The sequence below is a fragment of the Candidatus Hydrogenedentota bacterium genome, assembly GCA_016791475.1.
Taxonomy (GTDB): Bacteria; Hydrogenedentota; Hydrogenedentia; order Hydrogenedentales; family JAEUWI01; genus JAEUWI01.
Window position 1 is genome coordinate 1 of the sequence record JAEUWI010000012.1, and the last position, 115,343, is coordinate 115,343.

Below are 115,343 nucleotides of genomic sequence, written 5' to 3' on the forward strand. Positions count from 1 at the left end.
GGGTCTTATGGGTCTTATGGGTCTTATGGGTCTTATGGGTCTTATGGGGCGTATGGGGCGTATGGGGCGTATGGGGCGTATGGGGCGTATGGGGCGTATGGGGCGGAGGGGGCGGAGGGCTACTGAAAACTTTGTTGACAAAACCTTGGCTTTGCTATAGTGTAATGCAAGGTACCTTGTTAAGCACTTATCCGGAGCCTTTGTGGCATGGCGCGTGTGGAAATCGATAGTGGCGAGATGGACCTGGGCAACTGGACGACCCAGTTGCGGAAGGGGCTGCTGGAGCTTTGCATCGTGAATCTGCTGGCGCAGGGGGAGCTGTATGGTTATGACCTGGTCAAGCGGGTAACGGCGATCCGGGGTGTGGTGGTGACGGAGGGGACGATTTATCCGCTGTTGTCGCGCCTGCGCAAGGCGGGGCTGCTGGAGACCCGGAGCGAGGAGTCGCCGAATGGCCCGGCGCGGAAGTATTATCGTTTGACCCCCGCTGGCGAGCAGACGCGGCAGTTGATGAATGCCTGCTGGCGGGATATTGAGATTGGCGTGGACGGTTTGATCAATGAGGGGAATGGACGATGAAGCGCTGGACGCCCGAAGCGGAACAACGGCTGGATGATTATCTGGAAGAAATCGTCGACCTGACCCAGAGAAGCGGCGAGGTCGATGACGACTTTGTGGAGGAACTCCGTCAGCACATCCGCAGCGATGCGGAGGAGAGCGCGGGCGGGGTGGTGACGCCACAGCATCTGGAGCGGGCGCTGGCGGCGGCGGGCAAGCCCCGGGATGTGCTGGGGTTGGAGTCGAGCGAGCCGGCGAATGGACACGGACACGGCGCGGCGCGCGAACAAGGTCTGGCTGAGTCCGAAACAGCCGCGCCCACCGTCGCAGTGCGCGGGAAGCCCTTGCTGAAGGTACGTCTGATCTTCGGTGGAATCATCCTGCCCACGCTGGCGCTGTGCATGGAGCTATTTTTACTTTCCGAGAGTGGCGGCGGCGGTGTGGGGGTGATGCCGACGCTGATGCATGTTTTCATGATCGCGCTGGTGCCGATGTTGGTCTGGTACTTGATTGTGCGCCGTGATCCCGCGGGTGACATGGCGACGGCGGGGATGAGAAACCGGATCGCGATGATGCTGGGTTATCTCAGCGCGATCTCGTTGATCTACACCATTTTCCTGCTGCCTATTACGCCCTTTGCGCTGATTGGTATTCTATATCTGGGCCTTGGTTTGATTGCGCTCGCCCCTGCGAGTGCGTTTCTGTGCAGTCTTCATCTGCTTGTCAAGTTCGGGCAGTACGGACTCTTTGACAAGAACGGTGGACGCCGTGCCCGGCTATGGTATTCGACGGGTATTGCGGTGGCGGTTGCACCGCTCGCCGGTCACTGGGGTCTTCAGTCTGCCCGCCATCACCACGCGATGCAGGTGGTGCATGGCGACGCCGAGGCGCAGTCGCAGTCCTTATGGACCCTGCGCTTGATCGGCACGCCTGATCCTTCGACGGCCTGGGGGCGGGACCAGAATCTCTCCTGGATGTGGCGAGGTCTACTCTCGGACAGAAATCGCTGGGATGGTGATTGGCTGAGCGTTGAGGACCTGGAGCGGGTGCACTTCCGGGCTACCGGCGAGATCGCCGATCCGCAGGCTGCGGGTTCGCGCTGGTACACCACCAATGCCTTATCTCAGCGCTGGCGCTTGCTTCGCGAGCAGGGCGGTGACAAGGTCGGCGCGATGATACCTGGTTTGTCGCTGGCGAGCAGCAATCTGGATGTGGACATGGTCCGGGACGGTCTGGCGGAGTCGGGGTTGTCCTACACCGAGTGGGTGCTTGAGTTTTCAAATGACAACCCGGAGGCGAATGAGGCCCGTTGTGTTATTGCGATGCCGCCGGGGAGCGTGGCGAGCCGTCTGACCCTCTGGATCAATGGTGTGGAGTGCGAGGCGGCCTTCGGCGGCACGAATCAGGTAAAGGCGGCGTACCGGGACGTGGCGGTTGTGCGGCGTCAGGACCCGGCGCTCCTGAGCAACCCGGCGAAGGGCGAGGTGTTCCTGCAATGCTTCCCCGTGCCGGCCTTCGGGAAGATGAAGGTGAAGATTGGCGTGACTGCGCCGCTCCAGTCCCTAGGCGGGAAAGCCTACCTGATGCTTCCGCGTATAGTGGATGAGAATTTTACTGTGGCTCCGCGATTTGCACACCAGATAAGCGCGGAAGGTTTCAAGGGCCTGTCGTCGCCGATTTCCGGCTTGACCGCGATTCCGGGAAACGGCGGCACATCCAGCATCGCCGGACGGGCGCCGCACAAGGCCCTTTCGGGCGAGGTCGCCACACCCTGGCTACTGGTCGAGGGCGCTGTTACCACGGGACTTTTCGAAGGCCAGTTGGGATCTTATAGTGCGACGATGGAAATCGCGCCGGCCGCGTCCACCGAATCTCGAAATGTTTGGCTTGTGGTGGATGGGTCGGCGGGCGTGGGTCGGGCGAAGATTGATTGGGCGGCGTTGGTGCGAGCTTTCCCGGAGGGTGCCGCGCTGCACGCGACCTTTGCCGGATTCAATTCGGAGCACTGGGACGAGTCCGGTGGGCGCGAGGGTCTGATTGCGTGGCTGTCGGCGCGGGATTTCGCGTACGGGCAGCGGGTGGTTCCGGCGATGGTAGAAGCGAGCCAGCGGGCCCTGGCCACGGCCAATGGGGAGTTGCTGGTGATCCATGGGCCCCAGCCGTACGAAGATGAAGAGGACGATGCGCTGGCGTCCGCCATCAAGCGGGGGCGGCGCAATGGCGGGGCCTTGCCGGTGCGGATGGTCGGTGTTGCGTCGGGTCCGAATGCCGTGGCGCGGTCGCTGGTGAACTTTTCGGAGGTTGAGACCATCGCAACCTTCGATTCTCCGCAGAAGACCTTGGAGCAGTTGGCGCGGGCGGGCGTGGCTACCGATCTTGTTCGCAAGTACACGCTGCGCGGCGATGGAGCGAGCGCGGTAGACGGCGCGCCGCACGGTACGGCGTCGCATGTGGTTCGAATGGCCGCGTTGGACCGAATCATGGGGCTGTTGCGATCGGAGTCGCCGCTGGAGACCGAGGAGGCCGTGTCGATTGCCAAGCGTTGTCGTCTGGTCACGCCGGTGAGCGGTGCGGTGGTGCTGGAGAATCAGGCCCAGTACGCCCGCCACGGTCTGGACGACAAGGAGGCCCTCGATGCCGTGCCGGCCGTGCCCGAACCGGAGGAGTGGCTGCTGCTTGGTGTGGCGGCGTTGGCGCTGGGGGTAGCGCTGCTTCGCCGGAAGAAGACCTTTGTTGTGGTGCCCTGAGTCATGTCGGGCACGCTGAGCGAGACGATGGGAGTCGACGGCGCAACCCGCGCCGAGGGGAGGGACGTGTTCAGCTCGAACATGCTGGTTGTCGGGGTTGCTGTGCTTGGGTGTTGGGGCGCGTGGTGGCGTATGGGCGGGCAATGGTTCGAGCCGGGCTTCAATGCCAGCGGGCTGGCGACGATGGGGGTGGCGATTGGGTTTGCGTGCTATCGCGCCTGGGCGACACGGCGGGAGGCCGTTCCGATTGCCTGGCCCTGGCTCTTTGCGTGCGCGGGGCTGCTCACCGCGTATGGGCTGCTCTACGGCGGCACGCCGAAGCTGGTAACGTCGCTGATCGCGGTGATGCTCGTGTCGGCGATACTCCTTGGCGCTTTGCCCCGCGAAGAGCGGCAGCGCGCCTGGGGGCTGGCGCCGTGGATGCTGGCTTCGCTTCCGCTGGGCGTTGCGGTGAACCTTTACTTCGGCTATCCCCTGCGTGTCGCGGTCGGATGGATAGCGTCGGCAGTGATGATGGGGCAGGTGACGCCTCTGGGCACGGGCTTGAGCGACGGGACGCATACGGTCTTTGTCGACGCCCCCTGCAGCGGCATCCAGATGCTCCGGGTGGCGGTATTGCTGGCGGGGATATTGGCCGTGTTATTTAGGCTGCGTCTTGCGGGTACCGTGATCCTGTGCTTAAACGCGGTGCTGCTGGCGCTGGTGGGGAACACGCTCCGGGTTTGTGTGCTCTTTCTGCTAACGCGACGAGGCGACGTTAGCGATGCGCTTCATACGTGGTCGGGCCTGGTCATTTTTGCCGGCTGTGCGTTGGCGCTGGTTGGCGCGGGGGTGGCCATCGCGCGATGGCAGATTCCGGAGGTGCGGTCGAAGGGGAGTATCCGCGCGCAGTATCGACCGGTGGCTACCGTGAGCGGGGCCGCGTTTTACCTGGCCGCCTTGCTGGCCTTCGCCGTGCCTTTTGCCGTCGCCGAGCGTCCGCACGAAGGCGGGAATTCCGTGCCCTGGCCGACGATGTTAATGGGAGAGCGATTTGTAGCCTCCCCGCCGGATCCGGCGCTGGCTAAGTATCGGGATATCTTTCTTGGGACGATGGTCCAGGGTGTTCTGGAGGCGAGTGGGCGATTGGTGCTGCTTCGTCAGTGTGTAGAGCCGACTTTGAGTCTGCACACTTCAGAGAATTGCTATGTCGTCGCGGGTTTCCAATGCGCGGCGCTACCCGCCGAGCGCGACGCGCAGGGCCATTTGTGGAGCCGCTTCAGCGCGGTTCATCCGGACGGGCGGTCGTATGTGGTGAGGCAGTGCTTTTTCAGTGTGGACTCGGGTTCAGTGAAGGCGTCGAATCGATTGGAAGACTGGACAACGGGGCGTCCGTCGTGGCCGGACTCTTCAAGCTGGTACTGGGCTGCGGCGCGTCCGGGGTCGGAGGTTGGGCATACTCTGGCGGTGACGATTGCGGAGGACAGTTGACAGTTGACAGTTGACAGTTGACAGTTGACAGTTGACAGTTGACAGTTGACAGTTGACAATTGACAATTGACAATTGACAATTGACAATTGACAATTGACAGTTGAGAGTTGAGAGTTGAGAGTTGAGAGTTGAGAGTTGAGAGTTGAGAGTTGAGAGTTGAGAGTTGAGAGTTGAGAGTTGACAATTGGCAATTGACAATTGACAACGGGGTGAGGGGACGAGGGGCATCGCGCTGACTTATAGGACGGATAGGATGCTTAGGGGATCAGCTTGGCTTTCAGTTTCCCATTTTGTACTGGAAGGCTACGCGGCGGTTCAGGGCGCGGTTGGCGGGGGTGTTGTTGGGCACGGCGGGTTCGGTTTCGCCTTTGCTCTCGGCTTTCACGCGTTCGGGGGCGATTCCGCTGGCTTTCATGTAGTCCACGACGGCCTGGGCCCTGCGGAGACCGAGTTGGAGGTTATAGGCTTCCGAGCCGGTGTCGTCGGTGTGGCCAACGCAGGTTACGGTGTCGCCGGGGAATTTATGCATTTCGGCAATCACCTTCTGGGTTTCGGCAATGCCTTCCGGCCGCAGTTCCACGCTGTCGGGGTGGAAGAGGAGGTTGTTGAGTATAACGTGTCCACAGACGATTGGGGGCTGCGGTTCGACCGCAGGGGGCGGCACGGGTGTTTCAGCGGCGGTGGGCGCAGGGGCGGGCGCCTGCCTGCTGTAGATCTTCCCCTTGTTTCCTCCCCCGTCGGATTTTTCCGGCCACCACCAGTGCCCGGCGCGTCCTTTGGAGTCGGGTTGGGGGCTTCGGGCTCCGGTGGCGTTGCCCCAGCCTTCGGGTTGGCCATCTACGGCGAGGGCCGAAGTGACGCTTGCGAGGACGGTGGCGGACAGCGTCGCCGCGACGCAAATCATATGGTTAAGCTTGTAAGTTTCCATGGCGTGCTCCCTCTGGTGTGTAGTGTCATTTTAGCCTTCTGAAGTGATTTCAGCGTTGCAACGCGATCCTGACCCTGCAACGTGATCGTACACGACTGGGAGCGTCGAAGATGCGCCGTGGCGGACAGGCGTCTCTCCTGCATCATGCACCGCAGGTGCATGGATGTCTCCAAAGACGCATTACTTCACGGTGATCGCGATTAATGCAGATAAGCACACTATGCTTTGGACGCACCTTCGGCGCGTGGTGCCGGCAGGGATGCCTGTCCGCCACGGCGCATCTTCGACGCTCCCAGGCTTGGGCACATTTTTGCAGAATCAGTCGGTGGCGGGAAGTCGGCGACTCGACGCCGTTCCGCTGAAGTGTGACTGCCCCTTTTATACCGGAATGACGTCAGGAGTTCCATTCCTCCGGGCGTGAAGAGGTAATCCCGGCGGCAGCGGGGGGTTGAATGATCGTCAACCATATGCTACTTTGCAGTGAGGATACTGCAGGTGCGCCAGGGCCGAAGTCCGAGAGGAGCGCACCGGTGAACGCGCAGACATGAGCTGCCCGGCATCGCGGCCTGGGGCAACGAGGGAGATTATACATGCAGTGGAATCCGGATGCGTCGCAACTGGCGAACCAATATATGGACGATGTGCGTCGGGCCTGCGAGGCGCGGGGAATGGACCCGGAGCCGGTGGCGAAGCAGGTGTACAACCGAATACTTGCCCAGGTGATGGCGAGCGGGGTGGAGATTGTCAGCGTGGATCTGGTGCGGGGACTTCTGGCGGCGGCGGGCCCGGCGGAGTCGCAGGTGCCGGGAAGTGTGCCACCGCCACTGCCGCCTCAGGGGAGTTTTGGGCAACCTTTGGGCCAGTCGCCTGTATACTCCGGCGCCGCCCCCGAAAAATGGAAGGGTTCTTCCAGCGCGTTATCCGGTTGTTTTCTTGCCCTGGCGGTGGGTGTCGGTCTTTTTGTCTTCGTCGGAATTCTCGCTGCTATCTTGTTGCCGGCGCTGGCCCGGGCGCGGGAGGCGGCGCGCCGCGCGAGTTGCCAGAATAATCTGAAGCAAGTGGGCCTTCAATTGATGATTTATGCGAACGAGCACAACGGCAAGTTTCCGGCGCTGGTGGATGAGCCGAACTACCTGATTTTCGGTCAGGATGTGTTGAAGTCCATGGATCTCACGCTGCTCCAGTGCCCCGCGGAAGATACGAACTACTCCGAAACGATGGAGGACGGTACGATCTTTGCGGATTCGGACTATCTCTATCTTGGATTTGCCCTGCGCGATCAGGCGGACGTGGACGCGGTGGTGGAGGCTTTTGAGGAGGGTGGGTCGGATTTCGAAGCCTTGGCCGCCCGCGAGTCGATTCCGGGGCCCCGAGGGGATATTGTGCCGCTGCGCGACGATCTGCCCGACCCCGCCAGTATTCCGGTCATGGTGGAATGGTCAAATGTGCATGTGCCCGGTGGCGCCAACGTGCTGTATCTGGACGGGCATGTGGAGTATGTGAAGCACGGGACCAAGTTCCCCATGACGGATGAATTTTTTGCCGCCATTCAGGGGATCATTGAGGAAGGTGAGTAAGCCTCCGGGTTGCCCGGTCGGAGTCACGCCATGCCGCGGATCGAACGCATATCCGCTACAAGCCCCAACTTCGAGGCGATCCGTGAGATCCGTCGGAGGGTTTTCGTGCAAGAGCAGGGGGTATCCCCGGCCAACGAGTTTGACGATATTGATCGGGATGCGGTTCATTTCCTGGCGTGTCTCGATGGTGCGGCGGTCGGGACGGCGCGGCTCTATGCCGAGGGCGGTGTGGCGCGCATTGGGCGGGTCGCGGTGCTGGCTTCGGCACGGGGTCGGGGTGTTGGAAGCGCCATCATGGAGCAGGCCCTGCTGGAGGCGCGCCGGCTCGGCTACGATGAAGTGGTGCTTCATGCGCAAACGCGGGTACGGTCCTTTTATGAGCGCCTGGGCTTTCGGTCGGAAGGTGACGTCTACGAAGAAGAGGGGATTCCCCACCTATCGATGCGATTGATCGGTCTGTCGCGTTTGGAGCCGATGAAATTGGGAAAAGATTGATTTGTAATGTAGCTTACATACACGCTGGGCAAATTGGTGTACATTAAATACATGTTTGGGCCGTGTCCAGTGCGGATAGCGGTGAGAGCGTGAGGTGTGAGCGGTTGTGTCTATACTGCACAAGGCTCCCCCATGGCCTGATCGGGACGTCAGCGAGACAGGGTACGCGGGAATGTTCGGGAACGGAGCATTGGGCAGACGGAAGGCATTGGACCTGCGGGTTCTATTGGGGGTCCTATGCCTGGCGGGCTGCGCCCCGTCGGTGATTCCCCCGCCGGAATCGCTTTATGCGCGGGAGGTTCAGGGGGAGGTGTTTGATATCACGCCGGTGCGGGGCGAAGTGAGGCCGCTACTGCATCGCCGGGGATCCTTCGAGTACAAGTGCACGGAGTGTCACAACGACTTTACGAGCGCGCAGCGGCAGAATGCCGAGATTCCCGAGCATGCGGAAATCAACGCCCGCTTCAATCACGGTCTGAACACCTTTTGCGTGAACTGCCACCATCCTTCCGATCGCAATTCCTATGTGGCCCACGACGGCAGTCCGATCCCTTCGACGGAGCCCGCGCTTCTCTGCTCCAAGTGTCATGGCCCGACCTATCGGGAGTGGCAGGTGGGTATTCATGGCCGCCAGAACGGCGGATGGGAGCGGGACAATCCCGAGCGCAAGAAGCTGCTGTGTATTCAATGTCACGATCCGCACTTGCCCGCTTTTGCGCCGATGGTTCCGGATCCTCCGACGATTCGAAGCCGCTTTGAAGGGAAGCACAAGGACGAGGGCGGCCCGGCGTCGCCTGGGTTGACGCAGCCCGAGGGAGGTCATTCATGAGCATGGAGCAGGGCGATGGGGGAATCAAGCGACGCAACTTTCTTCGAATCGGTGCGGGCGCGGCGATTGCGACGGCCGCGGCGGCCACGGTTGCGCCCTTGCGCAATCTGGCGGCGGGATCGCTGGATGGATTCTTTCAGCAGCATTACAAGCGCTTGTCGGAGGCGGATCTGGCGGCGATCATGGCGCGTCTGGAGGGCGAGATCGGTCGCGACTATGGCGCGAAGGTGACCATTCGGGATCCGAAACCGAAGCCGGGCGTGCGCTTTGCGTACGCGCTGAATTTAAGCCGCTGCAATGGTTCGCGGCGCTGTGTGACGGCGTGCGTGCAGGAGAACAACCAGTCCCGGGACCCGGAAATCCAATATATCAAGGTGCTTGAGATGCCGGGCGGGACCTTTGATGTGGAGAAGTCCGATCACCACTACGATACGGACCAGGTGCCGCAGAAGGAGAAGTATTACCTTCCGGTGCAGTGCCAGCAATGCGAGAACCCGCCGTGTACCAAGGTGTGCCCGGTGGAGGCGACGTGGAAAGAGCCGGACGGCATCACGGTGATTGACTACAACTGGTGTATCGGCTGTCGCTATTGCATGGCGGCGTGTCCCTACGAGGCGCGTCGCTTCAATTTCAGCAAGCCGGAGATAGGGAAGGAAGAGATCAATCCGAACATGGGCTATCTGAGCAATCGGATTCGTCCGGCGGGCGTGGTGGAGAAGTGTCATTTCTGCCTGCATCGCACGCGTGAGGGCAAGAACCCGGCCTGCATGGAAGTGTGCCCCACGGGTGCGCGCGTATTCGGGAATCTGAACGATCCGGACAGTGAGATCCGGTACATCGTATCCAACAAGCGGACGTATATTCTCAAGGAAGAAGCGGGCACGATTCCGGCCTTCTTCTATTACTTCGATGCGTGAGGGGAGCGGGAAATGCTGAAAGATTATCCGGTATTCCTCTGGCGCGCGGTTAAGCTTGGATTTGCGGGCGGAAGCGCCTTTTATGCGTGGATGATATTGCTGACGCTCCTTTCGGGGCTTGGCGGCTGGGCGTACACGACCCAGTTTGTGGAGGGGTTGCAGACGACGGGCATGACGGATCAGGTGAGCTGGGGCGCTTATATCGCGAACTTCACCTTCCTGGTGGGGGTGGCGGCGGCCTCGGTGATGCTGGTGATACCCGCGTACATCTATCGCAATAAGGACATGCACGATATCGTGCTCTATGGCGAGCTCCTGGCGGTGGCGGCGATCATCATGAGCCTGCTTTTCGTGGTGGTGGATCTGGGTCGCCCGGACCGGTTCTGGCATTTGATTCCGTGGGTGGGCGTGTTCAATTTTCCCGGATCGCTGCTTTCCTGGGACGTCATCGTGCTGAACGGCTATCTGCTTTTGAACCTTCACATTTGCGGTTATCTTCTATATGTGAAGTATCTCGGTCGCAAACCGACGGCAACGTTCTACATTCCCTTTGTCTTCCTTTCGATCGCGTGGGCGGTGAGTATTCACACGGTAACGGCGTTTCTTTACGTCGGTCTTGTGGGCCGTCCCTTCTGGAATGCGGCAATAGTGGCGCCGCGCTTTCTGGGGTCGGCCTTTACAGCGGGGCCGGGCATTCTGATTATTGCCTTCCAGATCATGGAGCGCCTCAGCGGGCTTCAGGTGAACGAGCGAGCCTATACGCTGTTGCGGCAGATTATCACGGCCTCCCTGCTGATCAATCTTTTCATGCTGTTCTGCGAGGCCTTTAAGGAGTTCTATTCGGCGGCCCTGCACAACGCCTCGGCCAAGTACCTCTTTTTCGGTCTGGAGCATCACGGCCACACCTACAACCTGCTCGTACCCTGGATCTGGACCGCCATCGTGATGGAAGTTATCGCGGCGGTGATTCTGGTGGTTCCACCGGTTGCGCGCCGCCGTGCCTTCTTCAACGTCGCGTGCTTGCTTGCTTGCACCGGGATCTGGATCGAGAAGGGTATGGGCCTGATCATTCCGGGCTTCATTCCCACGCCGCTGGGCAACATCGTCGAGTATCTTCCCAGCTTCAATGAAGTGCTTGTGTGCGTGGGGATCTGGGCATTTGGTTTTCTCCTGTTCTCCTGGATGGTCCATCTGGCCGTCCCGATCATGAACGGAACATTTTCGAAGGAATCGGGAGAGCACGCAACTCCCGCCGCAGCCATAAAAGGAGAGGTGTCATGAAGATAATGCAACGTAGCGCAGGAGCGGTTGTCATTGGGCTGGCCGTCCTCGGCGGGCTCCCCGCGATGGCGGCCGGTTATATGCTGCCGGAGCTGTCCGTTGAATCGAAGGAGTGCATCGAGTGCCACAAGATGCAGAGCAAGGTGATTTACGAGCAGTGGGGGGACAGCAAGCACTTTCGCGGTAATATTGGCTGCTTTGAGTGCCACAAGGCGGAGCGGGAGGACAAGGATGCCTATGACCACTACGGCAAAGTGATCTCCACCATCGTCAGCCCCAAAGACTGCGCCCGGTGCCATGAGAAGGAAGTGGAACAGTTTGTCTCATCTCACCATGCGAAGGCGGCGCGTATCCTGGGTTCGCTGGACAACGTGCTGGCCGAAGTGGTGGAAGGCAACAACGACTTTATCACGCCCATGTTCCCCATGGGTATCTCGGCGGCGGCGGTGAACGGCTGCTGGCAGTGTCACGGCTCCGAGGTGAAGGTGATGCCGGACGGCAAGCTGGATCCGGCGACCTGGCCGAACTCGGGTATTGGCCGAATCAACCCCGACGGGTCCGAGGGGTCCTGCTCGGCGTGCCACTCGCGCCATGCGTTCTCGGTGGAGCAGGTGCGCAATCCTGAGAACTGCGGCAAGTGCCACATGGGCCCGGACCATCCCCAGATCGAGATATACAACGAGTCCAAGCATGGCGTGGCGTTCCGCGCCAATATCGATAAGATGAACATGGACAGTCCGAAGTGGATTGTGGGTGAAGATTACAGCGCCGCACCGACCTGCGCTACCTGCCACATGAGCGCCACGAAGGATCAGCCGGTGACGCACGATGTGGGCATGCGCATCAGTTGGAACAACCGCCCGGCGGTATCCGTTCGCCCGGAATTGGCGGATGCGAAGATGGGCCTTCCCGGTAAGGACGTTCCGTGGGAACAGCGTCGGAAGAACATGGAGAATGTGTGTCTCAATTGCCACAACCAGAACTATGTGGACGCCTTTTACAAGCAGTACGATGGCCTGCTGGATCTGTATCATGAGAAGTTCGCCAATCCCGGTCTGGAGCTGATGGCCCTGGCGAAGCCCCTGCTGAAGCCGGTGGAATTCGGGAACAAGATCGACTGGACGTGGTATGAGATCTGGCACCATGAGGGGCGGCGCGCGCGCCACGGCGTCTCCATGATGGGTCCTGATATTACGCACTGGCACGGCACCTATGAAGTGGCCAAGCACTTTTACACGAAGTTTGTGCCCGAGTTGGAAGAACTGATCGAGGACGGCAAGGCATCTGGAGACGCGACGAAGGAAGCGGCGGCGGTGGCGCTGGAGGCGAAGCTGGAGGAGGTGATGAAGAGCAACAATCACCGCTGGTTTAACGGCGAGATGGACGAGAAGGAGAAGGCGGAGCGCAAGAAGCGCATGGAAGAGTTCCAGGAACGCTACAAGTAAGCGGAGTCAGCAAAGTAATCGGGCTGGTTGCGGTACGAGGCAGCCAGCCCGTTTTCTATTCTCCTGGGGAGTGAAGGGTTGCCGTTTGTGGTTGGCAGAGGAGGAGCGACTGCGGAGGAGCTTGTGGCGGTATCCGGCTGTAACCCAATGTTTCACCACAAAGCCCCTGGAGAGGCCTTTGGCCGCAACCAAAAGAACTGAACCGCAAATTTACGCAGATTCTCGCAAATAGTGGGATGAGAGATTTGAACCGCGAATGAACGCGAGTATATCCAGGTACCCGTGACGTTTACGAGTGGGCCTTTCAGCAGCGCGTTGAGCCTGTTCGTTTCCGTGCCCTTCCGTGTTCAACAGAAGCGGATCGCCCGCGGAACTGCACGGAAGTCAACGGAGAATTCTCCTTGGAAACATGTCATCGTAGGTTGCCACTCAGACTATGGTTATGGACTCATTGAATCAATTAACTTGCTGAAAAGGCAAAATAATGCCTGATAGTAGTACGAAGAGCACGAAGAAGAAAGAGGGAAGGAAGCGTTCTGCTACGATGGTTCCTCCCCTGCGACCCCGGCAAGACCTGATTGAACTCGCACCGAAAATAACTTTGCGCCTTCGCGACTTTGCGTGCGATACATCAGGAAGAATGCTTGTCGAGGGCGACTGAACGACCGCCGAAGCCCCCTGCGACGCGACAGACTCCTGTCTCTTCGTGTTCTTATTGTCTTCGTGGTGAATGTATTTGTGTTTCCATCGAAGCCAGGCGGGTCTCGTGTCACGCTCCAGCATATACGCACGGAGAAATCAGGTCCCGGTGGCAGTTCCGCCAGATGGTACGTATTGACAGGCGGGGGGCTTCCGTGTTAGACAAAGTATAGAGAGACCTTCACGGAGAAGGCCCCGCGGTTCAGATTCAAACGAGCCCGATGGCTGTTCGGGCAGGGCAGAGCGATGAGCCACGAGAGAGACGAAACACCTCCGCCCCACGAGGTGACCAAATTGTTGTGGGCCCATGCGGATGCGACGGCGGAACGCGTCATTGACCGGCTGGGGGGGCCACTCCGGCTGACCAATCTGGAACAGTTCCTTCGAGACAAGCAGTGCCTGCGCTATGTGACCTCGATTCACTTTGACGGGGATGAACTGGAGCCGCACCAGTTTGCGGAGCCGGTGCTCCACGGGGAGGGTGCGGAGCGCCATTGCTGCCTCTATATTCATCCGCGTTATCAGGGGTATCCCGAGGCGGTTCCCTATCTGGTTGCGTACATGGCGGCCGCGATCACCTATGGCGACGCCGCCGATCCGGACTTGTGCGAGCATCTGGGATCGATGCTGGTGAAGGAGCCGAAAGATGCGTTTTACGCGCGCATCTGCCGACTTGCGGATCTGCCCTGACCTTGTTCGCCGTCGAACTTACCCGGCGGTGACTTCCCGCAGGATATCGAGGAGTTGCTTGAGTCGGTATGGTTTGCGGATGTAGGCGGCCACTTCCTTGAAAATGGCGGGCGAGGAGCTTTCGCTTTCGCTGTAGCCACTGCTGAGGATGATGGGAATGGTCGGGTTGATCTCCCGCATGCGTATGCAGGCCGTTTCGCCATTCATTCGGGGCATGGTCAGGTCGAGGAGGACGGCGCAGAGGGACGGGTGGTGGGTCTCAAACAGCTCCACGCCATCCTGGCCGTCCACGGCGGTAATGACGTCGTATCCGCTGTGCTCCAGAATCCGGCGGGCCGCGTTGCGCACGAGTTCCTCGTCGTCCACAACGAGGACGCGCATACCCGGGGCGACACCCTCGGGGCGCTCCGGCTCCGCCTTTGAAATTTCGACCGGCGCCTCGGGTTGTGGCGCGGGTTTGAAATAGAGCCGGAAGGTGGCTCCTTCGCCGAGGGTGCTCTTGAGGGAGACGAGACCCTGGTGGGCATATACGATGCCGAGCACCGCGGCGAGGCCGAGTCCGGACGCGTGGTGCTTGGTCGTGTAGAAGGGGTCGAAAATTCGCGTGATGGCGTCCTCATGGAGGCCGGACCCGGTGTCGGCGACTTCGAGATACACGTGAGGCCCAGGTTCGGGCGCGTGCTGGTGAAGCAGCCTCGAAAAGTCGGTTTCCGTGAGCAACTCGGTCCCTGTGGCGATGGTGACGGTGCCCGGCGCGCCGACGAGCGCGTCCGACGCGTTTGCAACGAGGCTCAAGAGCACCTGGCGGAGGTGAGCCGGGTCGGCACTGATGGCGGGTATGCCGGGATTTCCGCGGAGGACCAGGGTCGCTTTGGGCGCCAGGGTCATGCGGAGGAGCTGCTGGGTGCCCGCCACGAGTTCGTCCAGATTGACGATTTGCTCTTCCCTCGGGGCTTTTCCCGCGTAGGCGAGGAGCTGGTGGCAAAGGTCGGCGGCTCGCTGGGCGCTTTCCAGGATTTCGAGGCAGGTCTGCTGGTGATTGCTGTCGGCGCCGATGCAGCGTGAGAGGTGATCGGCATTGGCCATGACGCCGACGAGGAGATTGTTGAAGTCGTGAGCCACACCGCCGGCAAGAATCTCGAGGCTTTCCATTTTCTGTCGGCGCTGGATCTGTTGCTCGCGGCGGCGGCGTTCCGAAACGTTTTCGAGGACGGCAACGAGAATGGCGGCGTGTCGGTGCTCGGTGGGGACTGGCGTGGCGACGATATTGAACTGTATAACGGACTCGTCGCGGCACAAGAGCCGCGCCTCGAAGGCGAGTCGCGCGGCGTCGGAGGCCTGCAATTTCTCCAGCGCGATCCGGAAGTCGGTCCTGTCGTCATCGTGGACGAGGCTTTCGAGGCCGGTATCATGAAGCTGGCGGACAGAGTAGCCGAGTTCGGCGGCCAGGGCCTGATTGCACTCGATGAGGCGCCCCTGGGCGGACATGACGAGGATGCTCACGGGGACATTTTCGAAGACGGCCCGGAAGCGCCCTTCGCTCTCTCTGAGCACGGCTTCGGCGCGATTGCGGTCGTCAATTTCCTTGAGGAGCTGTCGGTGTTGGAGGTTGAGGGTCTCTCGGGTGGTGTCGAGCTCGAAGACCATCCAGAAGAATCCAAAGACCCAGGCGGCGATCCCGGCAAGGTCGGTCATGCTCATGATGAAATCGCGAAATGTGCCCTGTGCGCCGAGGAGTGGGTGGGTATTGAGTGCGGGAATTTCCGCAACGATGCGCAGGATGATGGAAGCGACGAGTGCGCCGCCGGCGAGGAGCATCCAGCCGCGGACGGCCCTGCTGCCGCGGGTTCCGGCGACGAGAGTGGCGATGGCGGCACAGGCCATGAGCACGGCGGTGATGGAGAGTGCTTCGGCCAGCAGCGAAGGGTCGGCGGCGAGTCCGAGAAGGAATCGGGAGGTCAACTCAAGGGAGAATGCGACGGCGAGGGTTGTCAGCAGCCTCCGGCGCAGTGCGGGTGTAAGCGGGGCCTCTTGGGCCATTTCCAGGGAAGGTACTCCAGAATTCGACAACTTCGCTCTCCATCCGCTATGGTACTGGCGACACCCCGGCTGCGGCTTGCGGCCATTTGATTGTCCTAGTCGATGCAGACAAACGAAACCGTATTGGGGTTTTCCTGTTTGTAAATAGTAGCATAGCGCGGAGAAAGAATTAAAAGATCATGGATGGAGTTGCGCTGAAATCGGCCCTGCGCGCGGGCCGCCGGGTCTATGGGACCTGTGTGTTGTCGCCGTCGCCCCTCTGGCCCGCGATGCTTGCGGGTACGGGGCTGGACTTTGTGTTTATCGACACGGAGCACATTCCGCTGGATCGCGCGCAGGTTTCCTGGATGTGCCAGGCCTACGCCGCGAAGGGGCTTCCCCCCATCGTCCGCATACCGGCGCCGGATCCCTACGAAGCCTGCAAAGTGCTTGACGGCGGGGCCGTGGGCGTGGTGGCGCCGTACCTGGAGAGAATCAGCGATATTCAGGCCCTGCGCGGCGCGGTGAAATATCGTCCCCTGAAGGGTGAACGCCTGGAGAGGGTGTTGTGTGGGGCGGAGGCACTGGACGAAACGCTGGAGAATTACCTGGGCGGTTACGCTTCGGATAAGTTGATGGTGGTGAACATCGAAAGCACGCCGGCCATCGAGCGGCTGGATGAAATTCTGGATGTTCCCGGTATTGACGCGCTGCTCATCGGCCCCCACGATCTTTCGATCAGCCTTGGGATCCCGGAGCAGTACCAGCATCCGACCTTTACGAAGGCGATCACGACGATTATCGACAAGGGCCGCTCCCGGGGCGTGGGGGTGGGCTTTCACTACTCCTTCGGCATCGAAGACGCCGTGGCCTGGGCTCGTGCGGGGGCCAATCTCATTGTCCACAGTTCCGATTATTTTCTGGTTCGGGACGCGCTCCGCCACGACCTGAGGTACCTTCACGAGTCCCTCGGCGACTCGCGCGAGGGCGCGCGGGGCGATGACATGGTGGTCGTCTGATTATTCGCCGTCCTGGAAGCCCCATAACTTGCCTACCGTGAGTTCGAGCAGATTGCCCGAGGGGTCGCGGAAGTATACGGAGGGCGCACCGTTTGGCCAGGTCCATTCCTTTTCGATGGGGATGTTCAGATCGGCGAGGCGGGCGCGCCATTGGTCCAAGTCGTCTTCGGCCACGCGAAAGGCGAGGTGTCCCCGCCCGACGGCTCCATGGGGCGGCAAATCGGCGTCGGGACTATCGGTGCCGCGCGGGTCAAAGAGCAGCAGCATTCCGTGCCTCAACTTGAAGAAGATGTGGCGATTTTCCCCCGCGGCGAAGGCCGGCGCATTGAGCAGGCTTTCGTAGAACTTCTCCGCCGCCGCCAGGTCGGTGACATACAGCGCCGATTCGAAGATGTAATCCAGCTTCATGGGGGTGTTCCTTTCCGTCATGGTCCTGTGAGTTTGCTCGCTGCTCCGGGGAGAATGATACCATAGGGGCAGGCAGCACGTTGCGCCAGGTGTCGGGCCGGTGCGGTGCATTACGGAAAGCAGGTCAGCGGGAATGCAAAACGGCCAGACGGAAGAACATGTACGTTTGCGGGAAGATGCCCGCCGGGAGCGCAACTGGAAGCGGTGGGGACCCTACCTCGCCGATCGCCAGTGGGGTACGGTGCGCGAAGATTACTCGGCCGACGGTGAAGTGTGGTCGAACTTTGTGCACGAGCATGCGCGGAGTCGGGCCTATCGGTGGGGGGAGGACGGCCTGTTGGGCATCTGTGATCGCCAGTGCCGGCTGTGTTTTTCCATCGCGCTGTGGAATGGTCGGGACCGCATTTTGAAGGAACGGCTTTTCGGTCTTTCCAACGGCGAGGGGAATCACGGGGAGGATGTGAAGGAGTGTTACTATTTTCTCGACTCGACTCCGTCGCACTCGTACATGCGGGCGTTATACAAATACCCCCACAACCCCTTTCCCTACGAGCAGCTTGTTCGGGAAAACGCGGCGCGCAGCCGGGTGCAGCCGGAGTACGAACTGACGGATACGGGGATTTTCGAGGGTAACAACTATTTCGATGTATATGTGGAGTACGCGAAGGCGGACGACAACGACATCCTGATCCGAATCACGGCGGAGAATCGGAGTACGCGCGCGGCCACGCTGCATGTGCTTCCCACGGTCTGGTTTCGCAATACGTGGGGCTGGGGCGCTTTTCACGAGAGCGGGCGTCAGAAGCCCTGGCTGTGGCTTCACGACGCGTCGGCAATCGGAATCGAGCACGAGACCCTGGGGAAGTATTTTCTCGAAGTCGATCCGCGTGATGGCCTTCCGCAGGTGATCTTCACGGAGAATGATACAAACCGGGTGCTTCACCTGGGCGGGGTGGACGATGGCGGCCACTACAAGGACGCCTTTCACGAATATGTGGTGCGGGGCAAGAAGGGGGCCGTCAACAGGGAGGAGGAGGGCACCAAAGCGGCCGCCTGGCTCCAGCGTACGATCCCGGCGCAGGGGAGCTGGGAAATCCGATTGCGCCTGCACGAGGATGTTCAGCGCCCGGAGGCGCTTTTTGGGGAGCATTTCGAGTCGATCATCGCGGCGCGCCGGCGGGAGTCGGAAACGTTTCACGCGGCGATAACGCCTGTCGATGCGACGGAAGAGATGGTGCGGATATTGAAGCAGGCCCGCGCGGGATTGTTGTGGTCGAAGCAGTTCTATCATTATGTGGTGAGCACGTGGCTCAAAGGCGATTCCAAGTTTGCCAAGCCGCCGGAGGCGCGCAAGAGCGGCCGCAACCACGACTGGAAGCATTTTCATGCACGGGACATACTCTCGATGCCGGACAAGTGGGAGTATCCCTGGTTTGCGGCATGGGATACGGCCTTTCATATGATACCCTTTGCGGAGCTGGATCCGGATTTTGCGAAGTCGCAATTGGAGCTGTTGCTTCGCGAGTGGTATCTCCATCCGAATGGGCAGATTTCGGCCTACGAGTTCAATTTCAGCGATGTGAACCCGCCGGTGCACGCCTGGGCCTGCTGGCGCGTTTTCAAGATGACCGGTCCGCGGGGCAAGCGGGACCGGGCTTTTCTGGAGCGGGTGTTTCACAAGCTGTTGATGAACTTCACCTGGTGGGTCAACCGCAAGGATCCCCATGGCAACAATCTGTTTGCCGGGGGCTTCCTTGGCCTGGACAACATCGGGGTATTCGACCGATCCAAACCGCTGCCGATGGGCGGCGAGCTGGAGCAGGCGGACGGCACGGCGTGGATGGCTTTTTACTGCACCACCATGCTGGCGATTTCACTCGAACTGGCGCAGAAGAATCCAGCTTACGAGGACATCGCCTCGAAGTTTTTCGAGCATTTTGTGCATATTGCGGACGCCATGAACCACCTTGGCGAATACGGTTTGTGGCATGAGGAAGATGGATTTTACTACGACCAGATTTATGCGCAGGGCAAGGCGACCCCGATCCGGGTGCGCTCGCTTGTGGGCCTTATTCCGCTGTTGACGGTGGAGGTGCTGAAGGAGGAGGTGCTGGAGAAGCTTCCCGGATTCCGCAAGCGTCTGGACTGGTTTCTGGCCCACCGCCGGGATCTTCGGCGCACGACGACCTATCTCGAACGGCGCACGAAGCCGGACGGGTCGCGGTGGGAGCTGTTGGCCATTCCCACGCGGGCACGGCTCGAACGGGTGCTGGCCTATCTGCTGGATGAAGAGGAGTTTCTGTCTCCCTATGGGATTCGTTCGCTTTCGAAGGTTCACGAGCGGCAGCCCTTCACCTACAAGGACGCCGCGACGGGCAACATGTGGAGCGTTTCCTATGTGCCGGGCGAGTCGGACACGGGCATGTTTGGCGGTAACTCCAACTGGCGGGGGCCCATCTGGTTTCCGCTGAATTACCTGATTATCGAAGCGCTGGAGCGCTACCACTATTTCTACGGCGACACGCTGCTGGTGGAGTGCCCCACGGGCTCCGGGAACAAAATGAACTTAAAGCAGGCGGCACAGGAGATCGCGCGTCGCCTGTCTGGACTGTTTACACTCGACGAGTCGGGCGCGCGTCCTGTGCATGGGGAAGATGGGCGCTACGCGAGCGATCCGCATTGGCGCGATCTGGTATTGTTCTACGAGTATTTTCATGGCGAAACGGGCAAAGGGCTTGGTGCGAGCCATCAGACGGGCTGGACCGCGCTGATTACGCGCCTCTTAACTCGTTCCGGCGTGGACCAGGCGATTCCCGCGCAAGGAGAGCGGGCTGGGGGAATGTCGAAACAATCTGAGAGGAATCCATAGCATGAGACACATCCTGGGGCATGCATTGCCCACCGTGGCCATTCTCGCGGGTGCATTGGGCGCTACGGCCGAAAGTTACGCATTGTACGCGGGCGTGGCCTCCGCGACGGTGTCGCCAGAACCCGGCTCCTATATCGCCGGTGATGCGCGCAATCGCAAGTTTGTTGGCACCCATGACGACCTGTTTGTAAAGGCCGCCGTCATCAGCGATGGGAAGCAGGATATCGCCATCGTCGTGGTGGACTGCATCGGATTGGTACGTCGGGAAATTCAGTACATTCGTCAGCGGGGGGCCGACCTGGCCGGGCGAAGTTCGCTGCCGCCGGAGCACATTATCGTGGCGTCGACCCACACCCACTGCGGACCGGATGTGGTGGGTATCTGGGGGCCCGACGAGGCCACCAGCGGCAAAGATCCCGCGTATATGGAACGACTGGTCCAAACGGCGGCGGAACAAGTCGCCGGAGCATGTGCCGGGCTTCAGCCGGCCAGCGCCCGCTATGGCGCGTTGCGTAGTCCGCTGGACTGGGTGGAGAATATCTGTGAGCCTGGTCTGCTGGATCCGACCATCTCGGTGCTCCAGTTCTTGGATGGGCGCGGCGCATCGATTCTGACACTCACCAATTTTGCGTGTCACCCCACCGTCATGGATGGGGTCACGGATCAGGTGTCCTCGGACTATGTGGCGGGGTTTCGTCGTGTGATGGGAGAGGCGATGGGGGGAGAGCATCTGTTTCTTCAGGGCGCCATCGGCGGCTGGGTACAGCCCAACAAGTCCGGACGCAGCTTCGCGCTGGCCGACCACTATGGCGCGTCGGTGGCGGGATGTGCGCTGAAGGTTCTGGAAGGCGCGACGGAGCTTGAACACGGGGAAATAGCATTTGCCCGAAAAGTGATTGAGCTTCCGCTGGAGAATGAGGGCTTTCTTGCGCTTGCCGCGGCGGGGGTGATCGATTTGCCGGCCACGGGGAAAGTCGAGACTGAAGTTGCCTGGTTCCGCGTGGGGCCGGTTCAATTTGCGACGCATCCGGGAGAAACCTCTCCGGCCTACTCCCTTCAGACCCGCGCGCTCATGGGTACGGGGACCAGTTTTGTCCTCGGTCTCACGCTGGACGCCCTCGGCTACATTTTGAAGCCCGATTACTTCACAGAACCCGGCTATCCGTACGCTGACTACCTCACCGGAATGTCCGTTGGCCCCCAGACCGGGCCCGCCATGATGGAGGCACTTCGGACGATAATACCGGGCAGCAAACAGGAAGGTGTCCAGTAGTCCCTGGATAATCAATCAATGCGTTCTGAAGTCATTTCGAAGTATAGGACCTCGAGCGGTATCGAGGTGTACCGTTTCCCCGTCTGGGCTTTTGAGAACCACGTGACCAACTGTTATCTGGTGCTTGATACAGCGCTGACGCTGATCGACTGCTCTTCGGGGATCGGCGAGGCGAATCCCGAGCTGGAGCGTTGCTTCGAGCGTGCGCGGCAGGAATACGGCCTGCACGCGACGTTGTCGGATGTGGAGCGCCTGATCATCACCCATGGCCACATTGATCATTTCGGCGGCGCGAACTACGTGTTGGAGCGTTCCGGTGCGCAGGTGGCGATTCACGCGCTCGACGTGTCTACGATTCGGAATTTCGAGGAGCGCCGCGTCGTGGCCGCCAAAGATCTGCAGGTGTATCTTGAACGATCCGGGATGACCCCCGCGCGGGTGGAATCGATGCTGGAGATGAATCGCTGGTCGAAAGGGCTGTTCAACCCGGTCGGCGTGGACACGGTGCTGGAGGAAGGACCTGTGCCCGATAGTTCCTTTCATGCCTGGCATACGCCCGGCCACTGCCCGGGGCAGGTCTGCCTGATGCTGGACGATGTGCTCTTTACGGCGGACCATGTGTTGGAGCGCATTACGCCGCACCAGTCTCCCGAGTTTATCACGCGTAACATGGGCCTGGGTCACTATTTTGACGCGTTGAAGAAGATCCGGCACCTCGACGGAATCCGGCTGGGTCTGGGCGGGCATCTGGGGGACATTGGCGATGTGGGGCAGCGTATCGACGAGACACTCGCCTTTCACGAGCAGCGCCTGGAGAAGACGCTGGCGATTTGTCGTCAACCGAGGAATCTGGAGGAGGTGTCTCGTGAGTTATTCGGACCGCGGAAGTCTTATCACGTGCTTCTGGCAATCCTGGAGACGGGCGCCCATGTGGAGTATCTCTACGAGCGGGGGCTGTTGCAGGTGGAGAATCATGAGACGATAGAAAACGCGGCCAATCCGGTCTTGCAGTACAAGGCGGTGTGATGGTCGCCGAGGAGTGTCGCGACGAGGCTGGTCGCCGGAAAAAGACGCGAAGCCCCTGGGCGAGGAAACGCCGCAGGTTGATTGTGATCTTGCTTGTCGTGGCGGCCGTCCTGCTTCCGGCCCTGATCTGGCGGATCGGTGTGAGTCGGGAAGCCCGAATGTTGCTGGCAGCGCGGGAAGCCGCCGGGCAACCCCTCACGATGGCGCAGCTCAATGAGCGTTTTCCAGTTCCGGCCGAAGGCGAGAATGGGGCAGAACTCTACAGGGAGGCCCTGAAAACCTATCGGGATTTGCCCCCGGACAAAGTGGATTCCCTTCTGTGGATGGGAAAAAGCAGGCCCGTTCCGGGTGAAGCCCTGGATCCGGTGGTTCGGGAATCGACGCTGGAATGGCTTGGTGTAAACGCGGTCACGCTGGAAAAGGTAAAGGCTGCCGCCGGACGCAAGCAGAGTCGCTACGTCACGCCCTACCAGCCCGCTGGCTACAACGACCTCTCCGTATTGGATCGACTTGAGGTGCTCGCCGATCTGACCTGCGCGGCCGCGGTGCTTTTCGCGGATAGCGACGATGGCGGGGCCACTTCCGAGGCGCTGGCGCATGCGCTGGCCCTTGCGCGTTCACCGGAGCAGGATGGCCTGTACAGCACATTGGCCCGACAGTGGGCTTTCGAAGAGCAATTTCTGGAGGCGCTTCAGTATTGCCTGAGCCGAACCGAAGTCGCAGAATCCGTTCTTCAGTCGGTCGAGACGCACTTCGAGGCGGGACGCCGTCTTGATCAAGTCCGCCATATGGTGGTTGTGGAGCAGTGCCTGTTTCTCGGGCGCGTTCGGGAAGGGCGGCGCAGGGGAATGCCGCGCAATATCCTGATTGCCACGGGCGTGGGTGACTTGAACATTGGCGCGCACACACGATTGATGGGCGAAATTCTGGATTGGACCAACGCGCCGGTTGCCGATCGCCCGACCATCGAGCGGCGTTTTGATGCGGAGATGAAGAATCTATCGAAACGCGCCATGCTGTTCCTGACCGTAAATGTGTCCAGGCCTCCCGGTTATTGGAGTTACTACCGGAAATCGTTGGACCAGGCCGCATTGGCCCGGTCGGCGATGGCGGTGCGCCGCTATTACCTGACCCAGGGCCGCTACCCGGAGTCCCTGGAAGCGTTGGAGCCGGCGTTGCCCGGGGCGGAGCGCCTGCTTCCTTCAACGGGGCGGAGCATCACGTACACGGTTGATGGGGGGGCGGCGGAACTGAGCAACGGTGTCGCGGATGTCGGCATGCCCGCGCCTGCGTCACCGGGCCCGGGGGAGAGAAAAGCGCCGACGGTTTCAAACCCGGATTCGTTGCGGTTCGTGCTGCTTGCGCCTCCCGCCGACGCGCCCTGAAAACTGAACGGTGCAGCCGGACTCCGGACGCCAGTTGCGCCGGGCGGGAGGACGGCGTACTATGTCGCCCAAAGCGCTCAACATGACCGGCCCAGGGCTGGGTTCCGTGGCGGGCGCGCCAACCGAGTAAACGGGAGGAAGTCTGGTTTGAGATACCTGATCGCCATTGCCTGTGCGACCCTTGTATTCGCGGCCGGAAAAGTCGCGTCGGAGGGGGCCGTCGCCGAGGGAGATACGTCGAAAATGCCATCGTACACGCTTGAACGAGCAAGCGAGAAGCCGAAGCTGGACGGAGACTGGGAAGGGGCGGCGTGGAAGAACGTGCCCGCGCTGGACGTCGTCCATTTTTATCGGACCGACCTTTCGGATCATCGCCCGAAAACCCAGGCGAAGGCGGTGTTTGATGATTTGGGTATCTACGTCCACTTTCGCGTGGAAGATCGCTACGTTCGGTCGGTTGAGACGAAATACCACGGCAAGGTTTGGGAAGACGCCTGCGTGGAGTTTTTTGTCCAACCCCGGCCGGAGCGGGGCTACTTCAATTTTGAGATCAATTGCGGGGGAACCATGCTGCTGTCCTATCAGGAAAATCCGGACTGGAAGGGGGATTCCCTCCGCCGCGCGGGCAGCGTGCCCTGGCGGCTGGCGAAGGACGTGACCATATTCCACAGCATGCCGGAGAAGGTGGAGCCCGAGCAGGCGGAGGCGGTGGTGTGGCATGTGGAGTATTTCATTCCATTTGACGTTTTTGAGGCCTATTTGGGCGAACTGGGACCGCCGTCCGGGCAGACGTGGCGGGCCAACTTCTACAAGTGCGCGGAGAACAATTCCCATCCCCATTGGGCGTCCTGGTCGCCCATTCAGGGTGAATTGAGCTTTCACAAGCCCGAGTTTTTTGCGCCCATCACCTTTGCAAAGTAGTCGCGGTCGGCAACGGGCCGATTGATCGGGCGCGTCGCGGCGCGTCATAGATCAGTCAGGCGCGGACGCGGTTTCCGAATTTTCTGGACGGTTGCGCTGGAATGTGGTAGCGTAAGCGCGAATCTCCTCGCAGTTGGGGGAGGGGTATTCAAAATGCGGTACCGCTGGTTATCGAGGGAACCATGCACAAGAAAAAGTCAACGCCCTGGGCGCGTCGCCGCCGCCGCCTGTATATCGCCTGCTTTGTTGTGATCCTGCTTCTTTCACCCGCCGTCATCTGGCGCTTGCGCGTGAAATCCGAGATGCTCGACGAACTCGCGGCGATCAAGGCGCTGGGGGTTCCCATGACGGCGGAAGAGCACGAGACCTGGGAGGCCCAGTTTCCTCGTCCGGGTGTGAACGAATCGTATGGGCTCGCGGCCAGCGCCATGGTGCAGTTACCCATTGATGTGCTCGAGAAATTTCCGTCATTCAGGCCGCGTCACGACGGCGATGAGATTTTTGCCGTGCCCTACAGCCCCGAGACGTCGGCCGCCATGCGTACGTTGGTGGAATTGAACGGTGAAGCCTTGAGGTTGCTCCGTGAAGGGCGATCCAAGGCCAAGCCTGGCCTGGCGAGCGGCCTGGAGCGGTATCGTACGACCGAAGATTTCGTGGAACTCTGCTGCGCCCAGGCGTGCGTCGCCGCGGAGTCGGGCGACGGCGCGCTCGCGGCGGATGCTATTCTGGATGGACTGGCTTTTCTCGCGGCCCATTACACCCGCCCGTGGTCGTCGACACCTTATTCGCGCGGGGGGGAAGCGGGCTGGCTGATGCGCGCGCTGGCCAGCGCGGCGGCTCGAGTTAGCTTGCCCGATGAAAAGCTGGCCGAGATGCAGGGCTGGTTAGAAGCGCCGAACTGGGAGCAGGATTTGCGCCTGTCCACCATCGACTACTGCGCGATCACCTTGCAGCAATACGAAGAGCACCAGGAGCTTGACCCTCCCGCGCGAATCGCATTTACGGTTTTCGGTGTAATGGACCGACAAATGACCTATGTTTTCCGGGAGCAGCGGCTGTATCTGGAGTCGATTGGCAAGCCTGTTTCGGAGCAGAAGGCGATGTTTGATGTCTTTAGGGCCGAGGGCGGCTGGCGCAGTTTTCGTTTTTCCGGCCCTCCGATGGAGTCGCGCGTTGCGATGGCGGGGATCGAGCTGATCCGCAATTATCAGAAGACGGGCGCGCTTCCCGAGTCCCTCGATGTGCTGGCGCGGGAGGGCCTCGACCTGGAAGATTTCTACTCGGAGACGCAACTGGGCTATAAGCGTGACGGGGCCACGGTGCGGATCTACAGTGTGGGCCAGGACCTGGGAGACAACGGCGGTGACGGTCGGTCGGATGTACTTTTTCAGGCGGTGCTGCCGGCACGGTAAAACGACAACTTCGCGGCTGTAGCTTGAATAGCGGAGGCCGGGTTCGCTAGGCTCTTGCCCTGCCTGCTGGTCCGTGGGGCAGCCCGCCCCTCCGCCCAGCGTTCCAGTTCCCCAGGAGTTACCTCATGTCCAGCCTCGGCAAGCGTACCCGCTTGAATCGCATTTTCAGCCATCCCTCGGGCCGCATTCTCAGTGTTGCCGTGGATCACCTCATCAACTATCCCATTGGATTGCCGCAGGGCTTGCGCACCATGGGCAAGACCCTGGAGCAGGTGGTTGCCGGTCGCCCGCACGCGATCACCATGAACAAGGGCATCGCCATGCGGTTCATGGAGCCCCACGCGGGCAAGGTCCCGCTGATTATTCAGTCGATGGCCTTGCGCCCGGAGTGGCGTGAATTTGCCTTTTCCGCCCATGTGGAGGAGGTGGTGGCGCTTGGCGCGGATGCGATTGCCGTGGCCATGTTTCTCAAGGGGCCGAGCGAAATTCAGTTTATTAATCACCTGGCACGGGTGGTGCGTGAGTCGGAACAGTATGGTTTGCCGGTCATTCCGCACATTTACACCCTGAGCAGCGGGGATGAAAAGTCTTCTACAACGCACGACCCGGAGGATATTTTCTATGCGGTCCGGATGGGACTGGAGCAGGGGGCGGATGTGGTGAAGGTGCCCTATACGGGCGACGAGGCGTCGTTTGCCGACATTGTGTCGGTAACGCCGGTGCCCGTGGTGGCGGCGGGCGGACCCAAATGCACGACCCTGGAGGAGGCGGTGGCCATGATGAAGTCCGTGGCGCGGACGGGTGCGGCGGGGGCGACGGTTGGGCGAAATGTCTGGGAATTCCCCGATATTCCGGGGGCCATTCACGCCCTGACGGAGGCGATGGTCAATCCGAGCTAGGCGCGATTGCGATTCCCTTGTGGAACCGATGGAAGGCGATTTTGGTCGGTATTTGCGTTGTACGAACGGGCGGGGACTTTCGGGGTCGGAAATCGGCACCCGCTTCGGGTACAATTGTAGTGCCGGATTCGCGCTCCCGACGCGTTTGGCCGGTCGGCAGGGGCGTGCGCCCAAGCGTTCAGAATGAATTCAACGTCAAGGAGAACGTGGATGCAGGTCAGAAGCGCAATATGGGCGTTCCTTCTTCTGATGTCGGTATCATCCTTCGCGGAGAAGGGGGCGCCTTCGCCGTGCGTTACAGTTGGTCACGAGGTTGAGGCGGGCTGCGCGACTGACGGCAGCACGGTGGACCTGATTGTCACCCTGGACAGCGCGTGCGCGCCGGCGGTACAGGCGCTTGGTCTGCGCGAGGTTCTTCCAGTGGATTGGACCTTTCAGGGCGTCTCGGGGACGAATATCCCGGCCGATTATCCAGAACCGGGCGCCACCGGGACGCTGGAGTTTGTCTGGATCGATGTTCCGGAGTTCCCCTTCTCCTTTGTCATTCAAGTAGGCATTCCCGAAGGCGTATCGGGCACGCTGAACATCGCGGGTACGGTTGAATATCGTCAGACGGCGGGGGCGCTCTTCAGTGAGACCACGGGTGTCGATGTTTGCGTTGATGGCGGTGCGGAGGGTGAAGGTGAAGGTGAAGGTGAAGGTGAAGGTGAAGGTGAAGGTGAAGGTGAAGGTGAAGGTGAAGGTGAAGGTGAAGGCGAAGGCGAAGGTGAAGGCGAAGGCGAAGGCGAAGGCGAAGGCGAAGGTGAAGGCGAAGGCGAAGGCGAAGGCGAAGGCGAAGGCGAAGGTGAGGGTGAGGGTGAAGGTGAGGGTGAGGGGCCTCTAACGGCTTCCTTCAGCGCGACCCCCGTGACGGGCGTGGCCCCGCTGGATGTACAGTTTACGGACGAGTCCTTCGGCGGAAGCGCCGCCCTTCAGTCCTGGCTTTGGAATTTTGGAGACGGGACCTTCGGCAATACCCCCAATCCTCTGCATACATTCACCATTCCGGGGACCTATACGGTGACCTTGAGCGTGATCAATCAGGACAGTCAGGGCGACGTAGAGACCAAGCGCGCGTTTATCGTCGTGACCTCCGCTGGCGAAGGTGAAGGTGAAGGTGAAGGTGAAGGTGAAGGAGAAGGAGAAGGAGAAGGAGAAGGTGAAGGAGAAGGAGAAGGTGAAGGAGAAGGTGAAGGTGAAGGTGAAGGTGAAGGTGAAGGTGAAGGAGAAGGAGAAGGAGAAGGAGAAGGAGAAGGAGAAGGTGAAGGAGAAGGTGAAGGTGAAGGAGAAGGTGAGGGCGAAGGTGAGGGTGAGGGCGAAGGTGAGGGTGAGGGTGAGGGTGAAGGCGAAGGTGAAGGCGAGGGCGAGGGTGAGGGTTGCAACATCCAGTTGGGCAAGCGACTGACTTCGGCCGGCGAGTTCCTGGCTGATTTTCTCGTGCTGGGGATATCATTGCTGGTGCTGACGGGATTCAGCCGGATTGGTCCGGGCGGGGAGTCATGAAGAAGGGTTCGAGCCGAAACAGGGAACCGGGATAATCCCCGTGGTTGGTGGCATCGTCCCCCGTGTTTCCGTACTTCGGATGCGAGTTTCAACTATCGATATAGTCGGGTTTGGAGTTTAGTTTAGTGCAGATATTACGAGGTTTGTATCAGGTCGGCGGGGATATGAACGGAATCACCTTCGATGGGCAGGATGCCGCTTATCGTGACGGTAATACTTACATCCTCCAGGGTGAGGGTGGGCTGATCCTGTTTGATTCCGGGTGCGGCGACACCATGGACCAGATCTTTGAGAATATGGCTTACTGGGGTCTTTCGCCGGACGACATCAAGTACTGCATTCTGACCCATCCGCATTTTGATCACGCGGCGGGGGCGCATCTGCTTAAGAAGCGCGGTGTGAGGCTGATTGCCCACACCAACACGGCGGAGGCGGTGGCTTTGGGCGATGAGCGTTGCTGCGGATATCTGTACCATAAGACTTTCACGCCATGCGAAGTGGACCAGACGGTTGAAGACGGAGAGCAAATCGAGCTTCTGGGCATCACGATCGATGTGATGCATCTTCCCGGCCACAGCATGGGCTGCACGGCCTTCCTTTTCAACCACGAGAACCGTCGGCTCTGCGTGAGCGGGGACGTCATCGGAACCCTGCTTGCGGGTCACTTCGGATGGAGCGGTTCCTTCGATTTCAACAAGGAGGTCTATTTGAAATCGTTGATACGCTTCGCCAAAGTGGACACGGATATGATGCTTCCCGGACATGGGATAATTTATTGTTACAAGCCGCGCCGCCGCGTGGAAGAGGCGATGAACATTGCGCTGATGGAATGGCGCTGACGCGATTCAAGCGCTGAACGCGCCCGATGGGGCCGGGCCGAACAGATTCACGGAGACTACGACGATGGCCGACGATCTCGATCCGATTTTGCAGGAGAAGCTGCTGTCGGTGGACAGCCCCACGATATCCAACGCGATCGAGCGCTTCAAATTGCGTTCCCGGCGCGAGGGCTACATGGGCCCGGGGATTCGGTGCCGCTTTCCGGATCTGGGGCGCGTTGTAGGCTTTGCCACGACCTGCACGATCGTGGAGTTCGATGAGGCCTTTCCCCCCGATCCGGTGGAACGATTCCGCTGGTTGGAAAGTATCGCCCAGTCCCCCAAGCCGGCGATTTGCGTGGTGGCGGACCACTGCCACCGCAAGGGTTGGTCCTCCCACTGGGGCGAGATTGTGGGTACGCAGGTTCAGACTCTGGGCGCATCGGTGATTATCACAGATGGGGCGGTGCGCGATTTGGAAGCCCTTCACGCCATGAGGATGAAGGTGTGGAGCGAGCACGTGGTGGTTTCCCATGGCTACATCGATGTGGGCCAGGCGAATATACCGGTACAGGTGGGCGGGCTGTGGGTTCATCCGGGCGATTTGCTTCACGCGGACTGTAATGGCGTGGTGTCGATCCCGAAGGAAATATTGGCGGATCTTCCGAGTATGATCGATGAAGTGCTGTCGAATGAGGCGGAGACGCTTGAGCATCTTCGCTGTCACGGCTACGATCTCGAAGCCCATCGCCGCCGGATCGAGCACTAAAGATAACCCAGGGCCTTTAGCGCGTCGTCGTCGCTGTTGCCCTTTCCGAACCAGCCCGGCGCGGCGTGGGCGCTGGCCAATTGCTTCAGATAGTGCCGTTCGGTGTGGAAGAATTCGACGGCGCTCCGCGTGGCGGCGTCGGGAATTTTCTCCACTTCTTCCAGCGCCACCCACCGCCTGTTGGGAGGCCCCCCGGCGCGGGAGACCGCGCAGTGCAGGGAACCTTCCCGGCTTTCCACGCGGATATCGCCCGCCGTGAGGCGAAAACGCCACAGATTCGGGTCGGGAAGGTTCAGGTCGAGGCTTGTCAGTGCGGGGCGTCCGGGCTTGCGTGGAAATTCGCCCGATCGATCCAATATTGCGTTGCCGTAGGTGTTTGTATCCAAGACGCCCGCCAGCGCGAGAAGCGTCGGGTGGATGTCGTATTGACTTACGGTGTGGGGGTAACGGGTCCCCTTGCGCATTCCGGGAAGCTGTAGAATCAGGGGGACGTGTATCTGGGCGTCGTGCAGCCCGGAACCGTGATAGAAGAGCCCATCCTCTCCGAAGGCCTCGCCGTGGTCGCTGGTGACGGTCACGACACACCGGTCTCGTAGACCCTGTTCGTCGAGTGCCGCGAGCACGCGTCCGAACTGTCCGTCCATGCCCCGAATTTCCGCCGTGTACAGGGCTTCCAGATACCGCAGGCTCTCTCGGGAAAAGCGCGTCAAGACCTCCGGCCCGGGGCGCTGATCGGTTTTGAAGAGCCCGTCCCAGGTCTGGCGGTGATAGCTCTGGAGTCGATCGAATTCTGCCTTTGGCAGCCGGGCGAGGTGCTCTTCGATGGTGTGGCCGTGGAGCTGTCTGAAGATTTCGGGGTCCGGGCTATAGGGTTCATGGGGGTCAATCAGGTGAATGTAGGCGTAGAAGGGCTCGCGCGCTTCGGTGCGCAGCCATTCCAGGAAGGCTGTGGTCTGCTCTTCGTAGCCGGCGTTGAGCTGATAGTAATAGTGGTTGAAGCCGGCGTCGATGCCGTGTTCCCGAGTCGCATTGGGGTTGGCCTGGAAGTGGGCGGTGTCGTAGCCTTTCGCACGCAGGAGCGCCGCTGTGGTCGGAATGGACGGGGGCAGCACCTGGTGTTTCTTTCCCGCCGCGTGCCCGGCGACGGACCATTCGGGCACCACGGTGCGGTGAATCAGCGGGGGGACGCCGGTGAGCAGGGAAAGGGTGGCGGGCAGCGTCCAGGTTGCCGCCGCGTAGCACGCGTCAAAAATTGCGGCGCGTTGCGCGAAGGCCGAAATGTTGGGGGCGGTGTCGAGCGGGCAACCGTAGCATGGGAGCCGGTCGGCCCGGAGGGAGTCCGCGAGCCACACGATAATATTGGGATGCTCGGGCAGCGGGCGGACTAAATTGCTCTGCTCCGGTTTGCGGCAGCCGGCGGCGAGAACAGTGGACGCGGCGACGACGAATTCGCGTCTGCTGAGGGTGCGGTGGATCATGAGGCGGTACGGACTCCTGCGCTGCAGTGTAGCGGGTGCGCTACGTTCCCGCAAGATTCTGAAGCGCCGTTTGGCTCGTAGGCGCCGTGGGCAATATGCTAAAGTACGTCCCTCTGGGGAATGTGAAAAACGGAAGAGAGGAATGCCATGAAAGCCTTTACCATCGGTGTGGACTACGGTACCAACTCGGTACGTGCGGTAGTGATTGATTGTGCGAACGGAAACGTAGCAGGTTCGTCGGTATTCAACTATCCCTCCGGGCATCAGGGAATCCTGCTGGACCCCAATGACCACAACCTGGCGCGCCAGAATCCCGCGGATTACGTGCAGGGTCTGGAGGCTACGGTGACGGGCGCGCTCGCGGCCGCAAAGGGCTACGATGGATTCAATTTGGAGCGGGTAATTGGTATCGGTGTGGACACGACCGGCTCGACGCCTATCCCGGTGGATGGCCAGTGCCAGCCGCTGGCTTTCAGCCCTGAGTTCAAAGACAATCTGAATGCAAAAGCCTGGCTGTGGAAGGACCACACCTCCATTGAGGAGGCTATGAAAATAACGGAGTTGGGCTTCAAGCACCGGCCCAACTACCTGGCCAAATGCGGGGAGACCTATTCCTCCGAGTGGTTCTGGTCGAAGGTTTGGCATTGCCTGAACGTGGACCCGGCGGTTTTCGCGTCGGCCCAAAGCTGGCTGGAATGCGCCGACTATGTGCCGGCCGTGCTTGCGGGGATCACAGATCCGGCGAAGGTGGTGCGTGGCGTGTGCGCGGCGGGTCACAAGTGTCTCTACTGCGACGAGTGGGGCGGGCTTCCCGACAAAGAATTTCTCGCCATGCTTGATCCGAAGCTGGCCGAACTGCGCGACCGTCTTTTTGACCGGGCGTACGACGCCGCGACGCCCGCCGGCAGGTTGTGTGAAGACTGGGCCGCGAAATTGGGCCTTCCCGAGGGAATACCGATTGCGGTCGGTGCTATAGACGCGCATCTGGGCGCCGTGGGCGCGGGGGTACAGCCGGGCGTGCTGGTAAAGATCATGGGCACATCGACCTGCGATTGCACGGTGCTGCCCAATACAAAAACGCTCCGGGACATTCCAGGCATCTGCGGCATCGTGGACGGCTCGATTCTGCCGGGGCACTATGGCCTCGAAGCGGGCCAGTCGGCGGTGGGCGATATTTTCAAATGGTTCGTGGAGGTGATCTGCAAGGGCGATGGCGCGCTGCACGGGGCACTGACCGATGAAGCGGCTAAACAGAAGCCGGGGCAGTCGGGTCTGCTTGCGCTGGACTGGAACAATGGCAATCGCTGCCTGCTGGTTGACCCGCGGCTTACGGGCCTTGTCCTGGGGCAGACGCTCTACACGAGCCAGGCCGAGATCTACCGCGCGTTGATCGAGGCGACGGCTTTCGGCGCACGGGCCATCATCGAGCGCTATAAGGAATACGGCGTGCCGGTGGACCGGATCATCTGCTGCGGCGGTATCGCGGAGAAGAACGCGATGCTGATGCAGATCTATGCCGACATTACGGGCTGCACGATGCAGGTGTCTTCTTCCGACCAGACCTGCGCGCTGGGTTCCGCGCTGAGCGCCGCCGTGATCGCGGGCGAGGCGCAGGGGGGCTACGCGACCTTTGCCGAGGCCCAGGCGAAAATGACGGGCGTGAAGGAAGTGCAGTATACGCCCATCGCGTCGAACAGCGCCGTATACGACGAGTTGTATGCGCTGTACATGCAGGTGCACGACGCGTTCGGCGGTGTAAACAAGGCCGCCGATCTCTCGGGCGTGATGAAGTCGCTCATCGCGATCAAAGAGCGCTATCGGGGTTAGTCGGCAACCCAGGGTTTTCACAGAAGAAAGTTGAGTATCACACGTGTCTGGTTTTGTACCCGATGAGAAACGAATGCGGGCGCTCGAAAAGCTCTCCGCTTTCGAACTTGAAGTGATGGAAGTGTTGTGCCTCTGCTACCGGGCCGTATCGGACAGCGACCTCTTGAGTCTCCTTAAGGCCCGCCTCGTGAATGGGGAGAACGGAAAGCTCGTGACGGCGGCTGGTCTTCTCCAGACGCTGGAGCGTTTGAAGTCTCGCACGCTGGTGGTGATGAAGGGCAAGCACTGGATGAGCGCCCGGGATATCACGGAGGTGGTGACCCGCCGTATGGTGCTGACGGACCGATTCGCGGCGGCGCTGCCAAGTGTGCGCAACGAGGTGGCCCCGTCCGCGCGGTGGGGCTATTCTTCCACCTATGTTTCGGACGACGAGCTCGCCGGCCTGATTCGCATAGCGTTGTATGACCGCGATTTCAAGCGTCTGGACAACCTGCTCAACGTGTACTTTGAACGTCCCGTCCACAATCGCACAAGCCTGACGCCGATCTCCCGGATCATCAACAGTCCCTTCGACGCGGAATGGTTCTCAAGCTATCCGACGGAGAAGCAGGCCCTATGGCTGAACTGGCTGATTCAGGACCTGAGCAATGCCTGCGAACGCAGCGAATCCGCGCTCAAGTACGCCGAGGTTCTTGCGTCATCCCTGCCGCGGGACGAACGAATCGATTTGGAGTATGTGGTTTGCGACAGCCTCTTCCTCCAGGGACGTCTGAGCGAGGTGCAGGCGCGTTCCGCCAACAATGGACTTCCGGGAGAACTCTTGATCGCGCGGTGCGAGCTTGCGACCGGCGAGATCGCGTCGGCGATCTCGCGTTACGAATCCACGCTTCAGGCGGTCAAGCAAGGTTCGCGCAAGCGCAAGCCCACTTTCGGGACCAATGACTGGGTCTACTTCATTATCGCGCTGATTGCAGGAGGAGAAGAGCACTGGCCCCGCGCGGCGGAACTGGCCGACTGGGGCGCGCGGGACAAGAATGCGATGTATCAGGAAGTCTGTGCGGGCTTACTGAAACTTATCCGAATCCAGAGCGGCCAAATTGCGGGCGGCCCTTCCGCCATGTGGTACAGCGCCCGATGGTCGTTTGAGCAGAGTTCGGCGATGAAAGTCGTGTCGCTGCTCGTGGATTATTGGAGCGGGCTCGGGGAGTCCATGCAGAAAGACCATGCGGCCATCGCAAAGCTGAGCAGCGCCGCGGGAAGTCAGGGCTGTTTCTGGATCGAGCACGAGCTGGCGGAACTCCTCCAGCGAATGGGCGTCAAGGTAAGACGCCTGGGCAAGCTCGACACCGTCCCGCTGGTTGAGCATTTCCGGTCGTCCGAGCCGTGGGAGCGCACCTTGAAAGCGCTGGCCAACATTTCGCGGGGCGACGTCGCGGCGAAGGTGGAGGATTCAACACGGCTGGTCTGGATGCTTCATTTTCAGGGGGGACACTGTATGGTGGAGCCTCTGGAACAGAAGCGATCACCGAAGGGGACGTGGAGCAAAGGGCGGGTTGCGTCGCTCCAGCGTCTTCGGGAGAACGGCCAGAGTCTGGAGTATCTTACGGCCCATGACCGGCTCGTGTGCGCCCATATCAAGACCGAATTGGATGGGGGCTACTGGAACCGGCACCGGACCTCCTACTTTCTCGGTTATGGCGCCCTGCCGGCACTGGCGGGGCACCCGAATGTGTTTCTTTCGGATACGGGGGCGAATGTGGAGGTGGCGACCGCATCGCCCTCCCTGGAGGTGAGCTCTACGAAGCAGGGCTTCGTGCTCAAGGTGACGCCGGTGGTTCCCGAAGGCACCCTCGTCCACGTGGAGCGCGAAGGGGACTTGCGCGTCGTTGTGTATGAGTTTACTCCGGAACTGGCCCGGGTCGCGGAAATGCTGGGGAAAGGGTTGGCGGTCCCGGCCCGCGCAAAGGATCGGGTGCTTCAGGCGGTCCGCAGCGTGGCCTCGGTCTTAACGGTCCACTCCGATCTCGGCGTGGGAGATGAGTCCATTCCGCGGGTCGAGGCGGACGTGACGCCGGTGCTGCAATTGCTTCCGGCGGGCGATGGCCTGCTGGTGCAGTTGCGTGTGCGACCCCTGCCAGGCGGTCCGGCCTTTGCCCCGGCTGTTGGGGGCGATGTGGTGATCGCCGACGTCAACGGTACGAAGCTTCAGACCGCGCGCGATATGAAGCAGGAGAGCGCCCGCGCCGATGCGCTGGTCGCTTCGTGCAAATCCCTTGTCTCTTCGGATTTCGGGATCTGTGAGTGGCGCCTGGAGACGCCGGAAGAGGCGCTTGAATTCCTTTCCGAACTGGAGGCGGTCGTAACGGAGGTACGGGTCGAGTGGCCGAAGGGCCAGAAGTTCGCCCTTCAAGGAACGGTCGGGGCGGGTCAGTTTCGTGCGAAAATAAATGCGGGACACAATTGGTTTGAGCTTTCCGGGGAGATCAAGGTCAACGACGAACTCGTGCTCGACATGCAGCGTGTGCTGGAGCTCACGGCGGGCACCCGATCGCGCTTCGTGCCATTGGGCGACGGGCAGTTTCTCGCGCTGACGCAGGCTTTCAAGCGAAAGCTGGACGAACTTCGGGGCGTGGGCGAGGCATCGGACGGCGGGCTGCGCATGCACGCGCTCGCAGCACCGTTGATGGACGGATTTATCGAGCAGGCGGCGGCCCTCAAGGCAAACAAGCATTGGAAAGAACAGATCACGCGGATGCGTGAGGCGCGGGACCTTGAACCAGAGATTCCGTCCACGCTCCGCGCGATCCTGCGCGAATACCAGGTTGCCGGCTTTCAATGGCTGGCCCGTCTGGCGGAGTGGGGCGTGGGCGCCTGTCTGGCCGACGACATGGGCCTGGGAAAGACGGTGCAGTTGCTGGCGGTGATGCTGCGGCGCGCGCCCGGCGGCCCCCAGTTGGTGATCGCGCCGACGTCGGTGTGTGCAAACTGGGAGGAAGAGGCCTCCCGCTTCGCGCCAACATTGCGTGTGCATCGGCTGGGTTTAAACAATCGCGCGGACACCGTGGAGACATTGGGCGCGCACGACTTGTTGATTTGCAGCTACGGCCTGCTCCAGACGGAAACCGCGCTGTTGAAGAGGATATCCTGGGAGACCATCGTGCTGGATGAAGCCCAGGCAATCAAGAATGCGACCACGAAGCGGTCCAAAGCGGCGATGGACCTGGAGGGACGTTTCAAGGTTGCGGCCACGGGGACCCCCATCGAGAACCATCTGGGTGAGCTCTGGAACCTTTTTCGCTTCATCAATCCGGGCTTTCTTGGAACGCAGGAGCAGTTCAACGGCCGCTTTGCGCTGCCCATCGAAAAATACGAGAACCGGGACGCGGGCCGGTACTTGAAACAGCTTATTCAACCCTTCATTCTGCGCAGGCGCAAAGAGGAAGTGCTGAGCGAGCTGCCGGCGCGGACCGACATTGTGCTCCATGTGGAACTGGGCGACGAGGAGCGCGCCTTCTACGAAGCCCTGCGCCGTAACGCGCTGAAGGAACTCAGCGCGCTTGAGGGCGGCGCCAGCAAACACCACGTGCGGATACTGGCCGAGATCATGCGCCTGCGCCGCGCGTGCTGCAACGCGCGCCTGGTGGACGGGGACAGCAATCTGCCCAGCGCGAAGCTGGAGGTTTTTGAGGCGTTGCTGGAGGAACTGCTGGAGAGCGGGCATAAGGCGCTGGTGTTCAGCCAGTTTGTGGGGCACCTGGATATTCTGCGCGAACTGCTGGACCGGAAGGGCGTGCGCTATCAGTATCTCGACGGGAGCACGCCGGCCCCGGCGCGCAAGAAGGCCGTGGACGCCTTCCAGGGGGGCGAGGGCGAGGTGTTTCTTATCAGCCTGAAAGCGGGCGGACTCGGCCTGAACCTGACGGCTGCGGACTATGTTATTCACATGGACCCCTGGTGGAATCCGGCGGTGGAGGACCAGGCCTCGGATCGCGCCCACCGAATTGGTCAGCAGCGGCCCGTGACCGTGTATCGGCTGGTGACCAAGAGCACGATCGAGGATCAGATCACGGACTTGCACCATCGCAAGCGCGATCTGGCGAACAGTCTGCTGGAGGGGACGGACATGGCCGGGAAGATCTCGTCCGAGGAACTGCTGGAATTGTTGCGGATGGGGTGAGGGGGGCGGGTGGCGGTACAACTCATTACGAACTTGGTATGTCTATTTTGCATGTCTTCTACAAAGATTCGTGGTAGACTGAAGACGTACAAATTCAGCGCATGGGATTCAATATGCGGGAAAGTGTCTACGTTGAAACATCGGTAGTTTCCTATTTGACGGCCCGATCCGCCAGCGATCCGCAAGTGGCTGTGCTGCAATCGATGACCATGGCGTGGTGGCGACGGCGCGATCAATTTGACGTTTTTACATCTCCCGTCGTTTTGCGCGAAGCAGGGCGAGGTGACCCGGAACAGGCTGTTCGCCGGCTCGACGCACTGAAGACCCTTAGGGTTTTGGAGTTGACCTTGGACGTCGCAACGGTCGCGGAACGTTTGATGCAAGCGGGGGCGTTGCCGCGCAAGGCCGAGGATGATGCGTTTCATGTGGCGACCGCCGCCGTGAACGGTATGGATTACTTGTTGACTTGGAACTGTAAGCATATTGACAATGCACAACTGAAGCCCGTCATGCGCAGGGTATGTTCCGAATCCGGCTTCAATTGTCCCGAGATATGCACACCTCGGGAACTCATGGGAATTGCCTGACATGGAAGATGAGGTATCGAAAGAGCTTTGGCAGGTCAAAGAGGAAATCGCCGCCGAGCACAACCATGACATTAAGGCGCTCTTCGCGTTTTTTAAGTCAGCCGAGTTGGCGTACCAGACCGATCCCGCCACCTTCGCACGGTACGTGGTGCGGGAGGGGGGCGTGAATCCGTTTCCCAGCAAGGATCCGGGGGCGTAGCAACGCAGAACCCGGATTCTCGCTGGGCGGGAAACACTGAGCACGTGGCGGGAGCGCCCTCCGGCAAAGCTCGGTTTGGCCTGTCGTGTTAACGGAAAATGGCCCGATATCAATTGCCAGCCGTGACAAATTCGGGAATGGTTCTTGGATCGGATAGTGCAGCGGGTCAACTTGGCACGGGCGCCTCGTACAACTTCCGCATCTCGGTGTCGTACACCTGATTCAGGCCCACGGCCTTTTCCGTGCGGCGGCGCGTGGCTTCTTCGTTGGTGGCCAGGTACTCAACGACTTCATTGGGTTCGGCTATCCAGACGTCGTCGCTGCCGACTTCCTTGACCGCCTCGAAGCGCGCTCGAAGTTCTTCGGCGGTACAGTCTTTCGCCGCATGGATAGGCTTGCCCGGCATGGGGCAGTGGCAGTAGTCCACCACCCAGCCCTGGGTGGCGCGGGCCTGGTGGAGGCGCTTGTAAGGGTCGAAGAGGGAGTAGAAGGGGCCGGGGTAGGCCGTGTGCAGGGGGCAGCGGCCAAGCCACAGCAGGTCGGTGTCGAAGGTATTCACCCAATCGTAGATCGTAAGGATGGCCTTGTAGCCAGCCTCGTCTGCGACGGCGATTGCCGGGGGGTGACCGGGATTGCTTCCGGGCACGGTGAAGATGGGGATCTCGCAGCCCAGTGCGTCCGCGAGCACTTTGCGCGCCTCGGTCACTTCCACTGCGGCGTTCTCATGGGTCACGCCTACGTGGGTCATGGAGTGGCAGGAGGCTCCCCAACCTTCCGCGATGAGGTCTTTCATCTGTTTGGGGCTCAGGATCATCATGTCGTGGTAACTGCTGCCGGGCACGTTGCGCTTCACGCCCAGCTGTGAGGAAACGAGGGCGACATGGCCGGGGTAGCCGAACTCGCGGTGGATGGGTACGGCGTATTTCAGGAGGTCCTCGCAGCCTTCATCGTAGGTGATGGAGTAGACCCATTTTTTGCCGTCTTTCCAGGGGCCGGGGGTGTCGGCGGCTCCGGCGGGGCTTGCGGCGGCGAGACCGGCGGCGGCGCCGGTGAGGGAGAGGAAACTACGACGATCCATGCTGGGGCTCCTTGGGCGCTTTCGCGCCGATGGGTCTTGTGGGTCTTATGGGGTCTTATGGGGTCTTATGGGGTCTTATGGGGTCTTATGGGGTCTTTGCGACCCGGCGGACCCATTTACTTGTTTGCAGGGGCTTCTAGCGGCTTGATCCAGGATACTTGCGTGATGAGTTGATTGAGTGAAGCGAAGGAGATCGCCGCGTTGGTCGCGTAGGCGGGGGAGCTGTTGGCCGGGAAGGTGGCCATGGTTGCGTCGCCCACGAGAAAGACATTGAAGTCCTTTGAGAAGTTTTCATAGCCGCAGGTGGTGCTCTTGTAGCACATGTCGGTGGCGTAACCGGTCAACAGGATGTGACGAATGCCGTGCTCCTTGAGAAAGTCTCGGATCTTGTCGTAGCCGTCGGCGTCGTAGTGCACCACGTCGTTGGGGGCGACGTCGATGGTGTCCACGACGGGCACGGGGAGTTCCCAGAAGCCGGGACCGTTGTAATGATCGGATGCGTCGAGGCCGGGGAATTGCTGGAAGTAGGCGGCGACTTCACTTTTCTCGGGGAGGGTTATTTTTTCGGGCAGGCTGCCCGCGTTATAGTTGAAGCCGTTGAGGACCTCGGCGAGTTCCTTCTTGCCTTCGGTTCGCTCCGCGTCGGTGGGTATTTTTCGGATGGTGCGGTAGATTTTTTCCAGGGGTGTGCGCTCTTCACCGCGCTGGCTGTAGACCACCATACCCACCTGTTCGCGCAGTGACTTCAAGAAGGGGTTCAATACTTCTTTGATGTGGAGGTGGGAGATGTGGTTTTTTGTGGGCGTGCAGAAATCGGCAACGCCCGCGGGCTGGGGGGTGCGCCAGCCCTGCTGATCGTCAATGGCCCAGGGATGGACTACGATGATGGCCGTTTCGCTCGCCTTGAGGCGATTGGGCATCTCGATGATGCCCCTGGCATTGTAGGAGAATCGCCAGGCGCGTACGTCGAGATCGCCATCCGCATCGTTTACGAGGATGGGCGCTTCATAACGTGTTTCTTCGATGACCGGCTGAACATACTGGGGGAAGTCGCCGAGAATGGGCGCCGGGTTTTCCAGTTTGGTGAGGGTGTTGTGGTAGGTTGTGTGGTGCGGGCTTCCGTCGATCGCAAGGCCTTTTTCTTCCGCGACGACCGATGACGCGGCTACGGCGATCAGCGCGATCATCCGAAAGCTGACGAGTATTCTCATGGGACTATGCTCCTGCGTTTCGATTCATTTTGTTGATCCGAGGGTCAGTGCTTCGCCGGTACTTCTTTCAGCTGGAGGTAGGCGAACAAGTCGCGGACATCGTCGGGTGAGAGGGGTGTGAGGACGCCTTCGGGCATCAAAGACAGCCCGGCCTCTTCAATGGTCTCGATATCGCCCATGGCAATGGTGGTCTTGACGCTGTTCGCGTTCAGAAGGGTCACACTGCCGGGGCTTCGCTCGGATATGAGCCCGTTGTAGAAGCCGCCGTCTTTCGTTTCCACGGCGAATTGGACATACTCTTTGCGGACCACCATGTTGGGATTGACCATGCTGCCCAGCATGTACTCCGTGTCCATGCGGTTGGCCTGGGTGAGCTCGGGTCCCACGGCATTGCCTTCGCCGAAGAGCATGTGGCACTGGGCACAGTTCGCGGTGAAGACCTCCTTGCCCTTGACAGGATCGCCCGGCTTCGCGCGCAGGTCGTTGTTGAGGCGGCGCATCTCGGCCAGGAGGAATTCGGGCGTGCCCCCGCTGACGTTGCCCCAGTGCTTCTTTACCAGCGCATCAAGTTCTTCGCTCTTATGCTGGGCCACGCGGCGGAGTTCGGAAACCGGGACCTCTTCTGCCTTCAGCGAGCCACTGTCCACGAGAAGGAGGAAATCCCGCGTCCAGGCCGCCCGGCTCAGGAGCACCTGCCGCGCGACGGGCTGGAGTTCGGCGGGCAGGGTTGCGTAGCCCGATGTGAGGGTCGCGCCAATACCTGGATCGTCGAAGCGCCGCAGGGTATCCAGCGCCGAGCCGCGAAGGGCCTGCGATGGATCGGTCATGACAATGTCGAGCAGTTCGGGAACAATGCTGCTGCCCGCGGCGCGGGACACGGTATCCAAGAGACGCTGGCGGTCGACTTCCGGTGCGGCGGCGTCACGCACGATGCGTGATGCGGCTTCGAGTGCGGCCGGGTCCTGGAGCTGGGTGGCGAGGGCCAGGCGAACGGACACTTCCGGCGCCTCTTTCCACAGCGCCAGGAGCTTTTCCGCGAGTGAAGAGGCCAGGGGCGGGGCGGACTTCCCTGAAGTGTTCTCGGACTTCGTTTCGGAGAATTCGTCGTAGATTCCAGCCGCTTTGGTGCTCGCGCGGCCCTCGCGATCGGCGAGGCCAAGTTCCACGGCCTCAAGCAGGGCGTTCATCTGGTCGGGGGTGTGCGCGGCCTCCAGCGCGGCGGCGCAGTCGTAATCCCGCATGTCTGTACCGTCGGCCACATAGCGGCGAATCAATCGCGGCAAGATGAAATCATCGGTGAGGGATCCGCGCGTTGCCAGAAGGTCGTCCAGGTGTTTTCCTGTTTCGGCGGTGTGGCGTTCGATGGCCCACCAGGTCAGGAGCGGGATAAAGAGGTCTTTCGTCTCCTGACTGTTTTTCAGAATACCGGAAACGATGCCGAGGGCCGCATCGGGAGAAACGCGCTGTGCGGTGGCGGCGAGCTGGGCCTGCACCCGAACATCCTTCTCCGTGGTGGCGAGGGTGGCGAGGGCCTCTCCTGCTTCGCGGGATGGCGCGCCGTGATCCGCCAGCAGGCGCACAGCCCAGAGGCGAAAGGCGTGGTCCTCGTGGTCGAGCAAATCAACCAGGCCCTTTTCATCAAGCTGGCCGCTGGCGTAGAGGGCCCAGAGTGCTTCGAGGGAGAGTTCCCGATTCTCCTTTTGCCATACTTTCTCCGTGATTGCCGGTTCCACGTCTTTTGTGTCGCGTGTGGAGAGCAACACGCGCGCGCGGCGCGCGAACCAGGCGTTCTTGTGGTCAAGGAGAGCGACGAGGGCGGCATTATCCAGCTCCCGCAGGTCAAAGGCGGGCTCCACGGCCAACCCTTTTGGCGCAATGCGATAAACGCGGCCATTGGTCTTGTCCCAGGACGCGTCCGGATCGGGGTGGGCCATGCGCGAATCGTTCCAGTCGCAGACATAGAGCGCGCCATCGGGACCGGTGGTCAGGTCGCTGGGTGCGAACCAAGTGTCGTTGCTCTCCAGCACGATGCCGCCGTGTCGTGATTCAAAAGTGGCGCCGAGGGGCTTGACGGTATTCCAGGTCACGTTGTGGGAGAGTAAATTGTTGGTGACGTAGCTTCCCGCGATGGGCGGGCCAAAGGCGCCGCCGCGGTACATGTGCCCGCCGTCCACCACGTGTCCGCCTACGGGGTCGAGTTGGGTCACGTGCTCGAAATAGCCGTAAGTAAAGGGATTGTGGAGGTCGCCGTGCTTGCCGAAGCTCTTCCAGTAGTAGGCGCCCTGCATGCCGTGGACCATGATGTAGGGGCCAAAATTGGTGCTGGCGAGGGCCTGACCTTCCGCGTCGAAGTCGAGGCCCCACATGTTGCCGCCGCCCTCGCAGAAGAGTTCGAAGGCCTTGGTGCGCGGGTGGTATCGCCAGATGCCCTGCTGGAATTCGATGCCGCGAATGTTGGCGGTCACGGTGCTGCCCTGAAGGCCGTAGAGCCAGCCGTCCGGGCCCCACGTGAGGGAATTGGCCACGGAGTGAGCGTCCTCCATGCCGAAGCCGGTCAGGCACACTTCCGGGTCGCTATCGGGCACGTCGTCCCGATCTTTGTCGGGATAAAAAAGCAGGTACGGCGTCTGGATGACGAAAACGCCGTCATAGCCGAAAGCCACACTGGAGGCCAGATTCAGGCCCTCGATAAAGTCCTTCGAAGTTTCGGCGACGCCGTCGAGGTCTTCGTCGATGAGAATGGTGACCTTGTCGCCGCCCTTCGGGCCTTTCGGCGGGGCCTCGGGCATGCGGTCGTATTTTGTGCGTGAATAGCGGTCGACCGAAACCCGCTTGAGCCCCTCGGGGTTGGGGTATTGGAGGTACTGCACCACCCACATGCGGCCCCGGTCGTCAAATTCGATGGCGACAGGCTGGCGCACCATGGGCTCGCTGGCGTAGAGGGCGACCTGGACGTCCTCGGGAACGGTCATTTTTGCGGCGGCCTCTTCGGGGCCATAGCCCTGAGCGGCGGCACCACGGGCCAGCGCGATAGCAGCGAGGAGACAGCTTGTGGACAAGGCGGGGGAGAATCGGGAAACAGCGCGGGCGAAATCCAACATCAGTAAGCACATCCTTTTTGGAATCATGGTGTTCTGCAACAGCCCCGACGGCTTGGAGGGTGGCGGAGACGATGCCTGACGCGTGCCAAACCTGCCGCGCCAGTGTAGCGACCGGCCCAGGCGTTTGCAAACCGGAAATTTGTCTGTTGGGGCGGGGCGCGCACTTATGCAATACTGGAGCGGCATGGGCCCGCCGCACGTGTAGAGCGCGGCCGGGGTTCCGGGTACTTGTGGTAGTCTGCGGGCTGGTCCGGGGCATTATGCGGGCCGGGCCCCGGGAGGGATTGGGACCGTGATTTCCGTAGAATGTCCGGCGTGTCGGCAGGGTTTGAACATACCCGACGAATTTGCGGGCCAGTCGGGGCGATGCAATTATTGCGGTAGCATCGTCGTGGTGCCGATTGCGTCTGGTGCGTCCCCATCGACCGCCCTGGCCGATTTGCCCTTCACGACGCCGAGACGGCCGGCCCGGCCCGGTGCGGGTATGCTCGCGAACGAGGCGGAGCACGGGGGTGGGGCGGGGGCTAGTTTTGGACGCATTGTGCTGTTCTCGTTTCTCGCGCTGCTTCTGACGGCCTGCCTTCTTCCCGCGCTGGTGATAGGTTTCAGTGCCAGGACGGGTCCGGAAGAGACCTATCGGCCCCGGAGTGTACCCGTGGCGCGGGGCACAGCGGGCGCCCCGATTGCTCCGCTTCCGGCGGCGGCACCGACGCCCGCCGCGCCCCCCGACGAGGTGAAAGCGCCGCCCGAGGATGAAAAGCGGATCGTGGTCGTGGGGCCGAACGGGGGGGCCTACCACAAGACGGGGTGCCGCCTGGCGGGTAATGGCGCACAGGCCACGACCCTGGGCAAAGCACGCGAGCGCGGCATGGTTCCCTGCCCCACCTGCGGCGGTTGACTCCGCGGGACGGGACCCACGGGACGGAATATCGCCAATTCGTTTGCGGAATCGCGGGGAAACATGTACCATTCATCCGCCCCGCCCGGGCCGCGTTCACGGAGGCGTAACGCGGTGCAGTTTCCACTTGGCGGCGGGGCGAAGAAACACCGTGAAAGGACAACAATGAAGATCGGGATATTGTCCACCAATGCCAGGATATATTCGACATCCAGGCTGGTGGAGGCGGGGCAGCAACGGGGCCACGAAATGCGTGTAATCAACCACAAGCGCTGCTACATGAGCATCGCCTCGATGAACCCGACGATCCACTACAACGGTGAATCCATCGAAGATCTGGATGCGGTTATTCCCCGCATTGGCGCATCGGTGACGTTCTACGGCACGGCAGTGCTGCGTCAGTTCGAGATGATGGACGTATATCCCGTGAATGAGAGCGTGGCCATCAGCCGCTCACGTGACAAGCTGCGGGCGATGCAGCTTCTTGCGCGCAAGGGCATTGGCCTGCCGGTGACGGGATTTGCGCGCGAGCCCGATGATATCGACGACTTGATCGACATGGTGGGCGGCGCGCCGCTGGTGGTGAAGCTGCTCGAAGGCACGCAGGGCATGGGTGTGGTGCTGGCTGAGACCAAGCAGGCGGCGAAGAGCGTGATTCAGGCGTTCTACGGTCTGGAAGCGAACATTCTGGTCCAGGAGTTTATCAAAGAAGCGGGCGGCGCCGATATCCGTTGTTTCGTGGTGGGCGACAAGGTCGTTGGCGCCATGAAGCGTCAGGCGGCCGCGGGGGAATTCCGCTCCAACCTGCACAGGGGCGGCACGGCTTCCCTGGAGAAGATCACGCCCCAGGAGCGGGCCGTGGCGCGATCGGCCGCCCGAGCGCTGGGCTTGAACGTGGCCGGCGTGGATATTCTGCGATCGAATCACGGCCCCGTGGTGATGGAGGTGAATTCTTCGCCGGGTCTGGAAGGAATTGAAGCGGCCACAGGCAAGGATATTGCCGGGGAGATAATCCAGTTTATTGAGGCGAATGCAAAGCCCGGAAAGACCGGTACGAAGGGGAAGGGGTAACCCCGGAGAAGAAAAAATTGGAGGCGGCACCCGGATTTGAACCGGGGATAAGGGCTTTGCAGGCCCCTGCCTTACCACTTGGCCATGCCGCCTCACGAGGGGTGCCAAAGTATAATAAACGGCGGCGGAGCATGTCAAATGAATGGCGCACCCGCGCATCGGATCGGATTGATCAGACCGATCGGACGGATCAGGCCGATCGGTTCGATGAAACCGGGCACACGCCGACTTTAGTGCCGGCGGCGGAATTTATCCATTACTTCGCTATCCACACGGGTGAGGACCAGGCCATGGCGATCCGCTTGTGCACGAGTTTCTGCTGGCGCAGTCGAGTGTAGTAAATCGCGCCCGGGGAAGACGTTGCATCCTCCCACGTCGCTTCGAAGTCCAGGGCCTTGGGCTCCCAGCGCTGAACGACCGTGAAGGCCGCTTCGCCGGGCAGCCAGCGTAACACTTCCACCCATTCAATCACGTCTGTGCCGTGGGCCTTGACGTGGACCTCGCCATTATCCTGGTGGGGCGCCTGCTGTCCCATGGGAGCCCCGTTGACGTCAAAATTGAGGATGATCTTGGCGCCCGTGGTCGCGTAGGTATGCTTGTCATAGAGTCCCTGGAAAATGGCGTCGCGGTCGAGGCTCGTGGCGCGGACGGCCGCCAGGCCATACATGGCGATGCCGGGGTGAGCGCGATGATCGTCGGACGAGCCGATCACGGAGACCTGAAGGCCCAGGCGCAGGGCGTCCTGGAGGTTGACGGCGCCTTCCGCACTCTTCGACTCCACGGTGAAGTCGCTCTGCTCGAAGGCCAGGGGATGGGCCGGGTCGAAAGCCTCGCTCAAGCCGTGGCCGGAATACATCTCGAAGTTCCGGCGCAATTCTGGATTGTCCACCGAGAATTCAACACCACGCGGAAACTTGCCGGTGTGGTGCGGAATGGTGAGGGCGTTGCCCTTTTCCAGAACTTCCCATAGCTGGGGGAGGGTGGACTCTTTGGGGAAGACGAGGGGGCCGGGCTCGTCGCGGAAGTAGACGTTGTGGTGGCCCCAGGGCGGGCCGAAACTGCATTCATAGGCGTGGAGCGTGACGAAGCTGCCGGGCACGTAGTAGGCCCGGGTCTGGTTGTTGTACTCCTCCCAGTTGGCGTTGTTCAGGCCGCGCATGAGCCCATCTTCCAGCGACATGGCGTGGTCGGTCATGGCGTAGAAATCCAGGCTGGACACAAAGCGCGCATAGGTGAAGTTGTCGCGTCCGACGCCGTCCCAACTGTAGCGCGTGTGGGAGTGGAGGTCGCCCCAGTAGAGCGCCCGCTCGGGGAGGGCCTCCGTAACTTCGGTCGGGTTTCCCAGCAATTCCCGTTTCTCGTCGGCCCACACGCCGTTAATGCGCACAATTCCCGTCGTGGTTGCCGTTACTTCAAACTCGTTCCAGGCGTGGTCGCGGTAGATGGAAAGGGCTTCGGGGCCGGTGACGCCTTCGGGGTAGGTCAAGGTGAAGGTGGCCGGGCCGGTGGCGGGGTTGAACTCTTTGTCCAGCATGGCGATGCGGCACAGGAAGGGGGTGCCCGCCTGCGCGTTTGACGGTGCATGAATCTGGGCATAGACCGGCTTACCCGGCAGGGCCTCCAGGGTGAGGTCGGAGGCGTGAAGCTCGAAGCGGCTGTCGCCGTCCGGATCGAGGGCGATGAGAATGGGAAGGGGGAGTGCGGAGACCGCAGCGCCCCAGTAGCCTTTGCTGCCGCCCGAGGTGTCGCCATAGACCACGTTGATGGCATCGCCGGCTTTCAGTGCTCCCTCAGCCACGACGACCCGCACCACGAACACGAAGCGCTCGCTGCGCCCATCCATGCTTTTCTTGGGGTGCTTGATCAGGGTTTCGTCGCGCTCATCTTCTACGATGCAAAGGAGTTTGACGCCGCTCGCCGTTGTGTTCGCCGTGATGTAGTTGTCGAGCTTCGGATCTTTGGTCTGGAGGCGATTACCCGAATTGCGCGGACCGGAGTGCCACTCGTCGGGCAGTTCCACCCGGATACCGCCGCCCTGCACGATGTCGCTTTCACCGACCGTGTAGGTGACGGTCCAGGTGCCGTATTCGCCCGAGATGCCTTTGTCGGGGTTAACCGAGGCGGTGCCGAGCGTGGCGTAGGCTTCGGGAATCATGACGGCTTCGGGTACGGTGGTCTGGGCCGCGACCACCGCGGCAGACAGCAACGAGGCGGCCAATATCAAGAATCGCATTGGATACTCTCCCAAATGTATTACAGGTAGAAGGCGTAAATGTCGCCGGTGATTAGCTCAAATTCCAAGCGGAGGGGCTTGCCTTTCAACTCGGACAGCGGGCGTTGCCATTTCACGGGCGCTTCGAGGTGATCGCCCCGAATGGGCGTCATATCCGCAAAATCGAAACCCGGTACAGGCATCCCCGCCTCGTCCAGCACACGAATCTTCAGGGAGCCGTCTACCTTGACGTTTACGCGTAGATCGGTGGCCTCCAACGAGAGCAGGGGTGTCAACACGTTGCCATACTTCGCATCCGACCCCCGCGAGACGTAGCGATCTTTCTTGATCGTTACCAGTCCGATCTGGCGCTCTTCGAAGCGATTTACCTTGTGGCCGTGCGCGTAGCCGCCGTAGTACAGGTAGACGTCGTCCTTCACGGGCACCTGCTCATCAATCCAGGCGTGGGAATGGTCCCAGGCCTTCGGGTCCATGTCGCGCTCGAAGTACGGATCCAGATCGCGGACCCAGTGCTCGCCGTCGCGGCTCCAGGCCAGGGCGGTGTAGCCCGTGCCGTAGGCATCCGGCGGGTTCGGGGGATCGTCGGCTTTCAAGTCATCGCGAAGGACCTTGACCATGCCGATGGTGAGGTCACCGCGCTGGAGGAATCCGTCCATCGCATAGAACTGCACTTCACCTTCTTCGCGTGCCGTGTCGGGGAGCACGACATGGTGCGCCGGGCTCCAGTGGACGAGGTCGTCACTGGTGGCCTGCATGGTGATGCGCCGTTTGCCTTCCCAGAACTCGCTTTCACGGTAGACCGAGGCAATGGCTACGTAGCGGTTGCGGATTGCGTCGCGGTAGATGCCGCTGATGTCGTGATTGTGACGGAGCACGGTGCCTTCGGCGAGGGCTGTCCAGTTCAGGCCATCCGGGGAGGCCGCTACGCGCAGCCCGTCGCCAAAGTACCAGCCATACTTGAATCGTTGCGCGGGATCGGCGGTTTTCGGGCCTTCGTCGATGACGCTGACGCCAAACTGAACTTCGCCCGGCACGTCCAGGGTGCGCGCGGGCCGATCCCAGCGGATGCCATCGGCGGATTCCATGTAGCCCAGTCTGGAGCGCACACCGTTCTTGTCTTCGGTTCTATGTCCGTACCAGATGCGGAAGCGGCCAGAGGTCTCGTCGCGGTGTACCGACAGGTAGGGCTGGAAGCAGCCGTCTTCGATTCCCGTGACGACCGGATTTGGAATCTTGATGCTGCGATCCGGCTTATGCACGCCGCGCACGGCGGTGGACGACGGATCCACGAGGTAATCGTCGATGAAGAGGTGGGGGCCCGCGCCCAGCGCGATGGGTGCGGAGGATTGGGGCGCCTGGCCCGGCGAGTAAAGGGTGGCGTGCTCGTAGCTTACTGGTAGGTCTTCACACGGGGGCAGTTCATCTGCCGGAGCGATCCCGGGGAGCGCCAGCGCCAGACTCAGCAGAAGGCGGTAGAAGCGATGGTTAGAGTTCATGAACAGGTTTCCTCAGTGGAGGCCAGTAGGGTACGCTCTTTCAGTCGACTGCGCCGCTCGTGCGATGGGAGACAGGATAACATACGGGCCTCGGGGTGGGAAGTGTCACCCGCCGGGCCATTCCATCGTGTATCGCGGTCACGACGCGCCAAGGGAGACGTAGAACATGAGCACCCCAAGTCCCGCCCGACTGCATGTACTGATAGCGCGCGACGCTCCGACCGCGCTGGTGATCCGTCGCGGACCGGCGAAGAGCGTCTGCACCTTCTCCTGGGACCTAAAGAACGATATAGTTGCTTTGGCGCAGTGGATGTCGGGTCGCATCTATGAACGACGCTGCGATCTGTCGCCCGATGGCAGGCACTGGATCTACTTCGCCATGAACGGGCAATGGGGGAGCAAATCGAAGGGTTCCTGGACGGCCGTGGCCTGCGCGCCGTGGCTCAAGGCGAAGATCTTCATGCCCAAGGGCGACTGCTGGCAGGGGGGCGGGCTATTCCTGGACAATACGCGGTACTGGGTTAATGGCGGCGCGTGCCACCAGGAACCCGAATGCCAGACGCGAGGGCTTGCAGAGGAGCGCAGTTACAGGCCGCCGGAGTGGTACGGTGGCGAATGCCTTACCGTGTACTACAATCGACTTCAACGGGATGGCTGGCTCCTGACCTCTCTTCAGAGCCAACGAAATCCCCATTTGCTTACCGTGTTCGAGAAAGGGTTGCCCAAAGGCTGGACGCTGCAGAAGATCTGCCGGATTCGGACGGGGCGGGTGCAGGGAAAGGCGGTCTACTTCGATGAACACGCCATGGTCAATGAGGACGGGGAGCTGCTGTCCTTTCCAACCTGGGAGTGGGCGGAGTGGGTGGATGGTCATGTGGTGTATGCGGAGGGGGGAAAGCTGTTGCGCCGTTCTGTCCTGTCTTCCCGGAAGCCGGGCCCGCCGAAGCTTATTCATGATTTCAATCGTTATACCTTTTCTGCGATCGCGGCGCCCTATTGACTCACCGGTCCAGCATTTCGGTTCCCCGGGAAAAAACGAAGGCCGGGCAGGGGGGAGATCTGGCCGGCCTTGCACCGGGAGCGCAGGGGATTGGACTTCACCCTGCGTGAGGAGGCTATCAGCCGGGCAGGATTACGGTGTCGATGACGTGTATGACGCCATTCGTGCCGACGATATCGGTCGCCGTTACTTTGGCGCCATTGATAGTGACCGTATCCCGTTTCGACTTGATGGAGACATCGCCGCCCTGTACCGTGGTGGCCTTGCTCAACCCTGCGACATCCGCCGCCATGACTTTGCCGGGTACCACGTGATAGGTCAGAATGGCCGCCAGTTTGGCTTTGTTCTCAGGCTTCAGCAGGTCTTCCACCGTGCCTGCGGGGAGCTTGGCGAAGGCTTCGTTCGTCGGCGCGAAAATGGTGAAGGGACCCTCCCCGGAGAGCGTTTCCGCCAGACCAGCCGCGGTAACCGCCGCCACGAGGGTACTGAAATCTTCATTGCCTGCAGCAATCTCCACGACATTCTTCGGAAGGAGCACGGTGTCGATCACGTGTATCACGCCGTTCGAGCAAATGATATCGGCAGCGGTTACGGTTGCTCCATTGATTTTCACACCGTCCGACGCATCCACGGCGAGATCCTGCCCGAAGACGGTGGGAGCGCTTTTCAGCCCCGTTACATCCTTGGCCATCACTTTACCCGACACGACGTGGAAGAGAAGGATGGACTTTAGTTTTTCCGGATTCGCCAGCAGGGCCTCCACGGTGCCCGCCGGCAGTTTGGCAAAGGCCGCGTCGGTGGGCGCGAAGACTGTGAACGGTCCCGCACCCGAGAGGGTTTCCGCGAGTCCCGCGGCCTTTACAGCGGCCACGAGGGTGCCGAAGTCACCCGCGGCTACCGCAGTTTCAACAATGGTCTTTTCTTCAGCAGCTTGCGCGACATTGAGCGGCGCTGAGACTGCGGCAACCGCCACGGCGGCCCCTGTTATCCATTTGCTTACCTTGGTCATCGAAACAGTCTCCTTGGTTGGGTGGATGTGTTGTCTAAGTTTTGTATATTTTATTCGCTAAGATCTTGGCGCTGTCGAAGTAATTCCGAGGGGATTTGATCGTATGTCAAAATATTCGTCTAACTTTAGTTTGACAAGATATCCGCAGGTCAACGTACTTCCGGAGGGGCCCCAGGCTCCTGTAGACTGGCGGGGCCGGTGACGTGGCGACGCGGGTAGCTTTGGAAACCTTGCGATGAGGAGGAAATTACATGATCAGAATCCCCGTGTTGAGTCCTGGGCTGTTGCTGTTGCTGTCGATAATCGCCTTCGGGGTGCCGGCGCTGGAGCCCGCTCCCGAAGGTACGTTCAGCGTGGTCGTTTTGCCGGACACACAGGGCTATGTGATTGGAGGAAAGAGAATCGAGGCGGGGGATACCGGCCCCGTATCCAACCCGGTGTTTGAGGCGCATACCCGCTGGATCGTTGACAACCTGGCGTCGCAGCGCATTGTTTTCGTGAGTCACGTGGGGGATATTGTCGACAAGAACGTGGACGCCCAATGGGTCGTGGCGAAGGAACAGATGGACCGTCTCCACGGCAACGTGCCCTATGCGATCGTCGTGGGGAACCACGACATGAAGTCGGACGGCGATTCATCACTTTTCCAGCAGTACTTTCCAGCGAGTCGCTTCGAGGGGTTGGCGTGGTATGGTGGTTACTACGCGGGCGATCCTGAGCGGCCGGGGCACTCCGGGAACAATGCGAACAGTTTCCAGCTCTTTTCGGCGGGCGGTCTCGATTTCGTGATTCTCCATTTGGAATGCAACGCGCCGGACGGCGTATTGACCTGGGCCGAGGGCGTGCTGGCGGCGCACCGGGAACGGATCGCCCTGATCACCACCCATATGGACCTGGGGCCCTTGCAGGAACCCGCGAGCAGTGAGGGATTCATCAAGGACCCCAAGGGGCGGATGCGGTGGAGCAAGTGTCACGGCGCGCGAGGGAATACACCGCAGCAACTCTGGGAAAAGTTTTACCGGAGGCAGCCGAATCTATTGATGGTTTTCTCGGGCGATCAGAGCCGCACGAGCGCGCTCTATCTGCCGCTGGCGGGGGAGCATGGGAACACGGTGCACGCCTTGTTGAGCGACTACACCTCCAGCGGCCCGCTGCGCATCTACCGCTTCAACCCGGCGGCGGGGGAGATCGCGGTGATTACCTACGACACGAGTACGGACGAGGTAATCTCGGATTCGACCTACGTGAAGGGGCGGGAGAACCATCAGTTTATTATCAAGCACGATTTTGGAAAATGAGATTGGGGGATCGCGCGACTTTTTCGCCCCATTTCGGAGAAACTCGTGTACAATAGTTTCAGGAAGGACGAAACGGCGGGGCCCGCCCGAACGAGTTGACCCCTCCCGCCGCAGGTTTGGCGCAATGCCGCCCGCGGAGTCCATGAGCACCGAAAGAAGGAGCTTTGAGATGGACGTGAAGGCCCTGATGGCTACGGCGGCCGCCATGGTTGCCGGGGACCGCGGCATCCTGGCGATGGACGAAAGCACTCCGACCTGCGACAAGCGCTTTGCCCAGTACCAAATTCCCATGACGGTGGAATACCGTCAGGCCTACCGCGAGATGATCGTCACCACACCCAACTTGGGGGAGTGCATCAGCGGCGCGATACTTTTCGACGAGACCATCCGCCAGTCCACTCGGGGCGGTATGCCCTTCGTCGAAGTGTTGAAGCTGGCGAACATCATTCCCGGTATCAAGGTGGATGGCGGTACGAAAGATCACCCGGGCTTTCCCGGCGAGAAGATCACCGAGGGCCTGGACGGCCTCGGCGCACGCCTCAGGGAGTATTACGGCATGGGCGCGCGCTTTGCCAAATGGCGAGCGGTCATCACCATCGGAGAAGGCCTGCCCACTCGGGGCAATGTGGAGGCCCATGCTCTTGCGTTGGCGCGCTACGCGGCCCTCTGCCAGGAAGGGGGACTTGTGCCGATCGTGGAACCGGAAATTCTGATGGACGGTGCGCACGATCTTGATCGGAGTTTCGTCGTTTCGCGCGACGTGTGGCGAACGGTCTTCGATCAGCTTTTGCTGCAGCGCGTTGATTTACGATGCATGATCCTGAAGCCCGGCATGGTGCTTCCCGGAAAGGATTGCCCCGATCAATCCAGCGTGGAGGCCGTGGCCGAGGCGACTGTGCGCGCCCTGCTCGATACGGTGCCCGCATCCGTACCGGGCATTGCGTTTCTATCCGGCGGACAGAGCGACGAACTGGCGTCCGCACGGCTCAGCGCCATGAACGCCAAGTATCGCGGCCAGGTTCCCTGGGCGCTGGCTTTTTCCTATGCCCGCGCGATTCAGGCCCCCGCGCTGAAGATTTGGTCGGGCCAGGAGGCCAATGTCGAAGCTGCACAGAAGGCGCTCTATCATCGCGCAAACTGCAACAAAGCCGCGCGGCGCGGTGAATATTCTTCCGCCATGGAAGGTAAGTAATACGAACAGCCCGGACGCCAGGCCCTGCACCGGAGGGTGCCTTGGAATTGGCGACGGGCTGAATATATTAAGGTAGTGAATTTCGCTTCGTCGGCCCTGGCCGGCTCCCTGGCAGGGCCTCGAAGCGCGCGAACGAAGAAGGAGCATCGGTATGCAAGTTAATGTACGCACCGACAACCACATCGCGGGCCGCGAACGACTCGCCAGCTACATCACCTCGGTCGTGGAAGACACTCTTTCCCACTTCCGCCAGCGCATTACGCGCGTCGAGGTGCACCTGAGCGACGCAAACGGGCATAAGCCCGGCGCGGACGACAAACGTTGCGTGATGGAAGTTCGCCTCGAAGGGCAGCGCCCAATCGCCGTGAGCCATTCCAGTGGCAGCGTGGACGAAGCGATCAGCGGGACGGCCAGCAAGCTGAGGCGACTGGTCAACGATACGCTGCGACGGAAACGCGATAACTGAGATTGCGGTGCATGAGTATTTTGCGCGCGGGCCGGGATTCCGGCCCGCGCGGTTTTTCTTTCTGGACTTCCCAGGCTCATGCGAACATGCTGGTCCTCCAACAGGAATACGCAAGGCTGGGAGCGCAGGCGGCTCGCCCGCATTCGGTGCCGCGGCCACCGCTGGGAGCGCAGGCGTCCCGCCTGCATTCGGTGCTGTAGTGACCGGCGATATGTCGTTACGGTGAGGGCGTCAGCCTCCAGCAGTTTTCAAGGTTCGGCGATGCAATACAAAAAGTTGTTTCCCTTCAGCAGCAATTCATCACCCACCACCAAGGGCGAGGCGTCGAAACCATCTTCCAGCTCATTGACGGCGAGCACTTCGAAATGGTCGCCGTGGGCGATGACCGCTATCTTTCCGCCGCGATCAGGCAGATAGATATGGCCGCCCGCGCCGACCGGGGACGCGAAGATCTGGCGCAGTCCGTTCAAGCGCTCGCCGGTATATATAACTTCGCCGGTTTTCGCATTGACGCAGGTGAGGAGAGGCTTGATGTCCTCAACAAAGTAGAGTCGTTCACCATAGAGCAGGGGGGTGGAAATGTAGGGCGTGGCTTTGTCGAGCGACCACGCGATCCCATCGGTTCCGTCCAGATTTCCCATTCGGTCGAGGGCAATGGCCTTGAGGGAAAACTGCTTGAAGTTGCTCGAGCAATAGACCAGGCCGTTTCCGACAAGGGGCGATGGGATGGTGTTGTTGGTAAGCCCCGCGCACTCCCAGACAATATCGCCGGTCTGTTCATCGTAGGCGCGAATCTTGTTCGTAGCCGTGGTTATGATTTGCCACGATCCGTTTACCTCTACGGCGACGGGTGTCGACCACGCCGAACCCTCTTCCCGCTCCTTTACCCAGCGCGGTTCACCGGATTGCTTGTCGAAGGCCCATATCTTTGATCCGTCCTCATGGTCCTGAACCACGGCAACCGTGTTTCCCGCGAGCACCGGCGAACTGCCTTCGCCGAAATTGAACTTCATCTTCATTGGATCCAGATCCCTGCTCCAGCGGGGATTTCCATCCATGTCGAAGCAGTGCAGGCCCCGCGAACCAAATCCGGCCCACACGAGTGTTCCATCCGTCACGGCGGACTGGGGCGCGAAGCTGCCCGCGGGGTGGTGTCCTTTGTGGGGCACCGTCGAGCGCGCGGTTCGCGTCCACACTACGTCGCCCGAGTCCCGGCTTAGACAGACTACATCGAAGTTGATATCCACCTTTGGATGGGGCTGGGGAGGCGGGTCCACGCCGCGCGGCTGCTCCCGGCTGTCCGGCCTGCGCGTGGCGAAACTCTTTTCGTCGGAAGAGTTTGCCGCAAGGATAAAGATTCGGTCGCCCCACACCACCGGCGTAGATTGCCCCGTGCCGATCAGGGGCACTTTCCACTTCACATTCTGCGTTTCGCTCCACGTGGTCGGCGGGTTGCCTGTGGCATATCCCGTGCCATCGGAACCACGCCACGCGGACCAGTGCGGTTGGGCCGTCGCTTTGGGAGCCAGAAGGGTGAAAATGTGGCAGGACAGTAGAAGAAGTGTCCGGGTTGCAGCGGTTTTGCGATTCTGGGTCACCGGCAAGGCTCCTGTGGTTGTTTGCACTAATCAAAATAGCACAAACAACGCCGGGTAACGTATGGGGGAAGCGCTTCGGGATTGGAGAATCGCGGCGTGAAAACGATGTGCGGCGAAGAAAGGAAGGGTGCCGGAGCTAAGAATGGTGGGCGAGGCGGGAATCGAACCCGCACGGGATTGCTCCCAACAGATTTTAAGTCTGTCGTGTCTGCCGATTTCACCACTCGCCCACGGGGTGTTTCTGGTCGGGGAGCCGACGCTGGAGGCCGGACTATACCTCAGGTACTTCCCATGTCGCAAGTTTTGGTGGTGTGAAACCCTTGGATTACGTGAATTTTTGACGGGCGGGCGGGTAATTGTTCATTGACGTGACCGATAACCGGACACTCAATGTGTTCGGGTGTTTGTGTTCCATATTTCTCCGGCATGTGTGGAACTTTTGTGACAGAATGGGGATGAACGAAGTAGCGGGAATGGGACGGGCATAACGCCGGAGGGCTTTTCTGATGCATGAGAAGTTTCGCGAAGCGTGGAAGGCGGCGGGGTACATCGCCAGCGGTTTGAGCAGCGATTTTCCGGGCCAGAAGATGGAAGTGACTTTTCACAATCGGGGGGCGGTGCAGAAGACCGTGTGTTCGGTGAAGGAAATCGGCCACGTGATTGAAACCTATTGCCGAAAGTTTCCCATGGCAACGGTGTACTATCATGGTGAGAACGCTTGCGGGTTTGCGGCGGAGCTTCGCTGCCACTGCGGCCATGAGAAGTCTCGGGGCTGTTGCAAGGACGGCGGTCATCATCGGGCCAAGGTCCTGGTGAGTCTTGTATCATCGGACGAGAAGGCGGGTGTGCCGGGTTCGGGAGGCTGACCCGCTATTGTCCTTACGCCGTAGGAGTTGCATCGCGTTCGCGCGACGGCTAAGCTGTCCATCTCTTTGGGTCGGGCAGCGGCCCTGGCGGGTGAGGTCCCGGTTTACGGGGCGTGCGCAACAGCGAGGAATATCGGCCATGACGGACAAGATCATTAAGTCGGATGAGGAGTGGCAGGCGGAGTTGACGCAGGAAGAATATCGGGTCGCGCGCTTGAAGGGTACCGAGCGGGCCTTTACCGGGGTCTATGTGGACGAGAAGCGCAAGGGCGTCTATTGCTGTGTCGGCTGCGGACAGCCGCTCTTCCTCTCGGATCACAAGTTTGATTCCGGCACGGGCTGGCCGAGCTACTCTCAACCCGCGAGCCCCGACAGTGTGGAGATGGAAGACGACACCACCTTTGGCATGCGGCGCACCGAGGTGCATTGCAGCCGGTGCGATAGCCACCTGGGGCATGTCTTTCCCGATGGCCCCGCGCCGACGGGGCAGCGCTATTGCATCAATTCCGTATCGCTGGTGCTCAAGGAAGGCTGAAGGTCCGTCAGCAAATCACCACGTCGTTGTCAACGTCTTGCGGCAGTGGTAGTGGCTGGTGCCATTGGGAAGGGCTCTGCGTTTTGAGTTGGGCGGCATGGCTTCGTACCCGTTCGGGCAGGGTCTGTCGGGCCGCCTTCATCTTGGCAATGGCCAGGTGCGGGTCGAGGAGATGGGTTGAGGGGGGCCGGTCTCCCATGGCGCGGAGCACGGTGCCGAGGGGCGGCGTGATGCTCTCCTGGATCTCCATGAGCATGCGAACGTGCTCGACATAGGGCGCGATCACGGCCCCGACGCCACTGCGGACCTGGGCCGTGGCCATGATGTAGAGATGGCGGTAGCCCTCGGGCACCGCGCCGCCGTAAAGCTGCGCGACGGGGCCCCGGGTGCTGAAGATGCCGGGGGCGAGAAAGGGCACACTGACTTCAAAGCCGGTCGCGCAGACCACGAGGTCGTACTCCGCTGAAGCGCCATCGGCAAAGTGCGCGGTCTTGCCCTCGAAGAGTAGCACGTCACGTCTTGGTGTAATTTTTCCTCGGCGCATGAGGGGCAACACGGTGGAATTGATGGTGGGGTGCCGCTCGAATACATCGTGATCCGGGTGTTTAAGTCCATAGCGCTCATAGGGCCCCCAGTAGAGTCGCAGGAGCCGTCGCAAAATGGCGCGTTGCGCCCTAACGCTCAACCAGGGGGTAATGTACTCCACGGCCGGTATGCCGAAGAGGTTTTTGGGCATGAACCAGTATCCACGCCGCAGGCTCATGTCGGCGCTTATGCCGTGCTCCGCGGCGGCGGTGGCGATATCGCAGGCGGAGTTCCCGCCGCCTATGGCGAGTACGCGCCTGCCCGCGACCTGTGCGGGTGTCTTGTAGTCCTTGGAATGGATGTATTCTCCGTCGAAGCGGCCTGGGATATCCGGCCATCGCCGCGCCCAGTGATGACCATTGCAGACGAAGAGACCCTTGTAGACTGCCTGGCGACCGTCATCGAGGCATACGGACCAGCGGCAGTTTTCGGCGGGAGCGGCGTACACGACTTTGGTGGAGAACTGAATAGAATTCACCAGATCGAAGTGCGCCGCGTAGTCCTCCAGGTACTGGAGCATTTGGGCACCACTTGGAAATTGCGGGTAGCGACGCCCCATGGGAAATTCGGGAAAGCCGGTAATCTTGCGGGATGTGACGAGTTGAATCCGGTCGTGCACGCCATGGGCCCAGTTTCCACCGAGGCGGTGATCGGCCTCGACATGGTCGAAGGGTTGTCCGGCCAGCTTAAGTTGTCGTGCCATGGCCAGGCCCGTCGGGCCCGCGCCTATGACGAGGAATTTGTCTTCGGTGGGAATGCTCACAAATGTACCGCGCCTGTTACTTCAAGAAATGGCGTGAATGCCCGGGCCCCGCGAATGGAAGGACAGTATAGCGCGTCGTGCGCCCGCGCCGCCAGATTTAGACGGTTTGACTCGTTGTGAAGTCGTCGTGCGACGCAGGTGTCGCTGCTTTGGCTGTGCGGCAGTTTTGTTCGGTGCGGGGGGTGAAAGGTCCCCGACCCGTGGGCGCGGAGTTTGTGACTATTCATTTGATCGTCCTTGACGCGAGTTGCCAATGTCCATCAACGATGCCTATGATGGGGCATGGCGTATCCCGGCGAGCGCGCAACAGGAGTACTGCAATGGAGAAAGCCCGTGAGTGAGCTGAGTTTTCTGGAAGGTGTCAACCGGTACTATGAGATGGCGGAGAAGACCCTGGATCTGCCGCCGGGACTCGGTGCGAAGATCAAGGCGTGCAACTCTGTATTTATGGTGCGCTTTCCGATTGGATTCAGGGATGGTTTTAAGGTGTTCACCGGCTGGCGCGTGGTCCACAGCGAGCACTATCTTCCCGTGAAGGGGGGGATCCGCTATTCGCCGGAGGTGGACCAGGAAGAAGTGGAAGCCCTCGCGGCTCTCATGTCGTACAAGTGCGCCATCGTCGATGTGCCCTTCGGCGGCTCGAAGGGGGCGCTTCGCATCAATCCGAAAGAATACGATGAGAGCTCGATGGAGCGGATTACGCGGCGCTTCGCGCGCGAGCTGGCGATGAAGGGCTATATCAGCCCGAGTCTCAACGTGCCCGCGCCCGATATCGGTACAGGCGAGCGGGAGATGGCGTGGATGGCGGACGAGTATCGCCGTATCGATCCCACCGATATCAACGCCCTGGCCTGTGTCACCGGGAAGCCGGTGAGCCAGGGGGGGATTCTGGGCCGCAACGAAGCCACGGGGCGTGGTGTGCAATTGGGGCTTCGGGAGTTCTTTCGCCATCCGGAAGATGTGCGCAGCGCGGGACTCACGGGCGGCCTCGGCGGCAAGCGGGTGATTATTCAAGGCCTGGGTAAGGTGGGCTATCCGGCGGCGAAATTTCTTCAGGAGGAGGATGACTGTCGCGTGGTGGCTATCATCGAGCATCACGGTTCGCTTGTCAATCCCGAGGGGATCAGCGTGGAGAAGGCCCATCGCTGGTTTCAGGAGCACAAGACCTTCGAAGGTTTCGAGGGCGGCGCTTTTGTTAAAGAGGGCGCCGTGCTGCTGGAGGCGGACTGCGATATTCTGATTCCGGCGGCGATGGAGGGCCAGATTACGGAGGAGAACGCGGGACGCATCAAGGCGCCGTTGATCGCCGAAGCGGCGAACGGTCCGGTTACGTACAACGCGCACCAGATTCTCACGCGGGACGGAAAGGTGATCATTCCGGACATCTATTTGAACGCCGGCGGTGTGGTTGTTTCGTACTTCGAGTGGATCAAGAACCTTTCCCACATCCGCCTTGGTCGTTTGGGCCGTCGGGCCGACGAGGCCCGTGGCGGGCTTGTGGTCCAGGCGCTGGAGCAGATGAGCGGGAAGGAAGTGCCGCCCGAACTGGCTTCGCGCATACGCCACGGCGCGGACGAGCTGGATCTGGTCCGTTCCGGTCTGGACGACACCATGCGCGACGCTTACCAGCGGGTGCGCGAGATCATGCTTACCCGTGATACCATTCCCGATCTCCGGACCGCGGCCTTTGCCATGGCCATCGAGAAGATCTCCCGCAGTAACATGGAAATGGGTGTATAGCATTTCCTCCACGGTATGAAGAATGGCGCTATGAAGACTGAATTACTCATGATTGGAACCGAGCTGTTGCTCGGCCAGATACAAGACACCAACTCCACGTGGATATCTCAGACACTGGCCGAGCACGGAATCGACTGTTATCAGAAGACGACGGTCGGCGACAACCGCGCCCGTATCATGGGAGCGCTGGATGCGGGACTCCAGCGCAGCGACGTCATACTCTGCAGCGGGGGACTGGGACCGACGGAAGACGATATTACCCGGGAGTCCATTGGCGAATTGCTGGGCCGTCCACTCGTGTTTCGTCCCGAGGTGTATGACGAGGTGCTGGAGCGATTCGCCGCACTGCGCCGGGTGCCGACCGACAACAACAAGAAGCAGGCGACACTCCCGGAGGGCGCCATTGCCATTACCAACCCCAATGGCACTGCGCCGGGCGTGATCGTGGAGGACGAGCGGGGCATCATTATCTGCATGCCCGGCGTACCCCATGAATTGAAATCCATGCTGCTGGACAGCGTGCTCCCGTATCTGAAAGCGAAGTTCCGGATTGAGGGCGTCGTGCATTCGCGCGTGTTGAAGGTCTGCGGGCTTGGCGAGTCGCGCGTGGACGATGCGATTGGGGATTTGATGAACGCGTATTCGAATCCCACGATTGGCCTGCTGGCGTCGCCCGAGTTTGTGCGCATCCGGATTACGGCGAAAGCGGAGAGCGAAGCGGCGGCCGAGTCCCTAATCGAGCCCGTAGCGCGCCGCGTGTACGAGCGCCTGCCCGATCAGATCATGGGTGAAGGCGAAGACACGCTGGAGTCGAAGGTTGCCTCGCTGTTGCATGCGCGGGGCTACACCATAGCCGTGACGGAAATCGGGACGGGCGGCCTGATCGCTCAGCGACTGGCCCAGGCGGGCAACGGAATTCTGGTCGAGGGGCGCATTCTCGGGGGTGGGAATGTTATTGCGGCGGGGGAGGGGGGGGTTGACATCGGGCGAAAACACATGTTAGACTGCGGGTCCACTTGCGCTCTGGTTTGTTTATACCCGCAAGAGGGGGAAAGCGCCAAGGCGCTTTTTCTTACTCCAGAAGATAGTAGTACCTGGGACATAGATATCGTTGGCAGCGGTCATCGCGCCCAGGTCAGGTTAACCGTGAACATTCTGGAGCAAATGCGCCGCTACTTGTCAAGAGCGGATTAGACGCATTTCACGGACAATTTAAAACGCCATTCGGCACGACGCGCACCGCGCAATATTTCCCTTTTTACTGGTACCGCTGCACCATATCCCATCACATATTTGCGAACAATGATTGCAAATCAGTAGACGTTGGCACCTGAACGGTTTTGTTTCAGGTTAACAGGACTCTAATGAGCCGTGTATACGGAGCATAGCAACACATGTTTGAATTAATCGCGTTGATGATTCTCTCGCAGCAGCCGCTGCAACCCATTGCCCAGGGCACCGCGTCGTATTACACGGTGGCCAGCAGCAGCGCCAGAACAGCCTCTGGCGAACTCCTTCGGGACGAAGTCCCCACGTGTGCCCTCCCCGATGGGGAATTCGGCGACTACTATCTCTTTCTCGCGGAAAACGGCAAGTCCGTTGTCTGCCGCCTGAACGACCGCGGCCCCTTCGTAAAAGAGCGGGTTGCCGACCTCTCCCTCGCCGGTATCCGCGCCCTCGACGAGAATGCGGGTCTGGTCAAAGTCCAGGTGTACCACCTCGGTCCCAATCCACCGCCGATAACGCCCAAGTTGCGCTAGTTCACTGTCAGCAGGTGGGGTGGGTCCACGCGCATGGCGCTCCTGTCCCAAAACGAAAGGGATACGCGTGAAGCGATTCGTCCTTTTGTCCTTGACTATTATTACCGCGTCCGCCCTTAGTGGCGGACGTTGTTTTGCGGAAGCGCCCGCGACCGCGCCCACACTACCGGAGTTGTTCACTTCCGATTTCTCAGGCGGACTCGACGCATGGGTGATGACGGATCCGGCCGCCTGGAAGATCGAGGACGAATCGGGCGACGCGAAGTTTTCCCTTTTCGGAAAGAGCGACTACGAAGCGCCTGTGCGATCACCGCACAACATGGCCCGGATCAAAGAACTGGTCGTCACGGATTTCGAACTCGAAGTCGACGCGAAACAGACGGGGAAAGAATACGGCCATCGCGATCTGTGTTTCTTTTTCGGCTACCAGGACCCATCTCATTTTTACTATGTGCACCTGGCGACCGTGGCCGATCCCCATGCGAATTCCATTTTTCTGGTGAATGGCGCCCCCCGCGTGAGCATCGCGCAGAAGCGGACGAATGGCACCGACTGGAAGACGGGGTATCACCGAGTTCGCATCGAGCGCAATACCGAATCGGGCACCATCAAAGTGTACTTTAACGATATGAAGACGCCTGTGATGGAGACGGTGGACAAGACTTTTCTCTACGGCGAAGTGGGTCTTGGATCCTTTGACGATACCGGCAACTTTGACAATCTGATCGTGCGCGGGGTACTCCACAAGCCAGCCGAATAAATCGCCCGCGACCTGTTCACGTCGCGTTGCATTTGGAAAAAGAAAGAGCGCAGAGAAGAATAGCGTCTTCTCCGCGCTCGCCGCATTTGCTGGTGTGGCAATGTTTCTACTTCACGCTGGACAGCATCCAGTCGAAGTCGAATCGGGTACCTTCGGCGGCCTCCACGAGGACGCCGGTATTTTCCACGGCGCCGGCGAGGCGATCCCAGTTGGGGGTGGCCTGCTTCGATTCCGCGGCGGCGATGAAGAGTTGCAGGGCGGCGGTCATGGAGAGCATCCGCTCCCGGTTCAGCCAGCGCGTACCCTGCCAGGTATTGACGCCGAGGTAGAACAGTACATCCGTATCGCGGAAGATGGTGTCCAGCACTGGTCCCCAGATCTCGGTCTGGAGATCGTCGAGGTGATGGGTGTGGGTGATGCCGATACGGGCGAGGCTCGCGTCCAGTGCGGCCTCGTAACCGTCTTCGCCGAGCCCGAGGAAGGCCTGGGCGATGTGTTTGCGCAGGAACCATTCCCGGATCCACGCGCCGCTGGTCACCGCGATTTCGGTTTCGCTCAGGGGCGGGTGGTCGCTGCGGTCGTTGAGCACGCCGCCGAGGTGGCGGAGCAATGCCCAGACGATAAGGACGCGATAGACGCGCAGGGTTTTTCCGGGGGCCTCCGGCAGTGCCGCAAGCACGGCCTCGCGGACGCTCTCGATCATGTTGGCGGCTCGAAGGGTCTCGGGTAGCCCATAGATGGCGTTCAGGTCGGCCTGAATGGATGGAACCAGCGTGGCCGGGTTCACGGGAACGCCGACGCGCGTGCCGAGGGCGTGGAGGAACTTCGTAAGGGTTGGGAGGAAGTCGCTGACCTTCTTCAGGTCGCCTTTGTGCTCATGGATGCCGCGCAGCAGTGCGGCGGTGAGGAACTCGCTGAAAGGGCCCAGGAGTGGCGCGAGATGAAGTTCCTGATAGGCCTCGTCTATGGAGGGAACGCCCTGTCCACCCAGATTGGCATGGAGCCAGGCCCAGGTGAGGTCCATATCGTAGACCGCGCGCCAGTCCATCAAGACGACATAGTGATACGCTCCGAGGGCCACGAAGATGCCCTCGTCGCGAATGCGCTGCGCGTGCTCAAGGTATTCGAGTCCCGTGCGGCTGTCGCGATAAATGTAGTAGCAGTTGTCGTCGGTGTGGAGGCCGAGGGCCGCCGCGATGTTCTGCTGGCGCAGTCGGACATTGTCCACCGTGCCCTCATTGCGCGGGACCGAGGTATGAACGCGGCCCTGGGTTTCGCGGAATGCGTTGTGATAAACCACCAGGGCCTGATCGTAGCCGTTGCGATTGGAATAGGCGTACACGTTTTCATCGACCCAGCCATCGGGGGTGACGAAATCGTAGAAGGCAAAATCGGCCGAGCCGCTGAAGAGGTTGCGGCGGCGCATGAGCGGAAAGATCTCTCTTTCATGGCGCTGGACCAGATTGTTGTCGGGAACTTCGTCATAGTAGGCCCGGCGGTATTCCATGCCGTATTTTTCCGTGTAGCCTTCCACCTGGCCGTGCCCCACCATGGGCAGGCCCGGCATGGTGACCAGCAGCGTGGCCACGCCGAAGTATTTATCGCCCCGGCCGAACTGTGCTTCCGCCGTGTCCTCGTCGGGGTTGTTCATGAAATTGACGAAGCGCTGGAGGATTTCGGGGCTGAACTCCAGCACGTTTTTCACGGTCTGGCGGTACTTCTGGTTCTCCTCCATCTTCAGCATGTTCATGAAGGCGCTGTTATAGACGCGGTGCATGCCCAGGGTACGGACGAAGTAGCCCTCCATGAGCCAGAAGGCTTCCGCCAGCAGGAGGGTATCGGGCACTTCCACGGCCACGCGGTCCACCACTTCCCGCCAGAACTCGACGGGAAAGGCCTCGTCGAAAGCGGGGCGGCTCATGCTGTAGCCCGCGCGCGAGGGAATGGCGCCGGCCTCTTCGGGCAGGGGGAACCAGAGGCGCTGGTAGTGCTTCTTGGCCAGGGTCATGGCGGCATCGAAGCGAATAATCGGAAAATGCCGCGCCACATGAAGAATGGTCTGGATAACGGCCTCGCGCACATCGGGAATCAGGTAGTTGAGCTGGGCCGTGTCGTTCCAGGGCATGCTGGTGCCGTCGTTGCCGTGGTAGATGTAGCGGGTGTCCCCGGTCCACAGATCCACGCGTTTGAAGACCACGGCGGCGTCCCGGTGGTTCCAGTAGCCGTCTTCAATATAAATTCCGATGCGCGGATCGGGAGAGAGGCTTTCGCTGTTGAAGGTGTAGCCGGGGAAGGGCGACTGGCGGGCCTGGACAAACCAGTCCGGATGCTCCGTGACCCATTTTGAGTAGATGCCGACGTGGTTGGGCACCATGTCGCTGGCGAGTCGGATGCCGCGCGACCAGGCGCGCCCGGCCAGGTTCTCGTAGGCGGGGGTACCGCCCAATTCACCCGCGATTTCGTAGTCAAAGAGGGAGTAGGCGGAGGCGGCGGCCTCGGGGTTGCCCATCTTGCGTTTGATGGTTCGCGATGCCTCGGAGCGTTCCCAGATGCCGATCAGCCAGAGGCCCGTGAAGCCCCAGGAGGCCAACCGGTCGAGCTCGTCGTCGGGGATCTGATCGAGGGTGCGGATGCTCCGTCCGTAGGCGCGGGACAACTGGTCCAACCAGACGTAGACCGTCTTCGCCAGGAGTACCACATTGGGCATCCATTCCTTGTCCATGGAGAAGGCTTCGGGCTCTTCTTCACCGTAGGCCGTGGCGCCGCCGCGACCGGGCCCGAACTGCATGACCTGGGCCGAGCCGGGGCCGTGGCCGCGAAACTGGATTTCCTCGGCGAGCACGCCCGCGGCGAGTAACAATTGTTTGCGAAGTACTTCCGGGAGGAAGGCGGCCCAGTGGGAGCGGATGAAACGCAATTGACCCTCCAGAGAATCGGGGGCGGCCAACTGGGGGGCATAGAGCATGGTGATGAGGTCCTGCATGGTCTCCGGAAAGGGCGGCTGGGCGCGGAGAAAGACTTGCAGGGCGGTCATGAGCGTGTTGTAGGGCGTTTCCGTCCGGAGGCGCGGCTCGTCGAAGAGCATGCCATAGGGGGCCATCGCGGGGTTCGCGAGGGAGACGTGCAGCAGCAGCAATTCGCAGCGGGCGCTGTCCCGGTTGGACCAGAGGCTGTTGTAGCCTTCGAGGAAGGCCGGTATGTCCATGGACTGGGCGCTGATGGGATCCGCCGGGTAGAGGGCGAGAAACGATGCAAAGGGGCGTTCGGATACGTCGAGGCCGTGCTCGTTTCGGGCCCAGTCCTGCGCGTCGGCGAGCACCTTCGGGTTGGTAGCGGCGGCGTAGCGATAGACGATAAACCGCAGTACGGAGGTGATTAACCCCATGGCCATCAGTTCGCCGGGACGTGCGGGCTGGGTGTTGGGCGCGTCGAAGTCCAATTGTGCGTTGATGGCGTCGGCCACGTCGCGAAATTCTCGGATGGCCTCGTCGGGCGTTTCCAGCGCCGGCACCAGCCCTGGGGGGAGGCTGAACCGCTTTCGGGCCCCGTCCGATACTGGGAAGCCCAGTCCGAAATACGTGTTCAGTTCGTTCGATACCAGATCTTCTTCCATGAGGCCTCTTCCGTTAGCGCGGTCAGCAGGGTGGCCGTTGCGGCCCCTTGGCGCCATCATCCCCGATCGGCACCGTTCGTCTCTGACCAGATCCAAGATGATACCGGAAACCTGTGGTCAATCGCTATTCCCATCGAGATTTTCATGGCAATGGTTGAGCGGGTATACTGTCGGCCTGTCGCGCGGGTTCGGCGTTGCCACCTTGTTTCGCCTGGAGCCTTGCCCCCCGCGCCGTGATCACTGCCAATTCCCAAATTCCCATCGGAGCCCGGCCATGCCCGTCATTTTTCCAGATAAGTCCACTGATGAACAACCGATCATTGTCGTGTCCGGCCTGCCGCGCTCGGGCACATCCATGATGATGAAGATGCTCGACGCGGGCGGGCTTGAGGTGGTTACGGATCAGATCCGGACCGCGGACGAGGACAACCCCAAGGGCTACTATGAATTCGAGCGGGTGAAGAAGATCGCGAGCGATCAGGCCTGGCTGCCGGAGGCCCGGGGCAAGGTGGTCAAAATAATTTCCTTTCTGCTGCTGAAGGCGCCGGCGGGATTTCACTACAAGGTCATATTCATGCGGCGCGCGCTGCCCGAGGTGCTGGCGTCGCAACAGCAGATGCTGATCCGACGCGGCGATCATTCGCCCCAGGACGATGTGCGGATGGCGGAGCTGTACGAGAAGCACCTGGCGCAGGCGAAGTCGTGGCTGGCGGCCCAGCCCCATGTGGACGTGCTCTATGTGGATCACGGCGATGCGGTTGGCAACCCCCATCTCGTTGCGGGGCAGGTGAACGCGTTCCTGAACAACGCGCTGAACGCGGAGGCGATGGCCTCGGCCGTCGATCCCGCGCTTCATCGCCAGCGGAGTTAAGCAAGGGCGGGTGTTGAACGGCAATTGAATGCGGGGGTAACCCGGGGCTAACACGGTGTTGCTATGCTTCCCCGAGCAATGCAGTACCTCCGCTTCACATTCGACTTTTCACATCCTTCGACGCCACCCTCAACGTGTTCTGCGGAGTTCCCGCGCGCCCCGTCCGTAGCGCGCCTTCAAGAGCCGGGAGAGGTGATATTCATCGGCCAGGCCAACGCGCGGGGCAATCTCCCGAAGGGTGAGATCGGACTCCCGCAACATGCGCAGGGCGATGTCCAGGCGCGCCTGGCGCACATACTCCATCGGTGTGATCCCCGTGCGTGTGCGGAAGCTGCGCGCAAGGTGGAACTTGTTGAGATCGCAGCAGGCGGCGAGATCATCCAGCGTGAGGGGCTCGCTGAGGTGCTCATGGATGAAAGCCTGAACCTGTCCAACGGCGTCCTGGTCGGGTTTCTTGACGAGTCTGAGGATTTCTCCCGTCAGCATGCCGGTGGCCAGGTGCTGATAGGCTTCCTTGCCGGGATAGTCGACATGGGCCTCCGAAATGAGCCAGCGGGTGAGCTCCAGAATGCGACCCTGGCGATCATGGAGGAGGAAGGGGATATCCATGGGGCGATCCGGCCACTCGAAATCGACGCAAAAGAATTCGAGAAGCACGTCGCCCTCCTGGCGTTCCTCATGGGTGCAACCCGACGGGTAAAACAGAAACTGGCCCGGCTCGCAGAGGTAGGGCGTACCCTCCACGAGGGCGCGTTCTTTTCCGCGGACGACGACCACAATTTCGCAGAATTGATGGCCGTGGGCGGCAGGGCACCACTCGGCGCCGGCATACCAGCGACGGACGGAGATAAATCTCGCAGAGGGAAAGGCTGGAATGTCAATTTCAGACAAGTTTGTCAATCTCCGCTATTGGCAGATGGGAGCACTTGGGTTAGGCTAACAAGGCCCGCGAGATGGTGTCAAGCGCGGGTTTTTATCGGGCGTGCTGGCTGGGTCTTCAGGGATTGTGCTTTCCGGGCAGCCGCTTATGCACCTTCAGGAGGTTTGCCTATGCGTAGTTGATCCTTTTCGGCGTACCAGACAACAGAAATGCAGGCGGCCACTGTGCGCGCGCGAAAAGATCGCCCGGTTCATGTAGCCACCATCAGGTTCCCCCAGGAGACGGCGTCCACCGGTAATTGCTCCATTCTCATCCATCCGAATTCAAATCTCACACAAGGACCCTAACAAAATGAAAACCGCAAGCACACACAAAAGCAAGACGGGCTTTACCCTGATTGAGCTGCTGGTAGTAATTGCCATTATCGGAATTCTGGCAGCCATCCTGCTGCCGGCACTGGCCCGCGCCCGCGAGGCCGCGCGCCGCGCAAGCTGCCAGAACAACCTCAAGCAGTGGGGCATCGTCTTCAAGATGTTCTCCAACGAGAGCAAAGGCGGACTCCTTCCCCGCATCCAGAATCAGCACTACATCCGCGATGCCGCCGGCAACACCCGCCCCGGACGCGTGCGCGGCGGTGTGGCCATGCCCCAGGTCTATCCCGAATACATGACCGATCTGAACCTGACCATTTGCCCTTCGGCCATCAACGCGGGTGAACTCGCCGCGCGCTGGACCTGCCCCGGCGGTTCCTATTGCAACCCGGCGCCCGCCCATCCGAACTATCAGAAGCTCGAAGTGGGCGCCGTCGGCAATGCGGAACAGGAGAGCTATTACTACTACGGCTACCTGATTAATTCGGATGGCGCCTGGGCCGCCTTCTCCAAGACCATCCGTCCGCGCATGGTCGCCGGTCTGGCGCCTCTGGGCGAAAGCAACATTCTCTGGACCGATCCGCTGCTGGCTTCCTACCTGACGAAGGCGGAAAGCCTGCTCGACAGCGACTACGACTACACCTCCACCACGGCCGGTAACGCCGCCGCGATTCAGGCCGCCGCGAGCGCCGATATCGTCGCCGCGGGCGTGAACGCGACGGTCGTCGTCGCCGGTTCCGCCGGTCCGGGAACGACTACGATCTCCAAGCTTCGCGAGGGTATCGAGCGCTTCCTGATCACCGACATCAACAATGCCGGTGGCTCCGCCGAGGCCCAGAGCACCATCCCGCTCATGTGGGACCGCTTCGTCATCAGCAACACCGACCCGGACCGCCGCACGCGTTTCAACCACCTGCCCGGTGGCGACAACGTGCTGTATCTGGATGGTCACGTTGAGTTCAAGAAGTACCCGCAGACGGACTTCCCGATTTCGCCTGTTCACGGCGTCTTCGGTCGCCTCTAATCTCAGGTTAATATTGGCCTGAACCCCATTGCGCGCCTGGTCTCGCCCTACACGGCGGGGCCAGGCGCTTTTTTGCGCTGGGCGGATCCCGGGTTCCGATTGCAAAGTCCGCCGTCACTTCCTATACTTTGGTTATAACAAGTCTCGAACCCCATGCAAAAGGAACCTGCCTTGAAGAAACGACTCATTGCCGCGGCACTGGCCCTCGCCGCCTTGGCCACACCCGCCCTGGCCGCACCCAACACGATTAACCTCCTCGAAAATGGCTCCCTGAACCACTGGTACACGTGGATTAAGGACCGCGGCAAGGACATTGATCCCAAGCAGGTCTTCACCATGGTGGATGGCCAGCTCCGCATCTCCGGCGAGGAGTGGGGCTGTGTGACGTCGAAGGAGGAGTTCGAGAACTACCACATCGTGCTGGAGTTCAAATGGGGTCAGATTACCCATGCGCCCCGGGTGGACCGCGCCCGGGATTCGGGCTTCCTCATTCATTCCCAGGGGGCCGACGGCAACTACAGCGGGATCTGGATGAATTCCATTGAGGTGCAGTTGATCGAAGGGGGCACGGGCGACTTTATTGTGGTGGGCGACAAGTCCGACACCTTCAGCATCACCGCGCCCGTCGCGCCAGAGAAGCAGGGCGAATCCTGGCTCTTCAGCCCCGATGGCGAACCGACGCTGGTGAAGGATATCCGCGTGAACTGGTGGGGGCGCGATCCCAACTGGGCCGACGTGAAGGACTTCCGTGGCGCGAAGGATGTGGAGAAACCCATCGGCGAATGGAATCGCCTTGAAGTCATCGCGGATGGCGGCAAGATCACCGTGCTGCTGAACGGCATTCTGGTTAATCGCGCCGTGGACTGCACGCCGAAAAAGGGGCGCCTCCAGATCCAGTCGGAAGGGGCCGAGATTTTCTTTCGCCGCGTCGAACTTACACCCCTGACGCAGCCGGATACCGCCGCTGCCGTACCGCTTACGAAAGAGCCCCGGCTGCTGGTGGCCAATAAGCACAGCGACACGCTGAGCTACATCAATCCGGACACATTGACCGTGGAGCAGACTATTACCGTGGGCCACAATCCCCACGAGTTGGCCATCACCCCCGACCAGCGCTTCATGTACCTCTCCAACTACGCCAAACCGGGGGATACGATCTCCGTGGTCGACCTGGCAGCGCGGCGCCACATCAAGCAGATCAACACGGGCGAGTATGTGCAGATTCACGGAGCCACCATGGCCCCGGATGGGAAGAATGCCTACTTCACCGCCGGGCAGACGGGCTTTGTGGTGGAAGTGGACACCGCAACCCACGAAATGACGCGCGCCATTCCCACCCACGGCAAGATCTCTCATATGGTGCTCGTGTCGCCCGACAACAAGCGGCTTTACACCGCCAATATCGAAACGGAAAACGTCTCCGTCATCGACCGCGCCAGTGGCGAACTCATCACCCAGATCCAATGCGAAAAAGGGGCCGAGGGCATGGCTTTCACGCCCGACGGCAAACAGCTCTGGGTCGCCAACCAGTCTGGCGCGTCCATGTCCATCATCGACCTCGCCACCCACACCGTTGTCGAGCGTTTCGACGTGCCCGGCATGCCGGTGCGCATCAAGTTCACGAAAGACGGGAAACGCGCCTACGTTCCCAGTTGGACGCCCGAGGGCGAACTTATCGTGATTGATGTGCCCGCGCGCAAGGAGATCAAACGCATCAAAGTCGGTAGTTTTGCCATCGGCGTGGAGCTGAGCCCCGACGAGAAGCGCGCTTTTGTGGGGTGCGAGAATGTCGACGGCCTTCATGTGGTAAACACGGAGACGTTGGAGATGGAGGCCAAGATCGAGACGGGCGATGGGCCGGATCCCATGTCCATGTGGTTTCCAGGGAACGAGTGACTCCGTAGAATCATGCGGGGATTTCCACGGGGCATGTCAAAGACCGGGGCAATCGCCAGTAAGCGGAAGGGCTGATCCTCTTGTATCTATGGATTTTGCCTCACTCAGGTCGAAGATTCGCCATGCTGGAGATGTCTGAGACCCATTGGAGAGTATCGCAATTGGCGCGCTGAACGATGCCATGGATTGCGCGGCCAGCCTTCTTTGGCGAAACTGATATCATGCACGGATTCAGCGGTAGTTCGAACAACGCCTTACCGGCGTCCAGCGTGAAAAGGGAGAGAACCATGGCAGATCATGAAAAAGAGGGCGTGCCTGGGACCGCAGGTCTCGTGGTTGCGAGTGCGAATGAGTCAGCTACGGACTGGACGCGCTTTGAGGGACTGTTCGACCGCATTGATGCCGAGGTGCGTCATCGTATGGTCTGTCTGATCGTCCTGTTTGGGGTATTGTTGTTTGGTCTGATCGCAACCTTGGCCGCAGGGTCCTTGGGCGGGGCGCAGTGGTTGAGCACGACCCTCGAGTTGTTTCTGCCCTGGGTCGGTCTGTCGGCGTCAATGGCTGTATATTGGTCGCAATACCGTGCACATGAGCAACGACGTGAACTGCAGCGGATATGGATTGCACGATATTCGACTGAGCAACCCGCACCTTACGGCCTCCGGATGCGCGATCCCGGTACGCTGCACGGCGTGCCGGCTGTGCTGCTTGGGTTGCTGTCCTCGATATTCTGGTTATTCGTTTTCGGCTCTTCGTTGGCACGGGTTTGGCCCGGTGGGAGGGAGCAGGGGCCGAATGTGGTACATCAAATCCAGTTTTTCGGAGTACTCATTCTCGGGGTCGCGAGCATCGTGGTGTTCTATGGTGTGGTTGCCACCCACTTCGCAAACAAAGGCCAGGAAGACAACCAATGTTGAGTCTCTGCGTAAAGGTATTGCATGTTTCGAGGGCAAAGTTCCGGTACGGACTCTCGCGATCTGGGCAATCCATAAAAAGCGACACGGGTTTGCGGAAATGCGGAGCGGGTGCTTTCCAGGACCCGAGTTCGGGCAACGCAGTTGCACGGGAAATACGTATGAAGACGAGTGCTGGTGTACTTGGCACAAAAAGGGGGGCTGGAAAGCCCCCTCTCGATAGGATCGAGAACCCCAAATATCGTGGTGTACTTAATGAGATTGCCCTGCTCTCGCGATGTGGAGTACGGAGCATTGGGCACGCCGCAGTGGCGTTCTGCGTACTCGCCTCATGGTGCGGTCCCGCGCGCTCGGGCGAGTTGATGGAGCGTTTTGAAGCGCTCAAGTCCCAGGGTGAGCAGTACCGCCCCATTGGGAATCCAGGCGATCCTGCGAAAATACTTGCCATCGGCTTGGAACGGAGTCGCGCTTTCATTAGTTGTACGCCGGACTATGAAGTAGTGCTGGAGCGCGGTGGTGCCATCGCTTATCGGGGCACGGATTGCGTGGATCGTCTGGGCGAGTTCCGCGGCACCATTCGAGATGCAGCGGACTTCGAGAAACTCGCGGAGTTCATTTGTGGGGGTGACTTCTTTGAATTGCCTTTCGATCCCGGTGCAAATTATTCGGATGCCCCGAGCAGCGTTTTTGTTGTCAAGACGGTGGACGGGGAAAAATGGGTGCTGGACCCCAACGACCCACGTGAAATGAACCCTATCACACAGGTGATTTTAGAACGAGTCGACGAAATGCTCGCACAATGCAATCTGACCGAAGAGAAGACGGTCCGGTTGACCAGCAACTTCAGCGAGATTCCCATCGCGGCAGACCTTCCCAAACTCTCGAAAAAGATCCATAAGGGCGAACCCGTGACCTTCGTTTGCCTCGGTGACAGCGTGACGGGCGTTTATTACCACACGGGCGGTCGGCGCGCCTATACCGACATGCTCAAACTGGCGCTGGAGCAGGCGTTCCCGGGCGTCGAGTTTACGGCTATCAACGCGGGCGTGAGTGGCAACACCACAGTGAATGCCCTGGAACGACTCGATCACGATGTTCTCAGTCACAAGCCCGATCTGGTGTCGATCATGTTCGGCCTGAACGACATGACCCGTGTTTCCATGGACGACTATCGCGCCAACCTGAAGGCGCTCATCGAGCGCTGTCGCGCGGCGGGGGCCGAGGTCGTTCTCTGTACGCCGAATAGTGTCACCGACACACCGGATCGGCCCACGAGCAAGCTTCTCGAATATGCCGCCGTCGTTCGAGAGGCGGCCGCGTCGGAAAAGGTAACGCTCGCGGATTGCTACAGCGCCTTCGAGGAGATACGGGCGAAACATCCGCAGGACTGGGCCTTCCTGATGAGTGATGAAATTCACCCGAATATGGACGGCCACCGGGAACTCGCGCGAACCATTCGCGCTGCGATCGTCGGTCGACCAACCAGGGGTTGGCAAAGCTCTCCGCCCCAGCCCGCCATTCCCCATACCTTGGGGCTCATTCGGGCGAAGCAGCCCATCGAAGTGCTGGCCATGCCACCCTATGACAAAGTGCTTGAGAAGCTGCTCCGCGAACTCGCGCCTGACTCGCCACTGACCATGGATTCGTGGGATGTCGCGGGCAAGTCGCTCGCTGAGATCGAAGAGTCCGCCAAGGCCATCCGGGACAACCCATCTGATTGGGTCTTCATTGCCATCCCGCTGAGCGCGACGTCCCCGGACTTCGAGAATTTTAAGCGTCACTACACCTGGACCATGAACTATGCGCTGAGTTTTGCCCATCAGGAGTGGGATGTCACCGCCGTACCGCCGGGCTTCACCGAGAAGATCGAGGGTGAAGCCGACAAGGAGCGCGATGATTGGGCGGGGCGTCTAATCTGGGCCCAGGACCTCGATCCCATCGCCCGGGGCGGGAGTGTGGCCTTGCGCGAAGTCAAATTGCGCGAATGGCTTAAGAAACAGTTGGCGGAATGAAGGCAGTGCCCTCGGGAAACTGAAAAAATCAGACGGATTGGACCGATAGGACGAATCTGATCGATGTGTTCGGTAGTATTCGTCCTATCGGTCTAATCTGTCTGGCTGGTCAGTCGCCTTCCGAAGGCGCGCTCCGGAAGGTGACATCGCGCCTGCCAATCCAGTAGACTGCCGGGATTCCCGCCCGTGGCTCTTGAGCAGTGCGCCCTGGCGGGTTGCGTTTTGGGAGATCAACGCTGCCGCAGCCGCGTGTTTGCGGGCTGTGTCGTCCAACCAGAGAGGTATCATAATGTGTAGTAGCCTGAACCGGGCTCTTGCCCTGGTCCTGCTGTCCCTCGTCTTGATCGTTCAGGGCGTCTTCGCGGAGTACACTTTCGAGCAGGGCGACAGCATCGCCATCATCGGCAATGCTTTGCCCGACCGTATGCAGCAGGACGGGTACCTGGAGACCTACCTCCAGCTCGCCAACCCGGACAAGCAGCTTGTTGTTCGCGATATGGGCTTCTCCGGCGACGAGGTGGCCAACCGCCCGCGCGAAGAGAATTTCCCGACGGTTGATTTCTACATGGATCTGGTGAAGGCGGACGTGATCTTCGCCTTCTTCGGCTATAACGAGTCCTTCAAGCAGGATCCGGCGCTCTTCAAGCAGGAACTGACGAAGTTTATTGAGGAGACCAGGACCAAGCGCTACAACGGCGAATCCGCGCCGCGTCTGGTGCTGTTTTCGCCCATCGCCCACGAAGATCTGCAATCGCCGGATTTCCCCGACGGCAAAGAGAACAACAAGTGGCTGGAAATCTACACCGACGCCATGGCCCGTGTCGCCGGTGACATGGATGTGCCCTTCGTCGATCTTTTCGGGCCATCTCAGGCGCTTTACGCATCCACCGAAGCGCCGCTTACCATCAACGGTGTGCACCTGAATGCCCAGGGCAACGACGCCATCGCGAAGGTCATTGTCGAAGCGCTGGGTCAGAAAGTGGAAACCACACACGCCGATCTTGTCCGCGCCGCCGTGCTGGAGAAGAACTGGTGCTGGTTCAACCGCTACCGCGCGACGGACGGCAACGACGTGTGGGGCAATCGCTCCGTGCTGAAGTTCGTCAACGATCAGACCAACGCCGAAGTGCTGCAACATGAACTGCTGATGCTCGACATCATGTCGGCGAACCGCGACAAGATTATCTGGAGCGCCACGCTGGGCGAGAGCGGCAAGCCGGACGACAGCAATGTGCCGAATCCCATTCAGGTGGAAACCAATTACCAGCCCAGCGAGAAGAATGGCAAGCTGACCTATACGCCCGCCTCCGAAGGCACCAAGACGCTGAAGCTGGCCACCAACCTGGAGAGTAATCTCTTCGCCTCGGAAGAGATGTTCCCCGGTTTCGTGAATCCGGTGCAGATGGACGTGGACACCAAAGGCCGCATCTGGGTGGCGGTGTGGGAGACTTATCCGAAATGGCAGCCGGATCGCGAGATGCTGGATCGCCTGGTCATCCTGCCGGATGAGAATCGCGACGGTGTCGCGGATGAGTGCAAGACCTTTGCCTACGTCCACAATCCCACGGCCTTCACCTTCTGGAACGGCGGCGTTATTGTGGCCTCCGCGCCGAACTTCTGGTTTCTGAAAGACACCGACGGCGACGACGTGGCCGATCATCGCGAGGTTATCCTGAGCGGTCTCGATTCCGCCGACACACACCACAGCGCCAACGGCTTCGACTTTGGTCCCGATGGTTACATTTATTACCAGCGCGGTATTTTTAACGTGAGCAACGTGGAGACCCCCTGGCAGGGGCCGCAGTTCTATGGCAATTCGGCCATGTATCGCTTCAATCCGCGTACGCACCGCTTCAGCTACCACGCGGAAAACCCGCCGAATCCCCACGGCGGCGATTTCGACTATTGGGGCTATCACTACGCCACCGACGCCACCGGCGGCCGCGCCTACCAGGTGCGTATGGACGGCGGCGGGGCTTTCAAGATGCACGAACTGCTGACCAAGACCGTGCGCCCCGTACCCTCCAGCGGTATCCTCTCCAGCACCCATTTCCCCGAGGAAATGAACGGCAACTACCTCATTCTCAATGCTATCGGCTTTTTGGGAATCAAGCAGTATACGCTGGAGAACACCGACGGCAACGTGTGGGGCACGGAAACCGAAGACCTGCTCGTTTCGGACGATCCCAATTTCCGTCCCGCCGACTTCAAGTTTGGCGACGACGGCGCGCTCTACGTCGCCGACTGGGCCAATGCTCTCATCGGCCACATGCAGCACAACATTCGCGACCCCAGTCGCGACCGCGATCATGGCCGCGTCTACCGCGTGACCTACAAGGGACGTCCGCTGCAGGATTCCGTGAAGGTCGACGGGGAGCCCATCCCAGCGTTGCTCGACGTGTTGAAGCACCCGACCAATGGCGTGCGTCTTCGTGCGCGCATCGAGCTGAGCGAACGCAACCGCGACGAGGTGATTGCCGCGGCCACCGAGTGGGCGAAGCAGTTTGACCCGATGAAAGCGGAGGATGCGCACCACCTGCTGGAAGTGCTCTGGCTGCACCAGCAGTTTAACGTGCTTAACGAAGGGCTGCTGTCCCTGCTGCTCAATTCTCCCGAGGCCCACGCCCGCCGCGCTGCGGAGCGGGTGAAGTATATCTGGGAAATCGAGGGCAAGTTTGGCGCGGGGGCCATGGCCTCCATGGACCACAGCGCCCACGCGGCCCACGGTGGCGCGGCGGACTACCTCAAGCAGGAAATGTCTCCGCCGCCCTTCATGGACGGCGACACGCTGGTGGTGAAGATCCAGACCGTCAAGGAAAAGATGAAATACGACCGGACCCAGTTCGCGGTGGAGCCGGGCATGAAGGTGCGGATTGAATTCAGCAATCCGGACGCCATGGACCACAACCTCATGGTGCTCCAGCCCGACTCCGCCGAGGAAGTCGCCACGGCGGCCATGTTGCTCGGCGCCGATGGCGTCAAGAAAAGCTGGACGCCCGACAGCCCCAAAATCATTGCCCATTCAAAGACGCTGTCCGTCGGTCAGGCGGAGAATATCGAGTTCACCGCGCCCGACGCGGTCGGGCTCTACGACTACATCTGCACCTATCCCGGCCACTGGCAGTTGATGCGGGGCATGATGCATGTCGTGAATGATCGTGAGGCCTGGAACGCGGCCAATCCCGATCCGGCCCTGGCCGAAGTGAAGGAATGGAAACCCGAGGATTTCTCCGCCGACCTGGACAAGCTGGCCAGCCGTTCCGCGGCGCGGGGCGAAGAAATCTTCAAGGCGGCCGCCTGTGTGGCCTGCCACAAGGCCGGGGGAGAGGGCGCCGCGATCGGTCCCGATCTCGCCGGCGTCGCCGAGCGCCTCGACCCCGCCGCCATGGCGATAGAAATGCTCGACCCCTCCCGGGTCATCAAGGACGAGTACAAGCCCTGGAACATCGAGCTGAACGACCTCACCAGCACCTACGGCCTGGTGGTGGAGCAGACCGACGAGTTCATTCGCGTGGTGGAGAATCCCCTGGTCACTACGGAGGCCCGGAAGATCCCCCGCAGCGAAATCAGCGATATGTCGGCTTCCACCGTTTCCACCATGCCGACGGGACTGCTGGGCGCCTTCTCCAAGGACGACATCCTCGATCTGATGGCCTATTTGCGGGGCGTGAAGGCCCATCACCACTAAGGCGTGGAAACGAGTTCACTAAAGTTGAATTGACTGGACAGCGCGTGGCTGTCTTGAGTCGCAGCGGAAGATGCCGCGCGCGGGTCAGGGCGGCCACGTTTGTTTTGACTGTGCAGGAGCGGGACCAGGGGGACGGACACGCGCCAGGCGACTACGGTCAAGGGCAGATCACGTGAGTTGTTCGGTGGCTTCGCGGCGAGGCGATGCGGCGGCTTGACCTTTGTAACCTCACAGGTTACACTGATCTTATGATTCGGAGCTTCGCGCACAAAGGGCTGGAGCGTTTTTATGCGACGGGCAACACCGCCGGCATACAGGCGAAGCATGCTCTGAAGTTGCGCCTTATCTTAACCAACTTGGACCAGTCGGAGTCACCGGTGGACATGGACCTTCCCGGTCTTCGATTGCACGAACTCAAGGGTAATCGGCGCGGTACGTGGGCTGTTTCGGTAAGCGGAAACTGGCGCATTACCTTTCGCTTTTCGGGTAGCAATGCCGAGATCGTTGACTATGAGGACTACCACTGATGACCATGCACAATCCGGCCCATCCAGGCGAGATATTAAAAGAGCTGATCATGGCGCCGCAGGAACTTACTGTCACGGGTGTCTCCGGCCATCTTGGGATTAGCCGGAAGACCCTCTCCAGAATTCTGAACGGGCGCAGCGCCATAACGCCCGAGATGGCGGTACGCCTTGAACTGGTATTCAGGAAGCCCAGTGCGGATCATTGGTTGCGGCTTCAAAATGCTCATGATCTGTGGCAGACCCGCCAGCATTTGGCCGAGTTGCGCGTGGAGCCCTATACGGCGACATTCACCTGATCGACGGTACAGCAGCGAGAACTTTCGCAACGTGTCGCCGGTCCTGATTTTGAATGCCCGCAACCGATAAATACCTGGAAAGTTGCCTGTCATGCTTCGTAATGTTCCAGCCTTCTTCACTTCGCTCTTCTTCGCGCTGATGTTGCTCCCCTCCGCCTACGCCGCGCACCTGTCCCCGCGTAACACGGAAGTGCCTTTCCCGTACCTCGCGGGGGCCACGCGGAGCTGGCCCATCCTGCAGGAAAACTTCCCTGTCGGCGCACGGATGACCTTTGTGGCGAGGCGCGATGGCGCGACCCTGGCCCAGGGCAACGTGCTCACGCTGCCGGGCCTTCGCGTTGAGCTGGACCGGGAGCAGCAACTCACCATCGCGGCGGAGGCCACCGCCACCGAGGCCCCTTTCGATTTGGAAGTGTCGCTGAGTCTTCCCGGGGGCGAAGCAGAGGCCCAGACGCTGCGCATTCAGCCCGGGCCGCCGAAGCGCCCTCTCAGCTACTATTCCGACTTCGGCGACGACCTCATCCGCATTTTCAATGCGCCCGACGGCACTTGGCGTCCTGTCACGAAAGACGCCTTTGACCAGTATTTCCGCCGCTGCCAGCTCCAGGGGATCGACCGCCTCATCACCTGGCTCGGTCCCATGCCCTATATCACCGCGCCCTCAAACTACGCGCCCGAGGACTGGGCCCGCTATGAGGCCCAGGCCCGCGCGCTGAATGAGAGCGAAGAATTTAAGGCGCTCGTCACCGAACGCCTCAAGGGCGCCCAGAAAGGCGAGTGGGGGCTCCACATCTCCTGGGACTGGATCCGCCAGTTGAACGCGTTCCGCCTCATGCGTGATTTCGGCCCCATGCTCTCCCGCAGCGCGGAGCAGCACGGCGTCAAGCTCAGCGTCAGCTTTCGCCCCTTCGAACCGGCCCTGACGAAGTATTACGAGTTGCCCACCTTCGACGAGAAAGGCGCCTACCTCTGGGGCTTCCTGCCCATGGCCACGCCGCCCATCAACTACCGAACCAGCGAGACCAGCTTCGGCCACTATCGCACCGTGCTCCAGAAAATGGGCCACGAGGACAGGGGCCGCATCGGCGCCATTGCCATTCCCGGCTGTGAAGGTGCGGCGGCCTTTCTGCAGCGATTCAACGCTACCGGAGACAATCTCCGCATCGTGGCGTCGGACTATCCGCCGCTGCTGGCGGAATCTCTCGTACTCCAGCGCGAGGCGGATGGCCAGTTCGCACTGGTGCAGTTTGCCGGAATCGCCGAACAGGCCGAGGCGCAGCTCCAGCCTGTCACGGGCTTTAGCATCCGCGAAGATCAAGGCACCGTGCGCATCGAGGGCCTGGACGTGCCCTTCCAGTCGCGCTACCTCATCCTGTCCAATCCCGCGAACGCGGAAGAGGCCCTCGACTTTCCCACCCTCTCGCCCGTGACTCTTTTCGCCCGCGCGGGCAACCGCATCGGGCGGGAAAATGTCTATTGGGTGCTGGACGACGACCCGGCGCTGGCCGCGGCCACGCGCGTGCCGGGGATTCCCTCCACGGGCGATCAGGCCACGGAGTTCAACGCCACCGAGACCGGTTATCGCCACCTCTTCCAGCAGGGCCAGCCCCGCACCGCACTGCGCGGCAAACTTCTGGTGATCGATCTCGGCGCGGCCTGGTCCGTGGAGATGCTCGACCTCAACCAGCCCCTCATGCGCGCGAACGCCATCAAGGAACTGAAGACGGTCCTCGACCTGCCCGCTTTCGACGAGATCTTCGTGAACACCCGCTCCCACGTGCAGCTCTCGGCCTATCAAGGTGATGGGGAGGAGGGCATCCAGCCCTTGATGCACTACCGCGAAAACCGGAAGCACTACGCCCACCTCGGCATCGACCGCGCCTACGCCCCCATCGCCGCCGCGGACGATCCCGTGCTGCGCACCTGGGCCGCCGATCCCGCCCAGGTGGAAAAGATCACCACCTGGCAGCCCGGCGAGTGGGAGGGAGATTGCCAGACGGAAGCGTCGCCCTATCGCTGGCGCTTCGCCCGCAACAAGGCCGTGGCCGGGGGCCTGCGCACTTTCCTCGGCGAGCTGGAGGCCGCCTTCCCCGATACCCGCATCCGCGCCGTCATCCCCATGGCCGAAGCCTCCGCCACCGAAGTGCGCAACGAGATCGCCCAGCTCAAGCGGCCCGACGGCACGCCCTACGGCCCCGGCGACAACGGCGGCGTCTGGAGCACCATCAACTACATCGACACCATCGGCGAGGGCATGGCCATGCTCGACCTCAGCGGGCTCCGCACCGAGCCGGTCCTTTTCGGCATCCGCGACGTGCCCCCCGCCGGGCCTTTCGACGCCCACCTGCGCGGCTCCTTCCGCGATCTCGTGGAGAACCGAGGATCCAGCTTCCGCGGCCCCCGCAGCTTCTTCTTCGAAGCCCAATACACCCTCCGCCGCCAGGACTACGACACCGCCCGCGCCGAACGCGAAGGCCTCATCCTCAAGGTTCTCGCCCACAAAGAAGAGGTCAACGAAGTCATCCTCTACGAATCCGCCGACTGGCTCTACTTCCTGCCCTTCGGCGATCCGGTCTTAAGCGGGCACGGGTTTCTGGATGCCGTTACGAAATGAAAAGGGGCGTCGTCTTGGGGCGTCAGACGGTACGCAGAAGATAACGCACTCCTGCCCGGCGGCTGCCCCCCCCTGCGAATATGCGGCGTTGCGCGTGCGGGCCCTTCCCACGGAAGATTCGTACTCTTACCCGTGAGCCCGCGCCGCTCGATTCCCCCGCGTGCAGAACTTTTCCCGATCCGATAGAATCGCGGATGTGAACGCATGCGTAGTTCTCGCGTGTCCAAGTTCCAGTGTGCCGAGGCTCGCCAGAAGCGACGCCGATCCCGGGAAAGGCGGCGCTGCCGCGATTGATGAAGGTGCAGCCGACAGATGAGACGTCGAGGTTCCAGTGGGGGTGGCCGCCGTGCTGGGTCTGCTGGGCATGGGTCTGGTATCCGCGCTGGGACGTAGGAAAAAGTCCGTGCAGGTCTAGCGCTTAGATTCGGCACACCGAATCGCACCCCGGGCGGCGTCGCGAGGCGTCGTCCGGGGTTGTTTGTTGCGGACGCTTCCCTGTGCAACACACCAGGCTCGCAAGCGCTCCAACGGCATTGCCCGAAGCCCGAGTGCGTCAGGTCGTTCCAGACCGTCTGTCCAGGTTTCTGAAATCGCTCGTCCAGATTCCTGGACATTCCACAGACGCCCGTACAATACGCCCAGAGGTCGTTGATCGCTAAGTCACAGCATCTATGGCATTTAGGGGGATCGCTGTGGGTGCCAAATTCTTGGCACAGGTCTTGCCTATCTACGGCCAGGCCGGGTGCCGTCGCGCCGGGCAATCCATCGAATCGGGGAACCGTCCGGATCTCCTCTCGCCCCTTGGTGTGGTGGCCGCGTCAGGGGAAGAGGTCGTTCCGGGAACAACAAGGAGTTGAAAGGCACGATCCGCGGGAACAGAGAAGCGAGTCGCTTTATGGGTCTCGATGGAGTTGGCACTTTAGTCGAATGACGCTGTGGCAGCGGCCCGCTTGGCGGCTCTGATGTATCAGGACAGTTTCGGATTCCGACTCTTCGGAGCGCGACAGGTCGACAGAGAGCACGGTTGGTGGCAAGTTCATAACGCTCTGCGTTTCGGCCTGCTGGTTCGACGGATATTTCAATGTTGTAGTTCGTACGCTTATTCGGTCTTCAGTCGCTGGGAAATATCACTCGCGCCTCTCCACACGCGGTAGGCGCACCAAAGAGAAGGAAATGTCACTATGAAGAAGTTCATTGGATGTCTATTGTTCGCTCTCGTCGCTCTCGGTGCGAACGCAGGTCAGGTGGTATATGTATCTTCCTTCAATGAGCCCTGGAATCTCCCAGGCAACGTGAATTCACTTAATGACGTGTTTGGTGCGGGAAACTGGGGACGAGAGTATTTCTCTGGATTCTCTCAGAATGGCGTCCTTCAGGCAGGCGGTATGGGTGATTTCATATTCATGGACGGCGGTGATGGCGCGACAGCGGAGTTCGAATCGTTTGTCAATACGAATCGGACTCTCTTGGAAACCTTTGTATCCGGCGGAGGCTCGCTGTTCATTAATGCGGCGCGGTGGGGTGGTACGAGTACCTTCAATTTGGGCTTCGGCGTTAACTTGGTTGCTGCTGGTCTTGGTCACTCAAGTACATTTAATGGCACTGCTGTTGATCCAGGGCACGCCATTTTCACCGGACCCTTCGGGCCCACGGGAACGGCATGGACAGGTGGTACGCTATCACACGATTTTGTGACCGGTGCGGGGCTTACAAACCTCATGATAGATTCTTACGGTCGTGCCACTCTAGCTGAAATGGGTTATGGCAGCGGCCATGTCCTTTTTGGCGGGCTCACACTTCCCTATTTTGGTGGTCCCGATACCCGATGGTCCGCAGGCACTGGCGCATTACACCGAAACATTCTCCGTTACGTCGCGGATCCTTACGTAGCGCCGGTTCTTGTACCCGGTGGCCCAGCACCGGTTCCCGTTCCCGCTGCGGGTGGTCTGGGGCTGCTGGGTATGGGCCTCGTGTCTGCCCTGGGCCGCAGGAAGAAGTCACCGCAGGCATAGTTCTTAGACTCTGCACACGGAGTCGCACCCCGGGCGGCGTCGCGAGGCGTCGTCCGGGGTCTTTTCTTTTGGCCAGGCTGTTTCGCCCCCTTCGGTAACGCCGGGCATCAAACCAGCACGGTGAAGCGCGCGCTCGAAGGTGACGGCGCGTGACGCGTAGGCGGTGACGGCGAAGCTGGCGGCGAATCGATGGTTTCAGCGAGGCATCGGGTAAACGTCGCACGATGAAAGAGCCCCCTGTAGCCATGGCAGGCTACAGGGGGCCGTTGCGTCTGATGTCAGGGCGGATTAGGCGGTCTGCTTTCTGCGTCGTACAAGCCCGAGGCAGCCCATACCGAGGAAGCCCATGGCCGCCGCGCCAGGCAGGGGAACGATGCCTGACGGATTGGGTGTGGCGCCACCCGACGTATCAAAGTTCCCCCGCACCTCCATGTCGAATGCCGTAAGTCCGCCCATGTCCTGCAAGGCAATGGCGAGCACATTGACGCCCTGTACCAGCGTGGGCGTCGTGAAAGAGCCGGTGTACTCCCACTGCGAAGTGTACCCTCCGGCGCTGGCGCTGCTGATTAGGGTTCCATTCAGGTAAAGCGTATATCCGTTGTCAACGCCCAACCCCCAGGTAATCGAGTTCAAGTCCCACTCGGTCTGATAGAGGTCAAAGGTCGTGCGGACCCACAGGTCGTTATCGCTGTTCGTGTCCGCGGGCCAATAGGTTGCATAGTCAAAATTTCCGGCAGGGTCTGTCCAGTACCCACCGGTATTGTTTCCGAAGGGTGCCGGGCCGGAGAGCCAGCCGGAGGGCGTGGCGCCCGTATTCCACGCGCTGGCGCCTGGATCGGTAAAGGTGTACTCCCAGGTTGACCCGGGGGACACAATGCTGACATTGTCCGCTTGAGCCGAGAAGGCGCCTGCGACGCCAACCGCCCAGGCGATTGCCAAAAAAGTCTTCTTCATCTGTGTTCTCCTTGTTTTGAAAAGATTGTGCGGTCACCCGCGCGTGTCGCCGATGCCGCGCTCCATTCCCGCGTGCCGGGGCCGCACTGATTCGTCGTGCCCCGCCATACGGGTACCCCAAGCAGGTTGCGCAACCCCTCCGGTGTCTCTGCCAATTTGATGCCGCAGGACACCCCACGCCCCACAAGTCCGACTCCCCAGGCGAACGTCAAAATGGACTTGTGTAAGAAACCTCACTTGCCTCCTTCAAAGATTCTTGCCGACAGAAAGCCCTTTCTGTGTTTCCCACACCGTAGACGCTGCACCCGCAAGGGCGCCGACGGCCTATACCGACAGCCCTGCACGCCCATGGCTACCAGGAAGCAAGTTCCGGTCCAAGGTCTGGGGCGCGTAAGTCCTGTGTTCACGGCGGAATGATCCCAGACCGTCCAAGTTTCTGGAGGAATGTGTCCTGATTCTCGAACGGTCCAGGCGAATCGCCTCCGGATGGCCACTCGTGATGGCGCTCCCCGTCTGTTTCCTGTGCAACACGCCAGACACGTATCTGCTCCATTGCCTTTACCCGAAGCCCGCGCGCATCAGGTCGTTTCAGACCACCTATCCAAACTTTTGGAATCGCTCGTCCAGATTCCTGGACATTCCACAGACACCCGTACATTGCCACGGAGATCGTTGATCGCTAAGTCACAGCATCTATGGCATTTAGGGGGATCACTGTGGGTGCCAAATTCTTGGCACAGGTCTTGCCTATCTACGGCCAGGCCGGGTGCCGTCGCGCCGGGCAATCCATCGAATCGGGGAACCGTCCGGATCTCCTCTCGCCCCTTGGTGTGGTGGCCGCGTCAGGGGAAGAGGTCGTTCCGGGAACCACAAGGAGTTAAAGCATGAGAATCTTGGGAATAAAGAAGTGGGCCGTGCTTGCGGTCATCCTAGCGGGCAGCATTCCCTGGGACGCGAATGCCTTGTCTTTCACCGTAACCGACCTCGGCACACTCGGCGGCAATAACAGTGGTGGATCCGATATCAACGACAGCGGTCAGGTTACTGGATACAGCTATACCACGGGCAACAGCGCGGCTCACGCATTCCTGTACGATGGCACCATGCACGATCTGGGTACGCTCGGCGGCACCCTTAGTGAGGGATATGGCATCAACGACAGCGGTCAGGTTACTGGATATAGCTATACCACGGGCGACAGCGCGTACCACGCGTTCCTGTACGATGGCACCATGCACGATCTGGGTACGCTCGGCGGCACCGGAAGTTCGGGAAATGGCATCAACGACAGCGGTCAGGTGGTCGGCGGTAGCTTTACCTCTGGCAACAGCGCGTTCCACGCATTTCTGTACGACAGCGTGAACGGTATGCTGGATCTGGGTACGCTCGGCGGCACCTATAGTTCTGGAAGTGGCATCAACGACAGCGGTCAGGTGGTCGGCTATAGCGGTACCTCGGGCAACAGCGCGTCTCACGCATTCCTGTACGATGGCAACATGCACGATTTGGGTACGCTCGGCGGCACGTCTAGTACTGGACGTGGCATCAACGACAGTGGTCAGGTGGTCGGCGATAGCTATACCTCGGGCAACAGCGCACGGCACGCATTCCTGTACGATGGCATCATGCACGATCTGGGTACGCTCGGCGGCACCTATAGTTATGGAAATGGTATCAACGACAGCGGTCAGGTGGTCGGCGGTAGCTATACCTCGGGCGACAGCGCGTACCACGCATTCCTGTACGACGGTGTGGACGGTATGCTGGATTTGAACGATCTCATTGATCCGCTCTCCGGTTGGACACTGGGGTATGCCCGCGATATCAACAACTTCGGACAGATCACAGGCTATGGAACCTACAATGGCCAGACGCATGCCTTCATTCTGACGCCGGATACTCCCCCCGCTGTGGTTCCCATTCCCGCCGCCGCCCCGTTGGCGCTGCTGGGTATGGGCCTCGTGTCTGCCCTGGGCCGCAGGAGAAAGTCGGTTCAGATATAGCGCTTAGATTCGGCACACCGAATCGCACCCCGGGCGATGTCGCGAGGCGTCGTCCGGGGTTGTTTTCTGCAGGCGTGTCTTCCGGTCGGCCCGGCGAAATCAGTGACCACCGGTAGAACGGGTGCTATGAGAAAGGCCCCTGAAAGAGGCCGGTTAGTCCAGGTATACGTTCCGCTCACCAAGATCTATGGGGTTCATCCGGGTGAAGCGCGCGACTCAATTTCTGGCGTGCTACTCAGGACCGCAACGTTACCAATCCGCGAAGCGGATGGCAGTCAATAGCCTGGGGCGTAAGCCCCAGGAACCTTGGCAACGTAGCGATGAATCCGCGAAGCGGATGGCAAATCCGCGTCGTATTGCTCTACCATCCGCTTCGCGGATTCAAACGAATTGCGGAACGTCGACCCGGGGCTTACGCCCCGGGCTATTGACTGCCGCTCCTGCGGAGCTAATACGGGTTCCAGCGTGCGGAACCCGACGCAATTCATGTCCCCCGCGTTGTCACTGCGACCAATGTAACGGCGGAACGGCAGAGCCGGTGGAATAGCTTGGATTCAGGGGCGACGAGCGAGTCTGACCAGACTCAATCAGCGGCCTGTCGCGGCTTTATGTCGTGGCGGGCGAGCTTGTAATAGAGCGCACTGCGGGAGAGCCCCAGGGCGGTGGCGACTTTAACCACGGAGTTGCCGTGACGGCGGAGCATAGCGAGGAGGTGCTGGCGCTCCAGGTCGTCCAGCGAGACAATGCCCGGTGCGGTTTCGGGGGCGGGCAGGGGGGCATTGTCCTCGATGCAGAGGTCGCTGCTGGAAAGGTACTCCGACTGGGTCATGAAGCAGGCCCGCTCCACGACGTTCCGCAGTTCACGAATGTTGCCCGGCCAGTCATAGGCCATCAGTTTGTCCATGGCTTCCTGGGTGAAGCCTTTGGGGTGCATCTGCGTGTGGGGCGCGTTGAGACTGAGAAAATGGGTGGCGAGGGTCGCAATCTCGCCCTTGCGCTCGCGCAGGGGCTTGATCCGAATGATGATCCCGGCCAGGCGATGGTAGAGATCGGTGCGAAAGTAGGTCTGGCTCTTGTCCGGCAAGGGGCGGTTCGTGGCGCAGACAATGCGCACGTCTACCCGAAGTTCCTTCTCCGACCCGACCGGGCGGAAGATGCCGGTCTCAACGACCCGCAGGAGGTGGGCCTGGTTCGCCAGACTCAGCTCGGTTATCTCGTCGAGAAAGAGCGTGCCGCCGTGGGCCAGTTCAAAGAGGCCCTTTCTGCGGTGGGTCGCCCCGGTGAAGGCGCCGCGCTCGTGGCCGAACATCTCGCTTTCAAACATTTCCGGCGAGAGCGACGCGCTGTTCACCACCACATAGGGCCCTTGATGCCGGGCGCTCAGGTCGTGGAGCATGCGCGCGGCAAGTTCTTTGCCCACGCCCGTTTCGCCCTGCACAACCACGTTGACACGGGCCACGGCCGCCCGGCGGATTTCGCGATTCAAGGTTAAGGTGGCCTGGCTGGTGGCGGAGGCAAGGTTGGCTCCGGCGGCCAGCGGCGTCTGGTGTTGCGAGTCGCGCTGCATCTGCTCCAGGCGCTCCGCCGCGCGAATCAGGGGGGCCGAGCACTCCGCGACGGCCACGAGATAGTGCAGGTCATTTTCGGTGAAGGCGCCCTGGGTGGCCAGTCGCCGCACTGCGATGGCCCCGAAGGGATCGCCGCCATGGAGCAGTGGTGCGGCCGCAAAGCAATGATCAAGGGATGGGGCGCTACCCGGTCTCATGACGCCGGTGGCTTCGGCGCAGGCTTCTTCCATGATGCTGAAGGGCGCGGCGCGGGTCTCCTCGGGGGTTGCTGGCGGATAGAGCACGATCTCGTCCTGGGAGTGGAAACGCCACCCCACCCAAAGGTGCGAGGCTTTCAATCGTTCGCGCAAATGATTCATCAGCAGGGTGACCACGCTCTCCAGGGTATCGGCGCGGCCCAGGGAACGCAGCAGGGTCACCAGGAGGTGGAGGTCGGCGGTCAGACTGGCGTCCTGCGCGTAGGCCCCGTGATCGAAATCCTGGCGAATATGAACCACTTCGTCGATGGACTGGGTGGTGCGGCCATCACGCGGCCCTGACGTGGTGGAAACGGAACTGGCGCGATCCAGAATCAGGCTGGAGGTGGCAAAGGAGACGATGTCCCCCGGCGCGAGGAGGGTCTCTTCGACGGGGATGCCATTGACGCAGGTAGGGTTTCTCTTGCCCACACTGCGCAGGAGCAAGCCCTCCGGGTGTTGATGGAGCTCGCACTGCACGCGAGAGACATGGGGGTCATCCAGCCGGATGTGACAACCGATGCTTCTTCCAAGCAGGTTCTCCCCATCGGAAAGTACCCAGGTCTTTCCCACGAGTGGACCGCATATCATGCGAACGCAGTGCCCGGTGGTCATCGGCATCGGACGGTCCGCCTTCTTCAGATCTGAAGCACTCACGGCGTCTCCAATCTCATCTGCACAGGAACAACCTTCTCCCGCCCCTCTGTAGAGCCGGGGAGAAATGTAAAAACCGTTCGTCCCTCGGCTGGGCTTCGGGCCAGGAAGTAGCCCTGGCCGCCCGTCGTAAACTGGAGGTTCGTCGGTTCCGAACCTTCAAGTCCGGGGTAGAGATCGGCCACTTGCTCGGTATGCCATTCTCCATCCACGAGTCGGGCCCACCACAGCTCTTCGCCCGTGGCGCCATCGTCCGCCGAGAAATAGAGTCCCTGCCCATAGGCAACGAGATTGTAGGGGTCTCCCGAACCCGGGCCGGGCATCAAGTCGACAACACGACGTGTGCCGGATGGGGTGCCATCCGTAACCCAGAGTTCCTGCCCGCACGTGTCGTCTTTCGCACGAAAGAACACGTGATCACCGGCGGCAACGAAGCCATAGGGGTCGCTGTCATGGGGGCCTGGGTTGATGTCGGAGAGCAACCGGGTTCCTGCGGCCGTCCCGTCGGTGATCCACAGCTCCTTGCCATATTCTTGAGTGGAAGCCTGAAAAAGTACGCGCTCTCGCCAGGTGAAAAACTGAGAGGGCCCGGCGGATTCTGTGCCGGGCTCCAGATCCAGGAGCACGCCGAATTCCCCGGTATCTTTCTCATAGTGCCACAGCTCCCAACCGTGGGCGGAATCGGAGTTCGCAAAAATCAGGCTGGCGCCGAGCTCTGTCATGGCGCCGGCGCCATCTTCCACATCGACCAGCGTGCGAATTGCGCCTGTTGCATAGTCGTAGCGAAAAAGTAAGCAACCGCGCACCGCATCGGCATAGGCGACAACATACGCGCCTTCGGTGTCTGGCAGCACCGTTGGCGACATGGGCAGTGAACTCTGAACGCCGGCATAGAAATCGGACACCATGGCGGTTTGCTGCGCACTCACGGCATTGGTACACCACAGTTCCCGACCGGCGGTTAAGGTCGTGGCGTAGAACAAGATCAGTGCATCACTCGACCCGACAACGATGGGTTCGCTTCCCATGGGGCCTGGGATGATGTCCTTAATCAATTCGACGGTACACAGGTCACTGCTGATGCTGCCCAGCCAAAGTTCCTCACCACTAACCGGGGTGCTCGCACTGAATACGAAGTCGCCTAGACCGCGCATTCGGAAATGCCGGGGATTGCTGGAGTCGGGGCCAGGCGCCAAGTCTTGCACCATGCTGGTATTGCCGTGAAGATCCACGAACCACGGCTCGCGCCCATGAACCCCGTCGTCGGCGGAGAAAACCGCCTCGTTCCCGACGACGAGCAATTCCGATACCATCGGATCGTTCGCTTGGGGCATAACGCCGCCCAACACGGTGTCCGCTTTTCGGACGGAGCCCGAAGCGAGGACAATCAGCAGCAGGCCCACCGTGACCGGCAACAGCACGGAGAGCAGGTGGGGCCCCATCGTTCCCAGGGGCTGGTTCCCCTGGAGGCAGGCAGGACAGGCGGGTTGTCCGGAAGGGCAACAGGCAATCGTGGGCGGTCGAGTTCTGTTGTGTCGCCGCGGTAGAGACAAGACTCCGGAGCACCGCGCAAGGCTTCGAGGGCCGTCGCTGCACTGGACGGGCGCCCCTCTGCGTCCCGCGCGAGGAGGGAGTCAATCAGATCGGAGAATTCGCCCGAAATATCCGCGCGAAGTGATTTCAGCGAAGGAAGCGTCGTAGAAAGTATGGCGTGCATGGTGGCCAGCGGGGTTGGGCCATGAAACGGTGCGGTGCCGGTAAGCGCCTCATACACAATTACGCCGGCCGCAAAGAGATCCCATTTAGGGGAAACGGGGCCGCCGCGCCATGCTTCCGGAGGCGTATACTGCGGCGTTCCCCACAGGGGCCCCGAGACCGGATCCGGCGCACCGCCATCGAGATTCCCATCGTAAAGCGCCCGCGCGATACCGAAGTCGGTGAGCACGAGGTGACCAGCGCGATCGACAACAAGATTGCCCGGCTTCAGGTCGCAGTGAACTATACCCTGATCATGGCAGGCCTGCAAGGCCTCCAGTAATTGCCCCAGTAGGTCTGCCGCCTGTGTGGGGGGTAAGGGGCCGGACCGAAGCAGCGCACTCAGCGGGGTGCCTTCAACGAACTGCATTTCGATGGCAATTCCGCGTGCATGTCTGTCGACGCGATAGATTCGCACCACGTTGGGATGCTCAATCCGGGCGGATTTCTTTGCCTCCCGCTCAAACCTTGCCCGCGCATTCGCATTCTGGAGCAGGTGGGGATGCAGAAGCTTCAGGGCCACGCGCCGATCCAGCCGGGTGTCCCACGCCTCGTGGACTACGCCCATTCCCCCGGATCCAACGACCCTGAGAAGCCGGTAGGCGCCCAATATGTCTCCTGCTGATTCCGCGTTCATCGGAGAAAACTCGACAAAAAACGGATAGAATGGAGCAGAACCATGTTTACAGGCGATGCTGTCGTCCAGAAAGGCGACATCAGCGTTCCCCGAAGGTGTTACGGTCCGTCGCACTCCCCGTGCGAAGGTTCCGCGGACATTCCAACCCAATTTTGCCCTTAAAATTGGATATCCACTGTCCAAATTCTAGCACACTCCGTCCAAAGGCGGCAAGACTGAATTCTTATGTAGTTACCTATCTTGTCAACGGTCGGGGCTCCGGAGCAACCTGAAGGCCTCGCCCTCCGCATTATGCGGGAGATAGATAGCGGAGAAATGGAGCCACCGATTTCTGCTGATCGTGTGGTGGCTGACTGCGCGCCCTGTGAATATGCGGCATTGCGCGTGCAGGCCCTTCCCACGGAGGATTCGTACTATTCCCAGTGGGCCAGTGCCGGTTTGCCCGCCCCGGTCGATCCCCCCGCGTGCAAAACCGTTTCGGATCCGCTAGAATTGCTGTGGTGGGCGCAGGCGAAGTTCCGGCGTGTCCATGATTCCAGTGTGCCGAGGCTCGTGAGAAGCGATGCCGTTCCGGGGAAAGGTGGCGCTGCCGCGATTCATGAAGGTGCAGCCGACAGACGAGACTTCCAAACTCCATTGGGGCCGACCCGCGGTGGTCTTTGCCCTTTCCTTTGCATTGGCCGTTGCGCTTTGGTGGATTGAGGAGCGGAGCCATCGTGGTCGGTTGGCGCTGGAGACGCAGGTTACGGCCGAGCAGGTCGCGAGGCGCCTGTCGGACTGGATGGAGGATAGGCTGGCGCTGTCTTCTTTTCTGGCGGAGAACTGGGCGGGGGAGTACGCCTCCGACGATGCGCATTTTGAGCGGGACGCGGGAGAATTCATCCGCCGCTTTCCCGGGTTTCAGGCGATTAACTGGATCGATCCGGAGCAGGTCATTCGCGTGGTGGTGCCTTCGGAGCGCAATGCTTCGGCGCTGAACGCCAATCTTCGGGCGCACCCGAGCGCGGAGGTGCGCGATGCCCTGGATCGGGCCGGGCGGGAACGCCGGCTGGTGCGGACACCGGCACGTATTGAATTGTTGCAGGGGGGGCGCGGCTTTGCGACCTACCGCCCGATCTTCAGCGATGATGGCCAGCTCCTGGGTTATGTGAATGCCGTATTCCGGGTCAACGAACTCATCGACACCTGTCTCGGCCGTCTGCAGGTGAATCAGCGCTTCCAGTTCGCCATACGGGAGGCCAACGGGGAGCTTGTCTATCCCGTGGATGCTTCGCCCGATTTTCTCGGCGGTCCGGGCGTCGCGGTGCAGTCCGTGGACGTTGCCGATCTGCCCTGGCGGTTCTATCTGGCGCCCTCGCCGGCATACGTGCTGCAGCAGCGCTTTGCCGCGCACCATCTCATCCTGCCGGTGGGGCTTCTCGTGGCTCTGCTGCTCTCGGGTTTCGAGCGGCGATTGATCCAGCGGAAGCGCGCCCTGGAGTCGAGTCAGCAGCAGTTTCAGGACCTCTTCGAGCAGGCCCCCGTGGCGTATTTCTCCGTTGGTTCCGACGCGGTGATCGAACGGGCCAACCGGGTTGCGGAAGTCATCACGGGCCGGGCACAGGACCGGTTGGTCGGCGCGAGCCTCTATGATTTGCTGCCGGAGGACAGCGAGCCGCGCACCCGGGCCCGGCTGTGCTTCGATGCCGTTCAGCGCGGGGAGCGGGTCCGAGGCGAGGAATTGCCCCTGCTGCGGGCGGATGGTGTTGTCATCCGTACGGTGCTGTATGTGGACGGCGTGTACGACGAGCGCGGGTCCTTCGTCATGTTTCGCATCGCCGCCGTCGACATGACCGAGCGGCACGAGGCCGAAGAGGCCCGGCTGCGCCTTTCCGCCGCCATCGATCAGGCGGAGGAGGGGGTGGTCATTGCGGGGGTTCGGGGGGAGATTCTCTATGTGAATCCCGCGGCGGGTGTGAGCGCGACGGATGGCTCTCTCGGCGATTTCCTCCGGGCCAATGGGGCCGATCCGGAGAGCATCCTGGAGGTCGAGGGGGCTGTTGCGGGCGCACTTCCCTGGCGCGGGTCCGGCCTCATTGATGGCCGCAACGGGCGCCCCACCCACGTGGTCGCGTCGCTTTCGCCCGTGCGCGATCCGAACGGCGCGGTGACCAGTTTTGTGTACATCCAGCGGGACATCACCCACGAGGCCGAACTCCAGTCCCAGCTTCAGCAGGCGCACAAGTTGGAGGCCGTGGGCCGGCTTGCCGGGGGCATTGCCCACGATTTCAACAACATTCTACAATCGCTGCTGGGCTATGCGACCCTCGCGCGTAGAAATACGGCGAATCCGGGCGAAGTGACCGTCTGTCTGGACGAAATCGAGCGTGCGAGCCATCGGGCCGCCAATCTGGTATCGCACATCCTGGCCTTCGGACGGCAGGCCGCGGTGGACCGTCGCCCGATGCTACTCAGGCCCGTGATCGAGGAAGTGGCCGCGCTCGTACGGGGCTCTCTTCCGGAGGGCATACGCCTGGGGGTGGTCTTCGGCGATTTGCAGCATGAAGTCTGCGCGGATCCCACGCAGATCCATCAGGTGCTGATGAACCTGGCGTCGAACGCCCTGCACGCACTTCGGGCCGGGGGCAGTCTCGACATCCGCTATGAGGCCGTGGACGTGTCCGAATCGGACCTCCAGCGCTGGCCCCTTCTTCAGCCTGGGCCGCATATGCGCCTGCGGGTGAGGGACAGCGGCGTCGGCATGGATGGGAAGACCCTGGAGCGCATTTTCGATCCCTATTTCTCCACCCGCGAAATAGGCACGGGCACCGGGCTCGGCCTCGCCACGGTTCACGGCATCGTCGAGAATCACAAAGGCGTGATTTTCGCGGAGAGCTCGCCCGGCAACGGCGCCACGTTCACGATCCTCCTTCCGGCGTCCCCGGGCGCTGTGCCCGTGGCGGGTCCTGCGGAGACCGGGAAGGCGGTTGCGACATCGGAGGAAGAAAGTGCGGCGAAGTTGCGCGTGCTGTACGCGGACGACGAAGCGCAGATCGTGGACAGCATGCGTCGAATCCTGGAGCGTTTCGGCTTTCATGTTTCGGGTTATACGAGCAGTCGCGCGGCGCTGGAGGCGCTGCGCAATGCACCGGCCTCTTTCGACATACTGGTCACGGATTTGACCATGCCGGAAATGAACGGCATCGAACTGGCCGGGGCCATACTCGAGATCCGTCCCGACCTACCGGTGGTATTCTGCTCGGGCTACGGCGATACTTTTGAGCAGACTATGGCAGAGAATGCCGATCCCCGGCGTGTCTTTCTCCGAAAACCGGTGAGCGCCCGGACGCTCTCGGAGGAGATCAAGCGGCTCGCTTCACTGGCGGGCCTGAACACATAGCCGGTGCGCCGTGAGGCGTCCCGGCTCGACCCCTGAAGGTATTTTCATGAAGATTAATCCGCTCGTGTGCCTGTTCCTGTTCGTCTTTTCCGCGCCGGTCGTTCCGGCGGCCGAAGATGCTCCGGACACCGGAGATGAGCGGGCGTGGCTGGCCTTTCCCGATGGACTGGTGGGGACCGCGGACCCGCTGCGCTTTCTTATCGAAGGCGCCCAGGCATCGCTGCGCCAGCGGAGCGACCCCGAGTCGCGGGAGGCCTGGCTGGCGCGCGTGCCCGCCTTGAAGCGGGATCTTGCGCGGGGGCTGGGCCTCGCGCCTCTGCCCCCGAGAACGCCCCTCAATGCCCGCGTAACGGGTCGGGCGCAGCGCGCGTTTTATCGCGTGGAGAATGTGGTGTATGAAAGCCGGCCGGGATTTTATGTTTCGGCCAATGTGTATATTCCCGAGGGAATCGAGCTTCCAGCCCCCGCCGTTGTGGTGGCGGCGGGCCACGCCATGGACCACGGAAAAAACCACGATCTGTACCAGCTCGGGCAATTGAGTCTGGTGAAACAGGGTATGATCGTGCTGGCTTTCGACCCCATCGGTCAGGGCGAGCGCAAGCTGCCTGGTTTCGCCCATGACCTGGGCTATGGCTCCCTGCTGGTCGGCCAGACGAACGAAGGACGTATCGTGTGGGATGCGATCCGCGCGGTGGACTATCTGGTCTCCCGAGCGGATGTGGATGCATCGCGCATCGGCATCGCGGGCAACTCCGGGGGCGGCGAACTGGTGTTCTACGCCATGCCGCTGGATGAACGCATCAAGGCGGGGGCCTCGTTCTGCTTCGTCTGCTCCTACGACCAATGGATCGAAAAAGGGGGCAATCACTGCATCTGCAATCACCTGCCGGGCATCACGCGGAAAATGGAGCAGTTCGAGATCATTGGGCTCAATGCGCCGCGGGCTTTTCTGGCCGGTAACGGTACGGAAGACAAAATCTTTCCCATCGATGGCGTGCGCGATACGATCCGGCGCGCCGGCGCGATATACGCGTTGCATGGGGCGCCCGACCACATCGACGCCGTGGAGGCACCCTTGCCACACGGCTGGAGTCAGCCCCTGCGCGAGGCGGGCGCGGGCTGGCTGAGTCATTGGCTTACAGGACAGGAGAGGAAAGAAGCCATCCCTGAAACAGGCATCGTTGCGGAGGCACCCGATTCGCCCGATTTGAAGGCATTCAAGAGCGGCTCGATGCCGGAAGGCGCCGAGACGGTTATAACCTTGAATCAGCAACTGGCCCGTGAGCAGATCGGGACGTACGCGGCGGCGCCGTCGGATTCTAAGGCGTGGGAGTTGCGCGCGCCGCAATGGCGGGAGGAACTCTGGGCGATCATGGGGGGTAGGCCCAAGCCCTTCGAGCCCACCGCCCGCACCGTAAACATCTTTGAGTGGGAGGGGCTACGCGTCGAAGTGCTCGCCCTGATGGTGGAGCCCGGCTTCGAAATCGGTGCGACCCTCGCCACCCCGGTGGACGGGGCCGCGTCCGATGTAGCATCGCTGTTTGTTGGGGGATTTGAGAGCCGTGGCGCTGCGCTGCGTGATGGTCGCGCGGCCGCCGCCGCACGCAACGGGACCGTATTGGTGATCGATCCCAGGGGATCGGGAGAAAGCGCGCGAAATCTCAATCAGCTTGTGAGCGGTGGAATCGTGATGGGCAGAGCGCTCTTCGCCCAGCAAGTGTGGGATGTGGTCCAGGCCGCGCGTTGGCTTTCCCATCGGAATGGCGCGCAGGTGACGGTACAGGCAAACGGCGAGGGTGATGGCGCCCTGCTGGCGCTGTATGCCGCCGCCCTTGAAGCGCCCTTTGAGCGCCTGGAGCTTCAGAACCTGCTCGCAAGCTATCGGTACTATCTGGAGAACGACCAGCCTCAGTCCATTCTGCTCTCACTTCCCAGCGTGCTGGACGTCGCGGACGTTCCACAGATCATCGCGCTGGCCGTGGCCGCGCCCATCCACATCGACGGGCTGATCGGTTTTGGCAAGGCGCGCTTGGCGGGCGAGCTTTCCGAGCGCGAGCTGGCCTATCCCAGGGCGGTGGCCGCGCTCACTGGACGCCAGGAAGGGCTGAAGCTGGAGTAGGTCCGACGGAGGTTTGTCGCTGGGTGGTTCTGATGCGACCGCCCGATCCTGGGCAATGGGAAAAATGAGAAACGGGTCTTCCCCGAAGGAAGACCCGCTTCGAACTTGCTGTTAATCAGGCTCAGGCCACTCGGGCCCCGCCACGGTTGCGGCGGGGACGGTTCCGGCGCTTGCCGCCGTTGCCGCCGGCCTCGCTGGAGGAGGCGCTGGTGTGAGAGCCGCTTTGCGCACCGCGATTGGGGTTGTGCCCGCCCTGGCGGTTTGCGCCGTCGCTCTGCGCGCGTTTCGGTGCGCCGGCGCCGTTGCCCGCGCCACGACTGTCGCCCGCGCCCCGGCTTCCGCCGTAACCGCCGTCCCGGTGTTCGCCGTTGCGACCGCCGCCATGGCTGCCGTTTCGGTGGTTGTCATTGCGGTTGCGGCCACCTTGGGCACCGCGACGTTCTCCACCGCCCGAAACACGGTCGGCGCCGACTTCGGCGCGATTCACCGTTACCTTGGGTTGCGGCGACTTCGCTCCCTTGGCACGGGAAAGTCGGGGTACCGGTATGGAGCCGCTCCACTCGACTTCGGGAATGGGCTTGCCCATGCCATTTTCAATCGCCGCCAGTTCCTTCGCGTTGTCCGCGCTCACGAAGGTTATCGCGTCACCCTTGGCTTTCGCGCGGGCGGTGCGGCCGATTCGGTGAACGTAGTCGTCGTACTGGCCGGGAATGTCGAAATTGATAACGTGTGTGACGCCCTGGATGTCGATGCCGCGGGCCGCCACGTCCGTTGCGACAAGGATGTTGCACTTGCCCGCTTTGAAGTCGTCCAGCGCGTTCTGGCGCTGATTCTGGGAGCGCCCGCCGTGAATGGGCTGGGCCTTGAATCCGTCCCGCTTCAACTGCTTGGCGACGCGATCGGCGCGGTATTTGGTGCGAATGAAAACGATTGCCGAAGTGACCTCGGGCCGATCAAGCACGTCCGCGAGCAACTGGGATTTGTCTTCCGTGCGCACCGTATACATATGCTGGGTGACCGCGTCGACGGGCGTGGAAATTACGCCAACTTCGATCCGCTTCGGGTCGCGCTGAAATTCTTTGGTCAGTTTCGCCATTTCCGGGGGAAAGGTGGCCGAGAACATGAGCGTCTGGCGGTCTTTAGGCAGCACGGAGACGATCCGACGGATGTCGGGCAGGAAGCCCATGTCCAGCATGCGATCGGCTTCGTCAAAGACGAGGATCGAGAGGCCGTTGAAGCGGACGGTCTTCTGCTGGATGTGATCCAGCAGGCGACCGGGCGTGGCGATTATAATATCCGCGCCGCGACGGAGGGCGTTAATCTGGGGCTGCATGCCCACGCCGCCATAGACGCAGGTGCTGCGCAGCTTCATGGCCTTTGCCAGGGGTTCGATGACGGAGTGGACCTGCACGGCCAGTTCGCGCGTTGGCGTAAGCACGAGCATGCGGCTCGGGCCGGGCTTGGTCTTTGCCAGTTCACACACGGTCGGCAGGCTGAAGGCCAGGGTCTTGCCCGTGCCGGTCTGTGCGATGCCGAGGATGTCGTCACCACCTTGAGCGGAAAGGTAGGTCTGCTCCTGAATGGGGGTGGGTTTGCTGATGCCGCTCTGCTGGAGAACGTGCAGGCATGGTACGGGAAGGTCGAATTCTTCGAAGGACACAAAAGTCCCTTTCGTTTGTGGGCCGGGATGCTCAAAAACGTCGCGGCCGCTGAGGGTTATTTGCTCAGCTAAATACGCGGGGGGACTCGGAGGGAGTGGAAACCGGGGAGAAAGTTGAGCAACTGCGGGAGAAGTTCCCGCTACGATGCAGGCCCCTGAAGGGGCGATTGCTGCCAATAGAAGAGAGTATACACCGTTGGGGTGTGCATTGCAAGCGGTCCAGGTACCCCTGTAGCCAATCACTCGATAGCGCGAGACCGTGATCCTTATTGCTGCGGAGGTGCTATGCGCTCTGTTTTCTATCCATTTCGACTCGCTCCAGATCGAACCCGCCTTGCGCCTGGACTCCATTCGTCGCCGCGACCTTTGATGTCCGATAGATGTGAACGTAACGCCAATGGGGATCAGGGAGATTGGGGGGGGCCGCTTTCCGGGAGCGAGCTGGCCTGCGCGTCCGCCGGCGGCGTGAACGGGCCCGGCTGCCATTTGTCGCGTACTTCCTCGAAGCGGCGTTCCCAGATCTGACGTTGCGAATCGTTCAGGATGGCGGAAACTTCGTCGCGCAGGGTGTCCAGCGTCCGCTTGACTTCGGGTTGTACTTCGACTCGGATGCCTTCCAGCGCCTCGAAGTGCTTCTCCACGATTGCGGCGGCGACTTCACGCTGCGCTTCGGAAAGGCTCAGCCGGGCTTCCATTCGTTCCAGCAAATTAGTCTGTAAGCGATCGGGTTCGGATACCATCCGCTGAAACGATCGGTCCATCAGGAGTACGGTGGCCCCGCCGCCAATGATCATGCCGCACAGGAGAAACAGCGCGGCTTCGATGTAGGGCGGCAACAATCCCGTGTCGCGTTTTCGCGGTGTGGGAATCCCCGGATAATATCCATCACTCATAAGGTCTTTTCTCCCCGTTCACCTCGCCGGACGCAGCTCATGGCCGGTCGAAGTTTGACTCGTTTCCCAACTCGTCCTCCCCGATAGTACTCCAACGGTCGGGCTATTTTCATTTCAGGACCCGATGCTTGACCGGTCCGGGTATCAACCCCTTTACGGGAAGGGGTATACTGGTGAGCGTCGCGTCAAGGTTGGGCCGTGCCCGCAGTAGCAGAAAGGTTTCCGGTTGTGATGTTTATCCCCTATCCGCGAGTTCCAGGGGTACTGCGGTTGCGTTGCGTCGATACGGCGACATTCCGGCGGGGCGCTTTGACATGAAAAACGGCTCGCGGGTGAAGGGCGGCTTCTTGAGCTTGGTCTGCTGCCTTGCCTCACTCGCCGCGTGGACCGGTTCGCGCTGCGCAGTCGGCGAAGAAGTCAGTCCGGTCCGCGTTCGTTTGCAGTTGAAGTGGTCCCACCAGTTCCAGTTTGCCGGCTTTTATGCCGCGGTGGAGAAGGGGTTCTATCGGGAGTCCGGGCTTGAGGTGGAACTGGAAGAAGGGCAGTCGGGCACGGACTTTATCGAGCGGGTTGTTTCGGGGGCGGCCGATTTCGGCGTGGAATTGCCCGACCTGCTGCTTCGCCGAAACGCCGGAGCGCCGGTGGTCGTTCTGGCCGCCATTTATCAGCACTCGCCCTATGTGGTCGCCTCGCTCGAAGGGACTCCGATTGCCTCGCCCCACGATCTGGTCGGGCGGTCCGTGATGCTGCGTCCGTCCAGCAATGCGGAGATCCTGGCCATGCTGCTGAACGAGGGGGTGCCGCTGGAGCAGGTGCGATTTGTGGATCATGCGTTCACCGCCGCCGCGCTCGCGAGTGGCGAGGTGGACGCCATCAGCATGTACAGCTCCACGATCATGCATGAGAAGGCCCTGGAGGGCAAACACCTGAATCTCCTTCACCCCCTGAACTATGGCGTGGATTTCTACGGGGATTGCCTCTTCACTTCGGAGCGCATGCTGGAGGAATACCCGGATCGGGTGCGCGCCTTCCGCGAGGCCAGTCTGCGCGGCTGGGAGTACGCGATGGAGCATCCCCGGGAGATGGCGGAATTGATTCACAACCGCTATGCCCCCGGAAAGTCGGTTGAGAATCTGATGGCCGAGTCCCAGCAGATGATGCCGCTGCTGCTTCACAAATTTGTCGAGCCGGGTCATATGAACCCGGGGCGCTGGCGCCACATCGCCGACACCTTTGCCGAGGTGGGCCTGCTGCCGCCCAATGTATCGCTGGAGGGATTCATTTACAATCCCGACGCCGCGCCGGACACCGCATGGCTGCGCGGGGTCGCCGTATCGTCTTTCGCGGCTCTGGTGATTCTGGCGCTGGTCGCGGTCGTTCTGCTGTTGTTCAACCGCAGGCTGGATGGCGCGGTCCGTGTTCGGACCCGTGAGCTGGAGCAGGCGAATCGCGCTCTGGAGAGCGAAATGAAAGGGCACGCCCACGCCGAGGCTGAGCGGCTCAGTCTGGAGCATCAGGTGTGGCACGCGCAGAAGCTGGAGAGTCTGGGCGTGCTCGCCGGCGGCATCGCCCACGATTTTAACAACCTGCTGACCGTTATACTCGGAAGCGCGGACATGGCGCTCCAGGTGCTCGGGGACGACGCCCAGGCGCGCCCGCTGGTGTCCGAGATCCGCGACGCGAGCAACCGCGCAGCCGATCTCACGCGGCAGATGCTGGCCTATTCGGGTCGCGGGCACTTCGAGATTCGGGAGGTGAACCTCAACCAGCTCGTGGGGGAGATCGGGCGCCTGCTTGCATCGTCTTTCCCGAAAAACGCCCAAATCGATATAGATCTCGCGGCGGAGCTGCCCCTGATCCGCGGGGATTCCGCTCAAATCCAGCAAATCGTGATGAACCTTATCACCAACGCCGCCGAATCCATTCCCGCCGAGCGTGAAGGGACGGTGCGTCTCACCACCCGGCTCGTAGCATGTTCGAAGGAAGACCTTCGCAAGAGCTGTCTTCCCGAGAGCCCGCCACCCGGCGAATACGTCTGTATCGAGGTTGTTGATACCGGCAATGGCATGAGCCCCGAGGCGCAGGAGAGGTTATTCGAGCCTTTCTCTACAACAAAGGCCTCCGGACGCGGACTTGGCATGGCGGCCACCCTCGGTATAGTCCGGGGCCATCGAGGCGCGATCATGGTCGAGAGCGCGCTCGGCACCGGGACCACCATCCGCGTCCTGCTTCCATCGGCCGCCAAGTCGGCGAATGACCTCGATCCCAGGCCGGTCTCCGGCGCGGATGGGTGGCGAGGCCGTGGAACGGTACTCCTGGTGGACGACGAGGAGGCGGTTCGCTCGCTGGCCGCCCGCATGCTCGAACGGATTGGGTTTGACGTGCTGGTCGCGGGCGACGGCGTGGAGGGGGTGGCGCTTTTTCGGGAGCGTTCCGAGGAGATCCGCTGTGTATTGCTCGATTTCAGCATGCCCCGGATGGACGGCGTGCAGGCCAGCCTGGAGTTGCAGCGCGTACGCGAGGACATCCCCATCATCGTGTGCAGCGGTTTCAACCGCCATGAAATGGAGGAGCGCTTCGCGGGTCGCGCCATCGCGGCGTTTCTGCACAAGCCGTTTCGCTACGAGCAAATCCGCCACGCGTTTCAGACGGCGCTGGGTGAGGACTGAGACACCTCAGGCGTGCTGAGAAACCCAGTCGCGATCCCGGACATTCCAGGAGCTGGCCCAGTAGATGAAGGGTGTGTCCAGCGCCGCGATGACGACCTTGAATATGTATTTCGCCACCGCCAGCTCCACGGCGGTCGCGAAATCGAAAAGGCCCCACCATACAATCGTGGAGTAGAGGACCGTATCCACGAGCTGGGAAGTCATGGTGGAAACATTGTTGCGCAGCCAGAGCATCCGCCCCTGGGTCTTGTCCATGAGGTAGTGATAGAGCCATACATCGAGATGCTGGCTGATGAAGTAGGCGAGGAGTGAGCCGAAAACGAAGCGGGGCGAAAAGCCGAAGAGCAGGGCAATGGCTTCATGAACGGACGTGGCAAATTCCCTTTTACCGGGATCCTGGGTGGGTAGAAAGAGCAGGCTCAGGGACATGATGGAGAACACGACCACGCTGGTTGCAAAGCCGATCATTACGGCCCTGTTGGCCTCGCGCTTGCCGTATTTCTCGCTCAGGATGTCCGTCGCGAAGTAGATTCCGGAGTATATGATCATACCCAGGCTGGTCTGCATGCCGAAGACGGTTGTCAGCTTCGGGCCCTGAATGTTCATGAGGATGATATTCATCACGATCACGGCATAGAGACCCTGGCGGCCAAAGAGCCGGTACATTACGAGGGTCATGCTGAGGTCGATGCAGACGGTAACGATCCAGAGCGTATTCTGGTGTTGCGCGAAGAAATCGGCGAGCACTTGCGGTATCAACGGATTCTCCAGGGGGTGGGGTTCAGACGCGAAGGGCTGCGGACGGGGGCTATTTCTCGATCACGAGCGATTCAAATAGTTCATCATTCTGTCCGCGGGCTTCATAGCTGAGGCGCTTTCCGTCGATCGCGATACGGAGATACGACGACTTGCCCTGAAAGTAGGTCTTGATATAGTCCGGGCCCGTTCTGGGCCGACCGCCGCGATGGGCCTGCGCGCAGGCATTGATGTAAATCGTTCCCTCGGCGGGCGATGCCACCTCGTTGCCGTCCCGTAAGGGTGCGGTGCGCATGTAATCATGAATATGGCCCTGGAAGACCATGTCGACGTGGTGGCGGTCGAAGACGGGAATCAAGGCGGCGCGCAGCGCTTCATACTCGTGATAGAGCACCGGGTTGTACATGGTGAAATGGTGCACCGCAAACTTCCATGTGGCGTCGCTCTCTGCCAGTACTTTGTCGGCCCAGGCGGCCTGCACCTCGGCCTCGGTGCCCACGTCCATCATCAGGAAGAGGGCGTTGCCGTAGCGAAAGCTATAGTTTGCCTCCGGCACCGCGCCTTCGGGGCCGTTTCTTGGATACTCGAACAAAGCCAGCGGCAATGCAACGCCCAGCCCGTCCTGATTGTCGTGATTACCCAGGGTGAACATGAGCGGTTTGCGTTCATACACGCCCTGTCCAAAGCCGATCTGCATATCCCACTGATCGCGATAGAGGCCATAGCTCACCACATCGCCGGGAATAACAAAAAAGGCCATTTCGGGCGTGAGGCGAAAGGCGGCCTGCAGCGTCTTGCCCGCTTCTTCCGTCGCGTGGGTATCGGAGCCCACGCCGAAGATGAAGGGGGCATCATCTTCGGGCGCGGTCGTAAATTGAAAGACCTCGCTCCAGACCTCCGCACCGGGATCGCCCACGCGATAGTCATAGGCTGTCGCCGGTGTCAGCCCCCGCAGCACCGCCGTGAAATGGTTTGAATAGCGGTCGTTCGCGAGCAGTCGATCCTGGAGCGTCTCCATGGCGGCGTCCGCCTCCAGCCACGCATCGGCCCCGGGCAGTCGATACTGAACGCGTCCCGACTTCAATTCCGTGCTCGTCCGCCACTGGACCGTCTGGGTCGTGGCCGCATCTTCGCTCCAGGTCAAGACGATCTGGTCGGGCGTTGCGGAAGAAGGGTGGGGCGTCTCCCGAAAGGCGCCGAGCAAATGGGCTTCCCGGGCACGACCGCGGAAAGTTCCCAGCAGGGTCTGGCCTTTGAGTTCGTCGGGTAACTCGGTAATCACCAGGCTTGTCCAGTCGCGGTAGGTCATCGCGCCGTTGGTCATGGTGGTCACGGCCTCGGCCGGAAAGAGGTTCGTGATGGAGAGCGAAGCGCCGGGCGTTTGCGGCGCCACACTCACGAAATATACGGGCCGGTGCCAGTCAAAGCCATTGATGCCCAGGCCCACGTGCCCCGCATCGAACTTCTTCTGCCACACCTCGTAGGTGTACTCCTCATTCTTCACCGTCATCGCGGTCTTCTGGAACCCGGCCGTCTCCAGCCAGAAGGGAACCACCTCCTGCTCGATATGCCGCATGACGCTGACCACCACCGGCACGTTCACGTCGAAGTGCCAGTACTTCTCCGAGAGGATGGCTTTCTCCTCGTCGCTTAGGGTGGTGAGAATCGCCTCGTTCGTCAGCGCCGCGCGCTCCGCTTGCGTCATATCCGCATAGTAGCGCGTCACCACGCCGTCCATCACCTCGGCCACGGTGGATTGTCCGTGGGCGGTGGGGGAGAGGAAAACAAGGGCCAGCGAGAAAAGTGCGAGCGTCAGTTGGAAGACGGGACGACGTATCATTGGGTCTACTCCTGCGAGAAAAGTACTGTCCACGCCAACGATAGCCGATTCAGGGTTGCCGATCAAAAATACCCTGTCCCCTGGGACGTACCGCCGCAAGCGCACCACCTGCGAGCGAGGCAATATTTTCGCCATCAATCCCACATAACCCGGCCGAGTAAGTGAAGTGGAGTAGTTTTCGCAAGTTTGCTTTGCTTGACCTGATGCATGGTGACCACGGAGTTCACGGAGGCACGGAGAAAACAACATGGGTGAGGGCAACGCGAGAGACCTTCTCGAACGTAAGCGTGTGTGAATTTGGGGGCCATGGCCTCTCAAACTCCTCGTCTTCTCCGCGCCTCCGTGTTTCCGTGGTCCAGATCTCTGCTTGCGGCCTCCCAAATGCATTTGCTATAACGCCAGCCAGACTAAACGCTTCGAAGGAGCCCGCCATGAAAACTCTGAGCCGTATTACCACCCTGAGCCTGACCCTTTGTACCATGTCCCTGGGAGCCTTCGCGGCGGATTCGGTCGCACCCTTCCTGGGCCGCTGGGCCCTCACAATCCCCGGTGGCGGTGCGGGCTGGCTCGAGATTACCCAGCAGGACGGCTACCTCGACGGCAGCATACTCTGGGGCGGCGGTAGCGTGGTTCCCGTGGAGAGCGTGTACCTGGACGGAGACGCTCTCATCGTAACCCGGTTGAACACGGTCGAGCGCAAAGACGCCGCCGGTACTGTCGTGCGCACGCAGAACTTCACCGAGACCATCTCCGCAACCGTGAGCGGCGATGCGCTCGATCTAAAGCACGAGAAAGTGAATACCAGCGGCATCGGCGCCGAGCGCGCGCCCTTCACCGGCAAGCGCATCCCCGATTTGCCCCCGGCGCCCGATCTTTCCAAAGTGAAATTTGGCAAGCCGCAAACGCTCTTCAACGGCAAGGATCTGGGGGGCTGGCGACTCACCGAGGCATCCGCCGCAAACGGCTGGAGCGCGATCGACGGAATTCTGATCAATGACCCGGTCCAGGAAGAAGGCAAGGCGAAGAAGCACTACGGCAACCTTCGCACGGAATCGGAGTACGAGGACTTCAATCTCACCCTCGAAGTAAACGTTGTCCCCGATGGTAACAGCGGTGTCTACCTGCGCGGCATTTACGAGGTTCAGGTCATGGACAGCTTCGGCATGGAGATTGATCCTCATCACATGGGCGGCATCTACAGCCGCATCGCGCCACTGGCCGCCGTGGAGAAGCCCGCCGGCGAGTGGCAAACCATGGACATCACCCTCGTCGACCGCCATGTGACCGTCAAGCTCAACGGCACACTGATCATCGACAACCAGCCCCTCCAGGGCTGCACCGGCGGCGCCCTCTGGTCCGACGAATCCCGCCCCGGCCCCATCTACCTCCAGGGCGATCATGCCGGGGTGAAATACCGGAATATCGTTCTGCGGCCGGTGGTGAAATAGGCGGGGATGGAAGGACTCGCGCCCGTGACGTATGCGAGCGCCGGACGAGTTGCTTCATTTCACTCCCTTGTCCGGACAGTGGGATCGGTAGCGCGCGAGCCCGTCCCAGTGGATGGGTTAGGCGACTCGGGCGGTCAATCGCGTCTCGCCCGGTCGCTGGCAGTTGTCGGCGGGCACAAAAGGGCCCTTCGAGTGCCCATTGCTGTGGCAAGGGTGCTCCGCCAGGGGCACACGAACCGCCCTTTCGGGCGGATCGCGTGGCACGCTTGCTGGTTGACCGGTGTAGGAGATAGTTGGCGAAGCTGCTTTACATCCCTTAGGACATGCCGCCGCTTTGGTGTGGGCTTTGCCCGGCGGGGTGGTTGGTAGGCGTTGAGTGTTGCGCTTGTGAGGGCGGGAGCCCTTGCGGCGGTACGTCCCCAAACTGAACAGGCCATGCAGCGTTTACTGCATGGCCTGAAATTTATTGGCACCTCGGACAGGACTCGAATTCGCCTTCGGCGAACCTTTGGCCTGTGATTCGCCGCAGGCGAATTAACAGCCGCCGTCTTTCTGGAGGAAATTGGCTTTGATCCAGTCGCGCCCTTGCCCGGACTTGAGATGCTTTTCCCTATTCATGGCTTCGCTGCGAGAGCTGTAAGCCTCTGAGTGAATGAGCTTCCACGGACCCTTGTTCCTTTTGGTGTACATTGTGAACCGGCAGTTTACGTCGTTGTGTTGTTCCAACCGTTTTCCCAGGTCGGATGTCTGACCAACGTAGGTTTTTCCCGAGCTTTCTGAGCGCAGTATGTACACGTAGAATTGCATGCTATCTGCCCGAACGAAAACAGGCCATGCAGCACGTACTGCATGGCCTGAAATCTACTGGCACCTCGGACAGGACTCGAATTCGCCTGCGGCGAACCTTCGGCCTGTGATTCGCCGCAGGCGAATTAACAGCCACCGTCTACCTCGAGGAAATTGGCCTTGATCCAATCCCGCCCTTGCCCGGACTTGAGATGCTTTTCCCGTCTCATCGCTTCGCTTCGAGAAGGGTGGGCCTCGGCGTGAATCAGCTTCCAAGGGCCCTTGTTTCTCTTGGTGTACAGGGTGAATTGGCAGGTCAGGTCATTGTGTTGCGCGAGCCGTTTTTCCAAGTCGGAAGTCTGGCCAACGTAAGTCTTTCCCGAGCTTTCTGAGCGTAGTATGTACACGTAGAATTGCATGCTATCTGCCTGAACGAAAACAGGCCATGCAGTATCTACTGCATGGCCTGAAATTTACTGGCACCTCGGACAGGACTCGAACCTGTGACAGGGTGGTTAACAGCCACCTACTCTACCAACTGAGTTACCGAGGTCTATTTTGGGGGTTGCGAGGGGGCGAGAAGTGCCGCTCAACGCGGGGCATAGTATGCCAAATTTATCACCGGTGTTTCAAGCGCGAAGCCATAAATTTTTTACTTCGCGATCAATTTTTCTTTGAGCGTTTCCACCACGCGGGCGGCGCCGGTGGCCGGGTCGAGATCCGCGGGCACGGTTTCGGCCCAGTTCGGGGCGGCGTCGGCTTCGCCTTCGCCTCCGGTCCACTTCAGGCAGTCGGTGAACACGGCCTGGAAATCGGTATTTTCCCAGACATCTTCGCGGTGGCCCATCGCATTGTAGAAGACCCGGCCCTCGCCCGGCGCACTGCACCAGATCACGGGATAGTTGGGCACATTGTACTTCTCCTGTTTCGTCCGTTCCTCGCCGGGATCGAGCAGGGCGAGCACGTGCATGGTCTTGTCCTGCAGGCCCGTGAAGAGGTACCACTCATCATTGATCTGCCAGCCATCCTTCACATGGGCCATGGTGGGGTGGTCGGCGTCAACGACGCGAAGCGTGCCGACGAACTGCGCTCCATGTCCTCGGAATTCGCCGCCGAGCATGTCGAGATAGGGGGACTCGGGCGCGTACTGGTTGCGCTCACGGTGCCAGGTGTCGCTGGCGCAGTGAAAGCCCATGAAACCGCCGCCCGCCTTGACCCAATCGATCAAGGTGGTCATGCCTTCGGGACCCATGGGAGGCGAGCCGTCTTTCGCGGCCGGGTCGCAAAGGTTTTCAGTGGTGTAAAACATCACCACATCCGCCTCCTTGAGGTTTTCGGCGGTGATGATGGCGCCATCCTTCGTGGAAACCAGGCTGCCGCCCATGCCTTCGATAAGGGGGCGGACGAGCTTCTCAACATGGCAGGGCGCGCCGTTTTCGACCTTCACCACGCTGTGCTCAAAACCGGCGGATTTGTGAAGAAACAGCACGCGGGGGCCGTCCGCCGCGTGGGCTCCCAGAATGCCCCCGGCCAGTACCGCCGCCATACCCATCCATCGAGACTTCATGCTAACTACTCCTTCAAGATTGCCGGGCAATCGGTTCAGTTACCCGCTTGTTGCCGCTTGACGGCTTCAACGGTTTCGTCATAGATCTGACAGAGTTGTTCGAGCTCCAGGCCGAGTACCTCCAGGAGAACCTGATGTGTTCCCGCAAGCACCTGCAGGTCGTGGCGATCAGCCTTCCCGGCAAGGTCCGAGAGGAGCGCTCCGAGGGCGACGATGGCCACGAGCTTCGGAGATTTCTGGGCCTGCTGAAAGTCATGGTGGAATCGGATCGGCTCGGAAATTTCGGCGGGAAGCCCCCAGCCGTCGGCGAGGAGAAAGCCCACCTCCGGGTGGGCGAGGCCGAAGAGTTCGTTTTCAATCCGGATGATCTCGTCTTCCGGCAGTTCCTGATCCACCTCCGCATACTGCTTTGGTGCGATTTCCGCCAGTACGGCCCGGCCGATATCGAACATGAGTCCGGCGGCGAAGAGTCCGCTTACCCCTTGAACGCGTCTGGCCTTCGCAATCAGCTTGCAGGCCGTGGCGCAGGCCATGGAGCGTTTCCAGAATTTCTTATGGTTGAAGTGCTTGCCTTCCTTGAAATAGTCGATCACGGCGGAGGCCAGCACCGCGCCGTAGACCTCCCGAAGGCCGAGGAGGGCCGTCGCGCGTTCGATCGTGTCCACCCGGTGGGTGAAAGAATAGGCCGCCGAGTTGGCCAGGCTGACGACCTTCGCGGCGAGGGAGGGGTCGTTGCTGATAATCTTGGCCATGTCGTCCGTCGAGGTTTCCACGTCATCCATGGCGTGGCGCACGCGATTGACCGTCTCGGGGAGCGCGGGCAGCGAACTGATCTGGCGGATCAGGTGGACCACCTTCTCGAACTTCAGACCGCTTTCGACGAGGGAAATGGACGCGGTGCCCGGTGTTACCACCCGTGCCGACAGGGGCACGTTCAGGTTGCCGTCCAGCGTGAACGTTTCTTTTTTCTCATCATCGCGCCGGTAGTAATTGTCCAGCGCCACCCGCACGTCGTTCATGGAGACGAGGAGCGGCCGCACTTTCATGCCGGTCTTCTCTTCCAGGGCCGCCACGGTGGCCGCATCGAGGGGACACGCCATGCCGACGGTCAAGTCCCGGCCCATTTTGTCGATGGGAACGATCTGATGTTTGATGGCAAATTCGCGATCGATGAGGCGCACGACATCCGCGGGGATCGTGTAGTTCAACAAGTCGATGCTGGCCATGCCGGGCTGGCGCGAGAGAAAACGCACGAAGGTCTGGGTGTCCAGATACTCCAGGGCGATTAGATTCTCCACAATCTTGCCCCCGTCGGTGCGCTGTTTGTCCAGGGCGTCCTGCAATTGTGAGGGCGTGATGAGCCCTTCTTTAAGCAACAGTTCGCCGATCCGCTTGGGCGGGCCGGCGGCCGGGGTGCGATCCGAGTATCGTCGTGGTTCGTGCAATCGTAAAAATTCCTTCAGACGGCCCGGTCGACCATACAAGTTCGCCGTAGCCCAGGGTTCTCAGTTTTCGAGCGTAATACCAGCCTCAACGATTGGGGGGCCACGAGCCGGATCGAGGAGGGCGCTCACCGGGGTCATAACTTTCCTAAGTGTAGGTACTTCGGGGCATGGTGTCAAGAGCCAGCCCCCGCCGGCTCATAATCAAGCCCGTGCCCGTTGCGGGGCGCTACCCATTGGCCCCGGAATTTTTGCTATACTCCGTGCGCTGGAATAACGGCATCCACAGCGGTGTTTTTTCTCAACAGGCCCGCAGCGTGCCTGTTCCGGCCCCCGTTCCGAGCGAGCGTGCCAGGCCGGGGTTGACCCCATGACAAACCAGGCCGGATCCCGTTCCACTCCATTGGGTCGGACCGGCCCCTCTCTCATCAGAAGGAGAACGAAAATGGCATTCGAACTACCCGCACTGCCCTATGCATTCGACGCACTTGAGCCCCACATTGATGCGAAGACCATGGAAATACACCATGACAAGCACCATGCCGCCTACGTGGCGGGGCTCAACGCCGCCCTGGAAGGCCTCGAAGGCTATGAAGGCAAGTCCGTGGAATCCATTCTGGCCGCCATCAAGGAAGTTCCGGAAGCCAAGCGCCAGGCCGTGATCAACCACGGCGGTGGTCACGCAAACCATTCGCTCTTCTGGACGCTCCTGAGTGCTCAGGGCGGTGGTGCGCCGGAAGGCGAGCTGGCCGCGGCCATCGATGCGACCTTCGGCGGTCTGGACGCGTTCAAGGAGCAATTCTCCAATGCCGCCAAGACGCGCTTCGGCAGCGGCTGGGCCTGGCTGGTGGTCAATGGGACCGGTGCTCTGGAAGTACTCAGCACGCCCAACCAGGATTCCCCCCTGATGGACGGCAAGACCCCGATTCTCGGTCTCGACGTCTGGGAGCACGCCTACTACCTCAATTACCAGAACCGCCGCCCCGATTATGTTTCGGCTTTCTGGAACGTGGTGAACTGGGCGAAGGTGGCGGAGCTTTTCGCCGCCGCGAAAGCGTGAGCTGAGCCACAACGGGCATACGTCCCAACCAAGAAACCGCAGGAAAGGGGTCCGGTACCAGCCGGGCCCCTTTCCTTTGAAGGCTGGAGCCCGTGCGGCCCTGTAATTTCGCCCGGGAATGAGGTATCATGTTTCAGTGGGCGGCGAAATAGAACAGGGGTATCGAGGGACTCCGTACCCTTAGCGCAAAGGTGAACCTGAATGACCATTGATCTCCCCGACACCCCCAACATTCTTATCGTGGACGACGAGCAGATGGTCTTAACGCTGGGGCGAGTTATCCTGGAGCGAAAGGGTTACCGTGTGTGCGTTGCCCTGAGTGGGGAAGAGGCCCTGGCCATGTGTCGGGAGTCCGAGTTCAAACCGGACTGTGTGATTATCGACTACACCATGCCCGCCATGAATGGGCGGGACACGCTCATTGCAATCCGAAAGATACTTCCCTCCGTGCCCGCAATCATTTCTTCCGGGTACAGCGACGATGAAATCGCCGAAGAAATGGAGGGCATCCCCGTCAGTGGGATGATCCACAAACCCTACCGACAGGACTCCTTGCTCGCGGCTTTGAATGCCGCGCTGGCGATTTCCTGAAGGTCCAATATCCGGCTAGAGCGGGCACATCATGCGGTAGTGGGGACCCACCCCGGGTATCTCGAACACATCCCCCACGATATTCAGGCCGCGCAATTCATAAAAGGGCCGGGAAACGATCCGGGCGTTGCACCAGAGTTGCGTGCCCCCGTGGGCGGATGCGTACGCGATACACGCCTGGAGCAGCTTGCTGCCGAAACCCCGCCCGTGATGCTCCGGCAGGACCGCCATTCCCCGCACCCGCCAGGCGTTTTCAAGATCCGCGCCGTCTGGTCCTTCCGGATAGAGAGACACGATACCCACCAATGATCCCTCTTCGTAAATCCCCATATGATACGTGCTCTCCAGGTCATCCCCCGGGAAGACCGCCGCTTCCGGCGGGTCGTGCGGTCGCAGCACCTGCTGCCGTATGGGATAGACCTCACTTGCGGATACTCGGCTAATCAGGGTCATGGTGTTCCACCTCCTTCAGGTAACGCAACACAGATTCAGCCACGACATGCTCATCGTAATCCCAGAATATCACATGGTCGGACTTTTCTAGCGGAATTAATTCGCGGCGCTCGCTGGCGAAGCCGGAGAAGGCGTCCTCGCTGGCCGCAAACGAAGTTACCGTGTCGTTGCGCGAGTGAATCAACAGAAGGGGACACCGAATCTGCCCCAGAACCTCCGGCGCCTTGGCCCGCTCGCCCGCATCAAGCGCCGCGATGGCCCCTTGTGCCGGTATCCATGCGTAACAGTCGATGAACGGCTTGTTTTCCACCTTGTTCACGGGGCCATTTCCCGGACGCGCCGGTACCCACCGCAGGAGCGTCGCGGCGGAGTCCACCAGCCGTTCCGTGGGCAGCCCCAGGATCGAACCCAGGGTCAGACCGAAGAATGGCGCACATAGCACGAGCCCGTCCACCGGCTCCCGCGCGGCGGCCAGCGTGGAGAGCGCCCCGCCCAGAGAATGTCCCACGACCACGACGGTCTCATGTTCCTGCTTGAGGGCGCGAAGTTCCGCAAGCACCCCGTCGAGCAGCGCGTCGGTTGACGTCCGCTCGAAATCCCGGGGACTCGTCCCGTGTCCCGGCAGGCGCATGGTGCGCACGCGCCAGCCCGCCGCCGCCACCTGATCAGGCAGGTCGTGGAAATTGCTCTGTCCACCGATGAAACCATGGACAAACAGCACCGCGCGGGGGCTGTCCGAAGGGCCGAGTGTTCGCGGGGTCATGCCCTTGAGATAGGGCGAGCCCGGATCGCGCGCGGCCCTTTGTTCGTAGCGGGTCACAAGCCGGTCCGTCACCAGATTGAGCAGGGTCAGCCCCACGGCCAGGGATACAAAACCGTAGGCCAGCAGTGGGCGCCGGCGCCAGACTCGACGGATTCCATCGGAAATCATTGAGCGTGACTCAGTTCGCTTCGCGATCCAATTCCAGGGCCATGCGCTTGATGGTCTTGATGTCCATCTTGCCCGTACCCAGCACCGGTAGCTCCGCAATGGTGTAAAAGGCGCTCGGTTTCGGCGCCCACAGATTGGGCATTCCCGACCGCGCCAGGGCTTTCAGAAGCTGTTCGAGTTCTTCGGCGCGGAGCGTATGCAGCACGACCAGGCGCTCGCCCTTCTGAGCATCGGGCACGCTGGCGACCGCCAGGCGCTGGTCGGTCAGCTCAAGCAGACTGTGGAGGGTCTCTTCCACCTTGGTATGGGGGACCATTTCGCCCGCGATCTTGCTGAAACGCGCCAGTCGGTCCGTAATCGTGATGAAGCCGTTTTCATCGAGCCGGGCAATGTCGCCGGTGGAGTACCAGCCGTCCCGCAGCACCTCGGCCGTCTTCTCCGGTCGGTTCAGATAGCCGCGCATGATATTGGGACCCTTTACCTGCAACAGACCGTCCTCGCCGGGGGCCCGCTCCGCATCCGTATCGGGATCCACCACCCTCACCTCGATACCGGGTATGGGGCGCCCGATCGTTCCGTGTTTGGTGCCGGGGCTGAAGAAACCGGGCGATGCACAGCCCGGAATATTTGCGGCCACCGCCGGGGCGCATTCGGTGGTTCCATAGCCCTCCAGGGGCTCCACGCCGAATCGTTCGAGGAAGGCGAGGCGCACCCGGGGCGCGAGTTTCTCCGCCCCACATACGACGAACTCAAGCGTGGCGAGCTGCTCGGGCTCGCAGCGTCGTATGAAGCCCTGAAGGAATGTCGAGGTGCCAATCATCAGCGTGCCGCGATAATCCTGGATCAACTTGCCGATAACCTTGGGTTCCAGGGGATTCGCGTGATAGATCCCCCGCACGCCATGGATGAGCGGCAGCCAAAGGGTCGCCATGAAGCCGAAGGAATGGAAGAAGGGCAGGAAGCCCACGATGCACGTGTCGTTGTGGTTCGGAAAGACCTCCAGCGTACCATCGATATTCGCGATAAGGTTCCGGTGCGTCAGCATGACGCCCTTTGGGTCGCCCTCGCTGCCGCTGGAAAAAATAATCGTGGCGATATCGTCCGAATGTCGCGGCGGCGCGCCCAGTAGCCTGTCCAGCAGCCGGGTCGGGCAGGCCAGGGCCAGGATCATGGCGGTGAGTCGATCGACACCGGTGATGGCGGCTTTCAGGTCTTCCATGAAGAGTGTCTCGCCCGGTACCGTCAGGGGCAGGCGTTCCAGCAGTTTCCGCGAGGTCAACACCTGGGTCACACCGCACTGGGCCGCGCAGGAGGCAATCGTCTCGTTGTTGGCCGTATAGTTCAAGTTGATCGGGATCCGGCCCAGCATGGTGAGTGCGATATTGGCCAGCGCGCCCCCGACGGAGGGGGGCAGAAGAACCCCCACCATTTCGTGGCCATCCAGTACTCTTCTCAAGCACCGCGCGAAAACCAGACTGCCCACCAGGGTCTTGAAGTAGTTCAGGCTGCCCGACAGGGAATCGGCCACCGCCGTCTTTCTCAAGTTGCGCCGGGCCATCTTGACAAATCCGTGGTGAAGCAGCCGGAAGCGAAGGGGGCGTTCGGTGTGAACTTCCCTGCCCAGGCGCCGGAGTTGTTCCTGAAGGTGGAAAACATCCGGGAGGGATTCCAACCGTTCGCCATAGCGGATATCGATGGGGAAGGGGAGGCGCTTGGGACGCCGCCAGTGGATCTCGTCCTGGCGGAAGGTATACAGCGATTCCCATAGACGTGACTGGTAAAAGGGAACCGCAACGGCGTCCGTACCTTCAAGGAGCACGTTGTAGTCGTCGGACCAGGCGAAGGGCGTTCCACCCTCTTCCGAGCCGCGCTCCTGGTTAATGCATACGGTGGCGCCACTCTTCAGCAGGGTCCGGATCGTCGACAGCACCGCGGCCTGATCCGCTTCGTTCGCCCCCGCTTTGACCGGAATGATTTGCATCAGACGAGCCAGGCGCCCCATCAGCGGGCGCGCGTAAATCGCCTCGCCCATGACGAAGTGGACCTCGCGATCGGTGCTTGCGTAGTAGGCGAGGCAGTCGATAAAGCTGACCTGAGTGCCGATGAGCAGTACCGGGCCGTCTTCCGGTACCCGATGTCGGTGGGCCACACGGATCCGTATCACGGTGCTGCAGAGCACCCAGAGGCCCGCCCTGAGGAACAGATGGGGGATTCGGATGGAGATGAATACGCCGATCAGGAGCGAGAGTATTGCCGTGACCAGGAAGACCTGGTAGGTGCTCAGCCCCACCGTGCCCAG

The 115,343-nt window shown here is 60.9% G+C and carries 83 protein-coding genes, 3 tRNA genes and 1 pseudogene (1 of these 87 running past the window's edge); 55 read left to right on the forward strand and 32 right to left on the reverse strand.

Annotation, left to right across the window (positions count from 1 at the left end; genetic code table 11):
• From JNK74_08265 to JNK74_08280, 4 genes are all read left to right on the forward strand, one after another.
• Positions 1-126 (forward strand): hypothetical protein (locus JNK74_08265; GenBank protein MBL7646167.1); only part of this gene is annotated, 126 nt, incomplete at its 5' end.
• Between the two features lie 81 nt (positions 127-207).
• Positions 208-579, forward strand: a complete 372-nt coding sequence (locus JNK74_08270) for a PadR family transcriptional regulator (protein ID MBL7646168.1) — start codon at positions 208-210, stop codon at positions 577-579.
• Entirely contained in the window at positions 576-3,305 is a 2,730-nt protein-coding gene (locus tag JNK74_08275; GenBank protein ID MBL7646169.1) for a PEP-CTERM sorting domain-containing protein, read from the forward strand. The genes JNK74_08270 and JNK74_08275 overlap by 4 nt, the downstream gene beginning before the upstream one ends.
• 3 nt (positions 3,306-3,308) lie before the next feature.
• Positions 3,309-4,775: an exosortase/archaeosortase family protein gene (locus tag JNK74_08280; GenBank protein MBL7646170.1), complete on the forward strand. Its 1,467-nt coding sequence runs from the start codon at positions 3,309-3,311 to the stop codon at positions 4,773-4,775.
• A gap of 278 nt (positions 4,776-5,053) precedes the next feature.
• Here the strand turns inward: JNK74_08280 and JNK74_08285 are convergent, their stop codons facing one another.
• A complete protein-coding gene (locus tag JNK74_08285) occupies positions 5,054-5,704 on the reverse strand; it encodes an OmpA family protein (GenBank protein ID MBL7646171.1) in 651 nt (216 codons plus the stop codon).
• Between the two features lie 590 nt (positions 5,705-6,294).
• On the opposite strand from JNK74_08285, the gene JNK74_08290 reads away from it, so the two are divergent.
• The 7 genes from JNK74_08290 to JNK74_08320 all read left to right on the forward strand — a co-directional run bounded on the left by JNK74_08290 (position 6,295) and on the right by JNK74_08320 (position 13,637).
• On the forward strand, positions 6,295-7,281 hold the full coding sequence (locus JNK74_08290; protein MBL7646172.1) for a DUF1559 domain-containing protein: 987 nt from the start codon (positions 6,295-6,297) through the stop codon (positions 7,279-7,281).
• Positions 7,282-7,311: 30 nt separating this feature from the next.
• Positions 7,312-7,776, forward strand: coding sequence for a GNAT family N-acetyltransferase (locus tag JNK74_08295; protein ID MBL7646173.1), 465 nt, complete (start codon positions 7,312-7,314; stop codon positions 7,774-7,776).
• Between the two features lie 190 nt (positions 7,777-7,966).
• Positions 7,967-8,605 (forward strand): hypothetical protein, encoded by a 639-nt coding sequence (locus JNK74_08300; GenBank protein MBL7646174.1) that lies wholly within the window; start codon positions 7,967-7,969, stop codon positions 8,603-8,605.
• Complete coding sequence (locus JNK74_08305) at positions 8,602-9,522, forward strand: 4Fe-4S dicluster domain-containing protein (GenBank protein MBL7646175.1); 921 nt, start codon at positions 8,602-8,604, stop codon at positions 9,520-9,522. Before JNK74_08300 ends, JNK74_08305 begins: the two co-directional genes overlap by 4 nt.
• A 12-nt stretch (positions 9,523-9,534) precedes the next feature.
• Complete coding sequence (gene nrfD / locus JNK74_08310) at positions 9,535-10,803, forward strand: polysulfide reductase NrfD (protein ID MBL7646176.1); 1,269 nt, start codon at positions 9,535-9,537, stop codon at positions 10,801-10,803.
• An 80-nt stretch (positions 10,804-10,883) separates the two neighbouring features.
• The gene (locus tag JNK74_08315; protein ID MBL7646177.1) at positions 10,884-12,248 is read left to right on the forward strand and encodes a hydroxylamine oxidoreductase; all 1,365 of its coding nucleotides are present in this window, start codon (positions 10,884-10,886) and stop codon (positions 12,246-12,248) included.
• Between the two features lie 945 nt (positions 12,249-13,193).
• Positions 13,194-13,637 carry a hypothetical protein gene (locus tag JNK74_08320; protein ID MBL7646178.1) on the forward strand — a complete coding sequence of 148 codons (444 nt, stop codon included), beginning with the start codon at positions 13,194-13,196 and terminating at the stop codon, positions 13,635-13,637.
• 18 nt (positions 13,638-13,655) lie between these two features.
• Here JNK74_08320 and JNK74_08325 read toward each other — a convergent pair whose 3' ends face one another.
• Positions 13,656-15,677 (reverse strand): response regulator, encoded by a 2,022-nt coding sequence (locus JNK74_08325; protein ID MBL7646179.1) that lies wholly within the window; start codon positions 15,675-15,677, stop codon positions 13,656-13,658.
• Positions 15,678-15,856: 179 nt separating this feature from the next.
• Here JNK74_08325 and JNK74_08330 point away from each other — a divergent pair, with 179 nt between their 5' ends.
• On the forward strand, positions 15,857-16,675 hold the full coding sequence (locus JNK74_08330; protein MBL7646180.1) for an aldolase: 819 nt from the start codon (positions 15,857-15,859) through the stop codon (positions 16,673-16,675).
• Here the strand turns inward: JNK74_08330 and JNK74_08335 are convergent, their stop codons facing one another.
• Positions 16,676-17,083, reverse strand: a complete 408-nt coding sequence (locus tag JNK74_08335; protein ID MBL7646181.1) for a VOC family protein — start codon at positions 17,081-17,083, stop codon at positions 16,676-16,678.
• A gap of 133 nt (positions 17,084-17,216) precedes the next feature.
• Between JNK74_08335 and JNK74_08340 the strand changes: the two genes are divergently transcribed.
• The 10 genes from JNK74_08340 to JNK74_08385 all read left to right on the forward strand — a co-directional run bounded on the left by JNK74_08340 (position 17,217) and on the right by JNK74_08385 (position 29,997).
• Positions 17,217-19,952 (forward strand): glucosidase, encoded by a 2,736-nt coding sequence (locus JNK74_08340; GenBank protein ID MBL7646182.1) that lies wholly within the window; start codon positions 17,217-17,219, stop codon positions 19,950-19,952.
• 1 nt (position 19,953) lies between these two features.
• Positions 19,954-21,225, forward strand: coding sequence for an alkaline ceramidase (locus JNK74_08345; GenBank protein MBL7646183.1), 1,272 nt, complete (start codon positions 19,954-19,956; stop codon positions 21,223-21,225).
• A gap of 18 nt (positions 21,226-21,243) precedes the next feature.
• Positions 21,244-22,251: an MBL fold metallo-hydrolase gene (locus tag JNK74_08350; protein ID MBL7646184.1), complete on the forward strand. Its 1,008-nt coding sequence runs from the start codon at positions 21,244-21,246 to the stop codon at positions 22,249-22,251.
• A 77-nt stretch (positions 22,252-22,328) separates the two neighbouring features.
• Positions 22,329-23,636, forward strand: a complete 1,308-nt coding sequence (locus tag JNK74_08355; protein MBL7646185.1) for a hypothetical protein — start codon at positions 22,329-22,331, stop codon at positions 23,634-23,636.
• Positions 23,637-23,783: 147 nt separating this feature from the next.
• Positions 23,784-24,557 (forward strand): carbohydrate-binding family 9-like protein, encoded by a 774-nt coding sequence (locus tag JNK74_08360; protein ID MBL7646186.1) that lies wholly within the window; start codon positions 23,784-23,786, stop codon positions 24,555-24,557.
• 182 nt (positions 24,558-24,739) lie between these two features.
• Complete coding sequence (locus JNK74_08365) at positions 24,740-25,969, forward strand: hypothetical protein (GenBank protein MBL7646187.1); 1,230 nt, start codon at positions 24,740-24,742, stop codon at positions 25,967-25,969.
• A gap of 125 nt (positions 25,970-26,094) precedes the next feature.
• Positions 26,095-26,868, forward strand: coding sequence for an aldolase (locus tag JNK74_08370; protein MBL7646188.1), 774 nt, complete (start codon positions 26,095-26,097; stop codon positions 26,866-26,868).
• 249 nt (positions 26,869-27,117) lie between these two features.
• The gene (locus JNK74_08375; protein ID MBL7646189.1) at positions 27,118-28,410 is read left to right on the forward strand and encodes a PKD domain-containing protein; all 1,293 of its coding nucleotides are present in this window, start codon (positions 27,118-27,120) and stop codon (positions 28,408-28,410) included.
• Positions 28,411-28,535: 125 nt separating this feature from the next.
• The gene (locus tag JNK74_08380) at positions 28,536-29,249 is read left to right on the forward strand and encodes an MBL fold metallo-hydrolase (protein ID MBL7646190.1); all 714 of its coding nucleotides are present in this window, start codon (positions 28,536-28,538) and stop codon (positions 29,247-29,249) included.
• A 64-nt stretch (positions 29,250-29,313) separates the two neighbouring features.
• Complete coding sequence (locus JNK74_08385; GenBank protein ID MBL7646191.1) at positions 29,314-29,997, forward strand: RraA family protein; 684 nt, start codon at positions 29,314-29,316, stop codon at positions 29,995-29,997.
• Here JNK74_08385 and JNK74_08390 read toward each other — a convergent pair.
• The gene (locus tag JNK74_08390; protein MBL7646192.1) at positions 29,994-31,475 is read right to left on the reverse strand and encodes a sulfatase; all 1,482 of its coding nucleotides are present in this window, start codon (positions 31,473-31,475) and stop codon (positions 29,994-29,996) included. The two genes, JNK74_08385 and JNK74_08390, sit on opposite strands and share 4 nt — an antisense overlap.
• A gap of 147 nt (positions 31,476-31,622) precedes the next feature.
• On the opposite strand from JNK74_08390, the gene JNK74_08395 reads away from it, so the two are divergent.
• The 4 genes from JNK74_08395 (at position 31,623) to JNK74_08410 (ending at position 38,265) form a co-directional block, all read left to right on the forward strand.
• On the forward strand, positions 31,623-33,302 hold the full coding sequence (locus JNK74_08395; protein MBL7646193.1) for a ribulokinase: 1,680 nt from the start codon (positions 31,623-31,625) through the stop codon (positions 33,300-33,302).
• 43 nt (positions 33,303-33,345) lie between these two features.
• The gene (locus tag JNK74_08400) at positions 33,346-37,479 is read left to right on the forward strand and encodes a DEAD/DEAH box helicase (protein MBL7646194.1); all 4,134 of its coding nucleotides are present in this window, start codon (positions 33,346-33,348) and stop codon (positions 37,477-37,479) included.
• A gap of 113 nt (positions 37,480-37,592) precedes the next feature.
• Positions 37,593-38,066, forward strand: coding sequence for a type II toxin-antitoxin system VapC family toxin (locus JNK74_08405; GenBank protein ID MBL7646195.1), 474 nt, complete (start codon positions 37,593-37,595; stop codon positions 38,064-38,066).
• A 1-nt stretch (position 38,067) separates the two neighbouring features.
• Complete coding sequence (locus tag JNK74_08410; GenBank protein ID MBL7646196.1) at positions 38,068-38,265, forward strand: hypothetical protein; 198 nt, start codon at positions 38,068-38,070, stop codon at positions 38,263-38,265.
• A 166-nt stretch (positions 38,266-38,431) separates the two neighbouring features.
• Here JNK74_08410 and JNK74_08415 read toward each other — a convergent pair whose 3' ends face one another.
• The 3 genes from JNK74_08415 to JNK74_08425 all read right to left on the reverse strand — a co-directional run bounded on the left by JNK74_08415 (position 38,432) and on the right by JNK74_08425 (position 43,655).
• Complete coding sequence (locus JNK74_08415) at positions 38,432-39,343, reverse strand: polysaccharide deacetylase family protein (protein ID MBL7646197.1); 912 nt, start codon at positions 39,341-39,343, stop codon at positions 38,432-38,434.
• Positions 39,344-39,459: 116 nt separating this feature from the next.
• Positions 39,460-40,530 (reverse strand): isochorismatase family protein, encoded by a 1,071-nt coding sequence (locus tag JNK74_08420; GenBank protein ID MBL7646198.1) that lies wholly within the window; start codon positions 40,528-40,530, stop codon positions 39,460-39,462.
• A gap of 68 nt (positions 40,531-40,598) precedes the next feature.
• A complete protein-coding gene (locus JNK74_08425; protein MBL7646199.1) occupies positions 40,599-43,655 on the reverse strand; it encodes a c-type cytochrome in 3,057 nt (1,018 codons plus the stop codon).
• A gap of 292 nt (positions 43,656-43,947) precedes the next feature.
• On the opposite strand from JNK74_08425, the gene JNK74_08430 reads away from it, so the two are divergent.
• The gene (locus JNK74_08430; protein MBL7646200.1) at positions 43,948-44,553 is read left to right on the forward strand and encodes a hypothetical protein; all 606 of its coding nucleotides are present in this window, start codon (positions 43,948-43,950) and stop codon (positions 44,551-44,553) included.
• Between the two features lie 165 nt (positions 44,554-44,718).
• Entirely contained in the window at positions 44,719-45,624 is a 906-nt protein-coding gene (gene rimK, locus JNK74_08435) for a 30S ribosomal protein S6--L-glutamate ligase (protein ID MBL7646201.1), read from the forward strand.
• A gap of 18 nt (positions 45,625-45,642) precedes the next feature.
• Here the strand turns inward: rimK and JNK74_08440 are convergent.
• From JNK74_08440 to JNK74_08450, 3 genes are all read right to left on the reverse strand, one after another.
• Positions 45,643-45,716 (reverse strand) — tRNA-Cys (locus tag JNK74_08440).
• Between the two features lie 164 nt (positions 45,717-45,880).
• Entirely contained in the window at positions 45,881-47,857 is a 1,977-nt protein-coding gene (locus tag JNK74_08445; protein ID MBL7646202.1) for a DUF3604 domain-containing protein, read from the reverse strand.
• 20 nt (positions 47,858-47,877) lie between these two features.
• The gene (locus tag JNK74_08450) at positions 47,878-49,353 is read right to left on the reverse strand and encodes a hypothetical protein (GenBank protein MBL7646203.1); all 1,476 of its coding nucleotides are present in this window, start codon (positions 49,351-49,353) and stop codon (positions 47,878-47,880) included.
• A 166-nt stretch (positions 49,354-49,519) separates the two neighbouring features.
• On the opposite strand from JNK74_08450, the gene JNK74_08455 reads away from it, so the two are divergent.
• The gene (locus JNK74_08455; GenBank protein ID MBL7646204.1) at positions 49,520-50,353 is read left to right on the forward strand and encodes a hypothetical protein; all 834 of its coding nucleotides are present in this window, start codon (positions 49,520-49,522) and stop codon (positions 50,351-50,353) included.
• Between the two features lie 118 nt (positions 50,354-50,471).
• On the opposite strand, the gene JNK74_08460 is transcribed toward JNK74_08455, so the two are convergent.
• Complete coding sequence (locus tag JNK74_08460; protein MBL7646205.1) at positions 50,472-51,362, reverse strand: fasciclin domain-containing protein; 891 nt, start codon at positions 51,360-51,362, stop codon at positions 50,472-50,474.
• A gap of 251 nt (positions 51,363-51,613) precedes the next feature.
• Here JNK74_08460 and JNK74_08465 point away from each other — a divergent pair, with 251 nt between their 5' ends.
• The 3 genes from JNK74_08465 to JNK74_08475 all read left to right on the forward strand — a co-directional run bounded on the left by JNK74_08465 (position 51,614) and on the right by JNK74_08475 (position 54,318).
• Positions 51,614-52,660, forward strand: a complete 1,047-nt coding sequence (locus tag JNK74_08465; GenBank protein ID MBL7646206.1) for a metallophosphoesterase — start codon at positions 51,614-51,616, stop codon at positions 52,658-52,660.
• Positions 52,661-52,829: 169 nt separating this feature from the next.
• On the forward strand, positions 52,830-53,852 hold the full coding sequence (locus JNK74_08470) for a fructose-bisphosphate aldolase class I (GenBank protein ID MBL7646207.1): 1,023 nt from the start codon (positions 52,830-52,832) through the stop codon (positions 53,850-53,852).
• 151 nt (positions 53,853-54,003) lie between these two features.
• The gene (locus tag JNK74_08475; protein ID MBL7646208.1) at positions 54,004-54,318 is read left to right on the forward strand and encodes an HPF/RaiA family ribosome-associated protein; all 315 of its coding nucleotides are present in this window, start codon (positions 54,004-54,006) and stop codon (positions 54,316-54,318) included.
• Between the two features lie 248 nt (positions 54,319-54,566).
• Here the strand turns inward: JNK74_08475 and JNK74_08480 are convergent, their stop codons facing one another.
• A complete protein-coding gene (locus JNK74_08480) occupies positions 54,567-55,916 on the reverse strand; it encodes a PQQ-binding-like beta-propeller repeat protein (protein ID MBL7646209.1) in 1,350 nt (449 codons plus the stop codon).
• Positions 55,917-56,059: 143 nt separating this feature from the next.
• Positions 56,060-56,146 (reverse strand) — tRNA-Leu (locus JNK74_08485).
• 276 nt (positions 56,147-56,422) lie between these two features.
• Between JNK74_08485 and JNK74_08490 the strand changes: the two genes are divergently transcribed.
• Entirely contained in the window at positions 56,423-56,782 is a 360-nt protein-coding gene (locus JNK74_08490) for a hypothetical protein (GenBank protein MBL7646210.1), read from the forward strand.
• 139 nt (positions 56,783-56,921) lie between these two features.
• Positions 56,922-57,317 (forward strand): peptide-methionine (R)-S-oxide reductase MsrB, encoded by a 396-nt coding sequence (gene msrB, locus JNK74_08495; GenBank protein MBL7646211.1) that lies wholly within the window; start codon positions 56,922-56,924, stop codon positions 57,315-57,317.
• A gap of 7 nt (positions 57,318-57,324) precedes the next feature.
• Here msrB and JNK74_08500 read toward each other — a convergent pair whose 3' ends face one another.
• Positions 57,325-58,665 carry an NAD(P)-binding domain-containing protein gene (locus tag JNK74_08500; protein ID MBL7646212.1) on the reverse strand — a complete coding sequence of 447 codons (1,341 nt, stop codon included), beginning with the start codon at positions 58,663-58,665 and terminating at the stop codon, positions 57,325-57,327.
• A 378-nt stretch (positions 58,666-59,043) separates the two neighbouring features.
• Between JNK74_08500 and JNK74_08505 the strand changes: the two genes are divergently transcribed.
• The 4 genes from JNK74_08505 (at position 59,044) to JNK74_08520 (ending at position 62,925) form a co-directional block, all read left to right on the forward strand.
• Entirely contained in the window at positions 59,044-60,405 is a 1,362-nt protein-coding gene (locus tag JNK74_08505) for a Glu/Leu/Phe/Val dehydrogenase (protein MBL7646213.1), read from the forward strand.
• A 30-nt stretch (positions 60,406-60,435) separates the two neighbouring features.
• Complete coding sequence (locus JNK74_08510) at positions 60,436-61,599, forward strand: CinA family nicotinamide mononucleotide deamidase-related protein (protein ID MBL7646214.1); 1,164 nt, start codon at positions 60,436-60,438, stop codon at positions 61,597-61,599.
• Between the two features lie 200 nt (positions 61,600-61,799).
• A complete protein-coding gene (locus JNK74_08515) occupies positions 61,800-62,165 on the forward strand; it encodes a hypothetical protein (protein MBL7646215.1) in 366 nt (121 codons plus the stop codon).
• Positions 62,166-62,232: 67 nt separating this feature from the next.
• On the forward strand, positions 62,233-62,925 hold the full coding sequence (locus tag JNK74_08520; protein MBL7646216.1) for a hypothetical protein: 693 nt from the start codon (positions 62,233-62,235) through the stop codon (positions 62,923-62,925).
• A gap of 106 nt (positions 62,926-63,031) precedes the next feature.
• On the opposite strand, the gene JNK74_08525 is transcribed toward JNK74_08520, so the two are convergent.
• Positions 63,032-66,316 (reverse strand): alpha-amylase, encoded by a 3,285-nt coding sequence (locus JNK74_08525; GenBank protein MBL7646217.1) that lies wholly within the window; start codon positions 66,314-66,316, stop codon positions 63,032-63,034.
• Between the two features lie 496 nt (positions 66,317-66,812).
• Here JNK74_08525 and JNK74_08530 point away from each other — a divergent pair, with 496 nt between their 5' ends.
• On the forward strand, positions 66,813-67,409 hold the full coding sequence (locus tag JNK74_08530; GenBank protein MBL7646218.1) for a sulfotransferase family protein: 597 nt from the start codon (positions 66,813-66,815) through the stop codon (positions 67,407-67,409).
• Positions 67,410-67,538: 129 nt separating this feature from the next.
• On the opposite strand, the gene JNK74_08535 is transcribed toward JNK74_08530, so the two are convergent.
• The gene (locus JNK74_08535; protein ID MBL7646219.1) at positions 67,539-68,300 is read right to left on the reverse strand and encodes an AraC family transcriptional regulator; all 762 of its coding nucleotides are present in this window, start codon (positions 68,298-68,300) and stop codon (positions 67,539-67,541) included.
• A 340-nt stretch (positions 68,301-68,640) separates the two neighbouring features.
• Between JNK74_08535 and JNK74_08540 the strand changes: the two are divergent.
• The 9 genes and pseudogenes from JNK74_08540 (at position 68,641) to JNK74_08580 (ending at position 83,643) form a co-directional block, all read left to right on the forward strand.
• Positions 68,641-68,859 (forward strand): annotated as a pseudogene (locus tag JNK74_08540) (prepilin-type N-terminal cleavage/methylation domain-containing protein).
• Positions 68,860-69,855: 996 nt separating this feature from the next.
• Entirely contained in the window at positions 69,856-71,580 is a 1,725-nt protein-coding gene (locus JNK74_08545; GenBank protein ID MBL7646220.1) for a DUF1080 domain-containing protein, read from the forward strand.
• A 287-nt stretch (positions 71,581-71,867) separates the two neighbouring features.
• Complete coding sequence (locus tag JNK74_08550) at positions 71,868-72,497, forward strand: hypothetical protein (GenBank protein ID MBL7646221.1); 630 nt, start codon at positions 71,868-71,870, stop codon at positions 72,495-72,497.
• A gap of 305 nt (positions 72,498-72,802) precedes the next feature.
• On the forward strand, positions 72,803-74,506 hold the full coding sequence (locus JNK74_08555; GenBank protein ID MBL7646222.1) for an SGNH/GDSL hydrolase family protein: 1,704 nt from the start codon (positions 72,803-72,805) through the stop codon (positions 74,504-74,506).
• Positions 74,507-74,795: 289 nt separating this feature from the next.
• Positions 74,796-78,194, forward strand: coding sequence for a c-type cytochrome (locus JNK74_08560; GenBank protein ID MBL7646223.1), 3,399 nt, complete (start codon positions 74,796-74,798; stop codon positions 78,192-78,194).
• A 248-nt stretch (positions 78,195-78,442) separates the two neighbouring features.
• Positions 78,443-78,721, forward strand: coding sequence for a type II toxin-antitoxin system RelE/ParE family toxin (locus tag JNK74_08565; GenBank protein MBL7646224.1), 279 nt, complete (start codon positions 78,443-78,445; stop codon positions 78,719-78,721).
• Positions 78,721-79,017: a HigA family addiction module antidote protein gene (locus JNK74_08570; GenBank protein ID MBL7646225.1), complete on the forward strand. Its 297-nt coding sequence runs from the start codon at positions 78,721-78,723 to the stop codon at positions 79,015-79,017. Before JNK74_08565 ends, JNK74_08570 begins: the two co-directional genes overlap by 1 nt.
• Positions 79,018-79,108: 91 nt before the next feature.
• Positions 79,109-81,631 carry a hypothetical protein gene (locus tag JNK74_08575; GenBank protein MBL7646226.1) on the forward strand — a complete coding sequence of 841 codons (2,523 nt, stop codon included), beginning with the start codon at positions 79,109-79,111 and terminating at the stop codon, positions 81,629-81,631.
• 1,181 nt (positions 81,632-82,812) lie between these two features.
• Positions 82,813-83,643, forward strand: a complete 831-nt coding sequence (locus JNK74_08580; protein MBL7646227.1) for a hypothetical protein — start codon at positions 82,813-82,815, stop codon at positions 83,641-83,643.
• 288 nt (positions 83,644-83,931) lie between these two features.
• Here the strand turns inward: JNK74_08580 and JNK74_08585 are convergent, their stop codons facing one another.
• Entirely contained in the window at positions 83,932-84,597 is a 666-nt protein-coding gene (locus JNK74_08585; protein MBL7646228.1) for a hypothetical protein, read from the reverse strand.
• An 884-nt stretch (positions 84,598-85,481) separates the two neighbouring features.
• Here JNK74_08585 and JNK74_08590 point away from each other — a divergent pair.
• Positions 85,482-86,600, forward strand: coding sequence for an HAF repeat-containing protein (locus tag JNK74_08590; protein ID MBL7646229.1), 1,119 nt, complete (start codon positions 85,482-85,484; stop codon positions 86,598-86,600).
• A 583-nt stretch (positions 86,601-87,183) separates the two neighbouring features.
• Here the strand turns inward: JNK74_08590 and JNK74_08595 are convergent.
• From JNK74_08595 to JNK74_08605, 3 genes are read right to left on the reverse strand one after another with little or no spacing between them, the layout of a single operon-like run.
• The gene (locus JNK74_08595) at positions 87,184-89,061 is read right to left on the reverse strand and encodes a sigma 54-interacting transcriptional regulator (protein ID MBL7646230.1); all 1,878 of its coding nucleotides are present in this window, start codon (positions 89,059-89,061) and stop codon (positions 87,184-87,186) included.
• Positions 89,058-90,500, reverse strand: a complete 1,443-nt coding sequence (locus JNK74_08600) for a hypothetical protein (protein ID MBL7646231.1) — start codon at positions 90,498-90,500, stop codon at positions 89,058-89,060. Before JNK74_08600 ends, JNK74_08595 begins: the two co-directional genes overlap by 4 nt.
• Positions 90,446-91,381 carry a serine/threonine protein kinase gene (locus tag JNK74_08605; GenBank protein ID MBL7646232.1) on the reverse strand — a complete coding sequence of 312 codons (936 nt, stop codon included), beginning with the start codon at positions 91,379-91,381 and terminating at the stop codon, positions 90,446-90,448. The genes JNK74_08600 and JNK74_08605 overlap by 55 nt, the downstream gene beginning before the upstream one ends.
• Before the next feature lie 631 nt (positions 91,382-92,012).
• On the opposite strand from JNK74_08605, the gene JNK74_08610 reads away from it, so the two are divergent.
• Both JNK74_08610 and JNK74_08615 read left to right on the forward strand, forming a co-directional pair.
• Positions 92,013-94,829 carry a PAS domain S-box protein gene (locus JNK74_08610; protein ID MBL7646233.1) on the forward strand — a complete coding sequence of 939 codons (2,817 nt, stop codon included), beginning with the start codon at positions 92,013-92,015 and terminating at the stop codon, positions 94,827-94,829.
• 46 nt (positions 94,830-94,875) lie between these two features.
• Entirely contained in the window at positions 94,876-96,948 is a 2,073-nt protein-coding gene (locus JNK74_08615; protein ID MBL7646234.1) for an acetylxylan esterase, read from the forward strand.
• A 121-nt stretch (positions 96,949-97,069) separates the two neighbouring features.
• On the opposite strand, the gene JNK74_08620 is transcribed toward JNK74_08615, so the two are convergent.
• Both JNK74_08620 and JNK74_08625 read right to left on the reverse strand, forming a co-directional pair.
• Entirely contained in the window at positions 97,070-98,608 is a 1,539-nt protein-coding gene (locus JNK74_08620; protein ID MBL7646235.1) for a DEAD/DEAH box helicase, read from the reverse strand.
• 404 nt (positions 98,609-99,012) lie between these two features.
• Complete coding sequence (locus JNK74_08625) at positions 99,013-99,501, reverse strand: hypothetical protein (protein MBL7646236.1); 489 nt, start codon at positions 99,499-99,501, stop codon at positions 99,013-99,015.
• Positions 99,502-99,815: 314 nt separating this feature from the next.
• Between JNK74_08625 and JNK74_08630 the strand changes: the two genes are divergently transcribed.
• The gene (locus tag JNK74_08630) at positions 99,816-102,170 is read left to right on the forward strand and encodes an ABC transporter substrate-binding protein (protein ID MBL7646237.1); all 2,355 of its coding nucleotides are present in this window, start codon (positions 99,816-99,818) and stop codon (positions 102,168-102,170) included.
• Positions 102,171-102,176: 6 nt separating this feature from the next.
• Here JNK74_08630 and JNK74_08635 read toward each other — a convergent pair whose 3' ends face one another.
• Positions 102,177-102,848 (reverse strand): queuosine precursor transporter, encoded by a 672-nt coding sequence (locus JNK74_08635; protein MBL7646238.1) that lies wholly within the window; start codon positions 102,846-102,848, stop codon positions 102,177-102,179.
• Positions 102,849-102,978: 130 nt separating this feature from the next.
• Positions 102,979-104,766 carry a metallophosphoesterase family protein gene (locus JNK74_08640; GenBank protein ID MBL7646239.1) on the reverse strand — a complete coding sequence of 596 codons (1,788 nt, stop codon included), beginning with the start codon at positions 104,764-104,766 and terminating at the stop codon, positions 102,979-102,981.
• A 431-nt stretch (positions 104,767-105,197) separates the two neighbouring features.
• Between JNK74_08640 and JNK74_08645 the strand changes: the two genes are divergently transcribed.
• Positions 105,198-106,214: a DUF1080 domain-containing protein gene (locus JNK74_08645; GenBank protein ID MBL7646240.1), complete on the forward strand. Its 1,017-nt coding sequence runs from the start codon at positions 105,198-105,200 to the stop codon at positions 106,212-106,214.
• Positions 106,215-106,748: 534 nt separating this feature from the next.
• Here the strand turns inward: JNK74_08645 and JNK74_08650 are convergent.
• The 5 genes from JNK74_08650 to JNK74_08670 all read right to left on the reverse strand — a co-directional run bounded on the left by JNK74_08650 (position 106,749) and on the right by JNK74_08670 (position 110,012).
• The gene (locus JNK74_08650; GenBank protein ID MBL7646241.1) at positions 106,749-107,021 is read right to left on the reverse strand and encodes a GIY-YIG nuclease family protein; all 273 of its coding nucleotides are present in this window, start codon (positions 107,019-107,021) and stop codon (positions 106,749-106,751) included.
• A 125-nt stretch (positions 107,022-107,146) separates the two neighbouring features.
• Positions 107,147-107,419, reverse strand: a complete 273-nt coding sequence (locus JNK74_08655) for a GIY-YIG nuclease family protein (GenBank protein MBL7646242.1) — start codon at positions 107,417-107,419, stop codon at positions 107,147-107,149.
• Between the two features lie 58 nt (positions 107,420-107,477).
• Positions 107,478-107,553: transfer RNA gene (locus JNK74_08660), tRNA-Asn, on the reverse strand.
• A 99-nt stretch (positions 107,554-107,652) separates the two neighbouring features.
• Entirely contained in the window at positions 107,653-108,567 is a 915-nt protein-coding gene (locus tag JNK74_08665; protein MBL7646243.1) for a ThuA domain-containing protein, read from the reverse strand.
• Between the two features lie 35 nt (positions 108,568-108,602).
• Complete coding sequence (locus JNK74_08670; GenBank protein MBL7646244.1) at positions 108,603-110,012, reverse strand: HDOD domain-containing protein; 1,410 nt, start codon at positions 110,010-110,012, stop codon at positions 108,603-108,605.
• A 442-nt stretch (positions 110,013-110,454) separates the two neighbouring features.
• Here JNK74_08670 and JNK74_08675 point away from each other — a divergent pair, with 442 nt between their 5' ends.
• Positions 110,455-111,069 carry a superoxide dismutase gene (locus tag JNK74_08675; protein ID MBL7646245.1) on the forward strand — a complete coding sequence of 205 codons (615 nt, stop codon included), beginning with the start codon at positions 110,455-110,457 and terminating at the stop codon, positions 111,067-111,069.
• 201 nt (positions 111,070-111,270) lie between these two features.
• Positions 111,271-111,660, forward strand: a complete 390-nt coding sequence (locus tag JNK74_08680; protein MBL7646246.1) for a response regulator — start codon at positions 111,271-111,273, stop codon at positions 111,658-111,660.
• A gap of 15 nt (positions 111,661-111,675) precedes the next feature.
• On the opposite strand, the gene JNK74_08685 is transcribed toward JNK74_08680, so the two are convergent.
• The 3 genes in view from JNK74_08685 to JNK74_08695 are tightly spaced (at most 10 nt apart) and all read right to left on the reverse strand, a layout consistent with a single transcriptional unit that may run on beyond the window.
• Positions 111,676-112,113 (reverse strand): GNAT family N-acetyltransferase, encoded by a 438-nt coding sequence (locus JNK74_08685; GenBank protein ID MBL7646247.1) that lies wholly within the window; start codon positions 112,111-112,113, stop codon positions 111,676-111,678.
• On the reverse strand, positions 112,100-113,044 hold the full coding sequence (locus JNK74_08690) for an alpha/beta fold hydrolase (GenBank protein ID MBL7646248.1): 945 nt from the start codon (positions 113,042-113,044) through the stop codon (positions 112,100-112,102). Before JNK74_08690 ends, JNK74_08685 begins: the two co-directional genes overlap by 14 nt.
• Positions 113,045-113,054: 10 nt before the next feature.
• On the reverse strand, positions 113,055-115,343 hold the 3' portion of the coding sequence (locus JNK74_08695; GenBank protein MBL7646249.1) for an MFS transporter. The gene runs 1,239 nt beyond the window's last position; 2,289 of the gene's 3,528 nt are visible here — the last part of the coding sequence; the start codon falls outside the window, past its right edge; its stop codon occupies positions 113,055-113,057.

Excerpts from the sequence above, each read along its gene's own strand:
- JNK74_08270 (MBL7646168.1), top strand. The coding sequence starts at position 208 with ATGGCGCGTGTGGAAATCGATAGTGGCGAGATGGACCTGGGCAACTGG.
- JNK74_08275 (MBL7646169.1), top strand. The coding sequence starts at position 576 with ATGAAGCGCTGGACGCCCGAAGCGGAACAACGGCTGGATGATTATCTG.
- JNK74_08280 (MBL7646170.1), top strand. The coding sequence starts at position 3,309 with ATGTCGGGCACGCTGAGCGAGACGATGGGAGTCGACGGCGCAACCCGC.
- JNK74_08285 (MBL7646171.1), bottom strand. The coding sequence starts at position 5,704 with ATGGAAACTTACAAGCTTAACCATATGATTTGCGTCGCGGCGACGCTG.
- JNK74_08290 (MBL7646172.1), top strand. The coding sequence starts at position 6,295 with ATGCAGTGGAATCCGGATGCGTCGCAACTGGCGAACCAATATATGGAC.
- JNK74_08295 (MBL7646173.1), top strand. The coding sequence starts at position 7,312 with ATGCCGCGGATCGAACGCATATCCGCTACAAGCCCCAACTTCGAGGCG.
- JNK74_08305 (MBL7646175.1), top strand. The coding sequence starts at position 8,602 with ATGAGCATGGAGCAGGGCGATGGGGGAATCAAGCGACGCAACTTTCTT.
- nrfD (MBL7646176.1), top strand. The coding sequence starts at position 9,535 with ATGCTGAAAGATTATCCGGTATTCCTCTGGCGCGCGGTTAAGCTTGGA.
- JNK74_08315 (MBL7646177.1), top strand. The coding sequence starts at position 10,884 with ATGCTGCCGGAGCTGTCCGTTGAATCGAAGGAGTGCATCGAGTGCCAC.
- JNK74_08320 (MBL7646178.1), top strand. The coding sequence starts at position 13,194 with ATGAGCCACGAGAGAGACGAAACACCTCCGCCCCACGAGGTGACCAAA.
- JNK74_08325 (MBL7646179.1), bottom strand. The coding sequence starts at position 15,677 with ATGGCCCAAGAGGCCCCGCTTACACCCGCACTGCGCCGGAGGCTGCTG.
- JNK74_08330 (MBL7646180.1), top strand. The coding sequence starts at position 15,857 with ATGGATGGAGTTGCGCTGAAATCGGCCCTGCGCGCGGGCCGCCGGGTC.
- JNK74_08335 (MBL7646181.1), bottom strand. The coding sequence starts at position 17,083 with ATGAAGCTGGATTACATCTTCGAATCGGCGCTGTATGTCACCGACCTG.
- JNK74_08340 (MBL7646182.1), top strand. The coding sequence starts at position 17,217 with ATGCAAAACGGCCAGACGGAAGAACATGTACGTTTGCGGGAAGATGCC.
- JNK74_08345 (MBL7646183.1), top strand. The coding sequence starts at position 19,954 with ATGAGACACATCCTGGGGCATGCATTGCCCACCGTGGCCATTCTCGCG.
- JNK74_08350 (MBL7646184.1), top strand. The coding sequence starts at position 21,244 with ATGCGTTCTGAAGTCATTTCGAAGTATAGGACCTCGAGCGGTATCGAG.
- JNK74_08365 (MBL7646187.1), top strand. The coding sequence starts at position 24,740 with ATGCACAAGAAAAAGTCAACGCCCTGGGCGCGTCGCCGCCGCCGCCTG.
- JNK74_08370 (MBL7646188.1), top strand. The coding sequence starts at position 26,095 with ATGTCCAGCCTCGGCAAGCGTACCCGCTTGAATCGCATTTTCAGCCAT.
- JNK74_08375 (MBL7646189.1), top strand. The coding sequence starts at position 27,118 with ATGTCGGTATCATCCTTCGCGGAGAAGGGGGCGCCTTCGCCGTGCGTT.
- JNK74_08385 (MBL7646191.1), top strand. The coding sequence starts at position 29,314 with ATGGCCGACGATCTCGATCCGATTTTGCAGGAGAAGCTGCTGTCGGTG.
- JNK74_08390 (MBL7646192.1), bottom strand. The coding sequence starts at position 31,475 with ATGATCCACCGCACCCTCAGCAGACGCGAATTCGTCGTCGCCGCGTCC.
- JNK74_08395 (MBL7646193.1), top strand. The coding sequence starts at position 31,623 with ATGAAAGCCTTTACCATCGGTGTGGACTACGGTACCAACTCGGTACGT.
- JNK74_08405 (MBL7646195.1), top strand. The coding sequence starts at position 37,593 with ATGCGGGAAAGTGTCTACGTTGAAACATCGGTAGTTTCCTATTTGACG.
- JNK74_08410 (MBL7646196.1), top strand. The coding sequence starts at position 38,068 with ATGGAAGATGAGGTATCGAAAGAGCTTTGGCAGGTCAAAGAGGAAATC.
- JNK74_08415 (MBL7646197.1), bottom strand. The coding sequence starts at position 39,343 with ATGGATCGTCGTAGTTTCCTCTCCCTCACCGGCGCCGCCGCCGGTCTC.
- JNK74_08420 (MBL7646198.1), bottom strand. The coding sequence starts at position 40,530 with ATGATCGCGCTGATCGCCGTAGCCGCGTCATCGGTCGTCGCGGAAGAA.
- JNK74_08425 (MBL7646199.1), bottom strand. The coding sequence starts at position 43,655 with ATGTTGGATTTCGCCCGCGCTGTTTCCCGATTCTCCCCCGCCTTGTCC.
- rimK (MBL7646201.1), top strand. The coding sequence starts at position 44,719 with ATGAAGATCGGGATATTGTCCACCAATGCCAGGATATATTCGACATCC.
- JNK74_08445 (MBL7646202.1), bottom strand. The coding sequence starts at position 47,857 with ATGCGATTCTTGATATTGGCCGCCTCGTTGCTGTCTGCCGCGGTGGTC.
- JNK74_08450 (MBL7646203.1), bottom strand. The coding sequence starts at position 49,353 with ATGAACTCTAACCATCGCTTCTACCGCCTTCTGCTGAGTCTGGCGCTG.
- JNK74_08455 (MBL7646204.1), top strand. The coding sequence starts at position 49,520 with ATGAGCACCCCAAGTCCCGCCCGACTGCATGTACTGATAGCGCGCGAC.
- JNK74_08460 (MBL7646205.1), bottom strand. The coding sequence starts at position 51,362 with ATGACCAAGGTAAGCAAATGGATAACAGGGGCCGCCGTGGCGGTTGCC.
- JNK74_08465 (MBL7646206.1), top strand. The coding sequence starts at position 51,614 with ATGATCAGAATCCCCGTGTTGAGTCCTGGGCTGTTGCTGTTGCTGTCG.
- JNK74_08470 (MBL7646207.1), top strand. The coding sequence starts at position 52,830 with ATGGACGTGAAGGCCCTGATGGCTACGGCGGCCGCCATGGTTGCCGGG.
- JNK74_08475 (MBL7646208.1), top strand. The coding sequence starts at position 54,004 with ATGCAAGTTAATGTACGCACCGACAACCACATCGCGGGCCGCGAACGA.
- JNK74_08490 (MBL7646210.1), top strand. The coding sequence starts at position 56,423 with ATGCATGAGAAGTTTCGCGAAGCGTGGAAGGCGGCGGGGTACATCGCC.
- msrB (MBL7646211.1), top strand. The coding sequence starts at position 56,922 with ATGACGGACAAGATCATTAAGTCGGATGAGGAGTGGCAGGCGGAGTTG.
- JNK74_08505 (MBL7646213.1), top strand. The coding sequence starts at position 59,044 with ATGGCGGAGAAGACCCTGGATCTGCCGCCGGGACTCGGTGCGAAGATC.
- JNK74_08510 (MBL7646214.1), top strand. The coding sequence starts at position 60,436 with ATGAAGACTGAATTACTCATGATTGGAACCGAGCTGTTGCTCGGCCAG.
- JNK74_08515 (MBL7646215.1), top strand. The coding sequence starts at position 61,800 with ATGTTTGAATTAATCGCGTTGATGATTCTCTCGCAGCAGCCGCTGCAA.
- JNK74_08525 (MBL7646217.1), bottom strand. The coding sequence starts at position 66,316 with ATGGCCATGGGGTTAATCACCTCCGTACTGCGGTTTATCGTCTATCGC.
- JNK74_08530 (MBL7646218.1), top strand. The coding sequence starts at position 66,813 with ATGCCCGTCATTTTTCCAGATAAGTCCACTGATGAACAACCGATCATT.
- JNK74_08550 (MBL7646221.1), top strand. The coding sequence starts at position 71,868 with ATGGCAGATCATGAAAAAGAGGGCGTGCCTGGGACCGCAGGTCTCGTG.
- JNK74_08560 (MBL7646223.1), top strand. The coding sequence starts at position 74,796 with ATGTGTAGTAGCCTGAACCGGGCTCTTGCCCTGGTCCTGCTGTCCCTC.
- JNK74_08565 (MBL7646224.1), top strand. The coding sequence starts at position 78,443 with ATGATTCGGAGCTTCGCGCACAAAGGGCTGGAGCGTTTTTATGCGACG.
- JNK74_08570 (MBL7646225.1), top strand. The coding sequence starts at position 78,721 with ATGACCATGCACAATCCGGCCCATCCAGGCGAGATATTAAAAGAGCTG.
- JNK74_08575 (MBL7646226.1), top strand. The coding sequence starts at position 79,109 with ATGCTTCGTAATGTTCCAGCCTTCTTCACTTCGCTCTTCTTCGCGCTG.
- JNK74_08580 (MBL7646227.1), top strand. The coding sequence starts at position 82,813 with ATGAAGAAGTTCATTGGATGTCTATTGTTCGCTCTCGTCGCTCTCGGT.
- JNK74_08585 (MBL7646228.1), bottom strand. The coding sequence starts at position 84,597 with ATGAAGAAGACTTTTTTGGCAATCGCCTGGGCGGTTGGCGTCGCAGGC.
- JNK74_08590 (MBL7646229.1), top strand. The coding sequence starts at position 85,482 with ATGAGAATCTTGGGAATAAAGAAGTGGGCCGTGCTTGCGGTCATCCTA.
- JNK74_08600 (MBL7646231.1), bottom strand. The coding sequence starts at position 90,500 with ATGGGGCCCCACCTGCTCTCCGTGCTGTTGCCGGTCACGGTGGGCCTG.
- JNK74_08605 (MBL7646232.1), bottom strand. The coding sequence starts at position 91,381 with ATGGGCGTAGTCCACGAGGCGTGGGACACCCGGCTGGATCGGCGCGTG.
- JNK74_08610 (MBL7646233.1), top strand. The coding sequence starts at position 92,013 with ATGCCGTTCCGGGGAAAGGTGGCGCTGCCGCGATTCATGAAGGTGCAG.
- JNK74_08615 (MBL7646234.1), top strand. The coding sequence starts at position 94,876 with ATGAAGATTAATCCGCTCGTGTGCCTGTTCCTGTTCGTCTTTTCCGCG.
- JNK74_08625 (MBL7646236.1), bottom strand. The coding sequence starts at position 99,501 with ATGAGTGATGGATATTATCCGGGGATTCCCACACCGCGAAAACGCGAC.
- JNK74_08630 (MBL7646237.1), top strand. The coding sequence starts at position 99,816 with ATGAAAAACGGCTCGCGGGTGAAGGGCGGCTTCTTGAGCTTGGTCTGC.
- JNK74_08635 (MBL7646238.1), bottom strand. The coding sequence starts at position 102,848 with ATGACCCTCGTAATGTACCGGCTCTTTGGCCGCCAGGGTCTCTATGCC.
- JNK74_08640 (MBL7646239.1), bottom strand. The coding sequence starts at position 104,766 with ATGATACGTCGTCCCGTCTTCCAACTGACGCTCGCACTTTTCTCGCTG.
- JNK74_08645 (MBL7646240.1), top strand. The coding sequence starts at position 105,198 with ATGAAAACTCTGAGCCGTATTACCACCCTGAGCCTGACCCTTTGTACC.
- JNK74_08650 (MBL7646241.1), bottom strand. The coding sequence starts at position 107,021 with ATGCAATTCTACGTGTACATACTGCGCTCAGAAAGCTCGGGAAAAACC.
- JNK74_08655 (MBL7646242.1), bottom strand. The coding sequence starts at position 107,419 with ATGCAATTCTACGTGTACATACTACGCTCAGAAAGCTCGGGAAAGACT.
- JNK74_08665 (MBL7646243.1), bottom strand. The coding sequence starts at position 108,567 with ATGAAGTCTCGATGGATGGGTATGGCGGCGGTACTGGCCGGGGGCATT.
- JNK74_08675 (MBL7646245.1), top strand. The coding sequence starts at position 110,455 with ATGGCATTCGAACTACCCGCACTGCCCTATGCATTCGACGCACTTGAG.
- JNK74_08680 (MBL7646246.1), top strand. The coding sequence starts at position 111,271 with ATGACCATTGATCTCCCCGACACCCCCAACATTCTTATCGTGGACGAC.
- JNK74_08685 (MBL7646247.1), bottom strand. The coding sequence starts at position 112,113 with ATGACCCTGATTAGCCGAGTATCCGCAAGTGAGGTCTATCCCATACGG.
- JNK74_08690 (MBL7646248.1), bottom strand. The coding sequence starts at position 113,044 with ATGATTTCCGATGGAATCCGTCGAGTCTGGCGCCGGCGCCCACTGCTG.